The following is a 115,343-nucleotide window of genomic DNA, read 5'->3' as shown; positions in this document are numbered from 1 at the left end:
CACACAGAGCACACCGACACCACTAGCGTGATCCCCACCACTCTGCCCCGACTTCGTGCTCTGTAAGGACCGGTACCTTTGAAGATCGTGCGCCGCATCGGTGTGCCGCCCAGCGCCCGAGGCAGTAACTCAGGAGCCACCTGCCCGGACGTGTTCGAGCTGAGCGACGGCAACTTCGCCGTCATCGGCACCGAGGCCACCGAGGCGCTGGACCCCGAACTCCCGGCGGACGCCGCGCGTGCGGACTACGAACGCATCGTCGTCGTGAGCCGGGAGACGCTGATCCGCGCCAAGGCGGACATCCCCGACGCCTGACGTCGCCCCGTGGCGGCACGTCCACCCTTGACGCGCCCGCCTCCGCACCTCCGGCCGTACGCCAACCGCGCCCGAGCCGGACGAGTCATCCGGCGAGCAGCCCGGTACCCCGCTCCTGCTCGACGCCCCACCGATGAGGCCTGGCGCCCAGAACGGCACCAGGCCGCACGCCTGTCCAGACACCGCCGCGGGCTGGTGCAGGCGCCCGCCGCGGGCTTCTCAACGCCTCTGCTGTCGTCCCCTGTTCAGACGGCTTCGGGGACGGCCACCGGCGCCTGCGGGCCCACGTACCGCGCCACGGGCCGGATGATCTTCGGGTCCTCCGCCTGTTCGAGGATGTTGGCGCTCCATCCCACCACCCGCGCCGCCGCGAAGGTGGGGGTGAACATCTCACGGGGCACACCACACCGCTCCATGACGACGCCCGCGTAGAACTCGACGTTCGTGTGCAGTTCCCGTCCGGGCTTCAGTTCGGCGAGGATCGCCTCGACCCGGCGTTCCACCTCGACGGCGAAGTCGACGCGCGGCCCCCCGAACCGCTGGGCGATCTCGCGGAGCATCCGGGAGCGCGGGTCCTCGGTGCGGTAGATGGCGTGGCCGAAGCCCATGATCCGCTCACCGGCGAGGACACGCTCGCGGATCCAGCCGTCGATGCGGTCGGGACTGCCGATCGCGTCCAGGGTGTCCAGCGCCCGGCTGGGCGCGCCGCCGTGCAGCGGCCCGGACAGCGCTCCGACCGCGCCGACCAGACAGGCGGCCACATCCGCCCCGGTCGACGCGATGACACGCCCGGTGAACGTTGACGCGTTGAAGCCGTGATCAATGGTTGAGATCAAGTATTGCTCGATCGCCCGGGCCTGCTCCGCGTCGGGTTCGGCGCCGGTCACCATGTACAGGTAGTTCGCGGCGTACGACAGGTCCTCCCGGGGTTCCACCGGCTCCAGCCCGCGGCCCAGCCGGTACAGCGCGGCCAGCAGCGTCGGTACGGCGGCGGCGGCCACCAGCGTGTCGTCCCGGCGCCTTGCGGTGTCGATGTCGTAGACCGGGCGGAAGCCCTTGGCCGCGCCGAGCAGCGACAGGGCCGTGCGCATTCCGGCGAGCGGCCCGGAGGCGGAACCCGCCGCCGCGATGGCCGGCAGCACCGAACGCACCTCGTCGGGCAGCCGGCGCAGCGAAGCCGTACGCGCGCGGAACGCGGCGCCACGCTCGGTGTCCGGCAGTTCACCGAGGACGAGCAGGTGCCAGACGTCCTCGAAGGAGCGGGTCCAGGCGAGCTCCACGGCCGAGTACTGCCGGTAGTGGTAGAAGCCCTCGCGACCGCGGACGTCACCGATCTCGGTGTCGGTCACCACGACTCCGGCGAGTCCCCGGGGCGCCTCGATCAGCGGAGAGGCCGGCCTCATGGCAGATGCATTGACGGACATGTTTCCCTCCTTGGCATTGATTCGACTGTCTATGCTTGACTTAGTTACTGTCAATATTGATTCGATCAATGTGGAGAGGGGACGGCTACGGTGACCCCCATGCGTGACCATGAACCCCACCCCGGCCATCCGGGACGGCGACTGACCACCAAGGAGGCCGCCGAACTCCTGGGCGTGAAGCCCGAGACCGTGTACGCGTACGTGAGTCGCGGTCAGCTCAGCAGCCGCCGCGCTCCCGGCGGGCGGGGCAGCAGCTTCGACGCCGCGGAGGTCGAGGCGCTCGCCCGGCGCAACAGCAACAGGCGCGAGAGCGCAGGCGGTTCGGGGTCCGGTGGCGAGCTGTCCGTCCGCACCCGGATCACCCTGATCGAGAAGGACCGCTACTACTTCCGCGGCGTCGACGCGACCGACCTGGCCGCCCGGTACTCCTACGAGGAGATCGCCGAGTGGCTGTGGACCGGCCGGCTGCGCCCCGGTGTCACGTTCAAGGCCCCGGAGGCGTCCGTTGCGGCGGCCCGCCACGCCGTGCGCTCCCTGCCCGAACACGCCGGCCCGGCCGACCGGTTGCGGGTCGCAGCGATCGCCGCGGCCGCCGAGGATCCCCTGCGTTTCGACCTCTCCGAGGAAGCCGTGCTCGGCACCGCGCGGATCCTCATCCCCACGCTGGTCGCCGCCCTCGCCCCCGCGCACCGCTCCCCCCTCGGGACCGGGCCGCTGGCCCACCGCCTGTGGGCCGCGCTCACCGTCCGGGAACCCGACGAGGCCTCCCTGCGCACCCTGGACGCCGCGCTCTGTCTCCTCGTCGACCACGACCTGGCCGCCTCCACGCTCGCCGTCCGCGTCGCCGCCTCGGCCCGCGCGCACGCCTACGCGGCCGTCTCCGCGGGCCTCGGCGTCATCGAGGGGCCCCTGCACGGCGCGGCCAGCGGGCTCGCCCACCGGCTGCTGCAGGAAGTGCTCGACGAGGGCAACGCCGGTCCGGTGATCGCGGAGGAGCTGCGCGCGGGGCGTCGTGTCCCCGGGCTGGGCCACCGGCTCTACCCCGGCGAGGACCCACGCGCGCGTGCCCTGTTCGCCCTGCTGGAACAGGTCCCGCAGGCCGAGCCCGCCCTGGCCGCCGCCCGCGACATCGTGGCCACCACCGCCCGCCACGCCCCGCTGCACGCCAACGTCGACCTGGCGCTGGCCGTGTTCACCGTCGCCCACGGGATGCCGCCCACGGCCGGCGAGACGATCTTCGCGGTGGCCCGTATCGCCGGCTGGATCGCGCACGCCCTGGAGGAGTACGCGGAGCGCCCGCTGCGGATGCGCCCGAGCGGGCACTACGTGGGGCCGAAACCGCCACAGCCGTTGCCGGAGTGAACCCGCGGGTACTCGGCCGGACCAGGACACGGACGCGGCCGGAAGTCACGCCATGCGAAGTCAGGTTAGGCTCACCTCTGTGAGTACGTGCGCGACCGTCTCGCGGGCCCTCGACGAGCCCGTTTCCGGAACCGCGGCCACGGCGACGACCTGGCTGCTGCTGGAGCAGCCCGGCCCGTGGGGCGCCAAGGCGCTCGTTTCCAGCCACCTGGACCCGGCGCTGGGCCGCGCCCTGGAAGCGGCCGCCGAGGGCACCGGTGTCCGCATCGCACTGATCCGGCGCCCGGGCCGCCACGCCGACCTCGGCACGCCGGACGTACGGCAGGTGTACGCCGCCCACACGGTCCCCGGGAACGTGTGGCTGCACGGCGCCGCACTCACCGCCCCGCACCGCCTGCTCGACCTGGACTTCACCGCGCTCGGCCAGGGCGACCACACCGGCTTCGACACCGTTCTCGACGGCGGCCCGAACACCGGCGGACCGCTGGCACTGGTGTGCACCAACGGCAAGCGCGACCGGTGCTGCGCGCTGCTCGGCCGGCCCCTCGCCGCCGAGCTCACGGCCTCCGGCGTGGCGGGCGTCTGGGAGGTCACCCATCTGGGTGGACATCGTTTCTCGCCGACGGTGCTCGTGCTGCCGTACGGCTACGCCTACGGCCGGGCGCAGGCGCACGCCGTCAAGGAGGTGCTGCACGGCGTCCAGGAGGGCCGGATCGTGGTCGAGGGCTGCCGGGGCGCGTCCGCCTGGGAGCGGCCGGGTCAGGCGGCCGAGCTGGCCGTGCGCAGCGTCGTGGGCGAGTACGCCGCGCAGGCGCTGCGCGTCGTGCGGACGGACGGTGCGGCACCGCACTGGGAGGTGCTCGTCGCCCACGTCGACGGCCGCCGCTGGCGGGTCGCCGTCGACCAGGGCGAGGGGCTGCCGCCGCGCCCCGAGAGCTGCGGGACCGCGGTGCTGGGCACGCCGGCCCGGATGGACGTCGTGGCCGTGGAGGAGCTGACGGCGACGGGCGGCTGAGGGTCCCGCCCCGACTTCGTCCTGAGCATCTGGCCGACTCATGATTGATCGCGTCAACCATCTGCCTTGATTCGTTCAGTGAAGATCTGCGATCAAGGGTCAGGTCAAGCGCGGGTCAAGAGATCCAGGCCACACCCCCTACGGTTCAGCCGTCCCCGCCACGTACCGTCATGGGTATGAGCCCCACTCCCCCCGCACGCCGTCTGCGCCTCGGGCTGCCGCGGCGGGTGTTCTCGCAGGTGCTGCTGATGCAGGTGGCGATCGCCGCGGGCGTCGCGGTGCTGGCGACCGGGCTGTTCCTCGCGCCGCTCAGCCACCAGCTGGACGACCAGGCGATGCGCCGTGCCCTCGCCATCGCGCAGACCACCGCGCAGCAGCCGCAGATCGCGAAGGACCTGCAGACCACCGCGCCCAGCGTCCACGGCCCGGTGCAGGCGGAGGCGGAGCGCATTCGCAAGGCCACCCATGCCGAGTACGTCGTGATCATGAACGAGCACGGCTACCGCTGGTCGCACACCGACACGAAGCAGATCGGCCGGCACGTCTCGACCGATCCCCGCGACGCGCTGGCCGGCCAGGAGGTCATGGAGATAGACAACGGCACCCTCGGCCGTTCCGCCCGCGGCAAGGTGCCCTTGCGCGACGCGAGCGGGCACATCATCGGGGCGGTGTCCGTCGGTATCGCCTACGACAGTGTGCGGGCGCGGCTGATCAGCGCGATCCCCGGCCTGCTCGCCTACGCCGGCGGGGCGCTGGCCGTGGGCGCGCTGGCCGCCTGGTTCATCTCGCGGCGCGTCCAGCGGCAGACACGGGACCTGGCGTTCTCCGACATCTCGGCGCTGCTCGCCGAGCGCGAGGCGATGCTGCACGGCATCCGCGAGGGCGTCGTCGCCCTGGACCGCGCCGGCCGCGTCCGGCTGCTCAACGACGAGGCGCAGCGCCTGCTGGGCGTCGGTGAGGAGGTGGTGGGGCGCTCCCCCGACGAGGCGCTCGGCGAGGGACGTACGGCCGACGTGCTGGCCGGACGGGTCACCGGCACCGATCTGCTCACCGTGCGCGGGCACCGGGTGCTGGTGGCCAACCGGATGCCCACGGACGACGGCGGCGCGGTGGCCACCCTGCGCGACCGCACCGAGCTGGAGCAGCTGGGCCGCGAACTGGACTCGACGCGCGGTCTGATCGACGCGCTGCGTGCCCAGGACCACGAGCACGCCAACCGCATGCACACCCTGCTCGGCCTGCTGGAACTGGAGATGTACGACGACGCCGTGGAGTTCGTCGGGGAGGTCGTCGGCGACCACCGGGCGACCGCGGAGCAGGTCACGGAGAAGATCCAGGACCCGCTGCTCGCCGCCCTGCTGGTGGGGAAGGCGACCGTGGCGGCCGAGCGCGGCGTCGCCCTGTGGATCTCGGACCGCACCCGGTTGCCGGACCGCCTGGTGGACCCGCGGGGGCTCGTGACGATCGTGGGGAACCTGGTCGACAACGCGCTCGACGCCGTCGCGGGAACGCCACACGCGCGCGTGGAGGTCGAACTGCGCGTCGAGGACCGCACCGCGGTGCTGCGCGTCCGGGACACCGGGCCCGGTGTCCCGGAGGAGCAGCGGGAGCTGGTGTTCACGGAGGGCTGGTCCACCAAGAAGCCGCCGGCGCACGGCAAGCGCGGCATCGGACTCTCCCTGGTGCGCCGGCTGGCGGAACGGCAGGGCGGCAGCGCGACGGTGGCCGAGGCGGAGGGCGGGGGCGCGCAGTTCACGATCGTGCTGCCGGAGGCGCTGGCCGAGCCCGACCTGGAGCTGCAGCCCGCCCGGGCGGCCGCGCCGGCGGACACGGCCGTCGAGGAGGACGCGCGATGATCGAGGTCCTGGTCGTGGACGACGACGCCCGGGTCGTCCGGGTCAACTCCGCCTACGTGGCGAAGGTGCCCGGTTTCCACGTCGCCGGTGAGGCGCACAGCGCGGCGGAGGCGCTGCGGCAGGTGGAGGAGCTGCCCCGCCTGGACCTCGTCCTCATGGACCACTACCTGCCCGACGAGACGGGTCTGGAGGTCGTCTCGGAGATGCGGCGGCGCGGCCACCAGACGGACGTGATCATGGTGACGGCGGCGCGGGACATCGCGACGGTACAGGCGGCGATGCGGCAGGGCGCGCTGCAGTACCTGGTCAAGCCGTTCGCCTTCGCGGGCCTGCGCGCCAAGCTGGAGGCGTACGCGGAGCTGCGCCGCAGGCTGGACGGCGGCGGCGAGGCGGAGCAGGCGGACGTGGACCGGATCTTCGGCGCGCTGTCCGCGTCGTCGGAGCCGGGGCTGCCCAAGGGGCACTCACCGAGCACGGCGGAACTGGTCCGGCAGGCGCTGATGAACGCCGACGGGCCGCTGTCGGCCCAGGAGATCGCCGAGCGGACGGGACTGAGCCGGCAGACCGCGCAACGCTATCTGAAGCTGCTGGAGCGCACCGGACGCGCGCGGCTGACGCTGAAGTACGGCGACGCGGGCCGCCCGGAACACCGTTACGTGTGGGCGACCCGCGCCTGAGGCACGGCCGTGGGGCGATGGAAGGGGCCGTGCCCGCACAGGAGTACGGGCACGGCCCCCGGCCTTCTCGATCCCCGGTGGCGCTGCTCCCGGTCGTCAGCCGACCGCCTTCTCCACGAACTCGGTCGTGTAGGTCTTGGCGAGGTCGACCTTGGCGTTCTTGATGGTGGGGTTGAACGCCTTGAGCACCTTCTCGACGGTCTCGGGGCCCTTCGCCGGCATCACGCCGTCCTTGGTGAACATCGGCAGCGTGCTCTTGATGGCGGCGGCGTACAGGACCTTGTTGCCCTTCGAGTAGTCGGCGGGCATCTTGTCGGCGATCTCGGAGGCGCTGTGGGTGGACATCCACTTGAGCGTCTTGACGAATGCATTGGCCAACTTCTGGACGGTGTCCTTGTGGCCGTTCACCCAGTCCGTCTGCATGTACAGACTGGACGACGGGTACGGACCGCCGAGCGCCGCCTGCGAGCCCTCGGGCGTACGCATGTCGATCAGCACCTTCCCGGCGTTCTTGTCCAGGATGGTCGCGACCGTGGGGTCGGTCGTCATGCCGCCGTCGATCGCGCCCTGCTGGAGGGCGGAGATGAAGGTCGGTCCGGCACCGACGGCGACCGGCGTGAAGTCGCTGACCTTCACCCCGTTGGTGACCGCCAGGTACTTGGTGAGGAAGTCGGTGGAGGAGCCGAGACCCGTGACGCCGAGCTTCTTGCCCTTGAAGTCCTTGGGCGAGGTGATGTCCTTCTCGGCCTTGGTGGAGACGACCTCCACCTCGCCCGGCGCGTGCGAGAACTGCACGACGGACTCGACGGACTTGCCCTTCACCTGCAGGTCGAGCGTGTGGTCGTAGAAGCCGACGGCGCCCTGGACCTGGCCGGAGACGAGCGCGGTCTCGGCCTGCACACCGGCCGGCTCGCTCAGCAGCTCCACGTCCAGGCCCTCGGCGTCGAAGTAGCCGAGGCGCTGGGTGAGCATCGCCGGCAGGTAGATGACCTTGTCCAGGCCGCCGACCATGATCTTGACCTTCACGCCCTTGCCGTCACCCTTGCTGCCCGCGGCGGCGGAGGTGTCGGCGGCGTCGTTGGCGCAGGCGGTGAGCGAGGTGAGGGCGAGCAGGCCGGCGGTGGCCAGGGAGGCGTATCTGGCGATCCGACGAGGGTTCTTGCGCATGAGGGTTCACGTCCTTGGAAGTGGGCCGGGCGGCGGGGAGGGAGAGAGGCGCAGGGGCGCGGGGAGAGAGGCGCAGGGGCGTGGGAGGGGCGGTGACGGACCGGCGTCAGCTGTCGGAGCGCGACGGCTTCCAGCGGAAGATGCGCCGCTCGGCGAAGGTCAGCAGCCCCTCGGCGAGGAGGGCGACGACGGCCAGGATCACCATCGCCGCATACACACCGGCGGCGTTGAAGGTGCCCTGCGACTGCGCGACGAGCAGGCCGATGCCCTTGGTCGCGCCGATGTACTCGCCGACGATGGCGCCGATGAGGGCGAAGCCGAAGCTGACGTGCAGGCTGGTGAAGATCCAGGACGTCGCCGACGGGATGACCACCTGAAGGGTCACCCGGCGGTTGCTCGCACCGAGGATCCGGGCGTTGGCCACGAGGTTGCGGTCGACCTCGCGGGCGCCCTGGAAGGCGTTGAAGAACACCGGGAAGAAGACCAGGACGACGGCGGAGGCCACCTTCGAGACCGGGCCGAGGCCGAACCAGATCACGAAGATCGGGGCCAGGACGATCCTGGGTATCGAGTTGAGCACCTTGATGTATGGACCAAGGACATCGGCGAGGAAGGCGATCCGTCCGAGGGCGATACCGAGCACCACACCGGCGATGACTCCGACGACCCATCCGACGAGCGCCTCGTAGAGGGTGTACCAGATCTGCTCGCCGAGGGAGCCGAGCGCCGTCCCGTGCAGGACCCAGGTGGAGATCTGGTCCCAGATCTGCGAGGGCATCGAGAAGTTGAACGGATCGATGACCTTGGCGCGGGAGAACGCCTCCCACAGACCGAGCACCGCGACCAGCAGCAGGGCACGGACGGCCGTGACGACGACTTTGCGTCTGCGGGCGGCACGCGCGCGTGAGTGCGCGCGGTCCGGGGTCTTGGCCGTGTCGACGACCGGCGTGCTGAGCACCTCAGGCGACATGAGCGGCGCCCCTCTCACGGGTGATGCGCACCTCTTCGCCGAGGCACTCCCAGATCTCCCGGTAGATCTCCAGGAAGCGCGGTTCGAGGCGCACCTCCTCGACCTTGCGGGGCCGCGGCAGGTCGATGTCGAAGACCTGCTTGACGGTGGCGGGACCGGCCGTCATCACGACGACCCGGTCGGCCAGGGCGATGGACTCCTCCAGGTCGTGCGTGACGAAGACGACGGAGGCACGCGTGCCCTCCCACAGCTCCAGCAGCTCGTCGGACATCAGGGCCCGGGTCTGCACGTCGAGCGCGGAGAAGGGCTCGTCCATCAGCAGGATCTCGGGGTCGTTGACGAAGGTCGCGGCGAGGGCGACCCGCTTGCGCTGGCCTCCGGAGAGCTGGTGCGGATAGCGGTCCTCGAAGGCCGCGAGCCCGACCCGGGCCAGCCAGGCGCGGGCCTTCTCCTTCGCCTCGGCCTTCGGCACACCGCGGAAGCGGGGGCCCGCCATGACGTTGGACAGCACCGTGCGCCAGGGGAAGGTGGCGTCCTGCTGGAAGACGAAGCCGACCTTGTCGCCGACGCCGCGCACCGGCTCACCGCCGACCAGAACCTCGCCCTCGCTGGGCTCCTCCAGGCCGCTGACCAGCGTCAACGTCGTCGACTTGCCGCAGCCGGTGGGGCCGACGACGGCCACGAACTCGCCTTGCCGGACAGTCAGGTCGAGATCCCTGACGGCCGTGTGCAGACCACCGGACGGCGTCCGGAAGGTTTTGCCTGCGCCCCGCAGTTCGATGGCGGGGCTGGTGTCTGTGCTCATGGGCCGGGACCGTAGATGTGGCGGGTGCCACAGCAGCAGTCTTGTGAGCACATGCGTTTCTTTTGCTTGCAACAGACTGTTGTGCTCGTTTTGCTCGCGCTACAACAACGGAGCCGAAACACGGGCGTAACGCCCGCCTGGCCTTGACAGAAAGAGGCCCGATGATTGACGTCCTGGTGGTGGACGACGACTTCCGTGTCGCCGAGATCAACGCCAAGTACGTGGGAAAGGTTCCCGGCTTCCGGGTGGCCGCCCGCGCACACAGCGCTGCCCAGGCCCTGGCCGCCGTCGAGCGCGGCGGGATCGACCTGGTGCTGCTCGACCACTACCTGCCCGACCAGACGGGCCTGCAACTCGTCCACCGGATGCGCCAGCAGGGCCACGGCACCGACGTCATCATGATCACGGCGGCCGGCGACGTCACGACCGTGCAGACCGCCATGCGTCTCGGCGCGCTGCACTACCTGGTGAAACCGTTCACCTTCGCCGCGCTGCGGACCCGCCTGGACTCCTACGCCGCCCTGCGCCGCACCGTGGACCGGGTCGGCGGCCGAGGCGTCGCCGGCCAGGAGCAGGTCGACCGCATCTTCGGCGCCCTGCGCACCGCCCCGGTGCCGTCGTCGCCGGGGCTGCCGAGCGGTCACTCGGAGCCCACCACGGACCTGATCTGCTCGGTGCTGCACCGCTCCGACCAGCCGCTGTCGGCCCACGAGGTCGCCGTCCGCACGGGTCTGAGCCGTTCGACCGCCCAGCGCTACCTGCGCCACCTCGAACAGGCCGGCCGCCTGCGGCTGTCCCTGAAATACGGCGACACGGGCCGTCCGGAGCACCGGTACGCGTGGGTGGCGCCGTAGAGGCAGACCCTCGCCCGTTTCGCGTTACCGGGGACCTGACCCTTGCGGCCGAGGGGGCCGCCTTACGTCGTACTCGCTGACCGCGCCTCGTGCTCGCGCGCGATCCGCGCGGCCTACGCCTGCCCGGCGGGCTTCCACTCCCGGGCGAGGAGCCCGAGCAGCACCTCGTCCAGGAACTCGCCCATCACCCAGGCCGAGGAGCGCAACACGCCCTCGCGGACGAAGCCGTTGCGCTCGGCGGAGCGCAGCATCGCGGCGTTGTCCGCCAGCGTCTCGATCTGCAGCCGCTGCAGACCGCGTACGACGAAACCGTAGTGGCACAGCACCGCCACGACGTCCGTGCCGTAGCCCTTGCCGCGGGCGGAGGGCAGCAGTCCCAGCCCGATGTGCGCGGAACGGCTGTGGTTGTCGATGCCCCACAGCGTCGCCATACCGACGAGCGTGCCGCCGTCCAACTCCACGACGGAGAAACGGACATTCGACTCGTCCTTGTCGTCCGAGACGAGCCGCGCATCCTCCGCGCCGGGCGTCGTGGGCCGCCACGGTCGCCCTTCCGCACGCGCCGACGTGAGCACGTCGTCGAGGAGCTCGGCGCGCAGCACCGGGATGTCTTCCTCGTGCCGGGCCCTGAGCCCGACCTTGCTGCCCCTAAGCATGCGATCTTCCTATAGGGCTGCGCCGGCCACGGCAACCGAATAGACGCGCCGGCGTCCGGTGAAAGGGCAGCCCTAGGCGGCTCCCGCACCGGTCAGTGAACGCACCTCGGTCTCCGCGTGCTTGGCCTCGTCCGGGACCTCCCTGGAGGTGACCGTACCCAGCCAGCCGGCGAGGAAGCCCAGCGGGATCGAGACCAGACCGGGGTTCTCCAACGGGAAGAACTGGAAGTCGACGCCCGGGAAGAGGGAGTTCGGGCCGCCGGAGACCACCGGGGACAGGATGACGAGCAGTAGGGCGGGGACCAGTCCGCCGTACACGGCCCACACCGCGCCGCGCGTGGTGAAGCCGCGCCAGAACAGCGAGTAGAGCAGCACCGGCAGGTTCGCGGATGCCGCCACGGCGAAGGCCAGCCCCACCAGGAACGCCACGTTCAGGTCACGGGCGAGCAGCCCGAGGGCGATCGCGACCACGCCGATGCCGACAGCGGCGGCCCGGGCGACGGCGACCTCACTGCGCTGCTTGCCCGTACGGCGGCGCAGCGAGGCGTACAGGTCGTGGGCGACGGAGGCGGACGAGGCCAGCGTGATGCCGGCGACCACGGCGAGGATCGTCGCGAAGGCGACGGCGGTGACGACCGCGAACAGCACCGTGCCTCCCGTGGAGTCGAGGCCGCCGCCCAGGTCGAGCGCCAGCAGCGGCACCGCCGTGTTTCCGGCCGCGTTGGACTGCCGTACCGCCTGCGGGCCGACGATCGCGGCGGCGCCGAAGCCGAGGACGATGGTCATCAGGTAGAAACCGCCGATGAGCCCGATCGACCAGATCACCGAGCGGCGGGCGGCCCGGGCCGTGGGCACGGTGTAGAAGCGGGACAGGATGTGCGGCAGTCCGGCCGTGCCCAGCACCAGCGCCAGGCCGAGGCTGATGAAGTCCAGCCGGGCGGTCCAGTTCGCGCCGTAGCGCAGCCCGGGGGCCAGGAAGGCGTCTCCGTGCCCGCTGCGGTCTGCGGCCGTGAGCAGCAACCGGTCGAAGTCGCCGTGGAAACGGACGAGGACGAGCACGGTCAGTGCGACCGTACCGCCGAGCAGCATGACCGCCTTGACGATCTGGATCCATGTGGTGGCCCGCATCCCTCCCAACGACACGTAGATCACCATCAGTGCGCCCACACCGATGACGGTCCAGGACTGCGCCGCCCCGCTCGTACGCCCCAGCAGCAGGGCGACCAGACTGCCCGCGCCCACCATCTGCGCCACCAGATACAGAACGGACACGGTGACCGAGGAGGTTCCCGCCGCGATCCGCACGGGCCGCTCCCGCATACGGGCCGCGACCACGTCCGCGAGGGTGAACCGCCCGCAGTTGCGGACCAGTTCGGCGACCAGGAAGAGCACCACCAGCCATGCCACGAGGAAGCCGACCGAGTACAGCAGGCCGTCGTACCCGTACAGCGCGATGAGTCCGGAGATGCCGAGGAAGGAAGCGGCCGACATGTAGTCGCCGGAAATGGCAAAACCATTTTCCATCGGGGAGAAGAGCCGACCCCCGGCGTAGAACTCCTCGGCAGAACCGTGGCGGTGGCGGCTCACCCAGGTCGTGATCGCCAGCGTGACGAGGACGAACACGCTGAACAGCGCCAACGCCAGCGTCTGGTGGTTTCCGGTCATACGGCACCGCCTCGGGCCCCGCGGGTCATCTCCTGGGTGTCCCAGCGCAGTTCCAGCGCGGCCCTGTCCCGGCGCAACCGGGCGTGACGCGCATAGGCCCAGGTGAGCAGGAACGTGCTGAGGAACTGACCGAGGCCGGCGACCATCGCCACGTTCACCGCACCCACCACCCGGTGTGCCATGAAGGCGGGCGCGGCCGTCGCCGCCACGACGTAGCCGACGTACCAGAGGAGGAAACCGGCGACCGCGGGCACCACGAACCGCCGGTAGCGGCTGCGGACCTCCTGGAAGGCCGCGCTGCGCTGCACTTCGAGGTAGACGTCGGCCGCCGCCACGTGCGTGCGCTCCCCGCGCGCGGGCGGCACGACGGCGGCCGTCGCCGTGCCGTCGACCGACTCGCCCCACCCCGAGGCGAGCGCGTCGTACCAGGGGTCGTCGTGCCGGGCGCCCTCGGGAGTGCCGACGGCAGAGGGGGCGGGGCGTTGCTCGTGCGCGGCGGAACCGTCTGGACCGCCCCCGCGTGGACGACCGTTGCTTGACTGCATGTCCAAGGATGGACAGAACGGGAAGATCCCTGACTCTTCTTCCCTCAGCTCTTCACCCCATCAGGTGACTTCCCCCGGCCGGCGGCCGCGCCAGCCCCTTCGCGTACGCATAACGCACTGCCTGCGCGCGGTCCTTGAGACCGGTCTTGGCGAAGAGGTTGTTGATGTGGGTCTTCACCGTCGCGGTGGACACGTGCAGTCTCTGGGCGATCTCCTGGTTGCTGAGGCCCTCCGCGATGAGCAGCAGCACCTCCGTCTCCCGCACGGTGAGACCGTCCGGCGGTGCCTCGGCAGGCGTCTGCTGCCGGGGCTCGGGCCCGGACAACCGCTCGAGCAGGCGCCGCTGGATGCTCGGGGACAGCCCGGCGTCGCCGGACAGCACACTGTGCACGGCCCGCACGATCTCGTCCCCGCCCGCGTCCTTGGTCAGATAGCCGCGTGCACCCGCGCGCAGCGCCGGGAACAGGGAGTCGTCGTCGGCGTAGGTCGTCAGCACCACGACCTGGGTGCGCGGATGCTCCGCGCGGATCCGCCGGGTGGCCTCCACCCCGTCGCAGCGGGGCATGCGCAGGTCCATCAGCACCACGTCGGGGTCCAGTTCCGCTACGAGTCTCACCGCCTCGTCCCCGTCTCCCGCCGCGCCGACGACCTCGACACCGGGCAGCAGGCCCAGCAGCATCACGATGCCTTCCCGGACGACGGTCTGGTCGTCGGCGACCACGACCCGGGCCGACACCGTCTCCTCCCCCTCGGTCATACCGGCACCTTCAACGTGACCACGAACCCTTCCTCGCCCGGCCCGGCGTCGAGCGATCCGCCCAGCAGCTCGGCCCGCTCCCGCATCCCCAGCAGACCGTACCCGCCGCCCGACCCGGTCAGCTCCCCCGCTCTGCCCCCCGAGTCCCGTACCCGCAGGGCCACTTCGTGCTCGGAGTAGTCCAGCCGCACCTCGACCTTGGCCCCGGGAGCGTGCTTACGGACGTTCGTCAGGGCCTCCTGGGCGACCCTGCGCACCGCCTGCGAGGCCTCCGCCGGCAGCGGTCGGCTGTCACCCGAGACGGTGACCTCCGCGCCGTCGGTCTGCCTGACCAGCTCTCTGAGGAAGTCCTCCACCGGGGTCATTTCTCCGCGCAGCGCGGAGAGCGCCTGCCGGGTCTCGGCGAGCCCCTCCCTGGCCATGCCGCGGGCCGCCACGACCCGTTCCAGGATCTGCTCGCGGTCGGCGCCGCGTTCGACGAGCAGCCGGGCCGCCTCCAGATGCACGAGCTGGGCGGAGAGGCTGTGGGCGAGCACGTCGTGGATCTCCCGGGCGATCCTGGCCCGCTCCGCCAGGGCCGCCGACTCCGCCTCGGCAGCCCGGGCGGCACGCTCCTGCGCGAGCAGCCGCTGGGCGTTGCCGCGGGCCTCGGCGTCCAGCCGCAGGGCGTACCCGCCGAGAGCCAGGCCGGCCGTCGTGACGAGCGTGGTCATCCACGCGTCGTTGTTGACGGTCGCGTACGCCTGGAAGGACAGCCAGGTGACGGGCAGCGCCGCCGCGAGGGGCAGCCGCTCCAGCGCGGCCACGCCGCAGCCGCACCAGATGACCAGGGCCGGCACCTTGAATTCGGTGGCCTGCGCGCCGACGGCGAGCGCCACGAGCAGCAGACACAGGACGACGGATGGGACGAGCCGGTGGGCGAGCGTGGTCCGGTAGAACGCCCAGCCGGCAGCGGTGGCCGCCAAGACGACCCCTGCGGCGGCGGCGATGCCCCAGCCGTGGACATGGCCGCCGGTGAAGGAGCTGTACAGCAGCGCACCGATCGCGACGAGCCTCACCGCCCAGGCGAGCAGGCGCCGGGCCCGGGAGATGCCCTCACTGCCCAGCGCTTCCCGGGAGGGCCAGCGCGTCCAGGCGTTCTCCGTCACACGCGTTCCTTCCGGGCCGGGCGGATGATGTCGTCACCGTACGCCGCGGCGGGGCCGGCCCCCGGGGGCAGGGACCGGGCCCGCACGACCAGGATCGCGGAGCGGACGAGCAGCGTGCACGCGAGGCCGAGCAGGAGGGCGGAGCTGTTCTGGTGTATGCCCAGCAGCACGCCGAGGCCGATGAGTCCCAGGCGCAGGGCGACGCCGGCGGCCCAGGCCGCCCCGCTGGCCTTGGTGCTCTTGCTCCACACGGTGCCGTCGCTCTCCGTCCACATGCGGGTCGTCCAGGCCCAGCCTGCGCCGGTCGCGGCGGCTATGAGGAGTTCCGCCGCGAGCAGCGCCACGGATCCGGCGCGGTGGTTGGCGTCCAGCAGACCCGGCGAGCGCAGCGCCATGACCCCGAGGACGACGGGCACCAGCCACCAGCGGCGGTCGGCGCTGACGCGGCGGGCGCTGAACTGGCGCACGATCACCAGCACGGCGACGGCGACCATCACCAGCACATTGACGAGCCCGGACATGCAAGCCTCCGTGAGCGGAAAGAGGACCGGCGGCGGGGTGCCGACGACGCCTACGAAGCTACGGAAAAACCCAGGTCGGACGGATCGGAGCGGGGGTGGAAAAGCGGGTGGAACCGCGGCGGGCGCTTTCTCCACCCACGGGTGGAGAGCAGACGATCGGTCGGGAGCGGTCGCCGTCCGCGGAGCGGCTCGGGCGAGGCGGGGCAGACCGGATCGGGCGAGGCCGGGCAGACCCCGGGGCCCTTGGCCGGACGCGGGTCACACGTCCGGCCAAGGGCCCCGGTTCGTTCAGCCAGGCCAGGTCGCTCAGCTCGTTCGGCTCGTTCAGGCCGTCGGAACCGCCCGAGCCCAGCGCAGCGGTCAGGCGTCGATGCGGGAGCGGTCCAGCGTCGCCGCCGAGCTGGAGATGAACTCCTTGCGGGGGGCGACGTCGTTGCCCATGAGCAGGTCGAACACCTGCTCCGCCGACTCGAGGTCGGTGAGGTTGATCCGGCGCAGCGTTCGGCGGCGCGGGTCCATCGTCGTCTCGGCCAGCTGGTCGGCGTCCATCTCACCGAGACCCTTGTAGCGCTGGATGGAGTCCTTGTAGCGGATGCCCTTGCTCTGGAACTCCATCAGCTTGTCCCGCAGCTCGCGGTCGGAGTACGTGTAGACGTACTTGTCCTGGCCCTTCTTCGGCTGGACCAGCTCGATGCGGTGCAGCGGCGGCACGGCGGCGAACACCCGGCCCGCCTCGACCATGGGCCGCATATAGCGGTGGAACAGGGTCAGCAGCAGCGTGCGGATGTGGGAGCCGTCGACGTCGGCGTCGGTCATCATGATGATCTTGCCGTAGCGGGCCGCGTCGAGATCGAAGGTCCGCCCGGAGCCGGCTCCTATGACCTGGATGATCGCGCCGCACTCGGCGTTCTTCAGCATGTCGGTCACGGACGACTTCTGGACGTTGAGGATCTTGCCGCGGATCGGCAGCAGCGCCTGGAACTCGGAGTTGCGGGCGAGCTTGGCGGTGCCGAGCGCGGAGTCGCCCTCGACGATGAACAGCTCGCTGCGCTCGACGTCGTCGCTGCGGCAGTCGGCCAGCTTGGCGGGCAGCGAGGACGACTCCAGGGCCGTCTTGCGACGCTGGGCGTCCTTGTGCTGGCGCGCGGCGATACGCGTGCGTGCCGCGGCGACGGCCTTCTCCATGACCACCCGGGCCTGGGCGGCGGCGTCGCGCTTCGTGGACGTCAGGAACGCCTTGAGTTCCTTGGTGATCACGTTGTTCACGATGCGGCGGGCCGCCGAGGTGCCGAGGACCTCCTTGGTCTGGCCCTCGAACTGCGGCTCGGCCAGCCGCACGGTGACGACCGCGGTGAGGCCCTCCAGGGCGTCGTCCTTGACGATGTCGTCCTCGGCGACGCGCAGCAGCTTCTTGGCGCGCAGGACCTCGTTCATCGTCTTGGCGACGGCCTGCTCGAAGCCGGCGACGTGGGTGCCGCCCTTGGGCGTGGCGATGATGTTGACGAAGGACTTCAGCGTCGTGTCGTAGCCGGTGCCCCAGCGCATCGCCACGTCCACGCCGAGCTCACGGGTGACCTCGGTAGGGGTCATCTGGCCGTGCTCGTCCAGGACCGGGACGGTCTCCTTGAAGGTTCCCTGGCCGACGAAGCGGAGGACGTCACAGACGGGCTTGTCGCTCGCCAGGTACTCGCAGAACTCGCTGATGCCGCCGTCGAAGCGGAACGACTCCTCGCCCTTGCTGCCGCCCTCGCCCAGGCCGTACTCGTCCCGGACGACGATGGTGAGGCCCGGGACCAGGAAGGCGGTCTGGCGGGCACGCTGGTGCAGCGTGTCGAGGGAGAGCTTGGCGTCCTTGAGGAAGATCTGGCGGTCGGCCCAGTAGCGCACGCGCGTGCCGGTGCGGGTCCTGGGGATCTTCTTGGCCTTGCGCATGCCGCCCTTGGCCTCGAACTTCGCGTCCGGGCCCTCGCCGGCGAAGGCACCGGGGACGCCGCGGCGGAAGCTGATCGCGTGCGTGTGGCCGGCGCGGTCGACCTCGACGTCCAGCCGCGCGGACAGGGCGTTCACCACGGAGGCGCCCACGCCGTGCAGACCGCCGGACGCCGCGTAGGAGCCGCCACCGAACTTGCCGCCGGCGTGCAGCTTGGTCATGACGACCTCGACACCGGACAGACCGGTCCTCGGCTCGACGTCCACGGGGATGCCGCGGCCGTTGTCGCGCACCTCCACGGAGCCGTCGTCGTGGAGGATCACCTCGATGTGGTCGCAGACGCCGGCGAGGGCCTCGTCCACGGAGTTGTCGATGATCTCCCAGAGGCAGTGCATCAGGCCACGGCTGTCGGTGGACCCGATGTACATGCCCGGACGCTTGCGCACGGCCTCGAGCCCCTCGAGGACGAGCAGGTGCCGCGCGGTGTAGTTGGATCCGTCCCGCTCTGCTCCTGCCAGCAGCGCTGTGGACGACACGGACGTCTCGGCGGTCACGCGGTTCGCTCCTCGCTGAATTTCAGATGGGGCCCTTATGGGTAAGGGGCCGGCTTCGGTCACCGGTGAGAGGGTACCGAGGCCTGGTAGAGCCGTTGTAACGCCACCCTCGTGCTCGGATCAGAGTAGTGCAGGGTCGCATGCTTGTTCGATCCCTCGTTGGGGTGAAGTGCACATCACGTTCCCTGGGAGGCATGAACCGTTTAGGCTCCGGGCACGTCCTCATGAACAAACCGGCAATCCAGCCGGGAGGGCGAACCATGACCGACCGAGCGAAACCGTAGGACACGACAGACACGCAATACGGCACATTCGCCGCCAACCCGGCAGCAGCCAGCCGCCTCGGAGATTTTTTTCGAGGAAAAGCCGCGAGCGGGAACGTTTTGGGGCTGGTTGGATGTTGACCCTGGTACGACAGCTCGTCGAGCTAGAGAAGAGGCGACGTGACTACTGTTCTGACTTCCGCGAGCCCGCTGACGGCCGCTGATCGCTGCGACCGCTGCGGCGCCCAGGCGTACCTGCGCGTCGTCCTGCTGAGTGGCGGAGAACTGCTCTTCTGCGCCCACCACGGTCGCAAGTTCGAGCCGGAACTCAAGAAGATCGCCGCTGAGATACAGGACGAGACGGAGCGGCTGACCTCCGTTCCGGCATCCGCCTCCGAGGAAGAGCGCTGACCGAAGAGCGCTGACCCTGCGCGACCACGACGAGCGAGCTCCGGCACAGGCCGGCGGCACGGGCGGCCGTCCCCCCAAGGGGGCGGCCGCCCGTCCTTGTCGCGGTACAGAGAAGCGGCCAGGGCCCCTCAGGGCCCCTCAGCCGAATCAAGGGTGGTGAGGCTCCGCGCGGAGGCCCTCAAGGGCTGCACGGGCCCTTCCATGGCCGTCACCCGCGGTGGAGCGTCCGTACGACCTCGGACACCCGCGTATAGACGCCCGGGCTCCCCGCACGTCCGCAGCCGCTCCCCCACGACACCAGGCCGATCAACCGCCCCTGGGCCACCAGCGGGCCGCCGCTGTCGCCCTGGCAGGCGTCCCGGCCTCCGGACTGCTCACCGGCGCACACCATGCTCTCGGCGTTGTACGTGCCGTCGCCGCTGCCCGGATACGCCTGCTCACAGAGCGCGTCCGACAGGACACGCACGGGCGCGGCCCGCAGACTGGCGGCATAGTCTCCCGCTCCTGTGATGTCACCCCAGCCGTAGACCATCGCGCGCGTGCCGGCGGCGTACGCGGGGTCGCCGTCGGCGGCCATGGCGATCACGGCGCTCTCGGGCAGGGGCCGGGAAAGGGTGAGGACCGCGAAGTCGCCGGCGTTGCTGCCGGCGTCGTAGCCCGGGTTCACCCAGGTCTCGCGGACCGGGATCTCACTGCCCTGGTCCGACAACAGATGTGTGCGCCCGGCGATGACCTTGAAGTCCCGCAGCCGCTCCGGCGGCCCGCCCAGGACGTCCTCGCCGAGGCAGTGGGCGGCGGTGAGCACGGCGGTGCGGCCGATCGCCACGCCGCCGCAGAACTGCCCGGCCCGCGTACCCCCGAACCGGTCACGGCTGGACAACGCGACCGTCCAGGGACTCTGCGCGACATCGACGGGGAAGCCCCCGACCACCACACTGTCGGCGGAGGCGGGGGCGGCGGACATCAGCGGTATGGCCCCTGCGGCAGCCGCCAGGACCAGCGGCCGGATCAACGCGCGGGCAAGGGAACGACGCATGCACACTCCTCACTCGGGGTTCGCCATGGAACACCCAGAGTGATCCAGCTCGGGTCGCCCCGCACCCGCTGCACCATGGAGAAGGCCCGGCTCCCTCACGGGAGACCGGGCCTTCTGCGTCGTACGACCGCGACCTAGTCGAGGTAGTCGCGCAGCACCTGGGAACGGGACGGGTGGCGCAGCTTCGACATCGTCTTGGACTCGATCTGACGGATGCGCTCGCGCGTCACGCCGTACACCTTGCCGATCTCGTCGAGGGTCTTCGGCTGACCGTCGGTGAGACCGAAGCGCATGGAGACGACGCCCGCCTCGCGCTCGGACAGGGTGTCCAGGACGGAGTGCAGCTGCTCCTGCAGGAGCGTGAAGCTGACGGCGTCGGCGGGGACGACCGCCTCGGAGTCCTCGATGAGGTCACCGAACTCGCTGTCACCGTCCTCACCCAGCGGGGTGTGCAGGGAGATGGGCTCGCGGCCGTACTTCTGGACCTCGATGACCTTCTCCGGGGTCATGTCGAGTTCCTTGGCCAGCTCCTCCGGGGTGGGCTCGCGGCCCAGGTCCTGGAGCATCTGGCGCTGCACACGCGCGAGCTTGTTGATGACCTCGACCATGTGCACCGGGATACGGATGGTGCGGGCCTGGTCGGCCATGGCGCGGGTGATCGCCTGACGGATCCACCAGGTGGCGTACGTGGAGAACTTGTAGCCCTTGGTGTAGTCGAACTTCTCGACCGCGCGGATCAGACCGAGGTTGCCCTCCTGGATCAGGTCCAGGAAGAGCATGCCGCGGCCGGTGTAGCGCTTGGCCAGGGAGACCACCAGACGGAGGTTGGCCTCCAGCAGGTGGTTCTTGGCGCGGCGGCCGTCCTCGGCGATGATCTCCAGCTCGCGCTTGAGCTTCGGGGCGAGCTTGTCGGAGTTGGCGAGCTTGTCCTCGGCGAATAGACCCGCCTCGATGCGCTTGGCGAGCTCGACCTCCTGCTCGGCGTTGAGCAGGGGGACCTTGCCGATCTGCTTGAGGTAGTCCTTGACCGGGTCGGCCGTGGCGCCGGCCGCGGCGACCTGCTGCGCGGGCGCGTCGTCCTCGTCCTCGTCGGAGAGGACGAAACCGGCACTCTCGGTGCCCTCGGGCTCGTCGCCGACCTTGGCCTCCTCGAGGACCTCTTCCTCGATGAGCTCGGCGTCGTCCTTCTTGCCGGCCGCCTTCTTGGCCGTCGCCTTCTTGGCGGGGGCGGCCTTCTTCGCCGCCGCCTTCTTGGCGGGGGCGGCCTTCTTCGCCGCGGCCTTGTTCTCGGTCTCGGCTTCCTCGGCGGGATCGGCTGCGGGGTCGGCCGGTACCGCCGGGGCAGCCGCGGTCGTGGCGGTGGCCTTGCGGGTGGTCACCGTCTTCGCCGCGACCGTCCTGCTGGCGGTGCGCTTGGCCGGGCTCTTCGCTGCGACGCTCTTGCGGGTGCGCTTGGGCTCTGCGGCACTGACCATCAGCGTCACACCCTCTTCCTCGAGGATCTGGTTGAGGCTGCGCAGTACGTTCTTCCACTGAGTGGCCGGGATCTGGTCAGCTTCGAAGGCCCGACGCACATCGTCGCCGGCGATCTGCCCCTCAGCCTTTCCCCGCTCGATGAGCGCCATGACAGAGACGGACTCGGCAATCTCCGGCGGGAGCGTACGGGATGTGCTGGCCGACACGAACAACCTCTCGGAACGTTGGAAAACGGCTTCCGGCCCCGTCCACTACGGACAGGAGCCGACCACCGGCTTGGGGATGGGCCGACGGCGCGGGCGGGCGCCGGGAAGATGCACAGCGCCTTGAACGGCGTCCGTATTCCCTCCGCGGCTGTCACCTCTTAGGTCATCGCGTTGTTTCCATGAGCGTTACGCCCAATCTTCGTGGCCCGAGTCACACCCCGTAAGCGCTCAAAAACGGTCAGACACGGGCACACATGGTCACCTGTACCCGTGAGCGACGCGCCGAATCCCCGTTCGCCAGGGGTTCATGGGCCCTCCCCGGCATCGCCGGGTCGGCCGGCAGTCACGGACACCGCCCGGCCTGGGGCCGGGGGGACCCACTGGACCGATCTTCAGGCGCATGCACGGCAGGCGGAGGGCCTACCGATCGACAGTCGCGGACTCCGCCGCGTCCGGTCGGTGACCGCGGGCACCGCTCCAGGGGGATCGGCAGCCCCGTCGCCTGCACCTCACCGCCGGATCCGGCGAGCCGCCCGGCCGCCGGTCCCCGCGCCTCCTGCTGGGGCTGCGGGGACCGGCGTGGCGGCGGACGGCCGGGGGATGCCGCAGGAGGGGGGCGGCATCCCCCGGCCGGGCCGTCCGCGGAACGGGGTCAGTGTTCGCGCGGTGCGGGCACCACACGCTCCACCTCGGGGTGGACGGTGAGCAGTTGCCGCATGGCCGTCTCGGCAGCGGAGCCGTCGGCGGCGGCGAGGGCGTCGACGATCCTGCCGTGCAGCGCCAGAGACGCCTCGTTCGGCCGGTCGCAGCCGGTGACCGGGCCGCCGGAGACCTGCAGCGCCGCGGAGACGATCCCGGACAGGTGCTCGAGCATGCGGTTGCCCGCGATCTGGATCAGCAGGGTGTGGTACTCGGCATCGGCGCGGGCGAAGGTCAGCGCGTCGCCCTGCGCCAGGGCGTGCCCCATGATCTCGACCATGTCGGCCAGCCGCTGCTGGATGTCCTCACGCCCGTGCCCCGCGGCAAGACGCGCGGCCAGCGGCTCGATCGTCCAGCGCAGCTCGTTCAGCTCACGACGCTGGTCGTCACGCTGCGGCCCGAACGCGCGCCATTCGATGATGTCCGGATCGAGAAGGTTCCAGTCGCTGACGGGGCGCACGCGCGTGCCCACGTTCGGGCGGGCGCTGACCAGCCCCTTGGCCTCCAGCACACGGAGCGACTCGCGCACGACGGTGCGGGAGACCTCGAAGCGCTGGCCGATCTCCTCGGGCACCAGAGGGCGGTCGGCGCCCAGGTCACCGGAGACGATCATCTGTCCCAGCTGCTGGACGAGTTGGCCGTGCAGCCCGCGGCCGCGGTTGCCCGCGGACCGCCGGCCCACCCGGCCCAGCTCGGGGTCCGCTCCTTCCCAGACGGGCGCGCCCACGCGGTCGGCGTGGGCCTCGGCGTAGGGATAGCGGTCGAGTTCGCCCGGGCCGGCGAGGCCGGAGTCGGCGGAGCGGGCGGCGGTCATCATGGTGTGCGCAAGGGTACTCACGGATTCCTTTCTCGGCGCTGCTCTCAACTCCCTTGAGGGCTTTGGTGAAAAGCACACGAAAGGGTGATCGCTCACCCCGTCGCAATTGACGCCTTATCGGAAAGAAATGGGCTTCCCTCGGGGGACTTGCGCACAACTCGTGCAGGGGCGGGCACGGACGGTCGTCAGCGGACCCTGCTGCGCAGGTGCGTGAGCACATACGCGCAGAGCAGAGCGGTGAGGGACAACGTGAGCGCGCCCCCGACGGGTTGGGCGATCAAGCGCACCGCGGCGAGCAGATAGCGCTCTCCGCCGAAGGGCCACTGCACCAGAAACACCTCACGCATCCGCGCGGACAGCCCGGCGAGCTCTCGCACGGACGCTCCCGCGACGGCCTGGTGTACGAGGGGTACGACGACGACCGGTACGGCGACCACAGCGGCCAGCCCGGCCGTCGTGGACCGGAAAACACCGGCGGCCAGGACGCCCGCCCACGCACACCCGACGACCAGCCCGGCCCAACTCGCGGACATCACAAGCCAGTCCCCGGGAACTTCCGTGAGCTCCCGCCCGTAGAACAGGTACAGCACTTCGGCGTCGCAGCCCACGGAGAGAAAGGCCAGCATCAGACCCGTGACCGCGGAGACCAGGAGCTTGGCCGTGAGCAGCCCCAGCCGGCGGGGCACGGTGCCGCGGTCCGCCGCCAGAGCGGGGTGGCGGAACTCGTCACCGAACGCGAGCGCGCCCAGCAACCCGGCACCGAGCGCCGCGGGCGGCCAGGGCAGCTCCTGTGGCCAGGCGGCGAGCAGCCGGTGCTGCGGAGTGTGCCCGAGGCGAGCCAGGACCACGGAGGTGACAGCGGAGATGATCAGTACAGCGGCGCAGGTGACGAAACCGGTGCTGATACCCGTGGCGCGCCGCACCTCGTAGCGGAGCGGACGCAGCGGGCTGGGCGCGGGGCGGACGGAGATGGGGGGTGGGAGGGGAGGGAGGGGGGCCCGGGCCCCGGGGATTCCCGGACCGCTGCGGTCGCCGCTGTGGCTTCCGTCATCACCGTCCGGCTCCTCTTCGGCGTGGGACCGCGCCTCCGGAATCACGGTCATGCCCGGCGCTTCGCCCACTGATGCTTCTGGGGCGGCGGTCATGTCTGGCACTACGCCCACCGATGCTGCCGAGGCGCCGGTCATGTCCGGCGCTTCGCCCACCGATGCTGCCGAGGCGACGGTCATGTCTGGCGCTGCGCCGGCTGATGTCTTTGTGGCCGGTGTGACGTCGTTTGCCTCTTGATGTGCTGGAGACGAAATGACCGGCCCCTGGTTCAAGCCACCCGGCGCCTCGACCTCCGCGGCCCCGAGAACTGCGGGAAGTTTCTCGCCATCGACGCCGTACGCCTGCTCAAGCTTCGCGTGATCGACGTCGTTCCCGGCCTCATCCCGTGGCTCCGCGGCCGCACCGGCGCCCATGTCGCCGATCTCGTCGGCGAGTTGGTGGACGAGGATGCCGTATCGGTAGGCGATCTCGCCGACCTCGGCGCAGGTGCTGCCGTACACGGAGAGGCGGTTTCCGGCCTCCGGCACGACCTCCACGGAGCGGCGGGTCGTGCGGGCCTCCTTGGCGAGCAGGGCTGCCAGGCGGGGGGCGTGCGGACTGCGCACGGCCACGCGGGGACGCAGCCGGGTCCGGGAGAAGTCCGCGGCCTCCTGGTCGGCGACGACCTTGCCCTCTTGCAGGGTGACGACCCGGTCCGCGGTGCGGGCGGCTTCCTTCGGGTCGGTCGTGGTGAGCAGAACCGTGCCGCCCTGGGCGGTGTGCGCGCGCAGCATTCCGTGCACCCAGCGGCTCTCGCGGGTGGAGAGACCGTCGGTGGGATGGTCGAGGACGAGGGTGTGCGGGTCGGCGAGGAGGGCGCAGGCCAGTCCGAGCCGGCGGTCCATGCCGCGCGAGAGGGTGCCGAGGCGTTCTTCCCGCAGGCTGACGAGTCCGACGGCTTCGAGGACTTCGTCGGCCCGTCGCGCGGGGACGCCGGCGGCCGCGCACAGCATGCGCAGATGGCCGCGGACGGTGCGGCCGGGGTGCCCGGGTACATCGCCGAGCACCACTCCCACCTCGCGGGACGGATGGGCGAGGCGGTGCAGTGGACGGCCCCTGAAGTAGGTGATGCCACGGCCCTGTTGGAGTTCGAGCATCAGTCTCAGCACGGTGGTCTTGCCGGCACCGGGTGCGCCCAGCAGCGTGGTGACGCGGCCCGCGTGCGCCTCGAAGGAGACGTCGTCGACGACGGGGGGAAGGTCCTTGCGCGGATTGCTGGTCAGTCCGAAGGCCTGGATCACCGCAGCAAGATAGCGCGCCATTTAGGGTTTTTCGGGCATCACGGGCGCGTTCGGGCGCCGGTCGCCGCCGTACGGCTGTGTGCGGGTCCCAGAGCGCTCGCCCGCGCACCCCCTACACGGGATGGCTGGTGGAACACGCGGGTGCCGGGGGCAGCGCATTGCTCCCGAGGCAGGTCTGACAGCCCCAGAGGCAGGTCTGACAACCCCCGGCTGCGATGCACTCCTCCCGAGGCTGTCAGACCTCGGGGCGCAGCATCGGCGGGTTGAGCAGGGTGGCGCCGCCCGCGCGGAAGAGCTGGGCGGGACGACCGCCCTGCCGGGTGGTGGTGCCGCCCGTGGGGACCAGGAAGCCCGGGGTGCCGGTCACCTTGCGGTGGAAGTTGCGCGGGTCGAGCGCGACGCCCCACACCGCCTCGTACACCCGGCGCAGCTCACCGACCGTGAACTCGGGCGGGCAGAAGGCCGTGGCCAGCGACGAGTATTCGATCTTGGAGCGGGCCCGTTCGACGCCGTCGGCGAGGATCTGCGCATGGTCGAAGGCGAGGGGGGCGACCGGCTCCCCGTTGCGGCCGTAACCGCCCTGCTGCAGCAGTTCCTCGACGGGGGCCCACCGTGCGTTGCTGGCGTCACCGCCCGCCCGGGGCGCGGGCAGATCGGGGGCCAGCGCCAGGTGCGCGACGCTGACGACACGCATCCGCGGGTCGCGCTTGGGGTCGCCGTAGGTCGCGAGCTGCTCCAGGTGTGCACCGTTGTCCTGGACGGGAGCCGCGGGGTCGTGGACGCGCAGCCCCGTCTCCTCAGCGAGCTCCCGCGCTGCGGCCTGCGCCAGGTCCTCGTCGGCCCGTACGAAACCGCCTGGGAGCGCCCAGCGTCCCTTGAACGGCGCCTCGCCCCTGCGCACCGCCAGCGCGCACAGGGCATGGCGGCGCACGGTCAGCACGACCAGGTCCACGGTGACGGCGAAGGGCGGAAAGGCTGACGGGTCGTAGGGCATGCGGCGATCATAGTCGTCTGCCTGACGATAAACACGCCCTTCGTCGGCCGCTACGCCCTCTGATCCACTTCCGTTCGCCGTGCGGTGCATCGTGCGTCCGGCGCCTTTCCGTTCTGGGTCTGTCTGTGCCGTCTTCTGGCTGGTCTGCCGAGGTCAGGATGGCAGTACGGCGGAGTCGGGCGGGTGCGGGGCGGGGCTGGTCCGGTGCAGGGGGCGGCTTGGAGCACGTACGGCCGCCCGGCCCGCGCCGTCGTGATCCGGCGCGCCGTGGACCGCCGTCCTGTCGGCCTGCGCTCAGCGATTTTGTGATCAGGCGGGTGACCGGTGCGGTCGCCTGCTGGGCGGATCACGGCTGAGACGGAGCGGCCGTGTGCCGGGCTGTTCAGGAGCCCAGTTGCAGTCCGTCGGCCGCCTCCTCGACCATGGCCAGGCCCAGTCTGCTGACCCGCACCGAGAAGGGGGCGTCGGCCACTCTGAGGCCCGTCAGGACGAGTTCGCCCAGCGGCGCGCTGGGCATGGGCCGCAGGGTCACCGTGCGGGCCGCGGCGTCGGGGCGGATTCCGGCGAGTGTGCTCAGCAGCAGTGCCCCCGCGGCGGCCGCGGTCGCCGCGGGACGGCAGGCGGCCGGATGCGGCAGCGGGAGCCCGCCCTCTGCGCGCTGCTCACCGCCGTACATCTCGGGCAGCCGGTACCCGAACGCCTCCGACGCCACGAAAAGCCCGCGCAGCAGGGAGGACGCCTCCTTCTCGTAGCCGGCCGCGGCCAGTCCGGCAACGGCCACTGCGGTCTCGTGGACCCGCACGGCGCCGCTGCGGTGGCCGAACGGGTTGTATCCGGGTTCCTTCACCGACAGTCCGCGCAGTCCCCAGCCCGAATCCATGACGGGGCTGCCGAGCAGCCGGGCGAGTTGTTCGGTCTGCACGCGGTCCAGCAGCCCCGGGGCCTGCTCTCCCCCGCCGAGCAGACCGGTGTCGAGGAGGTGGGCGGCGCTTGCGCCGAGGTGTGTGATCAGTCGGCCGTCGGGGGCACGAGCGGCCGCCGGACGTCCGCCACCCGGATCGTCCGCCCAGAACTCCTCCCGGAAGGCTGTGCGCAGGGCCGCTGCCCACTGCCGTAGTTCGTCGGCTCCGGGCCTGCCGTGGGCGTCGAGCAGGTCGGCTCCGAGCAGTGCGGCACGGTGGGCATGAGCTTGCGTCTCACAGCGGGCCAGGCCTCCCTGCTGCGGGTCGCACAGATACGTACCGTCGCCCACGGCGGCGCGCAGCCAGTCCAGACACCGTTCGGCGGCGGGCAGCAGGTGATCCGTCTGCTGTTCGGGCAGTCCCCAGCGGCGGGCTTCCGCCAGAAGCACGGGGTAGAGCAGGGTGGCCTCCGTGCCCGTGCAGCTCGGTGGCAGGTGGGGGCCGGCGTCCCGGCGCGGTCCGGGGATCATTCCGTATCGCGGTCCGGCGCCGGTGACTTGGGTGCGGGCGAGGACGCGCAGTGTGCCTGCGGCGAGCCGGGTGCCCAAGGGCAGCGCCATGCGGGCCGCGGCAAGCGCTTCTGCGGGGGCGACGCCACAGCGCCAGGGGGCGCCGGCCGCGAGGTAGGTGTCGCCGGGATGCGCCGGGTCTCGGAGCAGGAGCGCTTGCAGGTCTTCGACGCTTGTGCGCAGCAGCGCCTGTGCTCGCGGGTCGTCGCCGTCGGCGTGTGCCGATGCGAGCGGACTCGTGGCCGTACGGCCCGCCGCGCGAAGGGGGGCCGCCCCGTCCGGCCGGACACGCAGCTCCACGGTGGCGCTCTCCCCCGGGCGCAGTTCCAGGTCCCAGCGCAGCAACCCGGCCGAGGCCAGCGCGTCGGAGGGCGGCGGATGGGCGGTGACCGAGCTGGCGCCGGAAGGCGAGGTCCAGCGCAGACCGCCGGCGTGCACCGTGGCGGGCAGCTCCGGGCCGGTGTCGCCGGAGGCGATGGCCGCCAGGTCTGCCAGGTCCGTACCGAGGGCCACTTCGAGAGGCAGCCGCAGGGGGCGCGGGGCGGTGCTGTGCAGGGTGATCCGCTCGGTGCCGTCGGCACAGCGGGTTCGTTCGACGACGACGTCCGGGTCGGGACCGCTGTGCGGGGAGGCGCGCAGTGTCGCCACGAAGCGGGCACGGTCGGCGGAGGTCGTCCGCGCCTGCACGGTGAGCGGTTCACGCCCGGCGACCCGGACCTGGCAGCGGGACAGCAGACGGCGGCCGGCGCGGTAGATACCGTCCAACCCTCGGCCGGTGAGCTGCCCGTCCGTCGAGATGGCGAGCCCCGGCAGGGCGACGCAGACCAGGCTGGCGTGAACGGGCGGGACGTCGGCCGGCCGCCGGGCAGCGGCGGGCCGGGCGGGCGGCGCGGTGTCGCGGGAGGCGGGTCGACCGGCGGTCGCGGTGCCGCCGGGGGCGGTTGGTGGGACGGCCGGCGCGGCGGTACGCGCTGTATCGGGCGGAGCGGCGGCCGCGGCAGGAAGTGGTGTGCCCGGTGGTGCGGTCGGTGTGAGGTGCGGGCTGCCGGGTGACGAGTACGACGGGGCCGTGGGCGTGCCCGGCAGGGCCGTGGGCTTGTCCGGCGGGGCCGCGGACGGCGGCGTGGGCTGCTGCATGCGAGGGCTCTTTTGCGCGCGGTGCGTCTCGGGCGTGGTCGGCGCCGGATGGCGGGCTGCGACGGAGCAGGGTCGGTGCGGCCGTGCACCTCGCCTTGGCGTTCCGCCACTCAGGTGAACGGAGCGGGGCTCGCCGGGGTCACGCCCACACAAGAGTGGCTCTGGCATGGGTCGAGGGTGGCCCGCCCCCTCTCGTGCCCCTCGGAACGGCCCGCAGGTCGATCGACGCCCGCCCGCGCCAGGCTCGCCAGCGGCTTCACGCCGTGCGTCGCCGGTCTTGCGCTGTGCGCCGCCAGCCTCGTGCCCTGTGCCGGAGGCCTCACGCCCTGAGACACCGGCTTCGCGCCCTGTGCCGCCGGTTTCCCGCTCCGTGCCGCCGGTTTCCCACCCCGTGCCGCCGGTTTCCCGCTCCGTGCCGCCGGTTTCCCGCTCCGTGCCGCCGGTTTCCCGCTCCGTGCCGCCGGTTTCCCGCTCCGTGCCGGCGCCGTTCGGGCAGTTGTCGTGACCCCTGGCCGCCGGCAGCGGCTCGCTCACTCTTCCCCCTCGATGTCTGCGCCGGCCGACAGGGAGTCGTCCCCGGCCGCGCCTTCACGGCGGCCGACCGCCTTACCTGCGGCTCGTGCGCGTGTACCGGCCGGCCGTGCGGGCCGCGGGCGGGTTCCGGCACGCCCGCGTCCGGTTCCGGGGCGTCGTCGCCGCTCGGCGGTGCCTGACCTGCGCGACGCCTGTACCTGGGTACCGGTGGCAGGCTGTGCGGCGTCCGCGTCGGAGGCATCCGCCGGGCAGAGGCTCAGCGTCGCGGACGGCTGGTCGGCGCACGGTCCGTCCGTGCTGCGCCGGCTCTCCGCCACGACGTCGACAGGCTCCGGTGAGGCCGCGCCACGTGCGCGATCGTCCCGTTCCCTGCGCAGGCAGCGCCGGACCGACTCGGGGTCCAGCCCTTCGTTGACGGCCTGGTGGAGGAGGCGCGCGAAGACATACCCGGGGTCTGCGCCGAGTGCCATGGCGAGGGCTTCGCGGGCTTCGATCTCATCGCCCGTCGACCAGGCGACCCATCCGGCGAGGGTGAGAGGAGCCGCGGCGTGCTCCCCGTAGGGTCCGACGCACCGGCGCGCGAGTGCTCGCCACAGGCGGAGCGCGGGGGCGGCTTCGTCGCCCTCCATCCACTCGGCCAGCCGGTCGCGTGTGGTGCGGTCCTGCAGGCCGAGAATCAGCGCCGCGGCTTCTTCGTGGTCCAGCAGTTCGTCGTCGCGCCGGTCCGCTGCGGCGGCGTCGGGCAGCGGTGGCACCGCCGCCAAGCGCCGCATGACCTGTTCGGCCGAGGTGACGGTCTCCACGGCGACCTCGCGGCCCGCGCCGTCGATGATCCTCGGGACCAGTGTCATGCTGGCCGTGTCCAGGGCCACCTCCTGTGCGAGGGCGGCGGACGTCTCCCAGGGCAACAGGCGTGCCCGCAGCTCACGCAGGGTGCCGCGGACCCGGACGCCGGCGTAGGCGGCCGCGGCGGCCAGGACGGAGGTTCCGGGCAGCCCCATCGGGGCGCCTTCCGGGGGGCAGCACTCGCGCTGGCAGATGTACGACCAGTAGCGGCCGTCCGAGATGCACAGCGCCTCGGTGACCGGTACGTCGAACGACCCGCATTCGGTGCGGAGTTTCTGGGCGAGCCGCTGCAGGCGTTCCATGACCTGCCGGCCCGTCTCACCCTGCGCGGGCTCCTGGCAGAGGTAGGCGACGATCTGCTCCGGCGGGGCGCCGCGCCGGCGGCTTCCGGTGATCAGCCCTCGGGCCAGCTCCCGGGCGATCGCCGGCCAGTCGTCGGGGTTGCGGGGGATGCCGAGCCGGGCCCGGCCGCCGAATCGGCCGCGTCCTCCGTGGTCGTGCAGGGCCACCAGGACGATGCTGTCCTCGGGGCGGTAGCCGAGGAGGTAGGGCAGGGCGTCGGCCAGCTCGGCGGGGGTCCGCAGGGTCACCTGGTGTGCGGGGCGGTCGTCGGGTCCGAAGGGGCCGACAAGGTGGCGGAAGGCGTCGTTTTCGAAGGATCCTGTGGTTTCGCCGTGGTTCGTCATGCGCAGACGATCTCGCGGATTTCGATGTTCCGGTTGGGGCTGTGGATAAGTCCGGTCAGGGACGCGTCAACGAATTTCGTCAGGCCCATTCGTCACGCGCCCTCGCGGACGGCCCAGCAGAGTGCTCCGGCGCCCGTCACGCAAGGGCTCCCAGCCCGAGCGGTCGCCCACCGCCCACGGCTCACCCGAGCGAGCCGCCGGCCGCCGTGCCCGGATTGTCAGTGGCGTCCTGTTGGATGGACGCATGGAGCACACGAGCAACGCGGATCTCCGGAAGGCCGCCGACGCGGTCCTCGCCCGCCTCGTCGGGGACCCCACCGGCGCGGCGCGACTGCGCGAGGACCAGTGGCGGGCGATCGAGGCGCTCGTCGCGGACAGACGGCGTGCCCTGGTCGTGCAGCGCACGGGCTGGGGAAAATCCGCTGTCTACTTTGTGGCGACCTCTCTCTTGCGGGCCCAGGGCAGCGGGCCCACGGTCATCGTCTCCCCGCTGCTCGCGCTGATGCGCAACCAGGTGGAGGCCGCGGCCCGGGCCGGCATCAAGGCCCGCACGATCAACTCCGCCAACACGGAGGAGTGGGCGACCGTCCAGGCCGAGGTCGCGGCCGGTGAGGTGGACGTGCTCCTGGTCAGTCCCGAGCGGCTGAACAACCCCGACTTCCGCGACCAGGTGCTGCCCGCGCTCGCGGCCGCCACCGGCCTCCTCGTGGTGGACGAGGCGCACTGCATCTCCGACTGGGGGCACGACTTCCGGCCGGACTACCGGCGGCTGCGGACCATGCTCGCGGACCTGCCCGCAGGAGTGCCGGTGCTGGCGACCACGGCCACCGCCAACGCCCGGGTGACCGCCGACGTCGCCGAGCAGCTCGGCACCGGCGACGCCTCCGACGCCCTGGTGCTGCGGGGTCCGCTGGACCGGGACAGCCTGACGATGGGCGTCCTGCGGCTGCCGGACGCCGCGCACCGGATCGCGTGGCTCGCGGACCATCTCGACGATCTGCCGGGTTCGGGCATCATCTACACGCTCACCGTGGCCGCCGCGGAGGAGGTGACCGCGTTCCTGCGGCATCGCGGCCACACCGTCGCGTCGTACACCGGGCGGACCGAGAACGCGGAGCGGCAGCAGGCCGAGGACGACCTGCTGGGCAACAAGGTGAAGGCCCTGGTCGCCACCTCGGCGCTCGGCATGGGGTTCGACAAGCCGGACCTCGGCTTCGTCGTCCACCTCGGTTCACCCTCCTCACCGATCGCCTACTACCAGCAGGTCGGCCGCGCCGGCCGCGGCGTGGAGCATGCCGAGGTACTGCTCCTGCCCGGCAAGGAGGACGAGGCGATCTGGGAGTACTTCGCCTCGCTCGCCTTCCCCTCGGAGGACCTGGTGCGCCGGACGCTCGACGTCCTCGGGCGAGCCGAGGGGCCCGTGTCCCTGCCGGCGCTCGAGCCCTTGGTGGAGCTGCGCCGGTCGCGATTGGAGACCATGCTCAAGGTGCTCGACGTGGACGGGGCGGTGAAACGGGTCAAGGGCGGCTGGATCGCGACCGGGCAGCCGTGGACGTACGACGCGGAGCGTTATGCCTGGGTCGCGCGGCAGCGCAAGGCGGAGCAGCAGGCGATGCGCGAGTACGCGTCGACGACGGGCTGCCGCATGGAGTTCCTGCAGCGGCAACTGGACGACGAGGGCGCCAAGCCGTGCGGCCGCTGCGACAACTGCGCGGGATCCCGTTTCACGGCCGACACCTCGGCGTCCGCGGTGGACGCGGCGCGCGTCGACCTCGGCAGGGCCGGTGTCGAGGTCGAGCCGCGGCGCATGTGGCCGACGGGCCTGGCGGCGATCGGCATCGAACTCAAGGGGCGCATCCCGGCCGGGGAACAGGCAGGTCCGGGGCGAGCCTTGGGTCGGCTTTCGGATATCGGCTGGGGCAACCGGTTGCGGCCGCTGCTGGCACCGCAGACGCCCGACGGGCCGGTTCCGGACGATGTGGCGAAGGCAGTGATCGGTGTGCTCGCCGACTGGGCCAAGGGACCCGGCGGCTGGGCCTCGGGAGCCGCGGACGCCCCGGCCCGCCCGGTCGGGGTGGTCACCCTCGCCTCGCGTAGCCGACCGCAGTTGATCGGTTCCCTGGCCGCGCGCATCGCCGAAGTCGGGCGGCTGCCTCTGCTGGGGTCGGTGGAGTACACGCCCGAGGCCGCCCCGGTCGCGCGCAGCAACAGCGCCCAGCGTCTCAAGGCGCTCACTAGCACGCTCACGGTGCCGTCGGCGCTGGCCGCCGCCCTGGAAGAAGCCCAGGGCCCGGTCCTCCTCATCGACGACTTCACCGAGACGGGCTGGACCCTGGCGGTCGCCGCCCGGCTGCTCCGACGGGCCGGAGCGCCCGGGGTGCTGCCGCTCGTCCTGGCGGTGCAGGGCTGAACCATCGGTCCGGCGCGGAAAGCGGAGCCGGCCGCAGCAGCGGCCCGCCCTCCGCGCCGGATCGCCCGGTACCAGCGCCGGGCCGCCGGTGACGTCGCCGGGCCGCCGCCGTCGTAGCAGTCGGTGCCTACGTTGCCGCCGTTGCCGCGGCCGTTTCTCACTCTCCGTGGTCCCTTCCGGCCGGGCCGTGGCGGTGCATCAGCGGCCGGGAACGGGGGAAGAAATACAGCGCCGAGATATAAGCCCCACACCAGCTCATACCGGTCTGTGGCCCCAATTGCTCGTTGCCGCATCCAAGTTCGACAGGAAGAATTGAAGTCCGCTCCCCGCGCGGCCCGCCCGTGGTCCGGCAGAGCTCTGCTGCGGTGTGGGCTCCCCCGAATCCGACTCGCCCGCAGTGTGGGCGCGTAGCCGAAGGGAGGAACGTGACCTTCGGATTCGCTCCGTCCTCCGCGGCGTCCTTGTCGACGTCCGCGTCCGCCGCGTCCACCGGCCGCATGCTCGAACCCGCCGAATGGGCCGCTGCGGGAATCCCCCTGCTGCGCAACCCCAGAGAAGTCGTCAGCGGACTGCACGCCCGGCACCGGCCCGGGCCCTCGACCGCGATCGTGGCCGTTCTCGACCCTGACGAGCGGCTGCGGGCGAGCGCGTCCTTCACCCGTCGCCCGGCACCGGCGGACGGCTGGCAGTTCCGCAACGCGCTCCTGTCCCAACTGCGCCGGGTGATCCCGCACGATCTGCGACGCCGCACGCCGGTGCGCACCGCCGTGCTGCTGTACTGCCGTGAGGGCGACGCGCGTTGGACGGAGGAGGACGGCGCGTGGATGTGGGGCCTGCGTGACGCCTGCACCTTGCACGGGCTGCGCTGCGGGGCCTACATCACCCTGACCCGCGACGGCTGGCAGGTCCTCGGCGAAGGGCGCGGCGGCCGCCGTCCCCACGCCTCCTCGGCGCCGGAACCTTTCGCGACGGCCGAGGCACCACCTCACCTGCCTCGCACGGGCGGCGTCGCGTCGGAGATCCTCCGCCGGGCCGCGGCCCGCTGACACATCCCGACCGACCGAGCCGACGGAACCGACCGGATCGAGCGGGTGACCGTTCCGACCGGACCGACTTGGCTGACCCCGCCGACCGGGCCGACCGGGCCGACCGGAGTTCATCGAAGACCTGCCGAAGCCGTCGAGCACACCCGGCCCCGGACCCACCTTCGCGCGCGGCGCCAGGGATCAGTCCTCGCACGGCTCGGACACGCACCCACTCCCCTGCCGAGGCCCTGTCATTCGCCTGCCGGGCTCCTGCGCCGAGCCCGGCCGGTCGAGCGGACGCAACCGCCGTGTCCCCGCGGGTACGGCACGCCCCCGGGCCGGCGTCGCCCACGGGAGGCCGCCTGGCAACCCTCGGCCACCCCACCCGTCGGCTCCCGCCCGTCACGGGGCCGCGGACGGTGTGGTCGAGGCCGTCAGCGGACCGTCAGACGGTGTGGTCGACGCCGTCGGCGGACCGTCAGACTCCCGCGCCCAGCACCGCGTTGATCTTCTGCGGGTCGCCGCAGACGATCAGCAGGGCGCCGGCCTTGCCGTGCGCGATGGACAGCGCGGTCGCGGCAGCGGCGTCGGTTCCGCCATTGAGCGCGACGACGACCACGGGCCGTGAGGCAGCACGGCCGACCAAGGCGGCGTCCATGTAGAAGACGTCGTCGCGCGCGTCGTGCTGCGCCCAGTACGACGTCTCGCCGAACGACAGCTCGTGGGTGGCCCACGGGTGCGGCTCACCGGTGGTGACCACCAGCACGTCACCAGGGGTGCGACCGGAGTCGAGCAGCAGGTCCAGGGCCTCCTCGGCGGCGTCGAGGGCACCCTCGACCGAAGCCGGGATCAGCTGGATCTGCGGGGCGACCGGGGCGGCCGCCGCCGGGGTCGGCTGGGCCGGAACCCCTTCGCGGGGCGTGCGCTGCACCGGAGGCGCGGGCCGCACCGGTCCGGGACGGCCGGGACGGGCCGGAGCCGCGGGGCGGGGGCCGGGTACGGGGCGAGGGGTCGGCGCGGTGCGGCCACTGGCCGGAGTGGCGCGGGGACCCTGGGCACTCTCGTGAATCTGAGGCTCCTCGGGAATGAGAGGCATGGGCTGATATTTATCAAACGTTGGTGCGGCTCACGTGAACGGGGGGCACATGAGTGCGAGCGAAACGGTCAGAAATCGAAGCCGAGCTGGCCCTCGATCTCCGGAACGCTTCCGTCCGCCCAGCTGCGGGCCTTCTTGAGGTGCCGCCACTGGGGCAGCGCATCAAGATACGCCCACGACAGCCGGTGGTGAGGGGTGGGCCCCCACTCGGCCAGTGCGGTCTTGTGCACGGGCGATGGGTACCCGGCGTTGTCCGCAAAACCGAAGTGTGCATGTTCGACACCCAGTTCGGCCATCATTTTGTCGCGCTGGACCTTGGCGATGACCGAGGCCGCCGCGACCGCCACGCACGAACGGTCCCCCTTGATCACCGTGCGAACCCGCCAGGGTGTGCCCAGGTAGTCGTGCTTCCCGTCCAGGATCACCGCGTCGGGGCGTACGGGCAGGGCATCCAGGGCCCGGCCCGCGGCAAGCCGCAGCGCGGCGGTCATCCCCAGGTCGTCGATCTCCTCCGGGGTGGCGTGCCCCAGGGCGTACGCCGTGACCCAGTTCCGCAGGGCCAGCGAGAGCTCATTGCGTCGTTTGACGGTGAGCAGTTTGGAGTCGGTGAGCCCCTCGGGGGGACGACGCAGTCCGGTGACCGCCGCGCAGACGGTGACGGGACCGGCCCAGGCGCCGCGCCCCACCTCGTCGACACCGGCGATGACCTTCGCTCCGGTCGTGGCGCGCAGGGAGCGCTCGACGGTGTGAGTAGGTGCTTCGTACGGCATGGCGCCCTTAGCGTACGCCGCCGTGATCCTCGAGCGACACCCCGGCCCCCCTCCCGGCGACAAGCCCCCGTGAGGGGCCCGCGGGCCGCCGTCAACCGCCGTCCGGTCGCAGCAGCGGAAGCATCAACTGGTCGACCATCTCTTCGATGTCCTGGTCGCCCCATTCGCTGGCGCACATCTTGGCGCGGTACATCATCATGGCCGGAATGGCGTCCAGGACATAGCTGTTCGCGGCGCCGGCCCGCACCTCGCCCCGCTCGATGCCGCGCTCGATGACCTCGCGCAGCAGCTCCAGCATCGGCTGGACCACTCCTTCGACGATGACCGCGTGGAAGCGCTCGGCCTGCATCGGATCGCATTCGTGAATCACCGATCGCAGCGCAAGGCCGGGCAGCGAGAACATGGCGTCGCGGGAGCGCCGGCACAGGGCCAGCAGATCCGCCCGCACGCTGCCGAGGTCCGGGGCGTCGTCCAGCGCCGGCAGCCCGGCCTGCAGGGCGTCGGCGACCAGGTCCTCCTTGGACGGCCAGCGGCGGTAGACCGCCGCCTTGCCGGTCTGGGCGCCGGCGGCGACGCCCTCCATGGTGAGGCCCTTCCAGCCGACCGTGCCGAGCTGCTCCAGCGCTGCGTCGAGGATCGCGCGTTCGAGCACGGCGCCGCGCCTACGGGGAGCGGCCGTCCGAGCGGGGGCGGCCGTCCAGCGCGAGGTAACCATCCGAGTGTCTCCAGCGGGCAGAGAGAGCGGGTGCAGCGGGGCAAAGGGGCGCGGTACGGCAGGGGCGGGGGACACGCCGAGCAGCCGACCACTAAGTGAACGCTTGCGTTCTCTAAGGCGGCTCACTACCGTGGACGCGACAGTGAACGGCATCGTTCACTAAGGCTCTTGTGGGGGACCCATGGCCACTACCTCTCAACTCGTTCAGGAACAGAAACCAGGTGCGGCCCGCCGGGAGGGGCATCCCGGCATCGCGCTCGCGGTCATCGCGGCCTGCCAACTCATGGTGGTACTCGACGCGACGATTGTGAACATCGCGCTTCCGCACATTCAAGACGCGCTCAAGTTCAGCACCACCGACCTCACCTGGGTGGTCAGCGCCTACACGCTCACCTTCGGCGGTCTTCTCCTGCTCGGCGCGCGGGCCGGCGACATCCTCGGCCGGCGCCGCGTCTTCATGACCGGCATCCTGCTGTTCACCTTCGCCTCCCTGCTGGGCGGGCTGGCCCAGGAGCCCTGGCAGCTGCTGACCGCCCGGGCCCTGCAGGGCGTGGGCGGTGCCATCGCGTCGCCGACCTCGCTGGCGCTGATCACGACGACGTTCCCGGAGGGGCCGGAGCGCAACCGGGCCTTCGGTGTCTTCGCCGCCGTCTCCGCGGGCGGCGGCGCGATCGGCCTGCTGGCCGGCGGCATGCTCACCGAATGGCTGGACTGGCGGTGGGTGCTGTTCGTCAATGTGCCCATCGGACTGCTGATCGCCGCGCTGACGCCGCTGTACATCAGCGAGTCCCAGCGCCACCCCGGGCGCTTCGACATCGCCGGGGCGCTGACCTCGACGGCCGGTATGGCGTCCCTGGTGTACGGCTTCATCCGGGCCGCGGAGAAGGGCTGGCGGGACGGTCTCACCCTCGGCTCGTTCGCCGCCGCGCTCGTGCTGCTGGTCGCCTTCGTGTTCACCGAGCGGCGGGCGAAGGAGCCGATCACGCCGCTGCGGATGTTCGCCGACCGCAATCGTTCCGGCACGTACGTGATCATGCTGAGCCTGGCCGCGGCGATGTTCGGCATGTTCTTCTACATCGTGCTGTTCGTGCAGAACGTGCTCGGTTACAGCCCGATCAAGGCAGGTCTCGCCTTCCTGCCCGTGACGGTCGCGATCGCCGTCGGCGCGGGTCTGTCGCAGCGCTTCCTGCCGGTGCTCGGCCCGAAGCCCTTCCTGCTCACGGGGTCGGCGCTGGTGGCGGTCGGGCTGGCCTGGCAGGCCCTGATCGACCCGGACAGCACCTACGTCGGTGGCGTCCTCGGACCGATGCTGATCTTCGGCTTCGGCATGGGTCTGAACTTTGTGACGGTGACGGTCACGGCCGTCTCCGGTGTCGCCCAGCACGAGGCGGGGGCGGCGTCCGGGCTGCTGAACGCGACGCAGCAGGTGGGCGGTTCCCTCGGGCTGTCCATCCTGACCACGGTGTTCGGCTCGGCGAGCAGGAACGAGGCGCAGAAGCAGGTGCCCGATTTCCTGGCCAACGCGACGGCACAGCAGAAGGCGGAGTTCGCCAGGACGCACCAGCTGCCGGCGCCCTGGGGTCACGAGGTCCTTGCCCACGGCATTTCCGCGGCCTTCGTCCCTGCCGCGGCCATGGCGGCCCTCGCCCTGGTCACCGCGTGGGTGGTGATCCGGGTCCGCAAGAGCGATCTGGAGGCGCTGGCGGGGACGGCCGGACCGATGGCCTGATTCGGAGGGGCCCGCACAGGAGAGCGGACTGCCGTACCGCGCCCGGGAGACCGACGGCGCCGGTCCGGCCGTCCGCACCTCGCCGTTCGGCCACCGACCCGGCCCACAGGGCGACCACCCACGGACGTACGACAGCGCCGATCGCAGGGCCGCCATCAAGACCGCCGCCAGAACCAAGACCAGCATCCGCATGACCACCCCCGATCCGCCGGTGCCGCCGGCCGGCGCGGCATCTACCGCGCCGAGATGCGCAGCGACTGACGGAAGAACGCACGGCAGTTACACAGAGTTCCCGACCCACACGCAGAGTTCTCGGCCGCACACAGGGTTCTCGATTCTCGGACGCCTCAGACGGACACCGGCACCCAGTCCGGCAGTGCCTCCGTCCGCTCCGCCCACTCCCTGGGCGGTACGCCGGCCTTCCCGCCGCCCAGCACTCCGCCGACGATGGCGCAGGTGGTGTCGACGTCACCGCCCACCTGGGCGGTGGTCCAGAAGGCCTCCTCGAAGTCTCCGAGGGACCGCGCGGCGGACCAGAGAGCGAAGGGGACCGTGTCGTGGGCGCTCGTGCGCCGACCGCAGCCGAGCACCGCGGCGACGGTGGCGGCGTCGCCGTAGTCGAGCATGTCCCGTGCCCGTCGCAGGCCCTGCCCGACAGCGCTCTTGGGTACCAGCGCGACCACCCCGTCCAGCAGCGCCTCGGCGCTCGGCGGACCGCCCGGAGCGGCGGCCAGCGCGGCAGCGGCGGCCACCGCCATGGCCCCGACCACGGCTTCGCGATGCTGGTGCGTCGGATATGCGGAGATCTCGGCCTGGTGGGTGGCCTGCTCGGGGTCGTCGGCGTACCAGGCGCCGAGCGGCGCGATCCGCATGGCGGCGCCGTTGCCCCAGGAGCCCTGTCCCTTGAAGAGCGCTGCGGACAGCTCACGCCAGTCGCCGCCCTCGCGGATCAGCCGCAGCAGTCGGTTGACGGCGGGGCCGTATCCGCGATCGAAGTCGTGGTGCTCGGCGAAGGCGCGGGCCAGAGCGTCCTGGTCGATGCGGTGGTGGGCGGCGAGGACGGCGACCACGGAGCAGGCCATCTCCGTGTCGTCCGTCCACTGCCACGGGCCCGGCGGCAGATCGCGGCTCTTGAGCAGCGGATAGTTCGCGGGAACGAAGAACTGGGAGCCCAGCGCGTCCCCCACCGCCAGTCCGCGCAGGCTGTTCAGGGCACGGACCAGGCGCCCGTCGAGAGAGGAATCAGCGGTCATCGCCCTGCCACTCTATCCGGTGATCCCGTACGGTTCCGGATCTCGCCAACGGTCGAACGGCCGGTCGAGCGTGTACTTGCCGTCGTCACCGAGAACGAGCATCCGGGTCTCGCCGTTCCCCGGGTTCGACAGCGACTCGAAGTCGGCGACGGTCCAGTGGAACCAGCGCATACAGAACAGGCGCATGGCCAGGCCGTGCGTCACGATCAGCACGTTCGGCGGGTGGTCCGGGGCTTCGAAGCTGCGGAACAGGCTCTCCAGGAAGCCGCCGACCCGGTCGTAGACATCGGCGCCGCTCTCCCCCTGGGCGAAGCGGTAGAAGAAGTGGCCGTAGGCGTCCCGGTAGGCCTTCTGGAGGCGGACGTCGTCGCGGTCCTGCCAGTTCCCCCAGTCCTGCTCGCGCAGGCGGGGCTCCTCGCGCACCCGTATGAGCTCCTGATCGAGGTGGAAGGCGCGCAGCGTCTCGTGCGTACGGCGGTAGGGGGACACGTAGACGCTCACCCGCTCCTGGCCGAAGAGTTCGCGCAGTCCTTTGCCGGTCTCCGCGGCCTGCTGCCAGCCCCGCTCGGTGAGCGCGAGGGCGTGGTCGGGTTCGCGTTCGTACACGGTGTCATCAACGTTGCCGGTTGACTCACCGTGCCGGACAAGGACGATGCGCCGTGGTCGTGCCATGCCGAAACCCTAGATCGGGTGCGGACCGACCCGGTAATCGAACCGGGCCCATACGGCGTAGGTCACATCGAGCAGCCACCGGCGGGGCTCACAGCAACGAGTGCGGGGGCACGGAGCGAGGGGGCGCCGCCCGGTCACACGGTCCAGGTCGGTTCCAGTTCCACGATCTCACCCGACAGGGAGGCGATGTCCGCTTCGGTCTGGGCGCGCAGGGCCAGGCGTTCCACTCGCTCGGTGCGGTATTTGCCGTGCTCGGCGGCCGACCGCCACATGGACAGCACGAGGAACTCGTGCCCCGGAGCCTCCGCGAACAGCCCGCGGATCATGCCGGGTGAGCCGGCCATCGCCGGGTTCCACACCTTCTCCTGCATCAGGGTGAAGTGCTCGACGCGGTCCTCGTTGACCCGGCACAGGGCGGCCCGGATCAGGTCGGCGTCCGTGAAGCGGGGTTCGAATCCCGTCTTGACGTCGAAGCGGTAGTCGAACAGCCGGACCTGCGCGTCCTTGAAGGTGCCCGCCTGCGCAGCCGCCAGCCGGTCGTGGGAGCGGGCCATGAAGGAGTCGTAGAAGGCGCGGCTCTCCCAGAAGGCGAAGAGGTTCGCCACCTCCGGGCGTTTCCGGCTCCAGCCACCGCCCTGCCCCCTGAAGCCCGGCTCCCCCAGAAGCCCCGCCCATTTCCGCTGCCCCCGCTCGAAGCCGCGGCGGTCCACCACGGTGCAGCGAATCCACTTGACCAGCACCGCGCCATCGTAAGGCCAGGAAACGTGGCACGGGTCACTGTCCGGCCGACTGTGCTCCTACGAGGAGGTACGCGCGCGTGGCAGGATGGACAACCGGCCCTGCCCGGACGGCAGTTCGGGCGAGGATGGTCGGGCAGTCGGGAAGGGGGAGTCCGTGAACGGCCTCAGCAAGGGAATCCGCAAGGTCGAGGTCGCACTCAAGTGGGATCCGAGTCCGGCGGGGCAGCCACCGGCCGACCTGGACCTGGTCGCCGCGACGTACACGGCGGACCAGCCGTACGGCGATCCGGCGTACGTCGTCCACTTCGACAGCCGCTCACCCGACGGCACGATCTATCTCAACCGTGACAGCAGGGACGGCAAGGGCTTCGGCTGGGACGAGGTCATGACGCTCGAGCTGGACCGGCTCGACAGCCGGTACGCGCGCGTGGTCGTCGGTGCGGTCATCCAGCAGCGGTCGGCGCACCGGACGTTCATCGGGGTGCTTCACCCGGGTCTGCGGATCCGCGAGGGATACACGGATCTCTTCGAGGACGACTTCGGTGACGTACTCGGGGCCACGGCGGCGACGGTCGCGGAGTTCGTCCGCGACACCTCCGGCGAGTGGGGGTTCCGGCCGGGCGTCCACGGTTTCGAGGAGGACCCGGCGGACTTCGCGCGGGTGATGGGTCGGGTACCGCCTTCCTGAACCCGGCGCTGCCGAGCACCGCGGGGCGGTGGAACCGGACATCCGGTTCCACCGCCCCGCGGTCAGTCGATGCGCGCCGTGCCGGCGCTCATCTCAGCTGCAGCCGCTGGTCGAGCCGCAGCCCTCGCAGATGTAGCAGGAACCGGCGCGCTGCATCTTCGTGCCGCAGGAGAAGCACAGCGGGGCGTCGGCCTGGATGCCCAGCTGCATCTCCACCAGTTCCGCGTTGGTGTGCGCCTGCTGCGGGGCAGCCTTGGTCGCGGCGGCGTCCGTCTGCGGCGTGGCCACGGCCTTCAGCTCCTGGGCGCGCGGCGCCGACTGGGCCAGTCCCTCGACGTCGACCTCGTCCTCGGACGGCTCGTAGGAGCCGGTCTCGAGGTGGCGCTGACGCTCCTCGGCGGAGTGGATGCCGAGGGCGGAGCGGGTCTCGAAGGGCAGGAAGTCCAGCGCCAGGCGGCGGAAGATGTAGTCGACGATCGACTGCGCCATCCGCACGTCCGGGTCGTCCGTCATGCCGGCCGGCTCGAAGCGCATGTTGGTGAACTTCGAGACGTACGTCTCGAGCGGCACGCCGTACTGCAGACCGACGGAGACGGCGATGGAGAAGGCGTCCATCATGCCCGCGAGGGTGGAGCCCTGCTTGGACATCTTCAGGAAGACCTCGCCGAGACCGTCGTCCGGGTAGGAGTTGGCGGTCATGTAGCCCTCGGCACCGCCGACCGTGAAGGACGTGGTGATCCCGGGGCGGCCCTTGGGCAGGCGCTTGCGGACCGGACGGTACTCGATGACCTTCTCGACCGTCTCGCGGATGGTCGCCTCGGCCTTCTCCGTGACCTCGGCCTTCTCCTTCTCCTTGGTCTTGGCGGAGAGCGGCTGGCCGACCTTGCAGTTGTCGCGGTAGATCGCGAGCGCCTTGACGCCGAGCTTCCAGGCCTCGAAGTAGATCTCCTCGACCTCTTCGACGCTCGCCGTCTCCGGCATGTTGACCGTCTTGGAGATGGCGCCGGAGATCCACGGCTGGATCGCGGCCATCATGCGGACGTGGCCCATCGGGGAGATGGCGCGCTCGCCCATGGCGCAGTCGAAGACCTCGTAGTGCTCCTGCTTCAGACCGGGGGCGTCGATCACATTGCCGTTCTCGGCGATGTGGGCGACGATCGCCTCGATCTGCTCCTCCTGGTAGCCCAGGCGGCGCAGGGCCTGCGGGACGGTGCCGTTGACGATCTGCATCGAGCCGCCGCCGACGAGCTTCTTGAACTTCACGAGCGCCAGGTCGGGCTCGACACCGGTGGTGTCGCAGGACATCGCCAGACCGATGGTGCCGGTCGGAGCGAGGACGGACGCCTGGGCGTTACGGAAACCGTTCTTCTCACCGAGGCGGACGACGTCCTGCCAGGCCTCCGTGGCGGCGGCCCACACCGGCGTGTCCAGGTCGTCCATGCGGACGGCCGTGCCGTTGGCGTCGGCGTGCTGCTTCATGACGCGCTTGTGGGCGTCGGCGTTGCGGGCGTAGCCGTCGTACGGGCCGACGACGGCGGCCAGCTCGGAGGAGCGGCGGTAGGCCGTGCCGGTCATCAGGGAGGTGATGGCACCGGCGAGGGCGCGGCCGCCGTCGGAGTCGTAGGCGTGGCCGGTGGCCATCAGCAGGGCGCCGAGGTTGGCGTAGCCGATGCCGAGCTGGCGGAAGGCGCGGGTGTTCTCGCCGATCTTCTGGGTCGGGAAGTCCGCGAAGCAGATCGAGATGTCCATCGCGGTGATGACCAGCTCGACGACCTTCTGGAAGCGCTCGGTCTCGAAGGACTGGTTGCCCTTGCCGTCGTCCTTCAGGAACTTCATCAGGTTCAGCGAGGCCAGGTTGCAGGACGTGTTGTCCAGGTGCATGTACTCGCTGCACGGGTTCGACGCGGTGATCCGGCCGGACTCGGGGCAGGTGTGCCAGGTGTTGATGGTGTCGTCGTACTGGATGCCCGGGTCGGCGCAGGCCCAGGCGGCCTCGGCGATCTTACGGAAGAGCGCCTTGGCGTCGACCTCCTCGATGACCTCGCCGGTCATACGAGCGCGCAGGCCGAACTTGCCGCCCCGCTCGACGGCCGTCATGAACTCGTCGTTCACACGGACGCTGTTGTTGGCGTTCTGGTACTGGACGGACGTGATGTCGTCGCCGCCCAGGTCCATGTCGAAGCCCGCGTCGCGCAGGACGCGGATCTTCTCCTCTTCCTTGACCTTGGTCTCGATGAAGTCCTCGATGTCGGGGTGATCGACGTCGAGCACGACCATCTTGGCGGCGCGACGAGTGGCGCCACCGGACTTGATGGTGCCGGCGGAGGCGTCGGCGCCGCGCATGAAGGAGACGGGACCGGAGGCGTTGCCGCCGGAGGACAGCAGCTCCTTGGAGGAGCGGATGCGGGAGAGGTTCAGGCCGGCGCCGGAGCCGCCCTTGAAGATCATGCCCTCTTCCTTGTACCAGTCGAGGATCGACTCCATGGAGTCGTCGACGGACAGGATGAAGCAGGCGGAGACCTGCTGGGGCTGCTTGGTGCCGACGTTGAACCAGACGGGGCTGTTGAAGCTGAAGATCTGGTGCAGCAGGGCGTAGGCGAGCTCGTGCTCGAAGATCTCGGCGTCCGCGGGCGAGGCGAAGTACTGGTGGTCCTCGCCGGCCTTGCGGTACGTCTTCACGATGCGGTCGATCAGCTGCTTGAGGCTGGTCTCGCGCTGCGGCGTGCCGACGGCACCGCGGAAGTACTTGCTGGTGACGATGTTGACCGCGTTCACCGACCAGAAGTCGGGGAACTCGACGCCACGCTGCTCGAAATTGACCGAGCCGTCGCGCCAGTTGGTCATGACGACGTCACGGCGCTCCCACGCCACCTCGTCGTACGGGTGCACGCCGGGGGTGGTGTGGATGCGCTCGATACGCAGGCCCTTGGTGCCCTTGGCGCCCTTTGCTCGGGAACCTCGTGCCGGACCGCTCGCCGTCTCTGTCATGCCGCCTCCCTGTACGGGCAAAAACGCCCTGAAGTGCCCCGATGTTCCCGTGGCACGGTGTTCTGTCTGGTGCTGCGGGCGCCCTCTCGCTGCCGCCCGCAACAGGTCTTCGTGTCGCCGCCGCCGACCGGACCCGGAAGGTTTCTCCCGCGTCCGGCACGTCGGTCAGTCGGCGGCGCTCGCGGGTTCGGGGACCTGGACCGCCCCCGAGGACCCGCGTTCGTCTTCTTGGCTCCCCGCGCCGGCATCTGCGCCGGCGTCGCCTTCGCGGTCCTCGTCGACCGCGGCGGGGCCTCCCGTCTGTTCCCTGAGCTCCGCGATGGCGGCCTCGAAGTCCTCGAGCGATTCGAACGCCCGGTAGACCGAGGCGAACCGCAGATAGGCGACGAGGTCGAGCTCCTGCAACGGGCCGAGTATGGCCAGACCCACGTCGTGGGTGGTCAGCTCGGCGCTCCCGGTGGCCCGCACGGCCTCCTCGACCCGCTGGCCGAGCAGGGCGAGCGCGTCCTCGGTGACAGGCCGTCCCTGGCATGCCTTGCGCACACCGTTGATGACCTTGGTACGGCTGAAGGGCTCGGTGACTCCGGACCGCTTGACCACCATCAGTGAGCACGTCTCCACCGTCGTGAAACGACGGGAGCAGTCAGGGCACTGACGGCGTCGACGGATGGACGTGCCGTCGTCGGTCGTACGGCTGTCGACGACACGGCTGTCGGGGTGCCTGCAGAAGGGGCAGTGCATGGACTCCCAACCCTCCTCACAGCAGACTCAATAGCCTCGCCGGGCCTCATGAGCCCCGCGAAGCAGCCCCAAGCATAGGCGATCGCCGCGGGCTCGGAGACCAGGGGGACCACAACTTGTGGGCTGCTGTAGCCATCCAACCACTAGATGTGGGGATTGGCGCATACATCCACACCACGCGCGCGTGTCGCGCCAGGTGACGGCGTTGCGCGGCCCGGGAACCGGCCTGGCCGACGCCGGGAATCGGCCTCCGCGGCCCCGGGAACCGACCTCGGTGGCGCCGGGCGGCGACCCCTTGCACCGCCCAAGCGGTTCTGCCGGCCCCCCGCAGGGGGCCTTCGTGCGCCGCCGAAGCGGCTTCGCGGACCCCCGTCGGCGGCGCGCTGCGCGCCACCGGGAAGCGGCTTCTGCCGCCCGCCGGGAGCCGGCCACACCGGTCGGCGACACGCCTCCGGCGCGACACGCGGGGCCGGAACGATTCGGCGGGCCGCACGGCCGTTTCGTTCCGGCACATCACGGAGATACCGTGGGCGCCGCACGAAGATGGGGTGGCACTCCCGAGCAGGACGGGGCCGGTACTCGGCGCCCGGGACACCGGGTGGCAGACTGGGGCGACACCCTGAGGTCGGCACCCCGGCGGTGAAGAGTACAGCAATGGGCGCTTTTGCCCGCCAGGGGCCGCGTCAGCCATACACCCGGACACACGATCGCGTCACGCGAATCACGGTTTTTCACTCGAACGTGTGTTTGGCGCAACCTTTCGAAAGCAACTACCGTTGTGCTGGCAGGGAGACCACCGAGAGGGGCCGACGTGACCACCACCGCAGACAGCGCCACCATCACCGCCCAGGACCGCTCCCAGGGCCGACTCGAGCCGGTGCATGTGATGAACGAATCCGTGAACCCCGAGGGGCCCAAGCGCTCCCTGCCGGGGCGACCTCCAGGCATCCGGGCCGACAGCTCGGGGCTCACCGATCGCCAGCGCCGGGTGATCGAGGTCATCCGGGACTCCGTGCAGCGCCGAGGCTACCCGCCGTCGATGCGGGAGATCGGCCAGGCGGTCGGCCTGTCCAGCACGTCCTCCGTCGCCCACCAGCTGATGGCACTGGAGCGCAAGGGCTTCCTGCGTCGCGACCCGCACCGCCCGCGCGCCTACGAGGTACGCGGCTCCGACCAGGCCGCCCCGATTCAGCCGACGGACACCGCGGGCAAGCCGGCCGCGTCGTACGTCCCTCTGGTGGGCCGGATCGCAGCCGGTGGCCCGATCCTCGCCGAGGAATCCGTCGAGGACGTCTTCCCCCTGCCGCGGCAGCTCGTGGGCGACGGTGAGCTGTTCGTGCTCAAGGTCGTCGGTGACTCGATGATCGAGGCGGCCATCTGCGACGGCGACTGGGTCACCGTGCGCCGCCAGCCCGTCGCGGAGAACGGCGACATCGTGGCCGCCATGCTGGACGGCGAGGCCACGGTCAAGCGCTTCAAGCGCGAGGACGGCCACGTCTGGCTGCTCCCGCACAACTCCGCTTACGAGCCGATCCCCGGTGACGACGCGACGATCCTCGGCAAGGTGGTGGCCGTTCTGCGCCGCGTCTGACCGCGGATGCGGCAGACACTCCGGTACGGCCGCGTCGACGCCGCACCGCAGCCGGGCGGGCATCGCCGACCCGCCGCTCCCTGACTGGGCCCCGGGACCTCTGCGCCGGTTCCGGGGCCCTTGTGCTGCCCTTGGCACGACCACGCGCCTGGGCCGCCGGCAGCCTCCCCGCGCCACCAGGGGTCCGGTCCGGCCGGGTGGCATGCCTCAGCAGTCAGGCAAGCCACTCCGGCTCACGCGGTCGCGGCCCCGCGCTCACACGGCCTCGGGCTGCTTGCCCGCCGTCTCCGTCTGCTCGCTCGTCGTCTCCGCCTGCCCGCTAGCCGTCTCGGCACCCGCGCTCGCCGTCTCGGCTTGCTTCGCGGTGGCGTCGATGGCCGCCAGCGACCTGCGGACCTGGTTGCGGTCGGTCGTGTACCAGAAGTCAGGCATGGACGCCTTCAGATAGCTGCCGTAGCGGGCCGTGGCCAGACGCTGGTCCAGTACGGCGACCACCCCGCGGTCGCCCGAGGCGCGTACGAGGCGGCCGGCGCCCTGGGCCATCAGCAGTGCCGCATGCGTGGCCGCGACCGCCATGAAGCCGTTGCCTCCGGCCTCCTCGACGGCCTTCTGGCGGGCGCTCATCAAGGGGTCGTCCGGGCGCGGGAACGGGATCTTGTCCATGACGACCAGCTGGCAGCTCGGGCCCGGCACATCGACGCCCTGCCACAGCGAGAGCGTGCCGAACAGGCACGTCTTCGGGTCGGCGGCGAAGTTCTTGATCAGCTCGCCCAGGGTCTCCTCACCCTGCAGCAGGATGGGGAACTCCGGGATCCGGCTGCGCAGCTCCTCGGCAGCCAGCTGAGCGGCCCGCATCGAGGAGAACAGGCCGAGGGTGCGGCCACCGGCGGCCTGAATCAGCTCGGTCAGCTCGTCCAGCATGTCGGCGCGGTCGCCGTCGCGCGCGGGACGCGACAGATGCTTGGCGACGTACAGGATGCCCTGCTTGCGGTAGTCGAACGGCGAGCCGACGTCGACGCCCTTCCACTGCGGGACGTCGTCCCCCTCCGTGCCCTCGGGAGCGAGCCCGAGGGAGGCGCCCACGCCGTTGAAGTCGCCGCCCAGCTTCAGCGTCGCGGAGGTAAGGATCACCGAGCGATCCGTGAACAGCTTCTCCCTCAGCAGGCCGGACACCGACATCGGGGCCACTCGCAGGGAGGCGCCGAAGCGGTCGTGCCGCTCGTACCAGACGACGTCCCACTCGGAGCCGTTGACGATGCGCTCCGCCACGTCGTGCACGTTCTCCACCGACGCGAGCGCCTGTTTGCGGACCGCGTCCTCGTCCTGGACGGACTTGTCGCGGGTGGCGCCGATGGCGGAGATCACCGTGCGCGCCGCGTCGCGCAGCGCCATCAGGGCGTATCCGAGGTCCTCCGGAATCTCCTCCAGGCGCCCCGGCAGCGCCAGCTCCATCAGCCGCTCGAAGCCCTCCGCGGCGGTCTGCAGCTGATCGGCGGCCTTCTCGTTCACAAGCTTCGCGGCACGGCGCACCGCACGGTTGACCTGGCCCGGGGTGAGCTCGCCGGTGGCGACGCCGGTGACCCGGGAGACCAGCTCGTGCGCCTCGTCGACGATCAGCACCTCGTGCTGCGGCAGCACGGGAGCGCCCTCGATGGCGTCGATCGCGAGCAGCGCGTGGTTGGTGACGACGACCTCGGCGAGCTTGGCGCGCTCACGGGCCATTTCGGCGAAGCACTCGGCACCGTAGGCGCATTTGGTGGCGCCCAGACACTCCCGCGAGGAGACCGACACCTGCGCCCAGGCCCGGTCGGAGACGCCCGGGGTGAGATCGTCCCGGTCGCCGCTCTCGGTCTCGTCGGACCAGTCCCGCAGCCGCAGCAGGTCCTGGCCGAGCTTGCTGGTCGGCGCCGCGGCCTCGAACTGGTCGAACAGGCCCTCCTCCTCGTCCTGTGGCACGCCCTCGTGCAGGCGGTGCAGGCACAGGTAGTTCGACCGGCCCTTGAGCATGGCGAACTCCGGGCGGCGGCGCAGCAGCGGATGCAGGGAGTCCACGGTGCGCGGCAGGTCGCGCTCCACGAGCTGACGCTGAAGGGCGAGGGTGGCGGTCGCGACGACGACCCGCTCGCCGTGCGCGAGCGCGGGCACGAGATAGCCCAGCGACTTTCCCGTACCGGTGCCGGCCTGGACCAGCAGATGCGAGTTGTCGTCGATCGCCTCGGCAACAGCTTGGGCCATGGCCACCTGGCCGGGACGCTCCGTACCGCCGACGGCAGCGACCGCCGCGTGCAGGAGTTCGGGAAGTGAGGGCTTCGTCATAGCGCGACCACCCTACGGCTCGGCACTGACAAACGGCGGATCGCGGTGGAGACGGGGGACGGGATCAAGGGCGTGAGCGTTTCCTGACGAAGACGACGGAGGCCGGGACGCGTGCCGGTGAAGAAGTTGGTCAGGGGCGGGAACCAACGCCCCGGGAGGGACGTTCTCCGTGTGACAGCGCTGCTACGCAGCGTCACAACAGACTCCGCAGGGACCGGTCCCGGATCATGAGCGCGGCCCGCTTCCCGGGCAGGTCCACCTCGGCGGAGAACCGGAAACCAGCGTTGAGGAACGCGGCAAGGGAGGGGACATTGCGTACATCCGGTTCCGCGACGACACGGGTACAGGCCGGACGCCGGTCCAGGACCAGGTCGGCCACGGCTCTCAGCAGGACGCTGCCGACTCCGCGTCCACGATCGTCGACACCGCCGAGGAGAAGGTGGATACCGGTGTCGTGAGGGCGGGAGGGATAGTGCCGGGCCAGCGGATCCAGGTCCGCCCGGTAGAGCTCCCAGTAGCTCATTGGGGTGCCGTCCAGGACACCTAGGCAGGGCACGCTGCGTCCGTCGCTGGTCAGCTGCGCGGCGAGGTGCGCCTCCGTCACGTCGGCCGGACCCGCCAGTTCCCAGAACGCCGCGACCGCCGGGTCGTTCATCCACCGGCTGATGAGCGGTACGTCCCGGTCGGGGCGGACAGGGACCAGCTGGAACTCCCCCGCGGCTGTCGTGGCCGGCCCCCACTCCGCCACCTGGTCGAGCAGGTCGCCGCCGAGCAGCAGCGGGAGAGCCGTGCCCCGCACCGGCGAGAGGTCCGGCGCGGACGCGGCCTCCAGCGCGGACGCGGTGTCCAGCGCGGACCCGGCGTCCTGTCCGGTCTCGGCGTCCTGTCCGGTCTCGGTACCCCGCTCCGCCTCGGTGCTCCGCTCCGTCTCGGCGCCCTGTCCGGTCTCGGCGCTCTGCCCGGCTTCCGCGTCCTGTCCGCCGCCAGGCTGCCCGGTGGCGCGCAGCGCGAGGAACTCGGCGGGGAGCTGGAGGTCGAGGGTGTCCTCGGAGTCGGTGGTACCGGTCACAAGGGAGTCGGTGGGAGCCACGGCGGCTCTCCTCTCAGAGGATCAGGGGATCAGAAGGGGGTTGGCGATGGTGACGTACACGGACTGGGTGTCCACCGGACCGACGAGCTCGTCCAGTCCGTGCAGCCGGGTGAGCAGGTTGGCCTTGCACCGCAGGGTGGGCGAGTCGAGCAGCCGGCCGGGCAGCGAGCTGCGCAGCCGTGAGGGACCGGATGCGACGGCGTCGAGGAAGCGGCGGAAAGCGGCGAGCAGCAGCCGTTCGTCGGCGAGACCCTGCGAGCCGAACGCACCGATGAGACCGAACACGTTGTTGATCACGAGGTAGTAGGTGAAGCGCTCGTCGGTCACGTCATCGGTGACGAAGGTGTCGCTGCGTGCGCCGATGCCGGGGAGGAGGGTGTCCAGTTCGGCGCGGCGGGACTCGCGGAAGTAGTAGCCCTGGTTGTCCCGGTAGCGGGCGCCGGCGGGCCAGCCGTCGGGGTCCAGCAGGAGCAGCGTGTTCTGCTGGTGGGCCTCCAGCGCGACACCTGCTTCGCCGTCGAGCCACAAGACGGGGCGGACGACGTGTTCCAGGTAGCGCAGGAACCACTCGGCGGCGACGGCTCCTCGCGGGCGTCCCGTGCGGTGCGCCAGGCGTGTGATCACGTCTGCCAGGCGGGAGCCCGGTGCCGCGCCGGCGGACGGCCGCGGGGCGACCAGCCCTGCGACGCAGGAGACGTCGTCGCCGGGGGCGAACGGGTTATGCCGGAGCACCACGTCGAGTCCGGTGACCGGTTGGCCGGCCTGGTCGTCGACGGCGAGCCAGGCGGGGTCGCGGACGATGTCGAAGGCGGGGTGCACGGCATGCCACCGCAGGGCGAGTCCCGAGCGCAGCAGCCGGTGGACCTCGACGCCACGGTGGAGTTCCTTGCGGAGGTTCTCCCGGCGGGAGTTGGTGATGCGCAGGCCCAGGGACAGCTTGAGCATGGCCGGCGCGCCGGGTCGGTAGAGGGTGCGGACGGAGGAGGTGGGGTGCCACACGGGGCCGTGGGAGCCGAGGTCGCGCAGCAGGCCGGAGTCGAACAGGGCGGCGACTTCGGGGCGTTGTCGGGCTTCGCGGAGCTGCCAGGGGTGCACCGGCAGGGCCGCGTAGCCGTCGGGCAACGGCACGGCGGGACCGGCGAGCCGGGCGGTGAGCCGGTCGGCGGGAACGACTCGGCCGCGCTCGGTCCAGGCGGAGTCGGTGGCGAGCACGGAAGGGGCGACAGCGATCCAGTGGAGCGGAAAGGAGCCGTGCGACTCGGGTGAGTAGAGCCGGGTTTCCGCCTCAGAGAGGCCTTCACGGCTCTTTGGGGTCGGATGCAGCGGGTGACCCAGCGTCAGGGCCTGCTCGGAGGAGAGGAACAGATCCGGCCCGTCGGCGGGGCGGGCGCGGCGTTCGCTGAGGAAGGAGGTGGTGCGGCGCACGGAGTCCACGACCCGGGCGACCAGGTCGGTGGCGTCGGCTTGGGCGGTGCCGCCGGTGGTGTGGCTCTCGCGGGTGAGCAGGGCGGCGACGGTGACGGCGTCGGCCGGCGGGGACGCTTCGGGGGTGTCGGCCAGGCGCGGTGCGCCGAAGCGGTGCCAGCCGGTCGGGGACCAGTGGCGGACGGGGACGAGCAGGGCCGTACCGGTGGCCGGCAGTGGGATGCGCAGAGTCGCTCCGGTCGGGGCGGGGACTCCGGTCTCGCGGACCCAGCAGCGGAGGAGGTTCTCCACCGCCGCGGCCTGGGCGGCCGTGTGCGGATCGGGGTGGGCCACCGGATCCGCAGGCTCGGGCCGGGGCTGCGCGTCGGCGAAGGCCGGGCGGGCGCGGTATTGCGGGGCGGGCGTGCCGGCGGGCACCGGAGGGGGCGCGACGGTGACCGCTTGCGCACTGCCGGAGTTCGCCGCCGGCTCGGGGGTGCCGTGCTGGTGCCCGTACGGGCCTCGCTCGCGCCGCGGCCCTCCTTGCCGAGGGACGGACGCGTCGGCGGGGACGGCCGGGGTGAGGGGCTCGGGTCCGGCGGCGGCGGAGTCGGAGGTGGAGTTCGGGGTCGGGGCCGGGATGGGGTTCGAGCCCGAGACAGAGGTGGAGGCGGAGATGGGGTTCAAGGAGGTTCCTCGTGACGTGGTGCGGTGAGGGGCTGCGCGGTGTGGCCGGACTATCAGCGCGCCTGTGGGCAGCGTGCGCCGCGCTGCTCGCTGTACTGGTCGCGCTCCGGGGCGGTCGAGGCCGTACGGGCGGCTGCGGCCACCGCGTCGGCGAGCCGGTCGAGGACCGCGGCGGCCTGTTCGTCGGTGATCGTCAGGGGTGGGAGCAGCCGGACGACGCTCGCGTGCCGGCCGCCGAGTTCGACGATCAGTCCGCGGTGCAGGCACTCGCGCTGGACAGCGGAGGCGATCCGCGGGGACGCCGGGCGAAGGCGCCGGGCGTATTCCGGGCGGGGGTGGGGGATCTCGGCCGACGCGAGTCCGCCCACGCCGGACGTGTCCCCCGCGGCACCGCTCGCCGCCACCCCGCTCTCCGCGGCCCCGTTCTCCACGAGCCCGCTCTGCGCGGCGTCCGCCTCCGGCTCGACCATCTCCATCCCGATCATCAGCCCCCGCCCCCGCACGTCGCCCACGCAGGTGAAGTCGTCGGCCAGTCGGCGGAGTTGTGCCAGCATCCGCGAGCCCAGGGTGGCCGCGCGTTCGGCGAGGCCGTGGCGGCGGACGTAGGCGAGGGTCGCCGTGCCCGCGGCCATGGCGAGCTGGTTGCCGCGGAAGGTGCCGGCGTGGGCGCCGGGTTGCCAGACGTCGAGGTCGTCGCGGTACACCACGACGGCCAAGGGGAGGCTGCCGCCGATGGCCTTGGACAGGACCATGACGTCAGGGGTGATGCCGCTGTGCTCCACGGCCCAGAAGGCGCCCGTGCGGCCGACGCCGGTCTGGACCTCGTCGGCGATGAGCGGGACGGACCGGGCGGCGGTGATCTCGCGGACGCGCCGCAGCCAGCTGTCGGGCGCGGGGAGGACACCCCCCTCGCCCTGGACGGGTTCGACGATGAGCCCGGCGGGGTGCGGGACGCCGGACTTGGGGTCGTCGAGCACGGACTCTGCCCAGCGGGCGGCGAGTTCGGCGCCCGCATCGCCGCCGACGCCGAAGGGGCAGCGGTAGTCCTGCGGATACGGCAGCCGGGTCACTGTGGCGCCGGCGCCGTGTCCGGACATGTCCGCGGCGTGGCCGGAGAGTTCCTGGGCGCCCTTGGTCATGCCGTGGTAGGCGCCGGTGAAGGCGAGGATTCCGCTACGGCCGGTCGCGGTGCGGACGAGTTTGAGCGCGGCTTCCACGGCGTCGGTCCCGGCCGGCCCGCAGAACTGGATGCGGGCACGGCCCGCGAGGCCGGGCGGCAGGGTGCCGAGCAGCTCGGTGACGAAGGCGTCCTTCACGGGTGTGGCGAGGTCGAGGGCGTGCAGTGGAGCGCCGGAGTCGAGGACGTCCCGGATCGCCTCCAGGACGACGGGGTGGTTGTGGCCGAGGGCGAGTGTCCCGGCACCGGAGAGACAGTCGAGGTAGCGGCGTCCGTCGGCCCCCTCGATGGTGAGGCCCCGGGCCCGTACCGGCACGATCGGCAGGGCACGCGCATAGGTGCGTGCCGCCGACTCGCGTGCCGCCTGCCGTCGCAGGATCCCCTCGGTGACGCCCACGGCTTGCTCTCCTCCCGCCATCCGGAGGCGAGTTGTCGCTCACAGGCTGTGGCCCGCCCCCTCACCCGGTATGCCGGAGCCGGACGGCGGCACACCGCGGCCCCGCGCCCCACCGCTACCAACAGCGCACCGGCGCACTGGTTACGGGTGGCGCGGCACCCCGCCGATGACGCCGCACACCGCGCAGCGCACGACTCCCCGCTGAAGACGTCGCGGCCCCGGTCGTACGACGTGTCCCGGTTGACCGTCTGTAGCCGAACCGTTGCCGTTCCACCGGAAGTCCCCCACAGCGAGCGCATAGTGTGTGATCCCGTTCCGGACGCCGTGCGCCCGCCCCGAGCAGCGAGAAGGTGCAGTGCGACGGCGGCAGTACGTCCACCCCAGGGGGAGTCAGCAGCATGCGATCCATACGGCCGTCGTTCACCGTTCGCCGGGAGGGAGGCGCACGCCGCGGAGCAACCCCTGGGCTGGCCGCGCTGGCCCTCGTCTCGGCGCTGGCACTCACCGCCACCGCCTGTGAGAACGGCGACGACAGCGCCGATGGCCGGCCCACCGCCGCCGCGACCGCCTCCGCGGCCGGTGACGCGAAGGTCAAGATCCCGGAGGACCTGAAGAACCGGCTCAGGGAGCACGGGATCGATCTCGACAAGTGGAAGAACGGCGCCTGGAAGAACTGGGACAGGGACCAGTGGCTGCGCGAGGCGCAGGACTTCGTCAACCCGATCATCAAGGGTCTGTGGGACCCGGACCGGATGCGGGACGCCGAGGACCCGGACCGGGGTGTCGACGACAACGACCTCTCCGGTGACCAGGGCGTCACCGATCCGACTCCGGCACCGGTGCAGGCCAAGGCCGTCGCGCCGAACTACCACGCCAACGCGCCCGAGGCGGGCAAGGTGTTCTTCGACTCGCCCGAGGGCACGATGGTCTGCTCGGCGACGGTGGTGAAGGACCCGGCGCACCCGGGCAAGTCCAACCTGGTGTGGACGGCCGGGCACTGCGTCCACGCGGGCAAGAAGGGCGGCTGGTACCGCAACATCGCGTTCGTGCCGTCGTACAACGACGCCGGCAGATCGGTCGCACAGCTGCAGAACGCCACCCGGCAGGAGGTCGCTCCGTACGGCGTGTGGTGGGGCGACTGGGCGCAGACCTCGGACCAGTGGATCGAGCAGGGCGGCGAGACCGGCGGTGACGGGGCGTCGTACGACTACGCGGTGATCCATGTGACGCCGGAGGAGGGAACCGGCGGCAAGTCGCTGGAGGAGACGGTCGGTTCGGCGCTGCCGGTCGACTTCGACGCTCCGGCCGTGCCGAAGGTGAAAGGCCTGACGGCGACCGGCTACCCGGCGGCCAAGCCCTACGACGGGCAGAAGCTGTACCAGTGCCAGGACAAGCCGGGGCGGCTGTCGCTGAGCGCGACCGACCCGACGATGTACCGCATCGGCTGCACGATGACCGGCGGTTCCTCCGGCGGCGGCTGGGTCGCGAAGGGCTCGGACGGCAAGCCGGCGCTGGTGTCCAACACCTCGATCGGCCCGGTGACGTCGGGCTGGCTGGCCGGTCCGCGGCTGGGCAAGGTCGCCAAGGGCGTGTACGACGCGGTCAGCAAGAAGTACGCCGGGCAGTAGCCGCCCGCCGAGGGTGAGCGGCGGTGGGGTCCCTCGGGAACCTTCACGGTCTCGCCGCCGTTCGCCCTCATCCGACCGTGCATGATGACAGCGCTCCACTCATATCGGCTCAACGACAGCACATCAACGGGGGTACACGCACCATGCGTTCCACGTCCGCACCACCCAGCACCACGCCACAGGGCCGGCGTCGCCGTAGGGCGCTCGCCGCTGCCGGCGTCGTCGCCGTTCTGGCGCTCACCGCGACCGCGTGCAACGGTTCCGACGACAAGGCGAGCGGCACGCCCGGCGCCGCCGCCTCCCAGAGCGCGGACCCGGGTCAGGTGAAGATCCCGGCCGATCTCGCCGACAAGCTCAAGAAGCACGGCATAGACGTCGACCAGTGGAAGAACGGCGGCTGGAAGAACTGGGACAAGGACAAGTGGCTCAGTGAGGCCAAGGACTTCGTCAACCCGGTGATCCAGGGGTTGTGGAAGCCGGAACGGATGAAGTCCGCGAAGGAGGCCGACAAGACGGTCACGGCCAAGGACGCGCGCGCCGACCAGGGCGTCAGCGACCCGGAGCCGGCCCCGGTCCAGGCTCAGCCGGAGAAGACGCCGTACCACCGCAACGCGGCGCCGGTCGGCAAGGTCTTCTTCGACTCGCCCGAGGGCTCGATGGTCTGCTCGGGCACGGTGGTCACGGACGTGAACCACCCGGGCAAGTCCAACCTGGTGTGGACCGCGGGCCACTGCGTGCACGCCGGCGGCAAGGGTGGCTGGTACCGCAACATCGCCTTCGTGCCCGCCTACAACGACCTCGGCAAGTCCGACGCCGAGCTGGCGAACGCCCCCGCGCAGGAGGTCGCCCCGTACGGCGCCTGGTGGGCGGACTGGGCCTCAACCTCCAACCAGTGGATTCAGGGCGGCTCGGAGACGGGCGGCGCGGGTGCCGCGTACGACTACGCGGTGCTGCACGTGAAGCCGGAGCAGGGCGCGAAGTCCCTGGAGGAGACGGTCGGCGCCGCGCTGGACGTGGACTTCTCGGCGCCGACCGCGCAGCAGGCGGGCACGATGGGCGCCTGGGGTTACCCGGCGGCGCCGCCGTACAACGGGCTGAAGATGTTCAAGTGCCTCGACCGGCCCGGGCGTTTCTCGCTGTCCCCGTCACTGCCGAACATGTACCGCATCGGTTGCACCATGACCGGCGGCAGCTCCGGCGGCGGCTGGTTCCGGGTGGTCGACGGCCGGACCAAGCTGGTGTCGAACACCTCCATCGGCCCGACGGACAACACCTGGCTGGCCGGCCCGCAGCTGGGCCCGGAGGCCGAGGCGCTGTACCAGAACATGAGCAAGACGTACGGCGGTCAGTGACACGCCGGCACCATGGAACACGCCGAAGGCCCGCCCCCGGCGAGGGGGCGGGCCTTCGGGCTTCGGGCTTGCGTCTACGCGTTGACGCGGTGGCCGGCGGTCAGGCAGCCGGCGCCGGGACGTACGGCGCGAGGTCGGCGGCCAGTTCCTCGTGCACCCGCACCTTGAGCAGGGTGCCCTCCGCGGTGTGCTCCTCGGAGATCACCTCGCCCTCGTCGTGGGCACGGGCGACCAGCTTGCCGTGGGTGTAGGGCACGAGCACCTCGATCTCCACGGACGGCCGGGGCAGTTCCGCGTCGATCAGGGCGAGCAGCTGGGCGATGTTCTGCCCGGTGCGCGCCGAGACGGCGATGGAGTGCTTCTCCACCCGCAGCAGCCGCTGCAGCACCAGCGGGTCCGCCGCGTCCGCCTTGTTGACCACGACGATCTCGGGCACATCGGTGGCACCGACGTCCCGGATCACCTCGCGGACCGCCGCCAGCTGCTCCTCCGGGTTCGGGTGCGAACCGTCCACCACGTGCAGGATCAGGTCGGACTCGCCGACCTCCTCCATGGTGGAGCGGAACGCCTCGACCAGGTGGTGGGGCAGATGACGCACGAAGCCCACGGTGTCGGCCAGGGTGTACAGCCGGCCGCTCGGGGTCTGCGCCCGGCGCACGGTCGGGTCCAGGGTCGCGAACAGGGCGTTCTCGACTAGGACGCCCGCGCCGGTGAGGCGGTTGAGCAGCGAGGACTTGCCGGCGTTGGTGTAGCCCGCGATGGCGACGGACGGCACCTTGTGGCGCTTGCGCTCCTGGCGCTTGATCTCGCGGCCGGTCTTCATCTCCGCGATCTCCCGGCGCATCTTCGCCATCTTCTCGCGGATCCGCCGCCGGTCCGTCTCGATCTTGGTTTCACCGGGACCACGGGTGGCGAGGCCGCCGCCCTTGCCGCCGCCCATCTGCCGGGACAGCGACTGGCCCCAGCCGCGCAGCCGCGGCAGCATGTACTGCATCTGCGCGAGCGCGACCTGCGCCTTGCCCTCGCGGGACTTGGCGTGCTGGGCGAAGATGTCGAGGATCAGGGCCGTTCGGTCGATGACCTTGACCTTGACGACGTCCTCGAGGTGGATCAGCTGGCCAGGGCTGAGCTCACCGTCGCAGATGACGGTGTCCGCGCCCGTCTCCAGGACGATGTCGCGCAGCTCCTCGGCCTTGCCGGAACCGATGTAGGTCGCCGCGTCGGGCTTGTCGCGGCGCTGGATGACGCCGTCGAGCACGAGCGCACCCGCGGTCTCCGCGAGGGCGGCGAGCTCGGCCAGCGAGTTCTCCGCGTCGTCGACGGTCCCCGAGGTCCAGACACCGACGAGCACGACCCGCTCCAGGCGGAGCTGGCGGTACTCGACCTCGGTGACGTCCTCGAGCTCGGTGGAGAGGCCCGCCACACGGCGCAGAGCCGCGCGCTCGGAGCGGTCGAACTGGTCGCCGTCCCGGTCTCCGTCGATCTCGTGGCTCCAGGCGACGTCCTCTTCCATCAGGGCATCGGCCCGAAGTCCTTCGGGGTAGGTGTGCGCGAGGCGCTTGGTGGCCTGGGAAGAGGAAGAAGAGGAGGTCATTGGGTCCTTACGTCGATGGGGATTCCGTCACTGGTCACAACGCGCGAGTACCCCGGGAGATTCCCGTGCCCCGTGTCGCGGCGACCCGACGATGGTCGCACGGAACGGCCCGTCTCGTCACCGGCTTATTTGTCCGCTGTCTTCCTGTCCGCCGTCTTCTGCGAGACCCCTGCTTCGCGCGGCGCCGCCGCCTTCCAGTCGGGGTGCCCGGGCATCGGCGGGGTCTTCGCGCCGTACAGCCAGGCGTCGAAGAATCCGCGCAGGTCACGCCCTGAGATGCCGGAGGCCAGGCGGATGAAGTCGGCCGTGGTGGCGCTGCCGTCCCGGTGGTTCTGCACCCAGACGCGTTCCAGGCGCTCGAAGGCGGGCCGGCCGATCTCCTGGCGCAGGGCGTACAGCGCCAGCGCCGCCCCGTCGTAGATGTTGGCCCGGAAGATGCCGATCTTCTGGCCGGGCTGCGGCGGCTTGGGGGCCGCGGGCGGCCCGCCGGCCGCGCGCCAGCGGTCGGAGGCGGCATAGGCGGCCTTCATGCGGGCCTCCATGGGCTTGTGCGCCTTCTCCTCGGCGTACAGCGCCTCGTACCAGGTGGCGTGCCCCTCGTTGAGCCATACGTCGGACCAGGTCCGCGGGCTGACGCTGTCGCCGAACCACTGGTGGGACAGCTCGTGCACCATGATCGATTCGACGTACCAGGCCGGGTAGGCGGGCTCGGTGAACAGGTCCCGCTCGAAGAGGGAGAGCGTCTGCGTCTCCAGCTCGAAACCGGTCGCGGCCTGGGCCATGAGCAGCCCGTACGTCTCGAACGGATAGCGCCCGACCTTGCTCTCCAGCCAGGCGATCTGGTCCGGGGTCTTCTTCAGCCACGGCTCCAGGACCTTGCGGTCCTTGGTGGGCACGACGTCCCGCACGGGCAGGCCGTGCGGACCGTCGCGGTGCAGGACGCTGGAGCGGCCGATGGAGACCTGCGCCAGCTCGGTGGCCATGGGGTGCTGCGTGCGGTACGTCCAGGTGGTGGACCCGCCCGCCCGGTCGACCGTGGTGGGCAAGCCGTTCGCGACGGCGGTGTAGCCGTCGGGCGCGGTCACCCGGAAGGTGAACATCGCCTTGTCGGAGGGGTGGTCGTTGCACGGGAAGACCAGATGGGCGGCGTCGGCCTGGTTGGCCATGGCGAGGCCGTCCGCCGTGCGCACCCAGCCGCCGTCGCGGCCCTGGACCGGCCTCGGGTCACTGGTGTGCCGGACGGTGATCCGCGTCCAGCTGCCCGGCGGGAGCGGCCGCCGCGGGGTGACGACCAGGTCCTCACCGGCCTTGGTGAAGGAGGCGGGGCGGCCGTCGACCTCGACGGAGGACACCGTGCCGTGCGCGAAGTCCAGGTTCAGCCGGTCTAGGGCCTCGGTGGTCCAGGCGTCGATGGTGGTGACCGCCTGGAGGGGCTTGTCGTTGCTGCCGGGATAGGTCAGGGACAGGTCGTACGACGCGACGTCGTACCCCGGGTTGCCGAGGTTCGGGAAGAGTCGGTCGCCGACGCCGAGCGGGGCGGCCGGGGCGCTCGCGGCGACGAGGCAGACGGAGACGGCGGAGGCGAGCAGCGCCGTCTTCAGGCGCCGGGTGGTCTTCGTGCGGGGGGTGCGCGGCATGGAACACCGCTACCAGCGCACGCGCGCGTGGCGGCGACGGCGCGCGCCCGGCCCACCCGAAAGAGGGGCACGCCGGGTGGCCGGGCGGACCTGCCTTGTCGGCCGGCAGGGCTCAGATCAACGGTGGGAGGTACGGGCGGGGCTCAGATCAACGGTGGCGCGTGGTGCTGGGCGCGGTCCACGTCGTAGACGCCGGGGACGTTGCGCATCGCACGCATGAGGGCGGGCAGGTGGGCGGCGTCCGGGAGCTCGAGCGTGTAGGTGTGGCGGACGCGCTGCTGGGTCGGGGGCTCGACGGTCGCGGAGACGATCTCGGCACCTTCGAGCGCGATGGCCTCGGTGAGGTCGGCGAGGAGGTGCGGACGGCCGAACGATTCGGCGACCAGGGTCACCCGGCATGCCGTGGTCTCGCCCCAGCGCACGTCGACCTCCGTGCGCCCCCCGCCGCGCATGCGCGCCACGGCGGCGCACTCCACGCGGTGCACGGTGACGGCCCCGCCGCGCACGGCGAAGCCGGTGATCGGGTCGGGCGGTACCGGAGTGCAGCAGCGGGCGAGCCGTGCGGTGGCCCCGTCACGGCCGAGGACCGTCACGTCGGCGGCACGGGGGCGCGCGGCGCGCGGGTGTGACGCACGGCGTGCACCGGAGGTGGGCCGCTCCTCGGCGAGGCCGCCGTTCTGGGTGCGGCGCGCGTCCGTGGTACGGCGGGGCCCTGCGGCGGCGGGAGCTGCCGAGACGTCGTACGGCATGCCGGCCCCGGCGGGGCCGCCGGCGCGAGCTGCGTTCCCCGCCACGGGGACACCGGAGGTGCTCGACGGCAGGGACGGCTGAGGTTGTGCGCCCCCTTCACCGTTTTCCGCGCCCGTTGCGCCGCTGGCGCATCCGTCCGCGCCGGCTGCTCCTTCGCGCGCCGGGCGCACGCCAGGCGCATCGGCGCTTGCGTCGGCGCTCGGATCGCCGCTCGCAGCGCGCCGATCCGCGCCTGCGCGCTCCGGCTCCCCCGCTGCCCCTGCCTCCGCGCCGTGGGCTTCCGGCCCCGGGTGCGACGCCAGCCACCGCTGGATCGCGATCCGTGCCGCGGGCGTGTGCGCGTACTCCAGCCACTCCCGTGACGGCTCGGAGGCCGGGTCCTGTCCCATGAGCGGCTCCACGGTGTCGCCGTCGCGCAGCGCCGTGCCCAGTGGAGCCAGCAGGCCGTTGAGGCGGGCCCCGATGCAGGCGTGGGCGTCCTCGCCGTACTGCGCGTAGGCGGCGTCCACGCAGGTCGCGCCCTCGGGCAGCCCGATCGGGCCGCCGTCGGGCCGGAAGACGGTGATCTCCCGGTCCTGGGCGAGGTCCTCGCGCAGGGTCGTCCAGAAGGTGTCGGGATCGGGTGCGGCCCGCTGCCAGTCCAGGAGCCGGGAGAGCCAGCCGGGGCGGGTGGGGTCCGCGCGCTCACCGTCGGGCGGGGACTGCTCGTCCGACGGTGGCGCGTAGGGATTGCCGAGGGCGACGACACCCGCCTCGGCGACCTTGTGCATCTGGTGCGTGCGGATGAGGACCTCGGCGACCTGGCCGTCCGCGCGGGCCACCGCGGTGTGCAGCGACTGGTACAGGTTGAACTTGGGTACGGCGATGAAGTCCTTGAACTCCGACACGACCGGCGTCATACAGGTGTGCAGCTCGCCCAGCACCGCGTAACAGTCGGCGTCCTCGTTGACCAGCACGAGCAGCCGTCCGAAGTCGGCACCGCGCAGCTGACCGCGTTTGCGGGCGACGCGGTGCAGGGAGACGAAGTGGCGGGGCCGGATGAGGACTTCGGCGGGGATGTCGGCCTCGCGCAGCACCCGGCGCGCCTCGTCCGCGATCTCGGCGAGCGGGTCGTCGGTGCGTGAGGCGTTGCCGACGATCAACTCGCGGGTGTGCTCGTACTCCTCGGGATGGAGGATCGCGAAGACCAGGTCCTCCAGCTCGGTCTTGAGGGCCTGGACGCCGAGACGTTCGGCGAGCGGGATCAGCACGTCTCGGGTCACGCGCGCGATGCGGGCCTGTTTCTCGGGGCGCATCACGCCGAGGGTGCGCATGTTGTGCAGCCGGTCGGCGAGTTTGATCGACATCACGCGGACGTCGTTGCCGGTGGCGACGAGCATCTTGCGGAACGTCTCGGGTTCGGCGGCGGCGCCGTAGTCGACCTTCTCCAACTTGGTGACGCCGTCGACCAGATAGCGCACCTCCTCGCCGAACTGCTCCCCCACCTGATCGAGCGTCACGTCCGTGTCCTCGACGGTGTCGTGCAGCAGGGAGGCGGTCAACGTCGTCGTCTCCGCGCCGAGTTCGGCGAGGATCAGGGTGACCGCGAGGGGGTGGGTGATGTACGGCTCACCGCTCTTGCGCATCTGGCCGCGGTGCGAGGACTCGGCCAGCACGTAGGCGCGCCGCAGGGGTTCGAGGTCGGCGTCGGGGTGGTGGGCGCGGTGGGCGTCGACGACATGGCTGATGGCGTCGGGCAGCCGGTCGCGGGCGGTCGGGCCGAGCAGCGCGGCGCGGCCGAGGCGGCGCAGGTCGATGCGGGGGCGGGCCTTGCGGCGCGGGGAAGGCGGCGCGCCCGGCTCGAGCGCCGCGGTGGAAGCGGGTGCGACCTGGCCTGTCACCGGGCCTTGGGTCGCAGGGTTCGTGGCCTCCGCACTCATGGGCACCTCCGGCTGCGTGGACCGGCGGACGGGGTGCCCCAGGGCGGACACGGCTCAGGGGAGGGCGACTCCCCCGTCCGAGCCGGTGCTTGATGCTACCGAGCCCACCACGCGCGTTGGACCGCCTCTCGGCGAGCGTGAAACGGATCACCCATTCGAGCGACGGTCGACGGGTTTGCGGCGTGGCGTCAACCGCCGTCCGGGCGGTACCGGTCGGCGGCCGTGGCAGGGGTCAGCCGAGCGCGCCGCGCAGCCACTCCGCGTCGATCTCGCCCTCCGCGACGATCACGGCGGGTCCGGTCATCTCGATCTCGCCGTCGGGACGCTCGGTGATCACGAGACGTCCGCCCGGGACGTCCACGGTGTACGTCGCCGGGGTGCCGGTGGCGGCCGGGTCGGCGCCGTCACGGCGGGCGGTGACGACGGCGACGGCGCACGCGCCCGTGCCGCAGGAGCGGGTCTCACCGGAGCCGCGCTCGTGCACGCGCATGGCGACGTGCCGCTCGCCACGGTCGACGACGAACTCGACGTTCACCCCGTCCGGGTAGGCGGAGGCCGGGCTGAACGGCGGCGGGGAGTACAGGTCGCCCGCGTGCGCGAGGTCGTCCACGAACGCGACGGCGTGCGGGTTGCCCATGTTGACGTTCCGCGCGGGCCAGCTGCGCTCGCCGACGCTCACCGTGACGTCGCCCTCGGGCAGGACCGCCTTGCCCATGCCGACGGTGACGTCGCCGTCCTTGGCGATGTGCACGCGCTTCACGCCCCCGCGCGTGGCGACGGCCAGGTCGCCCTCGTCGACGTGCCCGGCGTGCTGGAGGTAGCGCGCGAACACGCGCACGCCGTTGCCGCACATCTCGGCGATCGAGCCGTCGCCGTTGCGGTAGTCCATGAACCACTCGGCCTCGGCGGCCATCGCCTTCGCCTCGGGATGCGCCGCGGACCGCACGACGTGCAGCACCCCGTCGCCGCCGATGCCCGCGCGGCGGTCGCACAGGGCGGCGACGGCGGCCGGAGACAGATCGAGGGCGTTCTCCGGGTCCGGGACGATCACGAAGTCGTTCTCGGTGCCGTGACCCTTGAGGAAGGCGATCCGCGTGCTCATGCCTCGATCGTACGGGAGGGCTCCGGCGGAGGCCGATGGGAGGCGGGGCAGGTGAGGGGCTGTGCGCAGGGGGGCGGCGGCGTACGGGCCCGCTCAGGCGGAGGCGCGCCTGGCCCGCCCGGCGCACTGGGATCCCGGCTCAGAGGGCTTGCTGGGCTCAGTGGGATTACTGAGCTTGCGGAGCTTGCCGGGCTTGCCGGTGCCGGGCTTGCCGAGCGCAGTTCAGCGGAGCCGGATCAGACAGAGGCTCACCGGGGGGCGCTGACCACCCACCCGGGCCCGCTCGTATCGGCCGCGCTCAGCGCAGCCGCGCCACCCGCCACACGGCGAGCGTGACGACCACGGCCACCAGCAGGACGTAGCCGAGGACCACCCGCCAGTCCGGGCGGCGGCCCGAGCCGCGGGGCGGCAGGCCGGGCCAGGTGTAGCCCACGCGCCGGGCGGCCATCATGCCCCAGCCGGCCGCGCACGAGCAGATCAGCAGCCCGAGCATGGCGATGACGGCCCCGCTGTCGCCGAAGTCGAAGGCGAGCGGGAAGGCGAACATCAGGGAGCCGCTCGCGGCGAGCGCGACGATCGGCGCGAGCTGCCACAGCCGTAGCCGGCGCTGCGGGCGCAGCTCGACCTCGACCTCGGGCCCGCCGGCGAACATCTCTTCCGGTTCCGGACCGTCGGCGGTCACACCGCCCTGGGTGTCGTCGAGGCCGTCCGGGCTCAGCGGGTCCCCGTCCGGGTCCGGACGGTCGCCGTCCAGGCCCGAAACCCCTGTGCCCTGCGGCTCCTCACCCCTGTCGGTGGTGAAGGGCTCGGCGTCTTGTGCGGTGTCGCGAGGGCCGGCCTCCATCGCCACGCGCCCTCCCAACTCGGACTCCACTTGGTCGATCGAAGCTCGATGATGGCACGGCGCCGGAGGCCGGGATGACGGCCTGGGCGTCCCGATGCCATGACGTGATCAGGCTGTAACCGGTCGTTCGATCAACGCCAGCGCGAGCTGCGGAAGTTCCCCGAGATCCGCTGCGGCCCCACTGAGCCAGTGCACCCGCGGGTCGCGCCGGAACCACGAATCCTGGCGGCGCGCGAAGCGTTTGGTGGCACGGACGGTCTCGGCACGCGCCTCCTCGAGGGTGCACTCCCCGGCGAGCGCCGTGAGCACCTGCTGGTAGCCGAGGGCGCGCGACGCCGTACGCCCCTCGCGCAGCCCCTGCGCCTCCAGCGCGCGCACCTCGTCCACGAGCCCGGCCTCCCACATCCGGTCGACCCGGCGTGCGATGCGCTCATCCAGCTCGGGGCGGGCCACGTCGACGCCGATCTGCACGGTGTCGTAGACCGAGTCGTGCCCGGGCAGGTTGGCCGTGAACGGCTTGCCGGTGATCTCGATCACCTCCAGCGCCCGGACGACCCGGCGCCCGTTGCTGGGCAGGATCGCCCGCGCGGCCTCGGGGTCGGCGGCGGCCAGCCGGGCGTGCAGGGCGCCGGAGCCGCGCAGTGCCAGTTCCTCCTCCAGGCGGGCCCTGACCTCGGGGTCGGTGCCGGGGAACTCCAGGTTGTCGACGGCGCCGCGGACGTAGAGGCCGGAGCCGCCGACGAGGATCGGCCAGCGGCCGGCGGCGAGGAGTTCGTCGATCCGCCGGCGGGCGAGCCGCTGGTACTCGGCGACCGAGGCGGTGACGGTCACGTCCCAGATGTCGAGGAGGTGGTGCGGCACGCCGGCACGCTCCTCGTGCGTCAGCTTGGCGGTGCCGATGTCCATCCCTCGGTACAGCTGCATGGAGTCGGCGTTGACGACCTCGCCGCCGAGTTGCCGGGCGAGAAAGACGCCGAGGTCGGACTTGCCGGCTGCGGTGGGACCGACGACGGCGATGACGCGGGGGGCGGGAGGTGCGCTGCTCACCGCACCAGTTTCGCAAACCCCGGACCCTGTCCTCGAACGAGTTACGTGACGCCGTACCGGCGAGATCGTTGCCACCTTGCGAGATCCCGTCACCGGCTCGGAGGAGCGGTGATCCCGGTGGCGCAATCGGACGCACCGGGTCACGCGGAATTTCGCCCGGACGAGTACCGTATGGAGTTGATATGGGCGTTTTTACGAAACTTTTTCGGAGGTCGGAGACCACGGCGGCGGCCGAGCAGGCCGTGAACGAACCCTCCACCGACGAGGCTGAGGCGGCACAGAACGCGCAGACCGCCGAAACGGCGGAGGCGGTCGAGACCACGGACGCGGCGGAAGCCACGGACTCGACGCACGCGACGGACGCGGCGGACGCGACCGTTGCACCGGAGGCCGACGAAGCGGCGGAGGACGGGGCGAGCGAGAAGGGCGGGGAGAGCGCGGAGGCCGCCGGCATCCCCCAGCAGCAGTCCGCCGAAGCGGCCGCCGACAGCGAGGCCGGTGAGAGCGCCCACACGTAACTGTCCCGCCAGGGAAGGTGGACCATGGGTCTGATGGACAATCTGAAAGCCAAGCTCGGCCCGGCCAAGGGCAAGGTGTCGGACCTCGCGCAGCAGCACGGGGACAAGATCCAGCACGGCATCGACCGGGCCGCGAAGGTCGTCGACGAGAAGACCAAGGGCAAGTACAGCGACAGGATCCAGACGGGCACGGGCAAGGCGAAGGATGCCATGGACCGGCTCGCGCACAAGGGCGGCGCCGCGGCCGACGGCGGCGCGGCCACCCCGCCGACTCCTCCCCCGGCCGCCCCGCCGCAGGGCCCGCCGCCCACCTCCTGACCACGGCCCACCACGGCCGGGGACGCCGGCCACGGCCGCAGCACAACGACGGACGGCCGCGCACCTTCACGGTGCGCGGCCGTCCGGCATGTGCCCTCATCGTCGCGGGTGACTCGACCGCCGAGGACTCGAACGCCGAGGACTCAAATGGCCAGGACTCGGCCGGCGAAACTCGGCCGGCGGTGACGCCCTACGACCAGGTGGCGACCAGGTAGCCCACCCCGTACGGCGCGTCTTCGTACAGCAGTGCCCCGGCCAGGTTCGCGTCCGCGGCGGCGCCCGCCAGCACCTGCCACGGTGCCCGGCCCGCGGCCTGCAGTTCCTCCGCGAGCCGCGCGTCCAGCGCCCCCAGCGCCACGACGTCCGCCGAGCCCAGCGCCCGCGCCACCTCGGTGTCGAAGGGTGCCGCGCGTTCGTCCAGATAGCCCGGCGCCTTGACGGTGCGGCAGGCGCTGGCGTCACCCATCACCAGCAGCGCGACCCGCTCGGCGCGCCCGGCGAGGTCCGCGCCCAGCTCGGCGCACCGCTCCGGCGTAAGTGTCCGGGCCACGGCCAGCCCCTCGATCGGGGCGTCCGCCCACCCGGTCCGCCCCAGCAGCCAGCCGGCCACCGCGAGCGAAACCGGCAGCACGGGGTCGGCGGCCGCGTCCTGCGCCTCGCCGAGCGTGACGTCGACGTCCACGCCGAACCCCTGGAACGAGCCCCGCGCCCCCTGCGGGTACGTCCCCGCCTCCTCGGCCGGGCCGACGACGACCAGCCGGTCGGGGCGGGCGGCGGCAAGGACCCCCAGCGCGTCCGTGCACGCGGCGCGGGCCACGTCCAGCTCAGGCGCGGCACCCGCCGCGACCTCGGGCACGAGCAGCGGCGGACAGGGGCAGACGGCTGCGGCGACAAGCATGATCAGCAGACTACGCGGTCACCGGCGGCCGGACACGCCCAGCCACCGGCCGTGACCCGCGAGCCGGGCACGGCGCGTCCGGCGGCACCGAGCGGGCCTGCCCGCGCCGTGGGTCAGTCGCAGCCGCAGCCGCTGCCCGTGGCGACCGGCAGAGGCGCGGGTGCGCCGATCTTCGGCAGGCCCAGCATCACGCCGGCCGACTTGGCCTGGTCGGCCTCCTGGCGCTTCTGCCAGGCGTCACCCGCGCGCGTGCGGCGCACGTCGAGCACCGGGCCCTCGGCGAGGAGGTGGTGCGGCGCGGCGTAGGTCACCTCGACGGTGACGACGTCACCGGGGCGCACCTCCTGGTCCGGCTTGGTGAAGTGGACGAGGCGGTTGTCGGGGGCGCGGCCGGACAGGCGGCGGGTGGCGTCGTCCTTGCGGCCCTCGCCCTCGGCGACCATCAGCTCCAGCGTGCGGCCCACCTGCTTCTTGTTCTCCGCCCAGGAGATCTCCTCCTGGAGGGCGACCAGCCGCTCGTACCGCGCCTGGACGACCTCCTTGGGGATCTGGTCCTCCATGGTCGCGGCCGGGGTACCGGGCCGCTTGGAGTACTGGAAGGTGAAGGCCTGCGCGAACCGGGCCTCACGCACCACGTGCAGCGTCTGCTCGAAGTCCTCCTCGGTCTCGCCGGGGAAGCCCACGATGATGTCGGTGGTGATCGCGGCGTCCGGGATGGCGGCGCGGACCTTCTCGATGATCCCGAGGTAGCGCTCCTGGCGGTAGGAGCGGCGCATCGCCTTCAGGACCGTGTCCGAACCGGACTGCAGCGGCATGTGCAGCTGCGGCATCACGTTCGGCGTCTCGGCCATGGCGGCGATGACGTCGTCGGTGAAGTCACGGGGGTGCGGGGAGGTGAAGCGGACGCGCTCCAGACCCTCGATGTTCCCGCAGGCACGCAGCAGTTTGCTGAAGGCCTCGCGGTCGCCGATGTCGGAACCGTAGGCGTTGACGTTCTGGCCGAGCAGGGTGATCTCGGAGACGCCCTCGGCGACCAGCGCCTCGACCTCGGCGAGGATGTCGCCGGGACGGCGGTCCTTCTCCTTGCCGCGCAGCGCCGGGACGATACAGAAGGTGCAGGTGTTGTTGCAGCCGACGGAGATCGACACCCATGCGGCGTAGGCGCTCTCACGGCGGGTCGGCAGCGTGGAGGGGAACGCCTCCAGCGACTCGGCGATCTCGACCTGCGCCTCCTCCTGCACGCGGGCGCGCTCCAGCAGGACGGGCAGCTTGCCGATGTTGTGCGTGCCGAAGACGACGTCCACCCAGGGCGCCTTCTTGACGATGGTGTCGCGGTCCTTCTGCGCGAGGCAGCCACCGACCGCGATCTGCATGCCCGGCCGCTGGGCCTTCCTCGGCGCGAGCCGGCCGAGGTTGCCGTAGAGCCGGTTGTCGGCGTTCTCCCGGACGGCGCACGTGTTGAAGACCACGACGTCGGCGTCGCCGTCGGAGCCCTCGGGGGCGCGCACGTAACCCGCGTCTTCGAGCAGGCCGGCGAGCCGCTCGGAATCGTGGACGTTCATCTGGCACCCGTAGGTGCGTACTTCGTAGGTCTTGACGTCCACTGCGGGGCTCCGGTCGCTGCTGCTCATGCCTTACAGGGTAGGCGGTTCCGGGACCACCCCGGTCCGGGCTGTGGACAACGCCCGCGAGGCCCTGTGGACAACCGGACGCGAGGCCGGTGGGAGGGCCTTGGCCAAGGGGTCGACGAGGCCGGCGGGACGGCCCGCTCAGGGATCGACCAGGCCGGCGCGGATCGCGTAGCGGGTCAGTTCCAGGCGGTCGCGCAGGCCGAGCTTCTGCAGGATGTTCGCGCGGTGCCGCTCGACCGTCTTGACGCTGATGAACAGCAGGTCACCGATCTCCTTGGAGGTGTGCCCCTCCGCGACCAGCTTGAGGATCTCCTCCTCGCGCTCGGTGACGGCGCGCTCGGGCAGGCCGTCGCCGCGGTGGAGCCGGTCCAGGTAGGAGCGGACCAGCGCACGCTCGGCGCCCGGGTAGATGAACGGTTCGTCCCGCATGGCCGCCCGGCACGCCTCCACCAGGTCGCGGTCGGCAACGGACTTCAGCACGTAGCCGCTCGCGCCCGCCTTGAGCGCCTCGAAGAAGTACTGCTCGTTGTCGTACATGGTCAGGATCAGCAGGCGCAGAGCGGGCAGCCGCCGGGACAGCTCGCGGGCCGCCTGCAGACCTGTCATGCGGGGCATGGCGATGTCCAGCACCGCCAGATCCACCTCACGCGCGCGTGCCAGTTCGACCGCCTCGGCCCCGTCGCCGGCCTCGGCGACGACAGTCAGATCGGGCTCCGACTCGAGGATGAGCCGCACGCCGCGGCGTACGAGGGTGTGGTCGTCGGCGAGCAGGACGCGGACGGGACGGCCGCTCACCGCGGGCCTCCCCCGGCCTCGGCACCACCGGCCGTGTCCAACGGCGCTCCCGGTCCGCTCGGGACACCGGACGACACTTCCGAGTCACCCAATTCACCCGATTCGCCCGGTATACCCAGCGGCCCTTCCGCACTGTGCGGGATGCGCAGCCGTACGTCCGTCCCGCCGCCCGGCGCCGGCGCGACGCTCAGCTCGGCGCCGACGAGCAGGGCCCGCTCACGCATGCCGCTGATGCCGGCGCCCTCGACCGCGCCGACCGTGCCCCTGCCGTTGTCCCGCACCAGCAGCTCGACACCGGCCGCATCGGCCCGCAGGCACAGTTCGGCGCGGTCGGCGCCGGAGTGCCGGGCGGTGTTGGTGAGGGCCTCCTGGGCGACCCGGTACAGCACGAGTTCCGTCTCGCCGGGCAGCGGTGCGAGGTCGGCGGCGAGGGTGTGGCGGACGGTCAGTCCGTGCCCGGTGAACTCGGCGGCGAGCGAGCGCAGCGCGCTGAGCAGCCCCAGCTCCTCCAGCACGGCGGGCCGCAGCCGTCGGGCGATGCGGCGGATCTCGTCCAGCCCGGCGCGGGTGGCCTCCTGCGCCTGGCCCACGTCCTCGCGCAGCTCCGCCGGGGCACGGTCGGCGACGCGCCGCAGCTGGAGCAGGACGGCGGTCAGGGTCTGGCCGACCTCGTCGTGCAGCTCGCGGGCGACGCGGTGGCGTTCCCTCTCCTGTGCGGACAGGGCACGGGCCGCGCCGGCGGCGCGCTCGGCCTCGAGCCGGTCGAGCATCGCGTTGTACGTCGTGATCAGCCCGGCCGTCTCCGCCGGACCGGCGACCTCGGGCCGTGCGCCCGGACGCAGCAGGTCGGCGGTGGCCATGGCTCCGGCCAGCCGCGTGAGCGGGGCGAGCCCTATGCGCAGGACGGCGGCGTTGACGACCAGCAGCGCGGCCAGCCCGCCGACCACCACGAGCGCCTCTTCCGGCAGCACCGGGGTCGAGACGGTGACGGGGCCGAGCAGCAGCGCGGTGGCCGTCACCAGGCCGACGGCGTTGAGGGAGAAGATCCGCCAGAACAGCGACACGCGCCCGGCCCCTCCTCTTCTTCCGTGGCCCCGCAGCCCAGTCCGGCCGTCCGCCGACGGCCCCGCGACGGCATCCGCCACCGGTCCCGCCGTAACGCCCGCCGCCGGCTCAACCGCCGCGTCTGCCGACGGCGCAGCCGTCACGTCCGCCGCCGGCCCAGCCGTCACGTCCGCGCACGGCACCGCCGTACCAGCCGCCCACGGCACTGGCGTGACCAGCTTCTCCGTCGTCCGCGTACCGCGTCCATCCGTGCTGACACCCATGTCGCCACCGTACGCAAGGGTGGCAGCATGGCCGCTCGGTACCGGCCGGAAACGATCACCGCCGGTGCCCTGCACGACCGGCGAACGAAGGAGAAGAAACGTGTCTGCGCCGCGCCTGAGGGCGACACCGCTGCCGGGGATCGGGGTCAAGTACGACCTGGTGACTCGGGAACAGGGCCATCTGTCGGTGGTGGCGCACCGGGACGGCACCCGCACCCTGAGCGTGTACCGGGCCGACGACCCCGACTCCTGCGCGCACTCACTCCGGCTGACCGGCTCGGAGGCGGACTCGCTCGTCGACGCGCTGATGCCCGCCCACCACAGCCCGAACCTGCTGCACACCACGGACCTGGGCCTGGTGGCCGAGCGGATCGAGATCGCGGCGACCTCGCACTGGAACGGCCGGCTGCTCGGCGAGACCCGGATGCGCACGGAGACCGGCGCGTCGATCGTGGCGGTACTGCGCCGCGCCGATGCCGTGCCCTCCCCCACACCGGACTTCCGGCTCGCGGGCGGTGACACGCTGATCGTGATCGGCACGCGCGAGGGCGTGGACGCCGCCGCCGCGATCCTCGGGCGGGAGTGAGCCGCCGGTGCACTCCTCCGCGGTTCTGCTCATCGAGTTCGGTTCGATCATCCTCTGCCTCGGCCTGCTCGGCCGGATGGCGGCGCGGTTCAGTTTCTCGCCCATCCCGCTGTACCTGCTCGCCGGTCTGGCGTTCGGCGAGGGCGGGCTGCTGCCTTTGGGGGCCAGCGAGGAGTTCGTCGCCACCGGCGCCGAGATCGGCGTCATCCTGCTGCTGCTCATGCTGGGCCTGGAGTACACGGCGAGCGACCTGGTCTCCAACCTGCGCACCCACTATCCGGCCGGTCTCGTCGACTGTGCGCTGAACGCGCTGCCGGGCGCGGCCGCCGCGCTGCTGCTGGGCTGGGGGCCGGTGGCGGCCGTGGTGCTCGCTGGGGTCACCTGGATCTCCTCCTCCGGGGTCATCGCCAAGGTGCTCGGCGACCTGGGCCGGGTGGGCAACCGGGAGACACCGGTGATCCTCAGCGTGCTGGTCCTGGAGGACCTGGCCATGGCGGTCTATCTGCCGATCGTCACCGCGCTGGTGGCGGGCGCGGGATTCGCGGCGGGCAGCGTGACGCTGGCGATCGCGCTGGGCGTGGCGGGAGTGGTGCTGTTCGTCGCGGTCCGCTACGGCCGCCTCATCTCCCGCTTCGTCTCCAGCGACGACCCGGAGAAGCTGCTGCTGGTCGTGCTGGGTCTGACGATCCTCGTCGCCGGTGTGGCGCAGCAGTTGCAGGTGTCGGCGGCGGTGGGCGCGTTCCTGGTCGGCATCGCGCTGTCCGGGGAGGTGGCGGAGGGGGCGCACGCGCTGCTGAGTCCGCTGCGGGACCTGTTCGCCGCGGTGTTCTTCGTCTTCTTCGGCCTGCACACCGATCCGGCCAGTATCCCGCCGGTGCTGCTGCCCGCGCTGGCGCTGGCCGCGGTCACCGCGCTGACGAAGATCGCCACCGGCTACTGGGCAGCGCGCCGCGCCGGGATCTCGATCAAGGGGCGGTGGCGCGCGGGCGGCGCGCTGGTGGCGCGCGGCGAGTTCTCGATCGTCATCGCCGGGCTCGCGGTGACGGCGGGCATCGAGCCGTCGCTGGGCCCGCTGGCCACGGCGTACGTCCTGATCCTGGTCGTCCTCGGCCCGCTGACCGCCCGCTACACCGAACCGCTGGCGGCCCGCTGGTACCGTCGCCGCGCCCGCTCACGCGCCGCGGAAGCGGCACCGGCGGGTGGGCCGGCCGAGTCGGCTGCGGACGCCGGAACGCGGGAGCGGACGGCGGTCCCCCGGGACTGAGACCCGCGTGCTCCGGCGTGTGATCAGCGATTCAGGCCGCGCTCTCACCCCCCGGCTCCCAGCCCTGCCGGCGCAGCACGCCCGCGACGTCCGGTGCCTCGTAGCTCTCCCCTTTGAGCACCTTGCCGTCGGCGCGGCGGGCGATCCGGCCGTCGGGGCCGAGCTTGGTCATGTTGGACCGGTGGATCTCGGCGATCACCTGGTCGAGGTCGATGCCGTGCACCAGCGCGGTGCCGTACGCCACGTAGACGACGTCTGCCAGCTCGTGGGCGAGCTTGTCGAGCGGTCCGGTGACCGCCACCTCGGCGACCTCCGCGGCCTCCTCCGCGAGCAGCTCACCGCGGTGGGCGGCGAGCCCGGGCGACACCTCGGTGGGCGTGCTGCGGGCGTCGAGCCCGAAGGCGAGGTGGAACTCACGGACCAGGTCGGCGGGGGAAGAACTCATACCGGCGACTGTAACGGGCGCCACTGACAGCCTCGCTCGGGCCGCCGCCCCTGGTCAGCACTGCGCGGCGCCTGGCAGGATCGCGCCCATGTCCAAGCTCCTCCCCCGTATCGGCAGGCACCGGGCCCTGACGGCCGCAGCCGCCGGCGTCGTGGCGCTCGGCCTGCTGCTGTGGTGGCTGCTGCCGCTGGGCGAGACACCGCCGAGCGGTTCGATCACGATCAGCACGGGCACGCCGAGCGGGGTCTACCAGGACTACGGCAAGCGGCTGCGCACGGCGCTCGCCAAGGACATGCCGCAGCTGAAGGTGCGCCTGCTGACCAGCGACGGCTCGCAGGAGAACGTCACGCGCGTGGCGCTCGGCCAGGCCGACTTCACCATCGCCGCGGCCGACGCGGTGGAGACGTACGCGGTGAACGGCGGCCAGGGGGCGGACCGGCTGCGCGGCGTCGCCCGCCTCTACGACGACTACGTCCAGCTCGTCGTCGCCCGTGACTCGGACATCCACTCGGTCGCCGATCTGCGGGGCAAGCGGGTGGCGATAGGGCCGCCGGAGTCGGGTGTGCGGCTGATCGCCGACCGGGTGCTGCGAGTGGCGGGCATCGACGCGGACAAGGACATCACGCCCGAGGCCGACGGCATCGGCAGTGCGCCGAAGCGGCTGCGGGAGGGCGGGATCGACGCGTTCTTCTGGTCGGGCGGTGTGCCCACCGACGGCGTGCGGCAGCTCGCCGGTTCCTTCCCGATCCGGTTCGTGCCGATCGGGCCGGACCTCGTCGCGCAGCTGCACCGCGAGGGCGACGCCTCGCGCTACTACCGCGCCACCAACATGCCGGAGTCGGCCTACCCCACCGTGCAGAACGGCGCGGCCGTCCCGACGATGGCGGTGTCCAACCTGCTGATCACGCGCGCGGACATCGATCCACGGCTGACCGAGTGGGTGACCCGCACGGTGATCAGGAGCCGCGACGGCATCGGCGCGCACGTGCACTCCGCGCAACTCGTGGACCTGCGCACGGCGATCTACACGGACCCGCTGCAACTCCACGAGGGCGCACGGCGGTACTACCGCTCGATGAAGCCGTAGCCCTGCGGACAGGAACGCCCGCCTCACCGGCCGGAACGCCGCCCCGCGGGCTCGAACGCACTCCCCTCCCCCACCGCAACACCGCCCCGTCAGCCCTGCGCGGCCCCCTGCGTGGACGTCGGTTGTGGTGCGTGCCGGGGCACGGTCACCGTCACCACCAGGCCGTGCGGCTCGTGGTGGCCGTAGGAGATCGAGGCGCCGCCCGCCGCGAGCAGCGCGCGGGTGATGGACAGGCCGAGGCCGGAGCCCTTGATGTTCTGGTGCCGGCCGCTGCGCCAGAAGCGGTCGCCGACGCGGGTCAGTTCCTCGTCGGTGAGGCCGGGGCCGTTGTCGGTGACGACGACGGTCACGGTGTCGCCGGCCGCCGCGACCGCCACCTCGACGCGCTCCCCGGCGGGCGTGAACTTCACCGCGTTGTCGATCACGGCGTCCAGCGCCGACGACAGGGTCACCGGGTCGGACCAGCCGGTCGTGGCCGGGCAGTCACCGGCCAGCTGTACGCCCTTGGCCTCGGCCGCGGGCGCCCAGGCCGCGACGCGTTCGGCGGCGAGCGCACCGATGTCGGTGGTCGTCATGTCCGCCTCGGCGTGCTCGGCGAGCGCCAGGTCGAGCAGGTCGTCCAGGACCTGCGCGAGCCGCTTGCCCTCGGCCTGGACCGAGGCGATCTCCGTGTTGCCCTCCGGGAGTTCGAATTTCAGCAGTTCGATGCGCAGCAGCAGCGCAGCGAGGGGGTTGCGCAGCTGGTGCGAGGCGTCGGCGACGAAGGCGCGCTGCTGTTCCAGCACGTCCTCGACGTGGTCCGCCATCTCGTTGAACGACTTGGCCAGCCGCTGGAGTTCCGGCGGCCCGCCGGCCGCGGCCACCCGGGATTTCAGGCGTCCGGTGGCGATGTCGTGGGTGGTGGCGTCCAGCACGCGTACCGGTCGCAGGACCCAGCCGGTGAGCCGGAGCGCGGCGCCGACGGCGAGCAGCATCGCGGCGAGCAGGCCGGCGGCGATGATCAGCCAGCCGCGCAGGATCCGCGAGCGCATCTCGCCGGTCGGTGAGTCGGTGACCACGACGGCGACGACGTCCCCGTCGCGGATCACCGGTGAGGCGACGACGAGCCGGCCGCGCTGCCAGGGCCAGACCTGCTGCGGGTCGTGGCTGCGCCGGCTGAGCAGCGCCTCCTCGAAGGCGGCCCGCACCTCGCCCGTTCGCGGGAGGAAGAACCCGGCGGGTGCGTGCGCCATGGGCGTGTCGGTGCGGTAGAAGACCCCGGCGCGGATGCCGTAGACCTCGTAGTAGCTGGCGAGTTCGTGACTGAGGGTCTCCAGCCGTTCGTCGCCGGGGTTGCGGTCGATGGTGGCGGCGGTGTCGACGTACTGCGCGAGGGCCGCGAAGCGTGCGGTGTCGTCGATCCGGTCGACGACCACCTTCTGCTGCTGGCCGGCCGCCACGCTGACGGCCAGCGGGATGCCGAGGGCGAGCAGGACGGCCGCCATCAGGACGATGAGCAGCGGCAGCAGTCGTGTGCGCAAGCCGTCCCCGCTAGGCGGCCGGGGCGACGAGGCGGTAGCCGACGCCGCGTACGGTCTCGATGAGGGCCGGCATGCGCAGCTTGGCGCGCAGGGAGGCGACGTGCACCTCCAGGGTCCGGCCCGTTCCCTCCCAGCTGGTGCGCCACACCTCGCTGATGATCTGCTCACGGCGGAAGACCACGCCGGGGCGCTGCGCGAGCAGGGCGAGCAGGTCGAACTCCTTGCGGGTCAGCTGGACGACGCTGCCGTCGACGGTGACCTGACGGGTGGGCAGTTCGATGCGGACCGGGCCGAGGTGGACGGCGGTCCGGGTGTCCTCGGTGCTCTCCTCGGAGGCGGGGCGCCGCCGGCTGACGGCGTGGATGCGGGCGAGGAGCTCCCCGGTGTCGTAGGGCTTGACCACGTAGTCGTCGGCGCCGAGGTTCAGGCCGTGGATGCGCGAGCGCACGTCGGAACGGGCGGTGACCATGATCACCGGGGTGGCGGTGCGCTTGCGGATCTTGCTGCAGACCTCGTAGCCGTCCTGGTCGGGCAGGCCCAGGTCGAGCAGGACGACGCCGAAGCCGGGGCCCTCCGGGACGAGCGCCTGGAGCGCCTCCTCGCCGTTGCGCGCGTGGGTGACGTCGAAACCGTGCCGGGCCAGGACCGCGGACAGTGCGGCGGCGACATGGTTGTCGTCCTCGACGAGCAGCAGTCTCATCCCGGCCTCCTCCGATTCATCGGGCGTACGGTTTGTCTGAGTAACAACGCGTGCACGCGCGCGTGCACCAAGGCAGTCACGCTGATGGACGAGGACGGCGTCAAGAGGGTTCCGGTTGGTCGGGGCTTTAGTTATCCGGCCGATACGTGCCCAGGTCATCCCCAGGTCACAAGTGCTACGACATGTGTCCGATTGCTATCGGATCGTGATGCTCAGATTCCCCTCAGATGTAATGACGCTGGTCGAGGCTGGTTACTACATTCCTCCGAAACCGAGGAGGACGGAGCCTGAGAGCGATGACCGAAGTATCGGTGGCCAAGCAAGACGTGGCCCCCAGCGGCGAACTCGTCGTCCTGAAGAGCGTCAACAAGCACTTCGGCGCGTTGCACGTGCTCCAGGACATCGATCTGACGATTGCGCGCGGTGAGGTCGTCGTCGTCATCGGACCCTCCGGGTCCGGTAAGTCCACGCTGTGCCGCACCATCAACCGGCTGGAGACCATCGACTCCGGCTCCATCACCATCGACGGCAAGCCGCTGCCCGCCGAGGGCAAGGCCCTCGCCCGGCTGCGGGCCGACGTCGGCATGGTCTTCCAGTCCTTCAACCTCTTCGCGCACAAGACCGTGCTCGAGAACGTGATGCTGGGCCAGATCAAGGTCCGCAAGGCCGACAAGAAGCAAGCCGAGGAGAAGGCCCGCGCCCTGCTCGACCGGGTCGGCGTGGGCACTCAGGCCGACAAGTACCCCGCTCAGCTCTCCGGCGGCCAGCAGCAGCGCGTCGCGATCGCGCGCGCCCTGGCCATGGACCCGAAGGTGATGCTCTTCGACGAGCCGACCTCGGCGCTCGACCCGGAGATGATCAACGAGGTGCTGGAGGTCATGCAGCAGCTCGCCCGGGAGGGCATGACGATGGTCGTCGTCACCCACGAGATGGGGTTCGCACGTTCGGCTGCAAACCGCGTGGTGTTCATGGCGGACGGCCGGATTGTCGAACAGGCTGCGCCCGACCAGTTCTTCAGCAACCCGCGCAGTGACCGGGCCAAGGACTTCCTGTCGAAGATCCTGCACCACTGAACCGGTCGCGCGCCCGTCGCGCCGTCCAGCGCCCCGCTTCTTTCCTCACGCAAAGGATGTCCACCATGAAGCTCCGCAAGGTCACCGCCGCCTCGGCCGTCGTCCTCAGCATCGCCCTGTCCGCCACGGCGTGTGGCGGCGGCAACAAGAACAACTCGTCGTCCTCCGGCAGCGGCGGCAGCAGCATCAAGATCGGCATCAAGTACGACCAGCCGGGTCTCGGCCTGAAGGAGCCGAACGGCAAGTTTTCCGGCTTCGACGTGGACGTGGCCACCTACATCGCGGGGCAGCTCGGCTACAAGCCCGACCAGATCGAGTTCGTGGAGACCAAGAGCGCCGACCGCGAGAACGCGCTCTCCCGCGGTGACGTGAAGTTCATCGTGGCCACGTACTCCATCACCCCGAAGCGGCAGCAGAAGGTCGACTTCGCCGGTCCCTATCTGCTGGCCCACCAGGACCTGCTGATCAAGAAGGACTCGAACATCAGCAAGGGCACGGACCTCAACGGCAAGAAGCTGTGCTCCGTGACCGGCTCCACCTCGGCACAGAACGTCCAGCAGAAGATCGCCCCGAAGGCCCAGCTGAAGGAGTACAGCGGCTACTCCGAGTGCATCGCCGGGCTGCAGAGCGGCGCCGTGGACGCGGTGACCACCGACGACTCGATCCTCGCGGGCTTCGCCGCGCAGGACAAGTACAAGGGTCAGTTCAAGCTCGCCGGTCTGAAGCTGAGCAACGAGAACTACGGCGTCGGTGTCAAGAAGGGCGACACCCAGCTGGTCGACAAGATCAACAAGGCGATCGAGAAGATGGAGAGCAGCGGCGCCTGGGAGGCGGCCGTGAAGAAGAACTTCGGCCCGGCCGACTACAAGAACGAGCCGGCTCCGAAGATCGGCCAGATCGTCCAGTAAACGCGGCCCACCGCAGTCAGCTCGGGGTCCCCCTGGTGTGCGCCGCCGCCCGTCGCCCTGCCGGCGGCGGCGCGCCCCGCCCTCCACGTACGACATCCACCCGGAAGCGCGGGAGATCGTGTTCGACTTTCTTCAAGGCTACGACGTCCTAGGGGCGTTCTGGATGACGGTGAAACTCACCGTCTTCTCCGCCGTGGGCTCCCTGATCTGGGGCACCCTGCTGGCCGGGATGCGGGTCAGCCCGGTCCCGCTGATGCGTGGCTTCGGCACCGCCTACGTGAACATCGTCCGGAACATCCCGCTGACGGTGATCATCGTGTTCTCCTCGCTCGGCCTCGCCGACATCTTCGGGGTGACTCTGGGTGCCCCCGACGACTTCAAGCTCCAGGGCTTCCGGCTCGCCGTCCTCGGTCTGGTCGCCTACACCGCGGCCTTCGTGTGCGAGGCGATCCGTTCCGGCATCAACACCGTGCCCCTCGGCCAGGCCGAGGCGGCCCGCGCGATCGGGCTGAACTTCAGCCAGACGCTGCGGCTGATCGTGCTGCCGCAGGCCTTCCGGGCGGTCATCGGCCCGCTGGCCAACGTGCTGATCGCCCTGACCAAGAACACCACGGTCGCCGCCGCCATCGGTGTGGCCGAGGCCGCCTCGCTGATGAAGTCGATGATCGAGAACGAGGCCCAGACGCTCGCCATCGGCGCCGTCTTCGCCTTCGGGTTCGTGGTCCTGACTCTTCCGACGGGCCTCATCCTCGGCTGGCTCGGCAAGCGACTGGCGGTGAAGCGATGAGTTCCGTCCTCTACGACACACCCGGACCCCGCGCCAAACGGCGCAACGTCCTGATCTCGGTGGTCTTCTTCGTCCTGCTCGCCCTGCTGCTGTGGTGGATCTGGCAGACGATGGACGACAAGAACCAGCTCACCGGCGCCCTGTGGAAGCCGTTCATCCAGGCCGACGCCTGGACGACGTACTTCATCCCGGGCCTCGGGAACACCCTCAAGGCGGCCGCGCTCGCCATGGTCATCGCCCTGCCGCTGGGTGCTTTCTTCGGCATCGCACGCATGTCCGACCACCGCTGGGTGCGGGTGCCGTCCGCCGTGGTGGTGGAGTTCTTCCGGTCCATCCCGGTCCTGCTCCTGATGCTGTTCGCGAACGAGCTCTACTCCCGCTACACGAACGTCACCAGCGAGGACCGGCCCCTCTACGCGGTCGTCACCGGCCTGGTGCTCTACAACGCCTCCGTGCTCGCCGAGGTGGTCCGGGCGGGCATCCTGTCCCTGCCCAGGGGGCAGAGCGAGGCGGCCTACGCCATCGGTCTGCGCAAGACCCAGACGATGACGAGCATCCTGCTGCCGCAGGCGGTCACGGCCATGCTGCCGGCGATCGTCAGCCAGTTGGTCGTCATCGTGAAGGACACCGCACTGGGCGGTGTGATGATCGGCTTCAACGAGCTGCTGAACTCCCGGAGCACGCTCGCGGCCAACTACGCCAACGTCATCCCCAGCTTCATCGTCGTGGCGGCCATCTACATCGTGCTCAACTTCATCCTGACCTCCTTCGCGAGCTGGCTGGAGGGCTACCTGCGGCGCAGCAAGCGCAGCACGGGCGCGGTCCTCGGCGCGGAGGACATGGAGGAGCTGAACCCGGCGGCGGTGGGCGGCACCTTCGGCACCGGCGGCGAGGGTGGTGGGCCCGCCGGCTTCACCAACACCAGCAAGCGATGACGCCCCATCAGATCGCTTGACCCACACGGAGGCAGTGGCATGATCGCCACTGCCTCCGTCACTTGACGCAAGCAGCGGCAATGGGTTGCATACGTTCTGTGATCGTGCACCCTGCTCCAACCTGTTGTTCACATACGTCGCCGAGGACACCGCTGCGAGCAGGGGGCGCCGCGCCGTGGACCCGGTGATCATCGTCGGAGCGGGGCCCGTGGGGCTCACGCTCGCCCTGGCGCTGGCGCGTCAGGAGGTGCCCTCGGTCGTGCTGGACGAGGGCCCCGGCAAGGACGAACCCCGCCTCGCCCGCACGGTCGTCCTGCGTGAGGACACCACCGCCCTGCTGGAACGGCTCACCGGAGTGGCCCTGGACAAGGCCGGTCTGCGTTGGGCCGGATGGCGGTCGATGCGGCGCAAGCAGGTGATGCGGGAGATCACCTTCGACGACGCCACCGAGCCCGCTCCCCTGCACATCGCCCAGCACCTCCTGACCGGCGCCCTGCGCGACGCCCTCGCCGGCGAGCGCCTGGTCGAGATCGCCACGGACAGCCGTCTGGACAGCGTCGAGCAGGAGACCTCCGGCGTCACCGCGCACACCCGCGGCGCGAACGGCACCTGGTGGCGCGGCAGTTTCCTCGTCGGCTGCGACGGCCCCCGCTCGACCGTACGCAAGCTCGCGGACATCCGCTTCCCGGGCCGTACGGCGGTGGAACGGTACGCCGTCGCCGCGCTGCGCACCGAACTCCCCTGGGCCGACGAGGCCGTACTGCACCGCCAGCCGCCGTGGCGCACCTCCGGCCCGACCGCCGGTGAGATCACCGCCCGCCCGCTGCCGGACGGCGTGTGGCGGCTGGACTGGCTGCTGCCGCCCGGCAAGGACCTGGTCACGCCGGAGATGCTCATTGCCCGCGTCCGGGAGACTCTGACCGGCTGGCACGCCGGCACCACACCGCCGTACGACCTGCTGGACACCGGTGTGCACACCGTCCACCACCGCCTCGCCCGCCGCTGGCGCTCCGGACGGGTCTTCCTCGCCGGGGACTCCGCCCACCTGCTGGGCGCCCTCGGCACCCAGGGCCTGGACGAGGGCCTGCGCGACGCCGACAACCTCGCCTGGAAGCTGGCGCTGGCCTGGCACCACGGACCGCGGGAGGCCCTCCTCGACAGCTACCAGACCGAGCGCCGCACCGCCGTCGCCGCCCGGCTGCGCGCCGCCGACCAGGTCCTGCCGCTGCTGCGGGGCGGCGGCGGACTGCGGTCGTACGTCCCCGGCGCGACCCGCGGACATGACGTGCTGCTCACCGAGGGCCACCTGGGCCGCGGCCCGCTCGGCGAGGCGGCCGACTATGCCGACTCCCCGCTCGCACCCCGGCACCTGGAGGCGGAGGTCCCCGTCGCCACGGCGCCCGGCACGCAGGTCACCGACGTACTGGTCACGGCGGAGGACGGTTCCTTCGTCCCGTTGCGCGAGCGGCTCGGCCGCGGGGCCCTGCTCGTCGTCCTGATCGCGCCCGGCACCGGCGTGTGGGAACGCAAGCACTGGGTCACGGCCGGGATCATGCCGCGGCTGGCCGCCGCGGTGACCGCACTGCCGCATCCGGCGGAGCTGCTGGTCGCCGAGGAGTACCCGGGTGCCGCCGCCCACACGGTGCTGCTGGTGCGCCCCGACGGCCACCTCGTCGCCGCGCTGAGCGGAGTACGCCCGGCCGACCTCTACGCCGCCGCCGAGGCGACCCTGGGCGGCCCGGCACGGACCGAGGCAACGGCCGGCTCCACCGCGAAGTGACACCGCTCGCTGTCACGAGCCGCGCGTGGGCCGCCGTCCCGACCGCCGGCCACCCCCGACCGGACATCGCTCGCCGTCACTGTGCGTCCGCATAGTGACGGTCAGTTGACCGTGCCGGACCGTCGTGGTGTACTCCGGAGCGTGACCGACACCGATGTGCGCCTGTGGCGGAGGGTCCATATGGACCTGCTCCGGTACGCAGGCTGCGTGTGTCGTCCGTCCTGCTGAATTCGCATCCCCCTTTTCTGCCGCGCGCCGTGCCCGTCGTGCCGTCGCGCGCTGCCGACGCGAACGCTCAACAGGACGGTGCCCGTGTCTGTCTTCCCCCCGCTCCCCTCTGCCCCGAACAACGTCTCAACCGCCGCTTCCGTGCCCACTCAGGCGGATCTTCTGGAATTCGCCCGGCATACGGCCGCCGACACCGCGCTGATCGACTCGCTTCCGCTCGACCCCGAGGGCCGCACCTGGGTGCGTCTCGAGGGACCCGGGGGCAGCGAGGCCTGGCTGATCGGCTGGCCGCCCGGCACCGGTACCGGCTGGCACGACCACGCCGAATCCATCGGTGCCTTCGTCACCGCGCGCGGTGAGTTGCGGGAGAACGCGCTGGCGGCGCGGCTGCCCACCGACGGCTGGAAGACGCTGGAGCTGACCGACGGGGTGGACCGGACCCGGCAGCTGCCCGCCGGCCGCGGACGCTCCTTCGGCCATCACCACGTCCACGAGGTGCTCAACCAGTCCCCCGCCGAACACGCCGTCTCCGTCCACGCCTACTATCCGCCGCTGCCTCTCATCCGCCGCTACAGTCGGTCGGGCCAAGTGCTGCGCCTGGAGCAGGTCGAGCGCCCGGAGGACTGGCAGTGAGCGACGTGGTGAGCATCGACGCGCTGCTGGAAGGGGTACGGGCCGGCTACGCGCGCGTGGAGGCCCGGGAGGCGTACGAGGTCGCCGAGGCCGGCGAGGCGCTGCTGGTCGACATCCGGTACGCGGCCCTGCGCGAGCGGGACGGTTCGATCCCCGGCGCGGTGATCGTCGAGCGCAACGAGCTGGAGTGGCGCCTGGACCCTCAGGGCAGCCACCGTCTCCCCCAGGCCACGAGTCACGACCTGCGGATCGTGGTCATCTGCAACGAGGGCTACGCCTCCAGCCTGGCGGTCGCGTCCCTGCATCAGCTCGGCCTGCGCCGGGCCACCGACCTGGTCGGCGGCTTCCAGGCCTGGCGCGCAGCGGGACTGCCGGTGGCGCCGCCGCAACGGTGAGAGCGGTATGACGGTGCCGGACCCACAGGGAGTCCGGCGCCGTGACACCGTCTGAGATCTGAGGCCGACAGGCCCGCGGTCCAGCATGGGCGCTGCCCGCGGTCCGGGGCGGGGACTGCGCGCGGTCCAGGGCGGGGACGAGGTCAGAGTCCTCCCAGGGCGGGGACGAGGTCAGAGACCGCCCTCGTCGAGGAAGTCCGTCTCCTCGCCTTCCTCTTCGAGCGCCTGCCGGACCACACGCAGGGCCATGCCTTCCGGGTAGCCCTTGCGGGCGAGCATGCCGGCGAGGCGGCGCAGGCGCTTGTCGCGGTCGAGGCCGCGGGTGGCACGCAGCTTGCGGGCGACGAGCTCACGCGCGGTCGTCTCCTCCTGCTCGCTGTCCAGTTGTGCCACGGCCTCGTCGATCAGGGCCGAGTCGACGCCCTTGGTGCGCAGCTCCCGGGCGAGAGCCCGTCGGGCCAGACCCCGGCCGTGGTGCCGGGACTCCACCCAGGCGTCCGCGAAGGCGCTGTCGTTGATCAGCCCGACCTCCTCGAACCGCGACAGCACCTCCTCGGCCGCCTCGTCCGGGATGTCCCGCTTGCGCAGGGCGTCCGCGAGTTGTTTGCGGGTGCGCGGGGTCCCGGTGAGCAGGCGCAGGCAGATCGCCCGTGCCCGCTCGACCGGGTCCCCGGAAGGCTCCTCCTCCTCGGCCCTCGACAAGGAAGAGGCGCCCTCGTCCTCGGCGGACGGTCCCCCGGGCTGCTCCCCGAAGCCGCGCCGCCGACGCCCCCGGCCGCCGCGCGTCCCCCCGGAACGCGCGCCGTCCCGTGCACCGCCCGCCCGTCGCGGCTCCCCGCTGTCGTACCCGGCGGCGTCGTCGTACTCGGTGCCGTCCGTGGTCCGGGCCGGGGCCACGCCCTGCCTCTCGGCCCGCTCCGTGAGGGCGTCGAGGTGGGCGTACTCGGCCCAGTCGGTTCGTCGTGTCACGGTCAGCTCTTGGCTGCGGCGGCCTTGGTCTTGGTGGCCTTGGCCGCCGCCAGGGCGGGCGCCGCCTTGGCCGCGTCGTCGGCACCGGCGGAGACCGCGGCGTCGGCACCCGGCTCGGCGGCCGGCTCCTCGGCACGCACGCCGACGCCCAGCTTCTCCTTGATCTTCTTCTCGATCTCGTTCGCCAGGTCGGGGTTGTCCTTCAGGAAGTTGCGCGCGTTCTCCTTGCCCTGGCCGAGCTGGTCGCCCTCGTACGTGTACCAGGCGCCGGCCTTGCGCACGAAGCCGTGCTCCACGCCCATGTCGATCAGGCCACCCTCGCGGCTGATGCCCTGGCCGTAGAGGATGTCGAACTCGGCCTGCTTGAAGGGCGGGGCCACCTTGTTCTTGACGACCTTGCAGCGGGTGCGGTTGCCGACCGCTTCCGTGCCGTCCTTCAGGGTCTCGATGCGGCGGATGTCGATACGCACCGAGGCGTAGAACTTCAGCGCGCGGCCACCGGTCGTGGTCTCCGGCGAGCCGAACATCACGCCGATCTTCTCGCGGAGCTGGTTGATGAAGATCGCCGTGGTCTTGGACTGGTTGAGCGCGCTGGTGATCTTCCGCAGCGCCTGGCTCATCAGACGGGCCTGCAGACCGACGTGGCTGTCGCCCATCTCGCCCTCGATCTCCGCGCGCGGCACGAGCGCGGCGACGGAGTCGATGACGATGAGGTCGAGCGCGCCGGAGCGGACCAGCATGTCCACGATCTCCAGCGCCTGCTCGCCGTTGTCCGGCTGGGAGAGGATGAGGTTGTCGATGTCGACGCCGAGCTTGCGCGCGTACTCGGGGTCGAGGGCGTGCTCCGCGTCCACGAAGGCGACCTGGCCGCCGGCCTTCTGTGCGTTGGCCACGGCGTGCAGGGTCAGCGTGGTCTTACCGGAGGACTCCGGTCCGTAGATCTCCACGACACGGCCGCGCGGCAGGCCGCCGACACCGAGGGCCACGTCGAGCGCGGTCGAACCGGTCGGGATGACCTCGATGGGCTCCCTCGACCGCTCGCCCATGCGCATGACCGCGCCCTTGCCGAATTGCCGTTCAATCTGTGCGAGCGCGGCGTCGAGCGCCTTCTCGCGGTCGGTTCCTGCCATGGGTTCCACCCGGTTTGCTTGAGTCGATCGCTTCACGTCAAAGACGCTAACGCCTGCCACTGACAACGCGCCCCGACGCCGGTTCGGCCTGTGGATAACTCAGGGACACAACCGCTCGAACTGGGGCGAAATCCCCTCCGTTGAGCCTCGCCGGAGCCTCCATATGAATGGATGTTCGATTTTGGTGTCAAGCGCGCCACGCGGCACCTCCGAGCGTACGCCCGCGCTCCCGCCCCGATCGGGACCGCCGCGAGGCACCGCTCACCGGGGCCGTTCCGATCGTCAGTACCGGCCTCCCATGACCGGCCTCAGGTGCCGGCGTCGTCCTCACCGCGCGTCTGTCCTCGCCCCCACAGGCCCCGCGCCCGGGTGAGCGCCCCCGCTCCCGTGCCGCGGCTGCGGTGGCCGTGCACGCGCGGGTCGTCCGTGACCGCGTACCGCTTCACATACGCGCCCAGGAACGCCTGCAGGGTGGCGACCGCCGGGATGGCGATGAGCGCGCCGACCGCGCCGAGCAGAGCGGTTCCGGCGATGACCGAACCGAAGGCGACCGCGGGATGGATGTCCACCGTCTTGGAGGTCAGCTTCGGCTGCAGCATGTAGTTCTCGAACTGCTGGTAGACCACGACGAAGACCAGCACCCACACCACGTACAGCGGGTTGACGGTGAAGGCGATCAGCATCGGCAGCGCACCCGCGAGATACGTGCCGATGGTGGGGATGAACTGCGACACCACGCCGACCCACATGCCCAGCACGGGCGCGTACGGGATGCCGAGGGCCTGCAGCATGACGTAGTGCGCGACGGCCGAGATCAGCGCCATCAGCCCGCGCGAGTACAGGTAACCGCCGGTCTTGTCGACGGCGATCTCCCACGCGCGCAGCACCTCGGCCTGCCGGGCGGGCGGCAGCACCGAACAAATGCCGCGCCGCAGCCGGGGACCGTCGGCGGCGAAGTAGAAGGAGAAGAGGCTGATCGTCAGCAGCTGGAAGAGGCCGCCGAGGACCTGTGTGGACACGTCCAGCACGCCGGCCGCGCTGTTCTGCACGTACTTCTTCAGCCAGTCGGAGCGCAGGAGCCCCTGCTGGATGTCCAGCCGCTTGAGGTCGGTGTGGAAGGTGCTGTTGATCCAGTGGATGAGCGAGTCGAGGTAGTCGGGGAAGTGCTCGATCATCTTGATGATCTGGCCGGCCAGCATCGAGCCGAGCAGGGTGACGAACCCGGCGGAGACGATCAGCAGCCCGAGGAAGACCAGGAACGTCGCGAAGCCGCGACGCAGGCCGCGTGAGGACATCCAGCTCACCGCGGGTTCGATGGCCAGTGCCAGGAAGAACGCGATGAGGATGTTGATCAGGAGCCCGGTGAGCTGGTGGAACGCCCAGCTGCCCAGCTGGAAGGCCGCGATGAGGGCGAGCGCGAGCACCATGGCGCGCGGCAGCCAGCGGGGCATGCGAGCGGCCGGCGCGGCGTCGCTCTCGGCCGGGGGCCGGGTGGGCGGCGTCGTGCCGTCGATGGATGCCTGGGGGGCGGACTGCCCGGTGTCGTCAGTGGATGCCACGGACCAAGTCTCGCCGACGCCGGCGACAACCCTTGACCGGCCTGCGCTCGGCAAGGTGAGACAGCGCCGGTGTGGGCGCGGACGGCGGCGCGTGCGCCGGGGTGTCGCCTGTGGGCGCGGGACGGCCGCGCGTACGCCGGGGTGCCGCCCGTCCCGCGGTCTTGACCACGGCGCCCGCCCGGCGCTCTTGACCGCGGCGGACCCGTTCCCGGCCGGGGCCCGTCATCCTCGGGAGCGCGCTCAGCGCCTCTCGTGCGGGACGTTCATCACCGTGCACACCACACGCCACACGTCCTTGGCCTCCCAGCCGGAGGCCAGCGCCTCGTGCACCGTGCGCTCGCCCAACTCCGACATCACGTGGTCGCGCGCGAAGGTATCGGCGTAGCCCGCCCCGAAGTGCTCCGCCATTCGCTCCCAGAAGACCGTCAACCGCATGGCACCAGTATCCCGCCCCTGAGAGTGGGCTCCGGCGCAGGACCACTCACCGAGACCGCTTACCGGCCTACGGTCGGGTTCATGGCCGAAACCGGAGCATCCCCACTCCCCTCCACGCCCCCGGCGCGCTCCCCGCTCTCGCGCGCCGAGCAGTTCGTCTGGCTCACCGCGCGCGTGCTGGAGCAGCGCCTGTTCGCGTACCACTTCCTGCGGGGCGACGCCGACCCGGTGGAGACCGCGCTGGACGCCTATCGCACCGCCGACAGCGGATACGGTCACGCCCTGGAACCGGACCTGCGCGGTCCGGTCAGCCAGCCGCTGCACACCGCGCACGCGCTGCGGGTGCTGGACCGCATCGGGCGCTGCGCCGGGCAACGTGTGGAACGCGTGTGCCGCTATCTGACCTCGGTGTCCACGGCGGAGGGCGCACTGCCCGCCATCCATCCCAGCCAGCGGGGTTATCCGGCGGCGCCGTTCCTCCCGATCGTGGACGACCCGCCGAGCGACCTGCTCGCCACCGGGCCCGTGGTGGGACTGCTGCACCGCAACGAGGTGTGGCACGCCTGGCTCTTCCGGGCCACCGACTTCTGCTGGCAGCGCATCGAGTCGCTGGAGAAGTCCCATCCGTATGAGATCGAGGCCGCCGTCGCCTTCCTGGACTCCGCGCCCGAACAGGCGCGTGCCCATGCCGCGGCCGACCGTCTGGGCCGGCTGGTACGGGAACAGCGCCTCGCCGCCCTGGACCCGGACGACCTCGACGCCTATCCGGTCGCGCCGGGCTACGCCCCGGGCGAGCACCACTTCCCCCACGACTTCGCGCCCACACCGGACTCGCTCGCGCGCGGGTGGTTCACCGAGGCCGAGATGGCCCGCTCCCTGGACCATCTCGCGACTGAGCAGCAGGAGGACGGCGGCTGGCCGGTGAGGTGGCGCCAGTGGGCACCGGGCACGGTGCTGGAGGCACGGCCCATGGTGACCATCGAGGCGCTGCGCACCCTCCGGGCGTACGGCCGCGCCATCTCCTGAGCGCGCGCCTGCGGCGGGGCGGACGATGGCGGCTGCGGGCCGGTGACGGAACAGCCCCGTCCAGCCCGCCCTGTCACCGTCCCGGAACCCCCTCGCCCCAGCACCCCACCGCCCCGAACCCGCCGCGGGTCCCCGCAGCTCAAAGCCGTTGTCAGTGGGTGGGTGCAGGATGGACGCATGGTCAGCTCCGCCCATCCGGCCCTCGACGGCTTCTCCCCCGCGACCCGCGGCTGGTTCACGGGGGCCTTCTCCGCGCCCACCGCCGCCCAGGCCGGCGCGTGGCAGGCCATCCGTGCGGGGTCGGACGTGCTGGTGGTCGCCCCGACCGGCTCCGGCAAGACCCTGGCCGCCTTCCTCGCCGCGCTGGACCAGCTCGCCTCCACCCCGCCCCCGGCCGACCCGAAGAAGCGCTGCCGGGTGCTGTACGTCTCCCCGCTGAAGGCCCTGGCCGTCGACGTGGAGCGCAATCTGCGCAGCCCGCTGACCGGCATCCGTCAGGAGTCCGTCCGCCTCGGCCTGCCGGAGCCGGAGGTGAAGGTCGGCATCCGCTCCGGCGACACCCCGCCCGCCGAGCGCCGAGCGCTGTCCACGCGTCCGCCGGACATCCTGATCACCACGCCGGAGTCGCTGTTCCTGATGCTGACGTCGGCCACGCGTGACGCACTGGCGGGCGTGGAGACGGTGATCCTGGACGAGGTGCACGCGGTGGCGGGCACCAAGCGCGGGGCCCATCTGGCGCTGTCCCTGGAGCGCCTCGACGAGCTCCTGCCGAAGCCGGCCCGCCGTATCGGCCTGTCGGCGACCGTCCGCCCGGTCGACGAGGTGGCCCGCTATCTCTCGCCGCGCCGCAAGGTGGAGATCGTCCAGCCGGAGTCGGGCAAGGAGTTCGACCTGTCGGTCGTCGTCCCCGTCGAGGACATGGGCGAGCTGGGCGGCTCCCCGGCCGCCGACGCCTCCGAGGGCGCGGAGCGGCCCTCCATCTGGCCGCATGTGGAGGAGCGGATCGCCGACCTGGTGCAGTCCCACCGGTCCACGATCGTCTTCGCGAACTCCCGCCGTCTCGCCGAGCGCCTGTGCAACCGGCTCAACGAGATCGCCTACGAGCGGGCGACCGGCGAGACACTGGACGAGCACCACGCGCCGGCCGAGCTGATGGGCGGCTCGGGCGCGGCCCAGGGCGCCCCACCGGTCATCGCCCGTGCCCACCACGGTTCGGTGTCGAAGGAGCAGCGCGCACTGGTCGAGGAGGACCTGAAGGCAGGCCGGCTGCCCGCGGTCGTGGCGACCTCCAGCCTGGAGCTGGGCATCGACATGGGCGCCGTCGACCTCGTCGTCCAGGTCGAGTCCCCGCCCTCGGTGGCCTCCGGCCTGCAGCGCGTCGGCCGCGCCGGCCACCAGGTGGGCGCGGTGTCCACGGGCGTGGTGTTCCCCAAGTACCGGGGCGACCTGGTCCAGGCGGCGGTGGTCACCGAGCGGATGCGCACCGGTTCCATCGAGTCGCTGAAGGTCCCCGCCAACCCGCTCGACGTGCTCGCCCAGCAGCTCGTGGCCATGACGGCGTTGGACACCTGGCAGGTCGACGACCTCCTCACCGTGGTGCGCCGCGCCGCGCCCTTCGCGTCGCTCCCGGAGTCGGCGTTCACCGCCGTGCTCGACATGCTGGCGGGCCGCTATCCGTCCGACGCGTTCGCCGAGCTGCGCCCGCGGGTGGTGTGGGACCGTGTCGCCGGTACGGTCACCGGCCGCCCCGGCGCGCAGCGTCTGGCGGTGACCTCGGGCGGCACGATTCCCGACCGCGGCCTGTTCGGGGTGTTCCTCGCCGGGTCCGACCCGAAGAAGGGCGGCGGCCGGGTCGGCGAGCTGGACGAGGAGATGGTCTACGAGTCCCGGGTCGGCGACGTCTTCACGCTGGGCACCAGCTCCTGGCGCATCGAGGACATCACCCGTGACCGCGTGCTGGTCTCCCCGGCGCCGGGCGTGCCCGGCCGGCTGCCCTTCTGGAAGGGCGACCAGCTGGGCCGCCCGCTGGAACTGGGCCGTGCGGTCGGCGCCTTCCTGCGCGAGGTCGGCTCCCTCGACCGCGACGACGCACGGCTGCGGCTGCTCACCGCCGGCCTGGACGCCTGGGCCGCGGACAACGTACTGGCGTATCTGGCCGAGCAGCGGGAGGCCTGCGGTCACATCCCCGACGACCGCACGATCGTCGTGGAGCGCTTCCGTGACGAGCTCGGCGACTGGCGGGTCGTGGTGCACTCCCCCTTCGGCGCCCAGGTGCACGCCCCGTGGGCGCTCGCGCTCGGTGCCCGCCTCGCCGAGCGGTACGGCATGGACGCGCAGGTCATGCACGCCGACGACGGCATCGTGCTGCGGCTGCCGGACGCCGACCTGATGGGCCTGGAGCTGCTCGACCAGCAGCCGTCGAAGGCGGGCAGCGAGTACGACGCCGACCAGGCCCCGGTCGGCGCCGCGGACGTCGTCTTCGACAAGGGCGAGGTCGACCAGGTCGTCACCGACCAGGTCGGCGGCTCCGCCCTGTTCGCCTCCCGCTTCCGCGAGTGCGCCGCCCGCGCCCTGCTGCTGCCGCGCCGCAACCCGGGCCGGCGCACCCCGCTGTGGCAGCAGCGCCAGCGCGCGGCCCAACTGCTGGAGGTGGCCAGCGAGTTCGGTTCCTTCCCGATCGTCCTGGAAGCGGTCCGCGAGTGCCTGCAGGACGTCTTCGACGTGCCCGGCCTGACCGAGCTGATGGGCGACCTGGAGTCCCGCAAGGTGCGCCTGGTCGAGGTGACCACCCCGGAGCCGTCCCCGTTCGCGCGCTCCCTCCTCTTCGGGTACGTCGCCCAGTTCCTGTACGAGGGCGATTCCCCGCTCGCCGAGCGCCGCGCGGCCGCGCTGTCGCTGGACTCCCGGCTGCTGGCCGAGCTGCTCGGCCAGGCGGAGCTGCGCGAACTGCTCGACGCCGAGGTGCTGACCGAGCTGGAGCGGGAGCTGCAGTGGCTCACCGAGGACCGGCGCGTCAAGGACGTCGAGGGTGTCGCGGACGTACTGCGTCTGCTCGGCCCGCTCACCGAGGCCGAGCTGGCCGAGCGCGGCGCCGAGCCTCAGTGGGCGCACGAACTCGCCTCGGCCCGCCGGGCCATCCGGGTCCGCATCGGCGGCAGGGACCACTGGGCGGCGATCGAGGACGCGGGCCGGCTGCGTGACGCGCTCGGCACCGCGCTGCCCGTCGGGGTCCCCGAGGCCTTCACCGAGCCGGTCAAGGACCCCCTCGGCGACCTCCTCGCCCGCCACGCCCGCACCCACGGCCCCTTCACCTCGGCCACCGCCGCCGCACGGTTCGGGCTGGGCGTCGCGGTCACCGACGGCGCGCTTCAGCGGCTGGCGGCGGCCGGCCGGGTCGTCCAGGGCGAGTTCCACCCGGCCGGCATCGGCCAGGAGTGGTGCGACGCGGCCGTACTGCGCCGGCTGCGTCGCCGTTCCCTGGCCGCGCTGCGCCACGAACTGGAGCCGGTGCCGCCGGCCGCGCTGGCCCAGTTCCTGCCGCAGTGGCAGCACATCGGCAAGGGCCACTCCCTGCGGGGCGTCGACGGACTCGTGCGGGCTGTCGAGCAGTTGCAGGGCTCGTCCGTGCCCGCGTCCGCCCTGGAGAAGCTCGTCCTGCCGTCCCGGGTCAACGGCTACACGCCTGCGATGCTCGACGAACTCACCGCCGCCGGAGAGATCGTCTGGGCCGGCGCGGGCGCGCTGCCCGGCAAGGACGGCTGGGTCTCGCTGTACTTGGCGGACGCGGCCCCGCTGCTCCTGCCGCCGCCCCACCCACTGGAACTGACGACCCTGCACGAGTCCGTGCTGGGCACCCTGTCCGGCGGTTACGGCCTGTTCTTCCGTCAGATCGCCGACCAGGTCCGCGCCACCACCCACCCGGATGCGACCGACCCCCAACTGGCCGACGCCCTGTGGGACCTGGCCTGGTCCGGCCGGCTCACCAACGACACCCTCGCCCCGATGCGTTCCCTGCTGGGTTCGGGCCGCACCGCGGGCTCCACCGCCCACCGCGCCAAACGCGCGGTCCCGCGCGGCCGCTACGGCTCCCTGACCGCCGCGGCTCGCCCCGCTTCCCGCAGCGGGCCGCCCACCGTCGCCGGCCGCTGGTCCCTGCTCCCGGCACAGGAGCCGGATGCCACGGTCCGTGCCCATGCCCTGGCCCGCACGCTCCTCGACCGGCACGGCGTGGTGACGCGAGGCGCCGTCGGCGCGGAGGGCGTCGAGGGCGGCTTCTCGGCGGTCTACCGCGTCCTGTCCGTGTTCGAGGAGAGCGGCCAGGCCCGTCGCGGATACGTGGTGGAGGGTCTCGGTGCCGCGCAGTTCGCCATGGACGGCGCGGTCGACCGGCTCCGCGCGGTGGCCAACGCCCGCGAGCGCGGAGACGCCGCAAGGGCGGCGGCCCCGGCCGGCTTCGGCGCCCCGGAGGGCGACGGTCACGGCAGCCCCGGCGGTCTGCGCTCCGACGGTTTCCCCGCCACCGACGCCGACTGGACCAAGGCCTTCGACGCGCCCGACGGCACGCAGTACCCGGACTTCCCGCTCTCCCCCGGCGACTGGGTCTCCCCGCGCGACTTCGACTCCCCCGGCGCCGGCGGACCTCGCGGCGGCGGCCCGGGCCACGGCGCCGGCGCGCCGTACGACGGCTACGGCGGCGGCTACGACCCGAGTGCCGGCGCGGCATCCGGGTACGACCGCCGTTCCGGCAACCAGGGCCCGTACGGCACGTACGGCAACCGCCGCGCCGATCCCACCGCCGCCACCCGCTCCGTCGTCCTCGCCGCCGCCGACCCGGCCAACGCCTACGGCGCCGCCCTGCCCTGGCCGGAGCCGCCGACCGGCGCCGGACACAAACCGGGCCGCAAGGCGGGCTCACTCGTGGTGCTGGTCGACGGCGAGCTGGCGCTCTACATGGAGCGCGGCGGCAAGACCCTGCTGGCCTGGCCCTCCGAGCCGGACGCCGACGCGACCGAGGACGCGCGGCTGCGGGCGGCCGCGGAGGCCCTGGCAGCAGCGGCCCGCGCCGGTTCCCTCGGCACGGTCACGGTGGAGCGCGTCAACGGCGCCTCCGCCCTGACCTCCCCCTTCGGCACCCTGCTGGAAGGAGCGGGCTTCATCGCGACCCCCCGCGGCCTTCGGCTACGGGCCTGACGGAGCCGCATGTCACCCTTGACGCATGCCCGAAGGTGACACGGTCTGGCAGGCCGCGAGGCGGTTGCACGGCGCCCTCGCGGGGCGGGTGCTGACCCGCAGCGACTTGCGCGTCCCCCGGTACGCCACGGTCGACCTCACCGGACGCGCCGTGCTGGACGTCATCTCGCGCGGCAAGCACCTGCTCACCCATGTGGAGGGCGGACTGACCCTGCACTCGCATCTGAAGATGGACGGCTCCTGGAAGGTGTACGCCCCCGGCCAGCGCTGGAGCGGCGGCCCCGCCCACCAGATCCGCGCGATCCTGGGCACGGACGAGCGCACGGCCGTCGGCTACCGCCTGCCGGTCCTGGACCTGGTGCGCACCGCCGAGGAGGAACGCTTCGTCGGCCACCTCGGGCCCGATCTCCTCGGCCCCGACTGGGACGGCGACCGTGCGCTGGCCAATCTGCTGCGGGACCCGGCTCGTCCGCTCGGCGAGGCCCTGCTGGACCAGCGCAATCTCGCGGGCATCGGCAACGTCTACAAGTGCGAGCTGTGCTTCCTGCTGGGCGTCACCCCCTGGCTCCCGGTCGGCGCCCTGCCCGCCGAGCGCGCCGCGCAACTGCCGGCGCTGGCCAAGAAGCTGCTGGAAGCCAACCGCGACCGGGCGATCCGCGCCACGACGGGCAAGCGGGGCCAGGACCTGTTCGTCTACAGCCGCGCGCCGCGCCCCTGTCTGCGCTGCGGCACCTCGGTCCGGGTGGCCGACCAGGGCGACGGCTCCCGCGAGCGCCCCACGTACTGGTGCCCCAGGTGCCAGAGGGGCCCGGCACCCGGCCCGGCCCCACGCCGCGGCCCCCGCCACCGCACGACCTCATGACTCCCTGCCACCGCAGGACCCCATGACACCCCGACACCGCACGGCCCCCTGAGCACCGCCCCCGCCCGCACGCCACGCACGGCACCCGACGAGCCAGGTATCCGTATTCACGGCGGCCCGGACTCCTCACCCGACCAAGGCGGCGACGTCGCCGCTGGATCCCCGACCGTCCCGTCGCCACCCGCCGCGTCATAACCCTCCGCGTCACCCCCCACATCCCCGCGGCGCCCCCCGCTCCCCCGCTCCGCACCCCCGCGCCACGCCTCCCGCCAGCGCCCCGTCCTCACCGCCCCAGCGGCCCGCCCCTTGGGGACGCAGTGCACCGGCAGCAGGCTCAGCCCCCATCCGCCGGCCGCCACGGCGCCCTCCAGGGCCCCCGCCCCAGGGCTGAGCGCGAGCCGGAGGACGGCCCACCACCAGACCGCGGCGAGTCCCGCCCCGGCTCCGCAGCGCGCCATGGCGCCCCAGCGCGCTGTTCGCCCCGCCATGCCACCACCACCTCCAGCCGGACACCGCAAGGCCGCCCGGGGGGCCGCCACGGCGCGCGAGCGGCCCACGGGGGTGTCTCCGGGCCCGGCCGTCAGCTGTTCTCGGCCTGGAACATCCAGTGGTGTTTCTCGAGATCCTGGGTGATCTGGATGAAGAGGTCCTGGCTGACCGGGTCGGCGTCGGCCGTGGACGTCACGCGCTCCCGCATCCGGGTGATCGCCGCGCCGAGCGCTTCCACCAGGGTCCGCACCGCGTCCGCGTCCTTGATCCAGCCGTCGGAGACCTGGCCGAGGCCGCTGCCGGCGGCCACCGTGGCGGCCCGGCCGTCCGGCGACACGCCCAGCGCGGACGCCCGCTCCGCGACCGTGTCCATGTGGGTGCGCGCGCTGTCGACGACCTCGTCCAGCTGGAGGTGCACGGACCTGAACCGTGGCCCGACGACGTTCCAGTGCACCTGCTTGGCGACCAGCGACAGGTCCACCAGGTCGACGAGGGCGCCTTGCAGTGCCTCGCCTACGGTCTTCAGGTCGGTGTCGGACAGGGGGCTCTTCACGACGTTCATCCACGCCTCCGTTGGTTCACCCGGTCGTCCCCTCCACCATGACGGCCTGGCTCAAGTCGGGCAAATGGACCAAAGCGACCGATGAACGCCGCGTCACCGAGGTCGCGGTACGCAAAAACCCCGACCGCGCTCCTCCGTTCGCTCCGGAGAAGCCCCGGCCGGGGCCACGGACAGGTGTGTCAGGCGGCGACGACGTCCACCGCTTCGCTGGGCGCCTTGATGGTCACCCGTTCCGGTGGCACACCGGTCACCGACACAGAACCCAGCATCGGGCGGACCGACGTGGGTACAGGCTCGCTGGGGGTGGCCGCAGCGGACTGCGCCAGCTCGGCGAGGGCGAGTTCGTCGCTCACTTCGCGCATGAGCTCGGACATCCGTACGTCCAGCGCGTCGCAGATGGCGGAGAGCAGCTCGGAGGAAGCCTCCTTCTGCCCCCGCTCCACCTCGGAGAGATAGCCGAGCGAGACTCGGGCGGACGAGGAGACTTCGCGCAGAGTACGGCCCTGGCGTTGGCGCTGCCGACGCAGCACGTCACCCAGCAGGCGACGGAGCAGAATCATCGGTGGCTCCCTCCTCGGACCGCGTAGCCGCATCCTTCTCGCCCCACCGTACCGCCTCGCGCCGCGGCCGTGCGGGGAGCGATGTCGTGTTCACTCAGGGCTGCAAACATCAAAACCCCCCGTTCTGTTCCGTATCCTGTGCCCGCTCATTCCCGGTCTGTTCGCCCGCTAGCTCCTTCAGAAGCAGCACGAGCACGCTCCGTACACTCTCTCTACGAATTTCCGCGCGGTCGCCGTTCAACCGCAGGGGCTCCACTTTTCCGCCACCGGCGGAACCGGAATCCCCGCCACGGGGGCCGTCCACAGCCACGAAGACCGTGCCCACGGGCTGCCCGTCCTGCGGTTCCGGACCGGCGACACCGGTGGTCGCGATGCCCCAGTCGGCGCCGAGCGCCTTGCGCACGCCGGCCGCCATCTGGGCCGCGACCTGCGCATCCACCGCTCCCCGCTCGGCCAGCAGGGTGGCGTCCACGCCGAGCAGCTCCTGCTTGAGCACGGTGGCGTACGCCGTCACCGAGCCGCGGAACGCCTTGGACGCCCCGGGCACCGCGGTGATCTCCGCCGCCACCAGCCCACCGGTCAGCGACTCGGCGACTGCCAGGGTCTCGCCCCTCACCGTCAGTAGTCGCACCACGTCGGTGGCCGGAAACGTCACGCTTGCTTCTCCTCCAACGCCGCCTGGCGCTCGGCGATTCCCTGCCGCCGCAGCACAATGGCCTGTCTGATGTAGTCCAGACCGGTCACCACAGTCAAAACGACCGCCGCGGCCATCACCCAGAACCTCAGGGTGGCCAGCCACCCCGTGAGCGCCAGCACGTACATGCCGACGGCGACGCCCTGGGTGAGCGTCTTCAGCTTGCCGCCCCGGCTGGCCGGGATGACGCCGTAGCGAATGACCAGAAAACGCAGCAGCGTGATGCCCAGTTCCCGGCCGAGGATCACGCCGGTCACCCACCACGGCAGATCGCCGAGGCCGGACAGACAGATCAGCGCCGCCCCCATGATCGCCTTGTCGGCGATGGGGTCGGCGATCTTCCCGAAGTCGGTGACCAGGTTGTAGGTGCGCGCCAGATGCCCGTCGAACAGGTCGGTGATCATGGCGATGGCGAAGGCCGCCCAGGCCAGCGACCGCCACGCCGGGTCGTACCCGCCGTCGGCCAGCATCAGCGCGACGAAGCCCGGCACCAGCAGGAGCCGGAGCATGGTCAGCAGATTGGCGACGTTCCACACGCTCGCCTGGTTGACGGCGGCCGCGGCGATCTTCCCGCCGCGCGGCGACCGGCCACCCGCCGCTGCGCCGGACGCGTCCGCCGATGCGCCGGAGGCGTCCGAGCCGGACGGCACCGGCGCCCCCTTCGCCTGGGAGGAGCCGCCCGCGGCGGACGACGCCGGGACACCCGTCATCTGCCCGCCTCCTCAGGACACGCCAGCGGCTCGGCCACGAGGTCGACACCTTCCGTACCGACCACCTTCGCCTCGACCATACGACCGACGCTCAGGCCTTCGCCGCTCGTGAGCAGCACCTGGCCGTCCGTCTCGGGCGCCTGGTGCGCCGCCCGGCCGTACACGCCCTCTTCCTCGTCGACGGACTCGACCAGGACGTGCACCGTTTCGCCGACGCGCTCCTCGGCGCGCTGGGAGACGAGTTCCTCGGCCAGCCGGGACACCCGCGCCAGCCGCTCGGCGACGACGTCCGGATCGAGCTTGTTGTCGTACGTCGCCGCTTCGGTGCCGTCCTCGTCGGAGTAGCCGAAGACGCCGATCGCGTCGAGGCGCGCCCCGTTCAGGAACCGCTCCAGCTCGGCCAGGTCGGCCTCCGACTCGCCGGGGAAGCCGACGATGAAGTTGGAGCGCACGCCCGCTTCGGGGGCCTTGCCGCGGATGGTGTCGAGCAGCTCGAGGAAGCGGTCGGTGTCGCCGAAGCGGCGCATGGCGCGCAGCACGTCGGGCGCGGAGTGCTGGAAGGACAGGTCGAAGTAGGGGGCGATCTTCGGGGTGGAGGTCAGCACGTCGATCAGGCCGGGACGCATCTCGGCCGGCTGGAGGTAGCTGACGCGCACCCGCTCGATGCCGTCGACGTCGGCCAGCTCCGGCAGCAGCGACTCCAGCAGACGGATGTCGCCGAGGTCCTTGCCGTAGGAGGTGTTGTTCTCGGAGACCAGCATGATCTCCTTCACGCCCTGCTCGGCCAGCCACCGGGTCTCGTTCAGCACGTCGCTGGGGCGGCGCGAGATGAAGGAGCCGCGGAAGGACGGGATGGCGCAGAACGAGCAGCGCCGGTCGCAGCCGGAGGCGAGCTTGACGGAGGCCACCGGGGAGCCGTCGAGGCGCCGGCGCAGCGGGGAGCGCGGACCGGAGGCCGGGGCGACGCCCTCGGGCAGGTCGGCGGGGCCGTGCCCGGGCAGGGCCACCGCGGCGGCCGACTCCTGGCGCTCGGCCGGGCTGATCGGCAGCAGCTTGCGCCGGTCGCGCGGGGTGTGCGCGGCGTGGATGCCGCCGTTCAGGATGGTCTGGAGCCGGTCCGAGATGTTCGCGTAGTCGTCGAAGCCGAGCACGCCGTCGGCCTCGGGCAGGGCCTCGGCGAGTTCCTTGCCGTACCGCTCGGCCATGCAGCCGACCGCCACGACGGCCTGCGTTCTGCCGTGGCCCTTGAGATCGTTGGCCTCCAGGAGGGCGTCCACGGAGTCCTTCTTGGCGGCGTCGACGAAGCCGCAGGTGTTCACGACAGCGACGTCGGCGTCTTCGGCGTCCTCCACGAGCTGCCAGCCGTCCGCCTCCAGACGGCCTGCGAGCTCCTCCGAGTCCACCTCGTTACGGGCGCAGCCAAGGGTGACGAGTGCGACGGTACGGCGTTCAGGCATGGGCTCAAGACTACTTCGTCCCACCGACACCCCATGTCGAAGGGCCTGGCCGATCTTGGCCGGCCCCTTCCGTGCCGCGCCGTCGGCTACCCGGCCTGCGGGTCGCCCTTGGTGTAGGTCAGGCGTTCCACGGCGCCCGGCTGGAAGTCGTCCTCGATCTTCTTGCCGTTGACGTAGAGCTGGATCGCCCCCGCGTCACCGAGGACGAGGTTGACCTTGGAGTTGTCCTGGAAGGTCTTGGACTCGCCCTGCTTGAGCAGGCCGTCGAAGAGCAGCCGGCCGTTGTGGTCCTTGGCCGAGATCCAGCTGCGCCCGTTGGTCGCGCTGACCTGCACGGTCACCTTGTCCTGCGGGGCGGCGGCGATGGCGCTGTCGGAGGGCTCCGGCTTCTGGTCGGCCGGCTTGGTCCTGGTCGGCTTCGGCGCGGCGGGCGCGCTGGTCGCGGCTTCGGAGCCCTCGGCGACCTGCTGCCCCGCGCCGCTGTCACCGCCGCCCTTGACGAAGGTGAAGCCGACGAAACCGATCACGACGACGATCGCGGCGACCATCGCGGCGGTCCAGTTCGGCCCGCGGCGCTCGGGGCGGATACGTTCCGCCTCGAAGAGGGGCGCCGCCGGCGTGGGCGCGGGACGCCCGCCATGGTCGGCGTCGTACTGGGCGATCAGGGGCTCGGGATCGAGGTGGACGGCCTTGGCCAGGGTCCGGATGTGACCGCGGGCGTAGACGTCGCCGCCACAGGGGGCGAAGTTGTCCGCCTCGATCGCGTGCACGATCGCGATACGGACCCGGGTGGCGTTGCTGACGTCGTCGACGGTCAGTCCGGCGGCGATACGGGCCTGCTGCAGGGCACGGCCGACGGAGAGGCTGGCTTCCTCGCGACCGTCTTCGAAGGGACGCTCGTCTTCAGGGGAGTTGCCGAGGGACACGGGGGCGCCTTTCGAGCGTGTAGCCACCTGTGCTGGAGGTTCAGTCTAGGGGGGGTACGAAAGGGTGGGGCAACCGGGCGGTCGGACTTTGTACGCCATCGGTATGGCCGGACACGCCGATGACGGGCCGGGCGCGGAGCCCATGATGAAACCCCTACCCGTCCTCTCGCTCAACTTGACGTGTGGCAAAGGGAAACGGTTGCCCTTCGTTCTCTAACGGGTGAGTCACGGAGAGTCCGGCCGGGTGAAGCGCGGCGACCGCCCGGGTGAAACCCGCCCGGCCGTCCGGGTGAAACCCCACCGGAACGCCCGGGACGGGCTCAGCGGCCACCCGGGCGACATGCCTCCGGCCACTCGGCCGAACGAGCACCGGCCGGCCGGGTGGCACCCCGAGCGGCCCCGGCCTGCCCACCGCAGGAACGGCGCCCCACGTGCCCGCCCCGGACGGCACCCCCGACCTGCCACCGCGGACGGCACCCCGGGCCACCCCGGCCCACTCACCCGCCGTGGACGGCACCCGGAGCAGCCGCACCCCGCACCCGCCTACCCCTCGGACTCGCCCCGGAGCACCGCCAGCACCCCGTCCAGCTCGTCGGGCTTGACCAGGACGTCCCGCGCCTTGGAGCCCTCGCTCGGGCCGACGATGTTGCGCGACTCCATCAGGTCCATCAGCCGGCCGGCCTTGGCGAAGCCGACCCGCAGCTTGCGCTGGAGCATGGACGTCGACCCGAACTGCGTCGAGACCACCAGCTCGGCCGCCTGGCACAGCAGGTCCAGGTCGTCGCCGATGTCCTCGTCGATCTCCTTCTTCTGCTTGGTCCCGACGACGACGTCGTCCCGGAAGACCGGCGCCATCTGGTCCTTGCAGTGCTGGACGACGACCGCGACCTCCTCCTCGGTCACGAACGCGCCCTGCATACGGGTCGGCTTGTTCGCGCCCATCGGCAGGAACAGCCCGTCGCCCTTGCCGATCAGCTTCTCCGCGCCCGGCTGGTCGAGGATGACGCGGCTGTCGGCCAGCGACGACGTGGCGAACGCGAGCCGCGAGGGCACGTTCGCCTTGATCAGACCGGTGACGACGTCGACGGACGGGCGCTGGGTGGCGAGCACCAGGTGGATGCCGGCCGCGCGCGCGAGCTGCGTGATGCGCACGATCGCGTCCTCGACGTCACGCGGCGCGACCATCATCAGGTCGGCCAGCTCGTCGACGATCACCAGCAGATACGGGTAGGGCTGCAGCTCCCGCTCGCTGCCCGCGGACGCCTTGACCTTGCCCTCGCGCACGGCGCGGTTGAAGTCGTCGATGTGCCGGTAGCCGTACGCGGCGAGGTCGTCGTAGCGCATGTCCATCTCACGCACGACCCACTGCAGCGCCTCGGCGGCCCGCTTGGGGTTGGTGATGATCGGCGTGATCAGGTGCGGGATGCCCTCGTACGCGGTCAGCTCGACCCGCTTGGGGTCGACCAGGATCATCCGCACGTCCTCCGGGGTCGCCCGCATCATCACCGAGGTGATCAGGCAGTTGATGCAGGACGACTTGCCGGAGCCGGTGGCGCCGGCCACCAGCATGTGCGGCATCTTGGCGAGCGAGTGCATGACGTACCCGCCCTCGACGTCCTTGCCGAAGGCGACCAGCATCGGGTCGTCGTCCTCCGCGGACTCCGCGAGGCGCAGCACGTCGCCGAGGTTGACCATCTCCCGGTCGGTGTTCGGGATCTCGATGCCGACCGCGGACTTGCCCGGGATGGGGCTGATGATCCGCACGTCCGGGCTGGCCACGGCGTACGCGATGTTCTTGGTGAGCGCGGTGATCCGCTCGACCTTGACGGCCGGGCCCAGCTCGACCTCGTAGCGGGTGACCGTCGGGCCGCGCGTGAAGCCGGTGACGCGCGCGTCGACCTTGAACTCGGTGAAGACGGTGGTCAGCGACTCGACGATGGCGTCGTTGGCCGCGCTGCGCGCCTTGCCCGGCCCACCCCTTATGAGCAGGTCGAGCGAGGGCAGCGCGTAGGTGATGTCTCCGGACAGCTGGAGCTGCTCGGCGCGCGGCGGCAGGTCGCGCGGCTCGGTGGGCGGTGTCTTGGTCAGGTCGGGGACCGCGGACCTGGTCCCGGCGGGCTCGGCCGGTTCCGGCCGCGGGGTGCGTTTGCCCGGCTGGGGCCGCGCGGCCGGCACCGGGGTGGACGCCGGCGCGGCGGCCGCACCGGGTGCCGGGGTGGGCGTCGGGGCGGTGTCCTCCCGGTCGCCGATGCGCACGCCCTGGGTGAGGTCGGCGACGATCGGCGAGGGCGGCATGCCGTGCAGGACGGCGCCGTCGAGGTCGGCGGCCGCAGCGGCGGCGATGTCCACCGCGTCCAGCTGCCGGTCCGGAGCGGGCTGCGGCACGGCGGAGCGGCGCGGGCGGCCCCGGCGCCGGGCGAGCGCTTCCTGCTCGGCGCTCTCGGGGTCGTATCCCTGGGGGGCGCTGGAGCGCCGGCGGGGACGCGCGGGCAGCGCCTCGCGCCACTGCTCGTCGTAGCGCTCGTCGTCGTCGGTGTACTCGCCGTACTCGGTGTACTCGTCGTCCGCCGGGTCGGGCAGGATGCCGAGCTTCACGCCGAGCTGGCGCAGCCGCTGCGGGATCGCGTTGACCGGGGTGGCCGTGACCACCAGCAGCCCGAAGACCGTCAGCAGCACCAGCAGGGGCACGGCGAGGACCTCGGTCATGGTGTACGTCAGCGGGGTGGCCGCCGCCCAGCCGATGAGGCCGCCGGCGTCCCTTATGGCCTGCATGCCGCCGCTGCGGGCGGGCGAGCCGCAGGCGATGTGGACCTGGCCGAGCACGCCGATGACCAGCGCCGACAGCCCGATCACGATCCGGCCGTTGGCGTCCTGCTGCTCGGGATGGCGGATGAAACGCACCGCGATCGTGCCGAGCAGGAGCGGCACCAGCAGGTCCAGCCGGCCGAACGCGCCGGTCACCAGGATCTCGACCAGGTCACCGACCGGGCCCTTGAGATCCGCCCAGGTGCCGGCGGCGACGATCAGCGCGATACCGAGCAGCAGCAGCGCGATGCCGTCCTTGCGGTGGGCGGGGTCGAGGTTCTTCGCACCCTGCCCTATGCCGCGGAAGACGGCGCCGACGGCGTGCGCCACGCCCAGCCACAGCGCACGCACCACCCGGTACAGGCCCCCGGTGGGGTTCGGCGCCGGCTGGGGCACGGGCTTCCTCGCCACAGCCTTCCGGGCGGGCGCCTTCTTGGCCGGGGCCTTCTTCGCGACGGCCTTCCTCGCCGGAGCCTTCGCGGGAGCGGCCGCCTTCTTCGCGGGCGGCTTCTTGGCTGCGGAGGGACGTGAGGCCATGGATGTGAGGTTACCGGTGGAGACGACAGCGGACACGTGTGCCCACTGCTTCACCCGTTCGTGTCGCCGTGGACTTCGGCGAAGCCGACGTGCTTGACGGCCGGCGAAACGACCTGCGTGCGGCCGGAAGGAACTGACGCCCGATCAAGGAAAACCGACGCGCCGCTCACCGGGGAAGTGACGCGCGCTCATCCGCAACTGAGCGCATCGCGCGCGTCGTTCCGCACCCGACGCCCGTCAGCCTTGCGGAGGCACCGGGGAGCCGCCGCTGCCGGTGCCCGGCTCCAGCGCGTCCAGGGCCCGGCGCAGCCCGGTGAGTTTGCGCTCCAGATGGGCCGCCGTGGCGACCGCGGCCGCGTCGGCCGACTCCTCGTCCAGCTGTTTGGACAGCGCCTCGGCCTGCTCCTCGACGGCGGCGAGCCGCGCGGACAGTTCCGCGAGCAGCCCGGCCGACTCCTTGCCGGCCACGCCGCCCTTGCCGCCGCCTTCCAACTGCAGGCGCAGCAGCGACGCCTGCTCACGCAGCTGGCAGTTCTTCATGTACAGCTCGACGAACACGGAGACCTTCGCCCGCAGCACCCACGGGTCGAACGGCTTGGAGATGTAGTCGACCGCGCCCGCCGCATACCCGCGGAAGGTGTGGTGGGGGCCGTGGTTGATCGCGGTGAGGAAGATGATCGGGATGTCCCGGGTGCGCTCCCGCCGCTTGATGTGCGCGGCCGTCTCGAATCCGTCCATGCCCGGCATCTGGACGTCCAGCAGAATGACCGCGAAGTCGTCCGTGAGCAGTGCTTTGAGTGCTTCCTCCCCGGACGATGCCCGCACCAGCGTCTGATCGAGCGCAGAGAGGATCGCCTCCAGCGCCAGCAGATTCTCCGGCCGGTCATCGACCAGGAGGATCTTGGCCTTCTGCACCATGGCCCGCCCTCCTCGCCCCGGCTTGGGGCCTCCCCTGTCCGCAGGACTTGGGGAAGCACCGGGCGCCGCCCCACTGGACGACTCCCTTGCGCCGTCCGTCCTCGTGCCGGTCATCGTAGCTGCACCCCGCCTGTCGCCACACCCTGTCACCGCGATGTCACTGTGCACGTAGCAGAAACGTAGTGGGAGACCAGAAGGTTCCCCGGATCCCGTACTTCTACACAGCCGCGCGCACCCTCTGTCAGCGACTCCCGGTGAACGTCACCGATCATTCCCCGCGCATCCACTGCTCCATCACGGTCAGCAGGTGATCGGGGTCGACCGGCTTGGTGACGTAGTCGGACGCGCCGGACTCGATGGCCTTCTCCCGGTCGCCCTTCATCGCCTTCGCGGTGAGCGCGATGATCGGCAGCCCGGAGAACTGCGGCATCCTGCGGATCGCGGTGGTCGTCGCGTACCCGTCCATCTCCGGCATCATGATGTCCATCAGGACGACCGCCACGTCCTCGTGCTGCTCCAGCACCTCGATGCCCTCACGGCCGTTCTCCGCGTACAGCACCGACAGGCCGTGCTGCTCCAGGACGCTCGTCAGCGCGAAGACGTTGCGGATGTCGTCGTCGACGATCAGCACTTTCTGGCCACCGAAGCGGATGCCGCGGTGCGGCTGCGGCGCCCCCTCCTGCTCGCTCCCCGAGAGCGCGGACGCCCCGGACGCCGTCCCGGGCCACTGCTCGGGCTGCGCCGCCGGACGCTGTTCCAGCGCCGCGGACGCGGCCCGGCGGCGGCGCCGGAAGAGCGCCGCGGCACCGTTCTGGGTCTCCTGGTACGACTTCACCTCGGCCGGCGTCTCGAAGTCCGGCCCGGACAGCTCCCGGGCCCCGTTGCGCGACGCCGCCGTCTCACCGCCCCCGAGCGCCGGCGGCGCCTGCTGGTAGCCCTGCGGCGGCAGCTCGCTCATGTGCAGCGGCAGATACAGCGTGAACGTCGAGCCACGGCCCGGCTCGCTCTGCGCGTGGATCTCACCGCCGAGCAGCTGCGCGATCTCCCGCGAGATCGACAGCCCGAGGCCCGTACCGCCGTACTTGCGGCTGGTGGTGCCGTCGGCCTGCTTGAACGCCTCGAAGATCACCCGCATCTTGCTCGCCGCGATGCCGATACCGGTGTCGGTCACCGAGAACGCGATCAGCGGCTCGTCGGGGCTGGTCAGCGAACCGACCTCCAGCAGCTGCTCCCGGATGGACTGCGGCACGTCCGCCCCGGCCGGCCGGATCACCAGCTCCACGGAGCCGGAGTCGGTGAACTTCACCGCGTTCGACAGCAGGTTGCGCAGGACCTGCAGCAGGCGCTGCTCGTCGGTGTGCAGCGTGGCGGGCAGCTCCGGCGAGACCCGCACCGACAGGTCCAGGCCCTTCTCCGCGGTCAGCGGCCGGAACGTGGCCTCCACGTAGTCCACGAGCTGCACCAGCGCGATCCGGGTCGGCGAGACGTCCATCTTGCCCGCCTCGACCTTCGACAGGTCCAGGATGTCGTTGATCAGCTGCAGCAGGTCGGATCCCGCGCCGTGGATCGTCTCGGCGAACTCCACCTGCTTCGGCGACAGATTGCCCTCGGCGTTGTCGGCGAGCAGCTTGGCCAGGATCAGCAGCGAGTTCAGCGGCGTACGCAGCTCGTGCGACATGTTGGCGAGGAACTCGCTCTTGTAGCGCATCGACACCGCGAGCTGCTCGGCACGCTCCTCCAGGACCTGCCGCGCCTCCTCGATCTCGGTGTTCTTCACCTCGATGTCGCGGTTCTGCCGCGCCAGCAGCTCGGCCTTCTCCTCCAGTTCGGCGTTGGACGCCTGCAGCGCCTTCTGCCGCTGCTCCAACTCCGCCGAGCGCTCCCGCAGTTGCTCGGTCAGCTCCTGCGACTGCTTCAGCAGCTGCTCGGTCTTGGTGTTGACGGAGATGGTGTTGACGCTGGTCGCGATCATCTCCGCGATCTGGTTCAGGAAGTCCTTCTGGATCTGCGTGAACGGCGTGAACGACGCCAGCTCGATCACGCCGAGCACCTTGCCCTCGAACAGCACCGGCAACACGATCACCTGTGCAGGCGGCGCCTCACCGAGCCCGGAGGAGATCTTCAGATAGCCGCTGGGCGCGTTCTCCACGAGGATCGCGCGCTTCTCCTCGGCGGCCGTGCCCACCAGCGCCTCACCGGGCCGGAACGACGCCGGCATGGACCCCGTCGAGTAGCCGTACGACCCGAGCATGCGCAGCTCGTAGTCGTCCTCGCCGCCGGGGACGTCCTTGCCCTCCATCAGCGGCATGGCGACGAAGAACGCGCCGTGCTGCGCCGACACCACCGGGGTCAGCTCGCTCATGATCAGCGAGGCCACGTCCTCCAGGTCGCGCCGGCCCTGCATCAGCGCCGAGATACGCGCCAGGTTGCCCTTCAGCCAGTCCTGCTCCTTGTTGGCGATCGTGGTGTCGCGCAGGTTGGCGATCATCTTGTTGATGTAGTCCTGCAGCTCCTGGATCTCGCCGGAGGCATCGACGTCGATCTTCAGGTTCAGGTCACCACGGGTCACCGCGGTCGCCACGCGCGCGATGGCCCGCACCTGCCGGGTCAGGTTGCCCGCCATCTCGTTCACGGACTCGGTCAGGTCGCGCCAGGTGCCGTCGACGTCACGCACGCGTGCCTGGCCGCCGAGCTGCCCCTCGGTGCCCACCTCGCGGGCCACGCGCGTGACCTCCTCGGCGAAGCTGGACAGCTGGTCGACCATCGTGTTGATCGTCGTCTTCAGCTCGAGGATCTCGCCGCGGGCGTCGATGTCGATCTTCTTGCTCAGGTCGCCCTTGGCGATCGCCGTGGTGACCAGGGCGATGTTGCGCACCTGACCGGTCAGGTTGGACGCCATCTGGTTCACCGACTCGGTGAGGTCCTTCCAGGTGCCGGCCACACCGGGCACGTGCGCCTGACCGCCGAGGATGCCGTCCGTGCCCACCTCACGGGCCACCTTGGTGACCTGCTCGGCGAACGAACTCAGCGTCTTCACCATCGTGTTGATGGTGTCGGCGAGCTGCGCGACCTCACCGCGCGCCTCGATGGTCACCTGACGCGTCAGATCACCGTTGGCGACCGCCGCCGACACCTGGGAGATGTTGCGCACCTGTGTGGTCAGGTTCTTCGCCATCAGGTTGACGTTGTCGCTGAGGTCCTTCCAGATGCCCGTGACACCCGGCACGTGCGCCTGGCCGCCCAGGATGCCCTCGGTGCCCACCTCACGGGCCACCCGGGTCACCTGCTCCGCGAACGACGACAGCTGGTCGACCATCGTGTTCACGGTCGTCACCAGCTCAAGGATCTCGCCCTTGGCGTCGACGGTGATCTTCTTCGACAGATCGCCCTTGGCGACCGCGGTGGTGACCTCGGCGATGGACCGCACCTGAAGGGTCAGGTTGTTGGCCATGCCGTTCACGGACTGCGTGAGGTCCTTCCAGGTACCGGAGACGCCCTGCACCTCCGCCTGGCCACCCAGGATGCCCTCGGTGCCCACCTCGCGGGCCACGCGGGTGACCTCCTGGGCGAACGACGACAGCTGGTCCACCATCGTGTTCAGGGTGTTCTTCAGCTCCAGGATCTCCCCGCGCGCGTCCACGGTGATCTTCTGCGAGAGGTCACCGCGCGCCACCGCCGTGGCCACCTGCGCGATGTTGCGCACCTGGGCGGTGAGGTTTCCTGCCATTCCGTTCACGGAATCGGTCAGGTCCCGCCACACGCCGGCCACGCCGGGCACCTGCGCCTGACCGCCCAGCCGCCCGTCGGTGCCCACCTCGCGGGCGACCCGGGTCACCTGGTCGGCGAACGCGGACAGCTGGTCGACCATCGTGTTGATGGTGTTCTTCAGCTCCAGGATCTCGCCGCGCGCGTCCACGTCGATCTTCTGGGAGAGGTCACCGCGCGCGACGGCCGTCGTCACCTGCGCGATCTGCCGCACCTGCGAGGTGAGGTTGCCGGCCATGAAGTTGACGGAGTCCGTCAGCTCCTTCCAGGTGCCCGACACACCGTCCACGCGGGCCTGACCGCCGAGCCGGCCCTCCGTGCCCACGTCCCGCGCCATCCGCGTCACCTGGTCGGCGAACGACGACAGCTGGTCCACCATCGTGTTCACGGTGTTCTTCAGCTGGAGCATCTCACCGGAGACGTCCACGGTGACCTTCTGCGACAGATCACCGTTGGCCACCGCCGTCGTCACCTGAGCGATGTTGCGCACCTGCCCGGTGAGGTTGCGGAACGCGGTGTTGACGGAGTCCGTCAGGTCCTTCCACGTGCCCGCCGCGCCCGGCACCTGCGCCTGACCGCCCAGCTCGCCCTCGACGCCGATCTCCCGCGCCACGCGGGTGACCTCGGCACCGAACGACGACAGCTGGTCCACCATCCCGTTGACGGTGTTCTTCAGCTCCAGCATCTCGCCGGCCACGTCCACGGTGACCTTCTGCGACAGATCACCGTTGGCCACCGCCGTCGTCACGGCCGCGATGTCCCGCACCTGCGTCGTCAGGTTCCGGAACACCGTGTTGACGGAATCCGTCAGGTCCTTCCAGGTACCGGCCGCGCCCGGCACGTTCGCCTGCCCGCCGAGCCGACCCTCGGCACCGACCTCGTTGGCCACACGCGTGACCTCGTCGGCGAAGATCCGCAGCGTCTCGGTCATCTGGTTGATCGTGTCGGCGAGCTGCGCGACCTCACCGCGCGCCGGGACCGTCACCTTCCGCGACAGATCACCGCTGGCGACCGCCGTGGTCACCTCCGAGATCCCGCGCACCTGGGCGGTGAGGTTGCCCGCCATCGTGTTGACGGAGTCGGTCAGCTCCTTCCACACCCCGTCCACGCCCGGCACCTGCGCCTGGCCGCCCAGGATGCCCTCGGTGCCCACCTCACGGGCGACCCGCGTCACCTCCGAGGAGAACGCGGAGAGCTGGTCCACCATCGTGTTGACGGTGTTCTTCAGCTCCAGCATCTCGCCGGCCACATGCACGGTCACCTTGCGTGACAGATCGCCCTTGGCGACGGCCGTCGTCACCAGGGCGATGTCCCGCACCTGCGCGGTGAGCCGCGACGCCATCGTGTTGACGGAGTCCGTCAGATCCTTCCAGGAGCCCGACAGGCCACGCACGCGTGCCTGCCCACCGAGCTTGCCCTCGGTGCCCACCTCGCTGGCCACCCGGGTGACCTCGTCGGTGAACGTCGACAGCTGATCGACCAGGTTGTTGACCGTCCGCGAGACCTTCAGGAACTCCCCGCGCAGCGGATGCCCGGCCCCCTCCGGCGTCTGGGTGCGCAGCTCCATGCGCGGCGACAGATCACCGTCCGCGACCGCCGACAGCACCCGGCTGACCTCGGAGACCGGCCGCACCAGGTCGTCGACCAGGTCGTTGGAGGCGTCGATGGCGGCCGCCCACGAGCCTTCGCACGCCCCCGTCTCCAGCCGTTCCGTGAGCTTTCCCTCACGGCCCACCATGCGCCGCACCCGCGACAGCTCACCCGTGAGATGCAGATTGCGGTCCGCCACCTCGTTGAACACGGCCGCGATCTCCGACATCACGCCGTCCCCGGACACCGTGAGCCGCTTGCGGAAATTACCGTCACGCATGGACACCAGAGCCGCCAGGAGCCGGTTCAGGGCAGCCGTGTCCACCACGGTCGTCCCGCCCCGCGATGTGCGCTGGTTCTTCGCGCGCGTCTTCGTGCCCCGCGTCGCTGCGCCAGACTCCACTGTGTCCCTCCCGCAGGGATCGACCGTTACTGCCGTGCTCGTAGTGCCCCGGTCCCGCCGCTCCGGCGTACCAGGTGCCACCGCGTGTGTCAGCCCATTGCCGGCAGACCACACGAACGGGCTGCTGCCCACCCTGGCCGGACGACACTCGGCCTGCCCGGACCTTCACCGGAAGCCTGCCGCGACTTTCACCGGAAGCCTGCCCAGTGTTTCACCCTCGCCGAACCAGGCCATAACAGTTCGGCAGCTTCGCACATCGTCCGCACACCCTCCGGACGGAAACACTGCTGACCGGCATCCGCATGGACGGGGAAGGTAAGTACCCTTGCATGCGGCTGTCCAGCCGCACCGATCCGTCCGGCCTGGGCGGTGGCACAGTACGAGCGGGCATCGGAGGGGCGGCCGCAGACATGACCACCGGACTGATCCCGGGGGCACAACCCCCGGAACCCCGGCCGACGAGCGCGCGCCCGCCGCACCAGCGGAGCGAGCCCGACGACGGGGCAGCCCAGCACGTCGACGACCGGCCGAGGAGTTTCGTGATCACCGCGCGCGCGGCAGCCAGCTTCGAGCCTGTCGGGCGATCGGTCGCGACCGCCCGCTCGTTCGTCCGCGACACCCTCCAGGGCTGGGGATTCGCCGACATCGTGGACGACGCGGTCGTCCTGACCAGCGAACTGGTGACCAACGCCGTGGTCCACGCCGGCACCCACGCCGACGTGCTGTGCCTGCGCACCGAGGACGGCGTGCGCATCGAGGTCTCCGACCGCTACCCCGAGCGGGAGCTCCCCGTCCAGAGCGCCGCCGTCTCCATGGGCAGCCCGGACCGCGAGGGCGGCCGCGGCCTCCAGCTCTGCGCCGCCCTGGCCGGCCGCTGGGGCGTGGAGTACACCCCCACCCACAAGAACGTCTGGTTCCAGCTCGACCTGCCCGCACGCCCCGTCGGCACCCGCACCGCCGGCCCGGCCCTGCCGGCCGAGCTGCTGCCCATCGCCGACGGCCGGATCCGCGTCGCCGTCGTCCAGATCGACCGCGGCGGCGCGATCAGCGCCTGGAGCGAGGACGCCGAGGACCTCTTCGGGTACCCCGCCGACCAGGTCACCGGCAAGCCCCTCACCGACCTCGCCGCCTGGCCGCAGACCCCAGGCACCGGCACCGGCATCGCCGAGGCGCTCCAGCTCTCCCGCTGGGAGGGCAGCTACGGCATCCGCGGCGCCGACGGCCGCGTCATCCCCGTCTACGCCTCCCACCTCCGCGTCCGCGACACCTCCGGCGAACCCTCCACGGTCTGCCTGCTGGTCCGCGACCACGAACGCGCCGTCCTGCAGACGCCCTTGCGGGCCCCCGTCACCGATCCGGCCACCTCCGCGGACGGCCAGAGCAACGACCCCTTCGACGCCTTCATCGGCTCCCCCGCCCCCGACGACCTCGACGGCCTCCTCCAGCGCACCGTGGAACGCGCCCGCGACATGCTCGACGGCGACTCCGCGTTCCTGCTGCTCGCCACCGACGACGAGACCGAACTGGAGGTCCGCGCCTCCACCGGCCTGCCCTCCGCCCGGCAGCGCTTCGCACGCGTCCCCGTCGAAGCCGGCCCCGGCCGCTACGGCTCCGCCCGCATGCCCGCCGTCCACGACGACCTCACGGCCGTCCCCGGCGCCGTACCCCTGCTGAACGGCACCGGCATGCGCTCCGTCGTCACCGTCCCGCTCAAGGTCGAGGGCCGCCTCACCGGCTCCCTCGGTGTCGCCGCCGAAGCCCCGGGCCGCTACTCCAACGAAGAAGCGCTGCGGCTGCAGTTCGCCGCCGACCGCATCGCGCTCGCCGTCGAGTCCGCCCGCCTGGGCGAGCTGGAACGCCTGCGCCGCGGCTCCCTGAGCTTCCTGGTGGAGGCCTCCGACCTCCTCGCCGGCACCCTGGACCGCGACCAGACCCTCGCCCTCATGGCCCAGATGACGGTCCCGACGCTGGCCACCTGGTGCGCCGTCTACACGATCGCCGACCAGGCCTCAGAGCCGTATCTGTCGTACGTCCTGCACGAGGACGAGGAACTCATCGACGGCATCAAGTCGTTGCTGTCGAAGATCGCCCCGCCGGACCCGGTCCCCACGCCCGGCGCCCGCGTCTGGACGACGCCCGCCGAGACCGCCCACCAGGCGGCGCTGCGCAGCTCCATGCGCAGCCTCGGCCTGACCGGAGGCCCCATCCACCAGATGGCCTCCGGCATGGGCCCCACGCTCGCCGTGGCCTCCGCGCTCGGCGGCGAGACGGTCGTGCTGCCGCTGGTCGCCCGCAACCGCGTCATCGGCATGCTCACCCTGGGCAAGCCCACCGACGAGCACTTCCGCCAGGAAATCCTGGAACTGGCCGAGGACTTGAGCCGGCGGGCCGCTCTCGCCCTGGACAACGCCCGGCTGTACTCGGAGCGCACGGCCATCAGCCAGTCCCTCCAGCGCAGCCTCCTGCCGCCGGAGCTGCCGCACATCGACGGCGTCGAGGTCGAGGTGATCTACCGCGCGGCCGGCGAGGGCAACGAGGTCGGCGGCGACTTCTACGACCTGTTCCCGATCAGCGACGGCGCCTACGGCTTCGCCATCGGCGACGTCTGCGGCACGGGCCCCAACGCCGCCGCCGTCACCGGCCTCGCGCGGCACGCCCTGCGCCTCCTGGCCCGCGAGGGTCTGAGCGGCCCGGCCGTCCTGGAGCGCCTGAACTCCGCGATCCTCGACGAGGGCGCCCGCAGCCGCTTCCTGACCCTCCTGTACGGCGAGATGCGCCCGCAGGACGACGGCAGCGCCGAGCTGAAGGTGGTCTGCGCCGGGCATCCGCTCCCGCTGCGCCTGCGCCAGGACGGCACGGTGGAGGCGGCAGCCGAGCCCCAGCCGCTGCTCGGCGTCATGGACGACCTGGAGCTGTACGAGCAGACGGTCACCCTGGACCCGGGCGACGTCCTGCTGTGTGTCACGGACGGCGTGACGGAACGCCGTGAGGGCACGCGCATGCTCGGCGACGACGGCCTCGCCGACGTCCTGACCACCTGCACGGGCCTGACGGCCGGCGCGGTCGCCGCACGCATCATGCGGGCGGTGGAGCGTTTCGCGTCGGACGCCCCTTCGGACGACATGGCGATCCTGGCGATGCGCGTGCCGGAACCGCACAACGACTGAACAAAGGCCTGAATGCGAAAAGGCCCCCCGCCCATCGGGCGGGGGGCCTTTCTCGTGGAGCCCCCAAACGGAATCGAACCGTTGACCTTCTCCTTACCATGGAGACGCTCTGCCGACTGAGCTATAGGGGCTTGTCGCTTTTCCGAGGTTTCCCTCGCGGCAACGAAATGAAGCATACCCCGATCGGACGGGGATTCCCAAACTCGTTCAGAAGGCCGGCGTCACCAGCCCGCCGAGCGCATTACAGGCACCCACAATGCGCTGCATGTCCCGTTTCGTCAGTCCGGCATCGACCGGCAGTGAAAGCGTCTCATCGGCAGCCCGTTCCGTCACCGGCAGGGACACGCACTGCCGGAACTCCGGCAGCCGGTGCACCGGCGTCTTCACCGGCACCCGGCAGTCGATTCCCTTGGCCCGCACCGCGCGAGCGAAAGCGTCGCGATCGGGCCGCCCATTGCCGGGCACCCGCACGACGTACTGCTGATAGGTGTGCCCGTCACCGCCGTCAGGGGTCAGCACCCCCCGCAGCCGGGCATCGAGATAGGCCGCCCGCTCCCGACGCTGAGCGACCTCGTCGTACGGCGCGTGCGACTCCCCCTGCTCCAGCAGGAGCAGCCCGTGCCGCTGCCCGAGCGCACGCAGCGCCCCCAGCTCGGCCATCCGCCCGAAGCGGTGTACGACAACGACGGCAGCCGTCCGCGGAGTTACGGCCGCTTCGACGGCGGCCGTGTCCAGGCAGTACGTCACCGGGTCTATGTCAGCGAACACCGGCAGCGCACCGGCCAGGGTCACCGCACCGGCGACCTCGACGCTCCCGAAGGCCGGCACGACGACCTCGTCACCCACGCCGATACCGGCGGCCCTGAGCATTGCAGCAGCACCCATGCCACCGATGCTCGATGCGGAACCTGAACCTCAAGTGACGGCAAACAAAAAAGGGTTGGACCCTGAACCGAAGTTCGGGGTCCAACCCTTTTCAATAATTGTTCGGCGGTGTCCTACTCTCCCACAGGGTCCCCCCTGCAGTACCATCGGCGCTGTAAGGCTTAGCTTCCGGGTTCGGAATGTAACCGGGCGTTTCCCCTACGCTATGACCACCGAAACACTATGAAACTGTCGAACAATGCCGCACCACCCGGAAAAATCCCGATGGGGCTGTTCGTGGTTTCAGAACCAACACAGTGGACGCGAGCAACTGAGGACAAGCCCTCGGCCTATTAGTACCGGTCAACTCCACACGTTACCGTGCTTCCATATCCGGCCTATCAACC

The 115,343-nt window shown here is 71.5% G+C and carries 88 protein-coding genes, 1 tRNA gene and 2 rRNA genes; 31 read left to right on the top strand and 60 right to left on the bottom strand.

Going from position 1 to position 115,343, the window contains the following annotated elements:
- Positions 1–78: 78 nt before the first annotated feature.
- Positions 79–315: a hypothetical protein gene (locus ACZ64A_RS00455; RefSeq protein ID WP_361624995.1), complete on the top strand. Its 237-nt coding sequence runs from the start codon at positions 79–81 to the stop codon at positions 313–315.
- Positions 316–560: 245 nt separating this feature from the next.
- Here the strand turns inward: ACZ64A_RS00455 and ACZ64A_RS00450 are convergent, their stop codons facing one another.
- Positions 561–1,739 carry a citrate synthase/methylcitrate synthase gene (locus tag ACZ64A_RS00450; protein ID WP_469807206.1) on the bottom strand — a complete coding sequence of 393 codons (1,179 nt, stop codon included), beginning with the start codon at positions 1,737–1,739 and terminating at the stop codon, positions 561–563.
- Between the two features lie 99 nt (positions 1,740–1,838).
- Here ACZ64A_RS00450 and ACZ64A_RS00445 point away from each other — a divergent pair, with 99 nt between their 5' ends.
- The 4 genes from ACZ64A_RS00445 (at position 1,839) to ACZ64A_RS00430 (ending at position 6,649) form a co-directional block, all read left to right on the top strand.
- Positions 1,839–3,101 carry a citrate/2-methylcitrate synthase gene (locus tag ACZ64A_RS00445; protein ID WP_469807205.1) on the top strand — a complete coding sequence of 421 codons (1,263 nt, stop codon included), beginning with the start codon at positions 1,839–1,841 and terminating at the stop codon, positions 3,099–3,101.
- 79 nt (positions 3,102–3,180) lie between these two features.
- Positions 3,181–4,116, top strand: coding sequence for a sucrase ferredoxin (locus ACZ64A_RS00440; protein WP_469807204.1), 936 nt, complete (start codon positions 3,181–3,183; stop codon positions 4,114–4,116).
- Between the two features lie 176 nt (positions 4,117–4,292).
- Positions 4,293–5,972, top strand: coding sequence for an ATP-binding protein (locus ACZ64A_RS00435; protein WP_469807202.1), 1,680 nt, complete (start codon positions 4,293–4,295; stop codon positions 5,970–5,972).
- Positions 5,969–6,649 carry a response regulator gene (locus tag ACZ64A_RS00430; protein WP_469807200.1) on the top strand — a complete coding sequence of 227 codons (681 nt, stop codon included), beginning with the start codon at positions 5,969–5,971 and terminating at the stop codon, positions 6,647–6,649. Before ACZ64A_RS00435 ends, ACZ64A_RS00430 begins: the two co-directional genes overlap by 4 nt.
- A gap of 96 nt (positions 6,650–6,745) precedes the next feature.
- On the opposite strand, the gene ACZ64A_RS00425 is transcribed toward ACZ64A_RS00430, so the two are convergent.
- The 3 genes from ACZ64A_RS00425 to ACZ64A_RS00415 all read right to left on the bottom strand — a co-directional run bounded on the left by ACZ64A_RS00425 (position 6,746) and on the right by ACZ64A_RS00415 (position 9,591).
- Positions 6,746–7,816 carry an ABC transporter substrate-binding protein gene (locus ACZ64A_RS00425; RefSeq protein WP_469807198.1) on the bottom strand — a complete coding sequence of 357 codons (1,071 nt, stop codon included), beginning with the start codon at positions 7,814–7,816 and terminating at the stop codon, positions 6,746–6,748.
- Between the two features lie 106 nt (positions 7,817–7,922).
- Positions 7,923–8,786 carry an ABC transporter permease gene (locus tag ACZ64A_RS00420; protein ID WP_469807196.1) on the bottom strand — a complete coding sequence of 288 codons (864 nt, stop codon included), beginning with the start codon at positions 8,784–8,786 and terminating at the stop codon, positions 7,923–7,925.
- Positions 8,776–9,591 (bottom strand): ABC transporter ATP-binding protein, encoded by an 816-nt coding sequence (locus tag ACZ64A_RS00415; RefSeq protein WP_469807194.1) that lies wholly within the window; start codon positions 9,589–9,591, stop codon positions 8,776–8,778. The genes ACZ64A_RS00420 and ACZ64A_RS00415 overlap by 11 nt, the downstream gene beginning before the upstream one ends.
- Positions 9,592–9,752: 161 nt before the next feature.
- Here ACZ64A_RS00415 and ACZ64A_RS00410 point away from each other — a divergent pair, with 161 nt between their 5' ends.
- Positions 9,753–10,445 (top strand): response regulator, encoded by a 693-nt coding sequence (locus ACZ64A_RS00410; RefSeq protein WP_469807193.1) that lies wholly within the window; start codon positions 9,753–9,755, stop codon positions 10,443–10,445.
- 113 nt (positions 10,446–10,558) lie between these two features.
- Here the strand turns inward: ACZ64A_RS00410 and ACZ64A_RS00405 are convergent, their stop codons facing one another.
- From ACZ64A_RS00405 to ACZ64A_RS00375, 7 genes are all read right to left on the bottom strand, one after another.
- On the bottom strand, positions 10,559–11,101 hold the full coding sequence (locus ACZ64A_RS00405; RefSeq protein WP_469807191.1) for a GNAT family N-acetyltransferase: 543 nt from the start codon (positions 11,099–11,101) through the stop codon (positions 10,559–10,561).
- A 72-nt stretch (positions 11,102–11,173) separates the two neighbouring features.
- Positions 11,174–12,766: a solute symporter family protein gene (locus ACZ64A_RS00400; protein WP_469807189.1), complete on the bottom strand. Its 1,593-nt coding sequence runs from the start codon at positions 12,764–12,766 to the stop codon at positions 11,174–11,176.
- Positions 12,763–13,311 carry a DUF485 domain-containing protein gene (locus ACZ64A_RS00395; protein WP_469807187.1) on the bottom strand — a complete coding sequence of 183 codons (549 nt, stop codon included), beginning with the start codon at positions 13,309–13,311 and terminating at the stop codon, positions 12,763–12,765. Before ACZ64A_RS00395 ends, ACZ64A_RS00400 begins: the two co-directional genes overlap by 4 nt.
- Before the next feature lie 52 nt (positions 13,312–13,363).
- Positions 13,364–14,068 carry a response regulator transcription factor gene (locus ACZ64A_RS00390; RefSeq protein WP_469807185.1) on the bottom strand — a complete coding sequence of 235 codons (705 nt, stop codon included), beginning with the start codon at positions 14,066–14,068 and terminating at the stop codon, positions 13,364–13,366.
- On the bottom strand, positions 14,065–15,216 hold the full coding sequence (locus ACZ64A_RS00385; protein WP_469807183.1) for a sensor histidine kinase: 1,152 nt from the start codon (positions 15,214–15,216) through the stop codon (positions 14,065–14,067). The genes ACZ64A_RS00390 and ACZ64A_RS00385 overlap by 4 nt, the downstream gene beginning before the upstream one ends.
- Entirely contained in the window at positions 15,213–15,737 is a 525-nt protein-coding gene (locus tag ACZ64A_RS00380) for a DUF1453 domain-containing protein (RefSeq protein WP_469807181.1), read from the bottom strand. The genes ACZ64A_RS00385 and ACZ64A_RS00380 overlap by 4 nt, the downstream gene beginning before the upstream one ends.
- A gap of 360 nt (positions 15,738–16,097) precedes the next feature.
- Positions 16,098–18,221, bottom strand: coding sequence for a DNA gyrase/topoisomerase IV subunit B (locus ACZ64A_RS00375; RefSeq protein ID WP_469807179.1), 2,124 nt, complete (start codon positions 18,219–18,221; stop codon positions 16,098–16,100).
- 443 nt (positions 18,222–18,664) lie between these two features.
- Here ACZ64A_RS00375 and ACZ64A_RS00370 point away from each other — a divergent pair, with 443 nt between their 5' ends.
- Positions 18,665–18,895 carry a DUF7455 domain-containing protein gene (locus tag ACZ64A_RS00370; protein ID WP_103783682.1) on the top strand — a complete coding sequence of 77 codons (231 nt, stop codon included), beginning with the start codon at positions 18,665–18,667 and terminating at the stop codon, positions 18,893–18,895.
- 208 nt (positions 18,896–19,103) lie between these two features.
- Here ACZ64A_RS00370 and ACZ64A_RS00365 read toward each other — a convergent pair whose 3' ends face one another.
- The 7 genes from ACZ64A_RS00365 to ACZ64A_RS00335 form a co-directional block, all read right to left on the bottom strand.
- Positions 19,104–19,931: a S1 family peptidase gene (locus ACZ64A_RS00365; RefSeq protein ID WP_469807177.1), complete on the bottom strand. Its 828-nt coding sequence runs from the start codon at positions 19,929–19,931 to the stop codon at positions 19,104–19,106.
- Between the two features lie 134 nt (positions 19,932–20,065).
- On the bottom strand, positions 20,066–21,613 hold the full coding sequence (locus tag ACZ64A_RS00360) for an RNA polymerase sigma factor (RefSeq protein ID WP_469807175.1): 1,548 nt from the start codon (positions 21,611–21,613) through the stop codon (positions 20,066–20,068).
- A 652-nt stretch (positions 21,614–22,265) separates the two neighbouring features.
- Entirely contained in the window at positions 22,266–23,150 is an 885-nt protein-coding gene (locus ACZ64A_RS00355) for a FadR/GntR family transcriptional regulator (RefSeq protein ID WP_469807173.1), read from the bottom strand.
- A 164-nt stretch (positions 23,151–23,314) separates the two neighbouring features.
- The gene (locus tag ACZ64A_RS00350; protein ID WP_469807171.1) at positions 23,315–25,480 is read right to left on the bottom strand and encodes an ABC transporter ATP-binding protein; all 2,166 of its coding nucleotides are present in this window, start codon (positions 25,478–25,480) and stop codon (positions 23,315–23,317) included.
- 214 nt (positions 25,481–25,694) lie between these two features.
- Positions 25,695–26,453, bottom strand: coding sequence for an NUDIX hydrolase (locus ACZ64A_RS00345; RefSeq protein ID WP_469807169.1), 759 nt, complete (start codon positions 26,451–26,453; stop codon positions 25,695–25,697).
- A 382-nt stretch (positions 26,454–26,835) separates the two neighbouring features.
- Complete coding sequence (locus ACZ64A_RS00340) at positions 26,836–29,061, bottom strand: glycogen debranching N-terminal domain-containing protein (RefSeq protein WP_469807167.1); 2,226 nt, start codon at positions 29,059–29,061, stop codon at positions 26,836–26,838.
- A gap of 530 nt (positions 29,062–29,591) precedes the next feature.
- On the bottom strand, positions 29,592–31,127 hold the full coding sequence (locus ACZ64A_RS00335) for a DUF4192 domain-containing protein (RefSeq protein WP_469807165.1): 1,536 nt from the start codon (positions 31,125–31,127) through the stop codon (positions 29,592–29,594).
- Positions 31,128–31,371: 244 nt separating this feature from the next.
- Between ACZ64A_RS00335 and ACZ64A_RS00330 the strand changes: the two genes are divergently transcribed.
- Positions 31,372–33,537: a RecQ family ATP-dependent DNA helicase gene (locus ACZ64A_RS00330; RefSeq protein WP_469807163.1), complete on the top strand. Its 2,166-nt coding sequence runs from the start codon at positions 31,372–31,374 to the stop codon at positions 33,535–33,537.
- 425 nt (positions 33,538–33,962) lie between these two features.
- Entirely contained in the window at positions 33,963–34,583 is a 621-nt protein-coding gene (locus tag ACZ64A_RS00325) for a hypothetical protein (RefSeq protein WP_469807161.1), read from the top strand.
- 457 nt (positions 34,584–35,040) lie between these two features.
- Here ACZ64A_RS00325 and ACZ64A_RS00320 read toward each other — a convergent pair whose 3' ends face one another.
- The 3 genes from ACZ64A_RS00320 to ACZ64A_RS00310 form a co-directional block, all read right to left on the bottom strand.
- A complete protein-coding gene (locus ACZ64A_RS00320; protein ID WP_469807159.1) occupies positions 35,041–35,658 on the bottom strand; it encodes a hypothetical protein in 618 nt (205 codons plus the stop codon).
- A gap of 68 nt (positions 35,659–35,726) precedes the next feature.
- On the bottom strand, positions 35,727–36,428 hold the full coding sequence (locus ACZ64A_RS00315; RefSeq protein WP_469807157.1) for a ribonuclease HII: 702 nt from the start codon (positions 36,426–36,428) through the stop codon (positions 35,727–35,729).
- Positions 36,429–36,519: 91 nt separating this feature from the next.
- Positions 36,520–37,143 carry a TetR/AcrR family transcriptional regulator gene (locus ACZ64A_RS00310; protein ID WP_469807155.1) on the bottom strand — a complete coding sequence of 208 codons (624 nt, stop codon included), beginning with the start codon at positions 37,141–37,143 and terminating at the stop codon, positions 36,520–36,522.
- A 181-nt stretch (positions 37,144–37,324) separates the two neighbouring features.
- Here ACZ64A_RS00310 and ACZ64A_RS00305 point away from each other — a divergent pair, with 181 nt between their 5' ends.
- The gene (locus ACZ64A_RS00305) at positions 37,325–38,872 is read left to right on the top strand and encodes an MFS transporter (RefSeq protein ID WP_469807153.1); all 1,548 of its coding nucleotides are present in this window, start codon (positions 37,325–37,327) and stop codon (positions 38,870–38,872) included.
- A 347-nt stretch (positions 38,873–39,219) separates the two neighbouring features.
- On the opposite strand, the gene ACZ64A_RS00300 is transcribed toward ACZ64A_RS00305, so the two are convergent.
- From ACZ64A_RS00300 to ACZ64A_RS00290, 3 genes are all read right to left on the bottom strand, one after another.
- Positions 39,220–40,125 carry an ADP-ribosylglycohydrolase family protein gene (locus tag ACZ64A_RS00300; RefSeq protein ID WP_469807151.1) on the bottom strand — a complete coding sequence of 302 codons (906 nt, stop codon included), beginning with the start codon at positions 40,123–40,125 and terminating at the stop codon, positions 39,220–39,222.
- A 12-nt stretch (positions 40,126–40,137) separates the two neighbouring features.
- Positions 40,138–40,797 carry a histidine phosphatase family protein gene (locus ACZ64A_RS00295; protein ID WP_469807149.1) on the bottom strand — a complete coding sequence of 220 codons (660 nt, stop codon included), beginning with the start codon at positions 40,795–40,797 and terminating at the stop codon, positions 40,138–40,140.
- Between the two features lie 134 nt (positions 40,798–40,931).
- Positions 40,932–41,537: a YdbC family protein gene (locus ACZ64A_RS00290; RefSeq protein ID WP_469807147.1), complete on the bottom strand. Its 606-nt coding sequence runs from the start codon at positions 41,535–41,537 to the stop codon at positions 40,932–40,934.
- 154 nt (positions 41,538–41,691) lie between these two features.
- Between ACZ64A_RS00290 and ACZ64A_RS00285 the strand changes: the two genes are divergently transcribed.
- Positions 41,692–42,225 carry a TerD family protein gene (locus ACZ64A_RS00285; protein WP_469807145.1) on the top strand — a complete coding sequence of 178 codons (534 nt, stop codon included), beginning with the start codon at positions 41,692–41,694 and terminating at the stop codon, positions 42,223–42,225.
- Positions 42,226–42,318: 93 nt separating this feature from the next.
- Here the strand turns inward: ACZ64A_RS00285 and ACZ64A_RS00280 are convergent, their stop codons facing one another.
- Together ACZ64A_RS00280 and nrdR are read right to left on the bottom strand one after the other, a co-directional pair.
- Positions 42,319–45,213 (bottom strand): vitamin B12-dependent ribonucleotide reductase, encoded by a 2,895-nt coding sequence (locus ACZ64A_RS00280; protein WP_469807143.1) that lies wholly within the window; start codon positions 45,211–45,213, stop codon positions 42,319–42,321.
- A gap of 165 nt (positions 45,214–45,378) precedes the next feature.
- Positions 45,379–45,954, bottom strand: a complete 576-nt coding sequence (gene nrdR / locus ACZ64A_RS00275) for a transcriptional regulator NrdR (RefSeq protein WP_469807141.1) — start codon at positions 45,952–45,954, stop codon at positions 45,379–45,381.
- 811 nt (positions 45,955–46,765) lie between these two features.
- Here nrdR and lexA point away from each other — a divergent pair.
- On the top strand, positions 46,766–47,545 hold the full coding sequence (gene lexA / locus ACZ64A_RS00270; RefSeq protein ID WP_361625100.1) for a transcriptional repressor LexA: 780 nt from the start codon (positions 46,766–46,768) through the stop codon (positions 47,543–47,545).
- A 255-nt stretch (positions 47,546–47,800) separates the two neighbouring features.
- Here lexA and ACZ64A_RS00265 read toward each other — a convergent pair whose 3' ends face one another.
- The 4 genes from ACZ64A_RS00265 to ACZ64A_RS00250 all read right to left on the bottom strand — a co-directional run bounded on the left by ACZ64A_RS00265 (position 47,801) and on the right by ACZ64A_RS00250 (position 54,637).
- A complete protein-coding gene (locus tag ACZ64A_RS00265; RefSeq protein ID WP_469807139.1) occupies positions 47,801–49,861 on the bottom strand; it encodes an ATP-dependent DNA helicase in 2,061 nt (686 codons plus the stop codon).
- A 193-nt stretch (positions 49,862–50,054) separates the two neighbouring features.
- Positions 50,055–50,951, bottom strand: a complete 897-nt coding sequence (locus ACZ64A_RS00260; RefSeq protein ID WP_469807137.1) for a GNAT family N-acetyltransferase — start codon at positions 50,949–50,951, stop codon at positions 50,055–50,057.
- Between the two features lie 21 nt (positions 50,952–50,972).
- The gene (locus ACZ64A_RS00255; RefSeq protein WP_469809013.1) at positions 50,973–52,793 is read right to left on the bottom strand and encodes an IucA/IucC family protein; all 1,821 of its coding nucleotides are present in this window, start codon (positions 52,791–52,793) and stop codon (positions 50,973–50,975) included.
- 302 nt (positions 52,794–53,095) lie between these two features.
- Positions 53,096–54,637, bottom strand: a complete 1,542-nt coding sequence (locus ACZ64A_RS00250) for a diaminobutyrate--2-oxoglutarate transaminase family protein (protein WP_469807135.1) — start codon at positions 54,635–54,637, stop codon at positions 53,096–53,098.
- Positions 54,638–55,014: 377 nt separating this feature from the next.
- Here ACZ64A_RS00250 and ACZ64A_RS00245 point away from each other — a divergent pair, with 377 nt between their 5' ends.
- Positions 55,015–56,244 carry a trypsin-like serine peptidase gene (locus tag ACZ64A_RS00245; protein WP_469807133.1) on the top strand — a complete coding sequence of 410 codons (1,230 nt, stop codon included), beginning with the start codon at positions 55,015–55,017 and terminating at the stop codon, positions 56,242–56,244.
- Between the two features lie 143 nt (positions 56,245–56,387).
- Complete coding sequence (locus tag ACZ64A_RS00240) at positions 56,388–57,596, top strand: trypsin-like serine peptidase (RefSeq protein ID WP_469807131.1); 1,209 nt, start codon at positions 56,388–56,390, stop codon at positions 57,594–57,596.
- 100 nt (positions 57,597–57,696) lie between these two features.
- Here ACZ64A_RS00240 and hflX read toward each other — a convergent pair whose 3' ends face one another.
- The 6 genes from hflX to miaA all read right to left on the bottom strand — a co-directional run bounded on the left by hflX (position 57,697) and on the right by miaA (position 66,489).
- Positions 57,697–59,190 carry a GTPase HflX gene (gene hflX / locus ACZ64A_RS00235; RefSeq protein WP_469807129.1) on the bottom strand — a complete coding sequence of 498 codons (1,494 nt, stop codon included), beginning with the start codon at positions 59,188–59,190 and terminating at the stop codon, positions 57,697–57,699.
- 125 nt (positions 59,191–59,315) lie between these two features.
- The gene (locus ACZ64A_RS00230) at positions 59,316–60,827 is read right to left on the bottom strand and encodes a M1 family metallopeptidase (RefSeq protein WP_469807127.1); all 1,512 of its coding nucleotides are present in this window, start codon (positions 60,825–60,827) and stop codon (positions 59,316–59,318) included.
- Positions 60,828–60,970: 143 nt separating this feature from the next.
- Positions 60,971–63,496: a RelA/SpoT family protein gene (locus ACZ64A_RS00225; RefSeq protein WP_469807125.1), complete on the bottom strand. Its 2,526-nt coding sequence runs from the start codon at positions 63,494–63,496 to the stop codon at positions 60,971–60,973.
- 232 nt (positions 63,497–63,728) lie between these two features.
- Complete coding sequence (dapF, locus tag ACZ64A_RS00220; protein ID WP_469807123.1) at positions 63,729–64,598, bottom strand: diaminopimelate epimerase; 870 nt, start codon at positions 64,596–64,598, stop codon at positions 63,729–63,731.
- Between the two features lie 298 nt (positions 64,599–64,896).
- On the bottom strand, positions 64,897–65,442 hold the full coding sequence (locus tag ACZ64A_RS00215) for a hypothetical protein (protein ID WP_469809012.1): 546 nt from the start codon (positions 65,440–65,442) through the stop codon (positions 64,897–64,899).
- A 108-nt stretch (positions 65,443–65,550) separates the two neighbouring features.
- A complete protein-coding gene (gene miaA, locus ACZ64A_RS00210) occupies positions 65,551–66,489 on the bottom strand; it encodes a tRNA (adenosine(37)-N6)-dimethylallyltransferase MiaA (RefSeq protein ID WP_469807121.1) in 939 nt (312 codons plus the stop codon).
- A 242-nt stretch (positions 66,490–66,731) separates the two neighbouring features.
- On the opposite strand from miaA, the gene ACZ64A_RS00205 reads away from it, so the two are divergent.
- Complete coding sequence (locus ACZ64A_RS00205; RefSeq protein ID WP_469807120.1) at positions 66,732–67,007, top strand: hypothetical protein; 276 nt, start codon at positions 66,732–66,734, stop codon at positions 67,005–67,007.
- Positions 67,008–67,031: 24 nt separating this feature from the next.
- A complete protein-coding gene (locus ACZ64A_RS00200) occupies positions 67,032–67,325 on the top strand; it encodes an antitoxin (RefSeq protein WP_469807118.1) in 294 nt (97 codons plus the stop codon).
- 190 nt (positions 67,326–67,515) lie between these two features.
- On the opposite strand, the gene ACZ64A_RS00195 is transcribed toward ACZ64A_RS00200, so the two are convergent.
- The 4 genes from ACZ64A_RS00195 to ACZ64A_RS00180 all read right to left on the bottom strand — a co-directional run bounded on the left by ACZ64A_RS00195 (position 67,516) and on the right by ACZ64A_RS00180 (position 71,713).
- Positions 67,516–68,223 (bottom strand): class III extradiol dioxygenase subunit B-like domain-containing protein, encoded by a 708-nt coding sequence (locus ACZ64A_RS00195; protein WP_469807116.1) that lies wholly within the window; start codon positions 68,221–68,223, stop codon positions 67,516–67,518.
- Positions 68,224–68,336: 113 nt separating this feature from the next.
- Positions 68,337–69,854 (bottom strand): tRNA (N6-isopentenyl adenosine(37)-C2)-methylthiotransferase MiaB, encoded by a 1,518-nt coding sequence (miaB, locus tag ACZ64A_RS00190; protein WP_469807114.1) that lies wholly within the window; start codon positions 69,852–69,854, stop codon positions 68,337–68,339.
- Between the two features lie 138 nt (positions 69,855–69,992).
- Positions 69,993–70,649 carry a response regulator gene (locus tag ACZ64A_RS00185; protein WP_469807112.1) on the bottom strand — a complete coding sequence of 219 codons (657 nt, stop codon included), beginning with the start codon at positions 70,647–70,649 and terminating at the stop codon, positions 69,993–69,995.
- On the bottom strand, positions 70,646–71,713 hold the full coding sequence (locus tag ACZ64A_RS00180; RefSeq protein WP_469807110.1) for a sensor histidine kinase: 1,068 nt from the start codon (positions 71,711–71,713) through the stop codon (positions 70,646–70,648). Before ACZ64A_RS00180 ends, ACZ64A_RS00185 begins: the two co-directional genes overlap by 4 nt.
- 364 nt (positions 71,714–72,077) lie before the next feature.
- Between ACZ64A_RS00180 and ACZ64A_RS00175 the strand changes: the two genes are divergently transcribed.
- Entirely contained in the window at positions 72,078–72,563 is a 486-nt protein-coding gene (locus ACZ64A_RS00175; protein ID WP_361631581.1) for a cation:proton antiporter regulatory subunit, read from the top strand.
- 7 nt (positions 72,564–72,570) lie between these two features.
- Entirely contained in the window at positions 72,571–73,827 is a 1,257-nt protein-coding gene (locus ACZ64A_RS00170) for a cation:proton antiporter (protein ID WP_469807109.1), read from the top strand.
- Positions 73,828–73,858: 31 nt separating this feature from the next.
- On the opposite strand, the gene ACZ64A_RS00165 is transcribed toward ACZ64A_RS00170, so the two are convergent.
- Complete coding sequence (locus ACZ64A_RS00165; protein WP_469807108.1) at positions 73,859–74,272, bottom strand: pyrophosphohydrolase domain-containing protein; 414 nt, start codon at positions 74,270–74,272, stop codon at positions 73,859–73,861.
- Positions 74,273–74,360: 88 nt separating this feature from the next.
- On the opposite strand from ACZ64A_RS00165, the gene ACZ64A_RS00160 reads away from it, so the two are divergent.
- Positions 74,361–75,359, top strand: coding sequence for a TAXI family TRAP transporter solute-binding subunit (locus tag ACZ64A_RS00160; RefSeq protein ID WP_469807106.1), 999 nt, complete (start codon positions 74,361–74,363; stop codon positions 75,357–75,359).
- Positions 75,360–75,448: 89 nt separating this feature from the next.
- Here ACZ64A_RS00160 and ACZ64A_RS00155 read toward each other — a convergent pair whose 3' ends face one another.
- A complete protein-coding gene (locus tag ACZ64A_RS00155) occupies positions 75,449–76,879 on the bottom strand; it encodes a sensor histidine kinase (protein ID WP_469807104.1) in 1,431 nt (476 codons plus the stop codon).
- Between the two features lie 10 nt (positions 76,880–76,889).
- Entirely contained in the window at positions 76,890–77,579 is a 690-nt protein-coding gene (locus ACZ64A_RS00150) for a response regulator transcription factor (RefSeq protein ID WP_469807102.1), read from the bottom strand.
- Positions 77,580–77,875: 296 nt separating this feature from the next.
- Here ACZ64A_RS00150 and ACZ64A_RS00145 point away from each other — a divergent pair, with 296 nt between their 5' ends.
- The 8 genes from ACZ64A_RS00145 to ACZ64A_RS00110 all read left to right on the top strand — a co-directional run bounded on the left by ACZ64A_RS00145 (position 77,876) and on the right by ACZ64A_RS00110 (position 84,318).
- Positions 77,876–78,652 (top strand): amino acid ABC transporter ATP-binding protein, encoded by a 777-nt coding sequence (locus tag ACZ64A_RS00145; protein WP_469807101.1) that lies wholly within the window; start codon positions 77,876–77,878, stop codon positions 78,650–78,652.
- Between the two features lie 65 nt (positions 78,653–78,717).
- Complete coding sequence (locus tag ACZ64A_RS00140) at positions 78,718–79,560, top strand: glutamate ABC transporter substrate-binding protein (protein ID WP_469807099.1); 843 nt, start codon at positions 78,718–78,720, stop codon at positions 79,558–79,560.
- 118 nt (positions 79,561–79,678) lie between these two features.
- Positions 79,679–80,347, top strand: coding sequence for an amino acid ABC transporter permease (locus tag ACZ64A_RS00135; protein ID WP_469807097.1), 669 nt, complete (start codon positions 79,679–79,681; stop codon positions 80,345–80,347).
- Positions 80,344–81,282, top strand: a complete 939-nt coding sequence (locus ACZ64A_RS00130; protein ID WP_469807095.1) for an amino acid ABC transporter permease — start codon at positions 80,344–80,346, stop codon at positions 81,280–81,282. Before ACZ64A_RS00135 ends, ACZ64A_RS00130 begins: the two co-directional genes overlap by 4 nt.
- Before the next feature lie 175 nt (positions 81,283–81,457).
- Positions 81,458–83,062 carry an FAD-dependent monooxygenase gene (locus ACZ64A_RS00125; RefSeq protein WP_469809011.1) on the top strand — a complete coding sequence of 535 codons (1,605 nt, stop codon included), beginning with the start codon at positions 81,458–81,460 and terminating at the stop codon, positions 83,060–83,062.
- An 81-nt stretch (positions 83,063–83,143) separates the two neighbouring features.
- Entirely contained in the window at positions 83,144–83,290 is a 147-nt protein-coding gene (locus tag ACZ64A_RS00120; RefSeq protein ID WP_469807094.1) for a putative leader peptide, read from the top strand.
- An 84-nt stretch (positions 83,291–83,374) separates the two neighbouring features.
- Positions 83,375–83,923, top strand: a complete 549-nt coding sequence (locus ACZ64A_RS00115; protein WP_469807092.1) for a cupin domain-containing protein — start codon at positions 83,375–83,377, stop codon at positions 83,921–83,923.
- Complete coding sequence (locus ACZ64A_RS00110) at positions 83,920–84,318, top strand: rhodanese-like domain-containing protein (protein ID WP_469807090.1); 399 nt, start codon at positions 83,920–83,922, stop codon at positions 84,316–84,318. Before ACZ64A_RS00115 ends, ACZ64A_RS00110 begins: the two co-directional genes overlap by 4 nt.
- A 171-nt stretch (positions 84,319–84,489) precedes the next feature.
- Here ACZ64A_RS00110 and recX read toward each other — a convergent pair whose 3' ends face one another.
- From recX to ACZ64A_RS00090, 4 genes are all read right to left on the bottom strand, one after another.
- Positions 84,490–85,287: a recombination regulator RecX gene (recX, locus tag ACZ64A_RS00105; protein WP_469807089.1), complete on the bottom strand. Its 798-nt coding sequence runs from the start codon at positions 85,285–85,287 to the stop codon at positions 84,490–84,492.
- Positions 85,288–85,289: 2 nt separating this feature from the next.
- A complete protein-coding gene (recA, locus tag ACZ64A_RS00100) occupies positions 85,290–86,417 on the bottom strand; it encodes a recombinase RecA (RefSeq protein ID WP_469807088.1) in 1,128 nt (375 codons plus the stop codon).
- Positions 86,418–86,725: 308 nt separating this feature from the next.
- Positions 86,726–87,976, bottom strand: coding sequence for an AI-2E family transporter (locus ACZ64A_RS00095; protein ID WP_469807086.1), 1,251 nt, complete (start codon positions 87,974–87,976; stop codon positions 86,726–86,728).
- Between the two features lie 240 nt (positions 87,977–88,216).
- Positions 88,217–88,411: a DUF3046 domain-containing protein gene (locus tag ACZ64A_RS00090; RefSeq protein ID WP_469807085.1), complete on the bottom strand. Its 195-nt coding sequence runs from the start codon at positions 88,409–88,411 to the stop codon at positions 88,217–88,219.
- 81 nt (positions 88,412–88,492) lie between these two features.
- Here ACZ64A_RS00090 and ACZ64A_RS00085 point away from each other — a divergent pair, with 81 nt between their 5' ends.
- From ACZ64A_RS00085 to ACZ64A_RS00075, 3 genes are all read left to right on the top strand, one after another.
- The gene (locus ACZ64A_RS00085; RefSeq protein ID WP_469807083.1) at positions 88,493–89,437 is read left to right on the top strand and encodes a hypothetical protein; all 945 of its coding nucleotides are present in this window, start codon (positions 88,493–88,495) and stop codon (positions 89,435–89,437) included.
- 177 nt (positions 89,438–89,614) lie between these two features.
- The gene (locus ACZ64A_RS00080; RefSeq protein WP_469807081.1) at positions 89,615–94,627 is read left to right on the top strand and encodes an ATP-dependent helicase; all 5,013 of its coding nucleotides are present in this window, start codon (positions 89,615–89,617) and stop codon (positions 94,625–94,627) included.
- A 25-nt stretch (positions 94,628–94,652) separates the two neighbouring features.
- Positions 94,653–95,489 carry a DNA-formamidopyrimidine glycosylase family protein gene (locus ACZ64A_RS00075; RefSeq protein ID WP_469807079.1) on the top strand — a complete coding sequence of 279 codons (837 nt, stop codon included), beginning with the start codon at positions 94,653–94,655 and terminating at the stop codon, positions 95,487–95,489.
- Positions 95,490–96,069: 580 nt separating this feature from the next.
- Here the strand turns inward: ACZ64A_RS00075 and ACZ64A_RS00070 are convergent.
- The 9 genes from ACZ64A_RS00070 to ACZ64A_RS00030 all read right to left on the bottom strand — a co-directional run bounded on the left by ACZ64A_RS00070 (position 96,070) and on the right by ACZ64A_RS00030 (position 110,905).
- Positions 96,070–96,540: a Dps family protein gene (locus ACZ64A_RS00070; protein ID WP_469807077.1), complete on the bottom strand. Its 471-nt coding sequence runs from the start codon at positions 96,538–96,540 to the stop codon at positions 96,070–96,072.
- Positions 96,541–96,719: 179 nt separating this feature from the next.
- Positions 96,720–97,100, bottom strand: coding sequence for a helix-turn-helix domain-containing protein (locus tag ACZ64A_RS00065; RefSeq protein ID WP_062700236.1), 381 nt, complete (start codon positions 97,098–97,100; stop codon positions 96,720–96,722).
- A gap of 109 nt (positions 97,101–97,209) precedes the next feature.
- The gene (locus ACZ64A_RS00060; RefSeq protein ID WP_469807075.1) at positions 97,210–97,755 is read right to left on the bottom strand and encodes a CinA family protein; all 546 of its coding nucleotides are present in this window, start codon (positions 97,753–97,755) and stop codon (positions 97,210–97,212) included.
- A complete protein-coding gene (pgsA, locus tag ACZ64A_RS00055) occupies positions 97,752–98,504 on the bottom strand; it encodes a CDP-diacylglycerol--glycerol-3-phosphate 3-phosphatidyltransferase (protein WP_469807074.1) in 753 nt (250 codons plus the stop codon). The genes ACZ64A_RS00060 and pgsA overlap by 4 nt, the downstream gene beginning before the upstream one ends.
- The gene (gene rimO, locus ACZ64A_RS00050; protein WP_469807072.1) at positions 98,501–99,961 is read right to left on the bottom strand and encodes a 30S ribosomal protein S12 methylthiotransferase RimO; all 1,461 of its coding nucleotides are present in this window, start codon (positions 99,959–99,961) and stop codon (positions 98,501–98,503) included. Before rimO ends, pgsA begins: the two co-directional genes overlap by 4 nt.
- Positions 99,962–100,047: 86 nt before the next feature.
- Entirely contained in the window at positions 100,048–100,887 is an 840-nt protein-coding gene (locus ACZ64A_RS00045) for a helix-turn-helix domain-containing protein (protein WP_469807070.1), read from the bottom strand.
- Between the two features lie 543 nt (positions 100,888–101,430).
- A complete protein-coding gene (locus ACZ64A_RS00040; RefSeq protein WP_469807068.1) occupies positions 101,431–104,229 on the bottom strand; it encodes a DNA translocase FtsK in 2,799 nt (932 codons plus the stop codon).
- A 237-nt stretch (positions 104,230–104,466) separates the two neighbouring features.
- The gene (locus ACZ64A_RS00035; protein ID WP_391692097.1) at positions 104,467–105,147 is read right to left on the bottom strand and encodes a response regulator; all 681 of its coding nucleotides are present in this window, start codon (positions 105,145–105,147) and stop codon (positions 104,467–104,469) included.
- A 268-nt stretch (positions 105,148–105,415) separates the two neighbouring features.
- Entirely contained in the window at positions 105,416–110,905 is a 5,490-nt protein-coding gene (locus tag ACZ64A_RS00030) for a HAMP domain-containing protein (protein ID WP_469807066.1), read from the bottom strand.
- Positions 110,906–111,315: 410 nt separating this feature from the next.
- On the opposite strand from ACZ64A_RS00030, the gene ACZ64A_RS00025 reads away from it, so the two are divergent.
- Positions 111,316–114,072, top strand: a complete 2,757-nt coding sequence (locus ACZ64A_RS00025) for a SpoIIE family protein phosphatase (RefSeq protein WP_469807065.1) — start codon at positions 111,316–111,318, stop codon at positions 114,070–114,072.
- Between the two features lie 55 nt (positions 114,073–114,127).
- Here the strand turns inward: ACZ64A_RS00025 and ACZ64A_RS00020 are convergent.
- The 4 genes from ACZ64A_RS00020 to ACZ64A_RS00005 all read right to left on the bottom strand — a co-directional run.
- Positions 114,128–114,203 (bottom strand) — tRNA-Thr (locus ACZ64A_RS00020).
- 76 nt (positions 114,204–114,279) lie between these two features.
- A complete protein-coding gene (locus ACZ64A_RS00015; RefSeq protein WP_469807063.1) occupies positions 114,280–114,942 on the bottom strand; it encodes a DegT/DnrJ/EryC1/StrS family aminotransferase in 663 nt (220 codons plus the stop codon).
- Positions 114,943–115,057: 115 nt separating this feature from the next.
- Positions 115,058–115,174 (bottom strand): 5S ribosomal RNA (rrf, locus tag ACZ64A_RS00010).
- A gap of 95 nt (positions 115,175–115,269) precedes the next feature.
- Positions 115,270–115,343, bottom strand: a 23S ribosomal RNA gene (locus ACZ64A_RS00005); the annotation flags it as partial.

Source organism: Streptomyces sp. NPDC104814, assembly GCF_055583185.1.
The sequence above is the reverse complement of the archived record's forward strand: the minus strand, read 5'-3'. Positions and strand labels throughout refer to the sequence as shown.

Bases quoted from the DNA above. Each gene is read 5' to 3' on its own strand.
- ACZ64A_RS00450 (WP_469807206.1), bottom strand. From the start codon at position 1,739: ATGTCCGTCAATGCATCTGCCATGAGGCCGGCCTCTCCGCTGATCGAG.
- ACZ64A_RS00445 (WP_469807205.1), top strand. From the start codon at position 1,839: ATGCGTGACCATGAACCCCACCCCGGCCATCCGGGACGGCGACTGACC.
- ACZ64A_RS00435 (WP_469807202.1), top strand. From the start codon at position 4,293: ATGAGCCCCACTCCCCCCGCACGCCGTCTGCGCCTCGGGCTGCCGCGG.
- ACZ64A_RS00430 (WP_469807200.1), top strand. From the start codon at position 5,969: ATGATCGAGGTCCTGGTCGTGGACGACGACGCCCGGGTCGTCCGGGTC.
- ACZ64A_RS00425 (WP_469807198.1), bottom strand. From the start codon at position 7,816: ATGCGCAAGAACCCTCGTCGGATCGCCAGATACGCCTCCCTGGCCACC.
- ACZ64A_RS00420 (WP_469807196.1), bottom strand. From the start codon at position 8,786: ATGTCGCCTGAGGTGCTCAGCACGCCGGTCGTCGACACGGCCAAGACC.
- ACZ64A_RS00415 (WP_469807194.1), bottom strand. From the start codon at position 9,591: ATGAGCACAGACACCAGCCCCGCCATCGAACTGCGGGGCGCAGGCAAA.
- ACZ64A_RS00410 (WP_469807193.1), top strand. From the start codon at position 9,753: ATGATTGACGTCCTGGTGGTGGACGACGACTTCCGTGTCGCCGAGATC.
- ACZ64A_RS00405 (WP_469807191.1), bottom strand. From the start codon at position 11,101: ATGCTTAGGGGCAGCAAGGTCGGGCTCAGGGCCCGGCACGAGGAAGAC.
- ACZ64A_RS00400 (WP_469807189.1), bottom strand. From the start codon at position 12,766: ATGACCGGAAACCACCAGACGCTGGCGTTGGCGCTGTTCAGCGTGTTC.
- ACZ64A_RS00395 (WP_469807187.1), bottom strand. From the start codon at position 13,311: ATGCAGTCAAGCAACGGTCGTCCACGCGGGGGCGGTCCAGACGGTTCC.
- ACZ64A_RS00390 (WP_469807185.1), bottom strand. From the start codon at position 14,068: ATGACCGAGGGGGAGGAGACGGTGTCGGCCCGGGTCGTGGTCGCCGAC.
- ACZ64A_RS00380 (WP_469807181.1), bottom strand. From the start codon at position 15,737: ATGTCCGGGCTCGTCAATGTGCTGGTGATGGTCGCCGTCGCCGTGCTG.
- ACZ64A_RS00365 (WP_469807177.1), bottom strand. From the start codon at position 19,931: ATGCGTCGTTCCCTTGCCCGCGCGTTGATCCGGCCGCTGGTCCTGGCG.
- ACZ64A_RS00350 (WP_469807171.1), bottom strand. From the start codon at position 25,480: ATGGCGCGCTATCTTGCTGCGGTGATCCAGGCCTTCGGACTGACCAGC.
- ACZ64A_RS00345 (WP_469807169.1), bottom strand. From the start codon at position 26,453: ATGCCCTACGACCCGTCAGCCTTTCCGCCCTTCGCCGTCACCGTGGAC.
- ACZ64A_RS00340 (WP_469807167.1), bottom strand. From the start codon at position 29,061: ATGCAGCAGCCCACGCCGCCGTCCGCGGCCCCGCCGGACAAGCCCACG.
- ACZ64A_RS00335 (WP_469807165.1), bottom strand. From the start codon at position 31,127: ATGACGAACCACGGCGAAACCACAGGATCCTTCGAAAACGACGCCTTC.
- ACZ64A_RS00330 (WP_469807163.1), top strand. From the start codon at position 31,372: ATGGAGCACACGAGCAACGCGGATCTCCGGAAGGCCGCCGACGCGGTC.
- ACZ64A_RS00320 (WP_469807159.1), bottom strand. From the start codon at position 35,658: ATGCCTCTCATTCCCGAGGAGCCTCAGATTCACGAGAGTGCCCAGGGT.
- ACZ64A_RS00315 (WP_469807157.1), bottom strand. From the start codon at position 36,428: ATGCCGTACGAAGCACCTACTCACACCGTCGAGCGCTCCCTGCGCGCC.
- ACZ64A_RS00310 (WP_469807155.1), bottom strand. From the start codon at position 37,143: ATGGTTACCTCGCGCTGGACGGCCGCCCCCGCTCGGACGGCCGCTCCC.
- ACZ64A_RS00305 (WP_469807153.1), top strand. From the start codon at position 37,325: ATGGCCACTACCTCTCAACTCGTTCAGGAACAGAAACCAGGTGCGGCC.
- ACZ64A_RS00300 (WP_469807151.1), bottom strand. From the start codon at position 40,125: ATGACCGCTGATTCCTCTCTCGACGGGCGCCTGGTCCGTGCCCTGAAC.
- ACZ64A_RS00295 (WP_469807149.1), bottom strand. From the start codon at position 40,797: ATGGCACGACCACGGCGCATCGTCCTTGTCCGGCACGGTGAGTCAACC.
- ACZ64A_RS00280 (WP_469807143.1), bottom strand. From the start codon at position 45,213: ATGACAGAGACGGCGAGCGGTCCGGCACGAGGTTCCCGAGCAAAGGGC.
- nrdR (WP_469807141.1), bottom strand. From the start codon at position 45,954: ATGCACTGCCCCTTCTGCAGGCACCCCGACAGCCGTGTCGTCGACAGC.
- ACZ64A_RS00265 (WP_469807139.1), bottom strand. From the start codon at position 49,861: ATGACGAAGCCCTCACTTCCCGAACTCCTGCACGCGGCGGTCGCTGCC.
- ACZ64A_RS00250 (WP_469807135.1), bottom strand. From the start codon at position 54,637: ATGGCGGGAGGAGAGCAAGCCGTGGGCGTCACCGAGGGGATCCTGCGA.
- ACZ64A_RS00245 (WP_469807133.1), top strand. From the start codon at position 55,015: ATGCGATCCATACGGCCGTCGTTCACCGTTCGCCGGGAGGGAGGCGCA.
- ACZ64A_RS00240 (WP_469807131.1), top strand. From the start codon at position 56,388: ATGCGTTCCACGTCCGCACCACCCAGCACCACGCCACAGGGCCGGCGT.
- hflX (WP_469807129.1), bottom strand. From the start codon at position 59,190: ATGACCTCCTCTTCTTCCTCTTCCCAGGCCACCAAGCGCCTCGCGCAC.
- ACZ64A_RS00230 (WP_469807127.1), bottom strand. From the start codon at position 60,827: ATGCCGCGCACCCCCCGCACGAAGACCACCCGGCGCCTGAAGACGGCG.
- ACZ64A_RS00225 (WP_469807125.1), bottom strand. From the start codon at position 63,496: ATGAGTGCGGAGGCCACGAACCCTGCGACCCAAGGCCCGGTGACAGGC.
- dapF (WP_469807123.1), bottom strand. From the start codon at position 64,598: ATGAGCACGCGGATCGCCTTCCTCAAGGGTCACGGCACCGAGAACGAC.
- ACZ64A_RS00215 (WP_469809012.1), bottom strand. From the start codon at position 65,442: ATGGAGGCCGGCCCTCGCGACACCGCACAAGACGCCGAGCCCTTCACC.
- ACZ64A_RS00200 (WP_469807118.1), top strand. From the start codon at position 67,032: ATGGGTCTGATGGACAATCTGAAAGCCAAGCTCGGCCCGGCCAAGGGC.
- ACZ64A_RS00195 (WP_469807116.1), bottom strand. From the start codon at position 68,223: ATGCTTGTCGCCGCAGCCGTCTGCCCCTGTCCGCCGCTGCTCGTGCCC.
- miaB (WP_469807114.1), bottom strand. From the start codon at position 69,854: ATGAGCAGCAGCGACCGGAGCCCCGCAGTGGACGTCAAGACCTACGAA.
- ACZ64A_RS00165 (WP_469807108.1), bottom strand. From the start codon at position 74,272: ATGAGTTCTTCCCCCGCCGACCTGGTCCGTGAGTTCCACCTCGCCTTC.
- ACZ64A_RS00160 (WP_469807106.1), top strand. From the start codon at position 74,361: ATGTCCAAGCTCCTCCCCCGTATCGGCAGGCACCGGGCCCTGACGGCC.
- ACZ64A_RS00150 (WP_469807102.1), bottom strand. From the start codon at position 77,579: ATGAGACTGCTGCTCGTCGAGGACGACAACCATGTCGCCGCCGCACTG.
- ACZ64A_RS00145 (WP_469807101.1), top strand. From the start codon at position 77,876: ATGACCGAAGTATCGGTGGCCAAGCAAGACGTGGCCCCCAGCGGCGAA.
- ACZ64A_RS00140 (WP_469807099.1), top strand. From the start codon at position 78,718: ATGAAGCTCCGCAAGGTCACCGCCGCCTCGGCCGTCGTCCTCAGCATC.
- ACZ64A_RS00130 (WP_469807095.1), top strand. From the start codon at position 80,344: ATGAGTTCCGTCCTCTACGACACACCCGGACCCCGCGCCAAACGGCGC.
- recA (WP_469807088.1), bottom strand. From the start codon at position 86,417: ATGGCAGGAACCGACCGCGAGAAGGCGCTCGACGCCGCGCTCGCACAG.
- ACZ64A_RS00090 (WP_469807085.1), bottom strand. From the start codon at position 88,411: ATGCGGTTGACGGTCTTCTGGGAGCGAATGGCGGAGCACTTCGGGGCG.
- ACZ64A_RS00085 (WP_469807083.1), top strand. From the start codon at position 88,493: ATGGCCGAAACCGGAGCATCCCCACTCCCCTCCACGCCCCCGGCGCGC.
- ACZ64A_RS00080 (WP_469807081.1), top strand. From the start codon at position 89,615: ATGGTCAGCTCCGCCCATCCGGCCCTCGACGGCTTCTCCCCCGCGACC.
- ACZ64A_RS00075 (WP_469807079.1), top strand. From the start codon at position 94,653: ATGCCCGAAGGTGACACGGTCTGGCAGGCCGCGAGGCGGTTGCACGGC.
- ACZ64A_RS00070 (WP_469807077.1), bottom strand. From the start codon at position 96,540: ATGAACGTCGTGAAGAGCCCCCTGTCCGACACCGACCTGAAGACCGTA.
- ACZ64A_RS00065 (WP_062700236.1), bottom strand. From the start codon at position 97,100: ATGATTCTGCTCCGTCGCCTGCTGGGTGACGTGCTGCGTCGGCAGCGC.
- pgsA (WP_469807074.1), bottom strand. From the start codon at position 98,504: ATGACGGGTGTCCCGGCGTCGTCCGCCGCGGGCGGCTCCTCCCAGGCG.
- rimO (WP_469807072.1), bottom strand. From the start codon at position 99,961: ATGCCTGAACGCCGTACCGTCGCACTCGTCACCCTTGGCTGCGCCCGT.
- ACZ64A_RS00040 (WP_469807068.1), bottom strand. From the start codon at position 104,229: ATGGCCTCACGTCCCTCCGCAGCCAAGAAGCCGCCCGCGAAGAAGGCG.
- ACZ64A_RS00035 (WP_391692097.1), bottom strand. From the start codon at position 105,147: ATGGTGCAGAAGGCCAAGATCCTCCTGGTCGATGACCGGCCGGAGAAT.
- ACZ64A_RS00025 (WP_469807065.1), top strand. From the start codon at position 111,316: ATGACCACCGGACTGATCCCGGGGGCACAACCCCCGGAACCCCGGCCG.
- ACZ64A_RS00015 (WP_469807063.1), bottom strand. From the start codon at position 114,942: ATGCTCAGGGCCGCCGGTATCGGCGTGGGTGACGAGGTCGTCGTGCCG.